Below are 115,343 nucleotides of genomic sequence, written 5' to 3'. Positions count from 1 at the left end.
GTATTGCTAATCCTTGGCAAGAATTTGCTCGTCTTCAAAACAAAGGCGATCAAGTTACTGGTAAGATCAAATCAATCACTGACTTCGGTATCTTTATCGGTCTTGACGGTGGTATTGATGGTCTTGTACACCTTTCAGACATTTCTTGGAACACACCTGGCGAAGACGCTGTACGTGAATTCAAGAAAGGCGACGAAATCACTGCTATCGTATTGCAAGTTGACCCAGAGCGTGAACGTATCTCTCTAGGTGTTAAGCAAATCGAAGCTGACCCATTCAATAACTACCTTGATGCAAACAAAAAAGGTGCTATTGTTAAAGGTAAAGTGACAGAAGTTGATGCGAAAGGCGCAACTGTTGAACTTATCGAAGGCGTTGAAGGTTACATCCGTGTAGCTGATATCGCTCAAGAGCGCGTTGAAGATGCAACTACTGTTGTTTCTGTAGGCGACGAAGTTGAAGTGAAATATGTTGGTGTTGATCGTAAGAACCGCACTTTAAGCCTTTCAGTTAAAGCTCTTTTCGAAGCAGAAGAGAAAGAAGTACTAGAAAAGCTTAAGAAAGAAGAGCCAGTGTTCGAAAACGCAATGGCTGCTGCATTCGCAAATGCACAAAAAGACTAATTAATCAGTCTTAATAATTGGAAGGGCAGTGTTGCCCTTCCTTTATCTCTTTTTAAGGAAACGCTATGACTAAGTCAGAATTGATAGAACAACTTGCCGAGCAACACGCACACGTACCTGTGAAAGATGTTGAAAATGCTGTTAAAGAAATTCTTGAACAAATGGCCGGCTCATTATCTAGCTCAGATCGCATTGAGATCCGTGGCTTTGGTAGTTTCTCATTACACTTTCGTTCGCCGCGTACTGGCCGTAACCCTAAAACAGGTGATACGGTTGAATTAGACGGTAAGCACGTACCTCATTTTAAACCTGGTAAAGAGCTAAGAGATCGCGTTAACGCGAGCATTGCCTAGTTACCAGTAGGAGTAGTTACTTGTTTCGGGTATTAAAAGTAATCTTAGTAGCAATATGCTTAATATTTGCATTTGTACTTGGTTCACAGAATCCGCAGTTGGTGCAAATCAATTATATTATTGCTAGTAATACATTACCCTTAGCAATGATAATAAGTATCTGCTTTGCTTTAGGTGTTGCAATTGGTTGTTTTATTAGCTTTAAATTGTTTTCACAATTGAAGTGGCAAAATTATCGTTTGAAAAAGAAATTAGCGCCTGAAAAAAATAATAATAAGCTTGTTGCTAATAAAGACACCTAACTATGATTGAGCTTTTGTTTTTACTTTTACCCGTTGCGGCTGGTTACGGCTGGATAATGGGTAAAAATAGTGCTAAAAACCAAGCTCATCAATTAAATCGTCAGATCACCTCAGAATACAGTAAAGGCTTAAAATTCTTGCTCGATAGAGAAGAAGATCAAGGTCTTGAACACCTCATTAATTTATTAGAAGTCGCAGCAGACTCTGTAGAACACTACTCAACACTTGCGACTATGTTTCGCCGTCGTGGTGAGTTAGACCGCGCAATAAAAATTCATGAACTGCTGTTAAAGCATCCCAGCCTCAACGAACAACAAGCTGCTACTAGTCGCTTAGAGCTTGCTGAAGACTATATTATGGCTGGACTTTTAGATGGTGCAGAAGAGCATTTAGTGTGGCTGGTTAAAGCGAATCAAGAAGAAGCATTAGAACCTATCCTTACTTTGTATTCACAAACACGTGAATGGGAAAAGGGCATTAATATGTTTGAAGCCCACAGCGATTTATTTTCAAAACCTCAGCATTTTAAAGCCATTGCCAATTTTTACTGTGAAGCTGCATTGCTTGAAAACGATCCGCAGATTATGCGAAAAGCAATTAGCCTTAATCAAAAAGCAATAAGGCCTTTATATGAACTTGGTAAATCAGCGTTTGCTAAAGAAGATTATGTTAAGGCAATTTATTATTGGCGTGAGTTAATTACTAACTTTACATTTTTTGCCCCTTTATTTATTGAAGACTTAGCGCATAGTTACAGCCAGTTAAATTTAACCCACCAATTCCACGAACTGTTAGTTCAATTACTCGATAAAGGTGGCGTTTTAATAAAAATAAAGCATTGCCAAGCATTATTAGAGCAGGGCCATCCAGAGCAAGCGATTAAATTTTTAACAGATAGCCTGAAACGTCAGCCGACAATTCGTGGTTTTAGCTTCTTGCTGCAATTATTAGCAAAACAAAATAATGATATTAAAGAAGTATTAGATCAAATCGATAAATTGGTAACTTCTTATATTGCAACAAAGCCAGATTTTCAGTGCCAACACTGCGGCTTTACTAGCCATACTATTTATTGGGTTTGCCCGTCGTGTAAACACTGGGAAACCATAGTGCCAAGCCGTGGCTTAGACGGTTTTTAATTTTACTTATTTTCAATTCGTTTTAGGAAAGTTATGTCTCTCGAACAATCAAAAAAAGTTCTTATAGCCCTTGATTATGATGATCAGCAAACAGCATTAAATTTTGTTAAACAACTTTCTCCTGACACCTGTCGCTTAAAAGTCGGTAAAGAAATGTTTACTTATTTTGGACCTGCATTTGTTAAAGAGCTTATTGATTTAGGTTTTGATGTTTTCCTTGATTTAAAATTTCATGATATCCCTAACACAGTAGCAAAAGCAGTTACTGCCGCAGCTAAAATGGGCGTATGGATGGTTAATGTTCATGCCAGTGGTGGCGTAGAAATGATGACTAAAGCCAAACAAGAGCTTGAGCAGTTTGGTGATAAAGCCCCTTTATTAATTGCCGTTACCGTTTTAACCAGCATGGATGCTGCAGAGCTTACTCGTTTAGGAATTGATAAAACCCCAGAAGAGCAGGTTATCTATTTAGCAAAACTTGCAAAAGAGTCAGGCCTTGACGGGGTAGTGTGCTCAGCGCAAGAAGCGAAGAAATTAAAAGCAGAGCTAGGTGAAGATTTTAAACTTGTGACTCCAGGTATCCGCCCAGCTGGCAGCGATGCAGGGGATCAAAAGCGCATTATGACGCCAAAACAAGCCATTGATGACGGTAGTGATTATTTAGTTGTTGGCCGCCCGATCACACAAGCCGCCGATCCAGTCGCGGTTCTTAAAGAAATTAATGACTCGTTAAAATAAACAAGCGTTATTTTTAAGAGTACAAAGAGCAAAGTTTTTACTTTGCTCGTTTTGTTTCTGGGTATACAAATTTAGTTACTTGGCGAAGATTAGTCCGCAATGTGCCATGCGCGGACGGTGGTAACGCTTTATTATAACCCGTTTGATGCTTCGGGGTAATATACAGTACCAGTCTCGCCTGATTTAATTCGATTTAACCAGTCATGGTAAACGTGCGGGTATAAATGCTGTCTAGCCACACCTAGCCCTTTAAGGGCGTTCTCTAAATTAACTACCTTTTCAAGCTTATCATTCATATGTGCTTCCATATCATAATCAATACTTTTACTAGGCTCTGCTTTATCACCGTTCGATAAGAAAAAATCTGGAAGTTCAAGAGTGTCTAAATCGTCAAAATACCAGTTTTTATCTTTGAATTGAGCTGCTAGTTTTTTGGCTAAATACGCTCCTTTTTCATTTAGAAGCTCTGACAGCAATTCAAACTCCAGCTTATATTGAAGTAACAACGACGATTTTACATCCTCAATTGACTGATTTTTACTTTGATAAATCTTTAATAAAACTTCTTCCATTTCTTCTAACGTTGTCGACTTAGTGATCCTTTTAGTCGTTTCTGAATGCATTGCCAAACACAAGAGCAAGGCTAGGCATAGTGTACTACGGTGCATCCCTCTCGACATTTCCATTTTCAAAGTGCTAATTAATTCTTGTGGCGCACCAGAGAATATATGACTTAAAATATATTCGGGGAATGAACCAATATAAAAGGTAGGGGCATTTAGAGAAAACCTTGAAATAAGGATCATTATCAATAGCTTTTGACGTAATTTCAACTCAGGAAAAAGCTGATTTATCAACGCAAGAAAGCAAGAGTACTCACTGCCACTAAGCGAATTTATATCTTTATTAACCTGCGCGACTAACAAATTTGAAGATACTAAATCATCTTCATATAAATCACATGATATTAACTGCTCTTTTGAGTATGCATGCCCTTCTATCAGAGAAAGCATTGTGATTGGGGTGGACTGGATTACGCCATCATATTCATTTAAATAATGCATATGAACATACACGCCACACTGTTCATCATGCTCAAGTGAATACTTTAATTTAAGAAAGTTTTGAGCTGTATTTGAGTTTTGTAGCAGTTTCGAATGCATCTGAATCTCTGCATCATTTAAAGAGATTACTTTTAAATACGTTTCAGTTGGGTCATTAAACCAATTATACATTCTACAGGTGTATTCCATCCCCCACAGAGTCGAAGTCCCATCTAATAAATGCGTAGATTCGTGTTTATACGTTTTAAATATCTCAAGTTCAGTATTACTCAGAGTATTGAGGGTCTTTGTGTTGATTATTCTTTCAATATCTTCAACGGACTTACCATTATCATCATTGTTAATTTCGATTTGCTGTAAGCCAAAATCATACTGCCCTAAGGTTTGATCTTTAAAAATACATCTACTCAAAACTGCTCCGACATGACATAGTGTTATAACGAGCCTTTAGAATTACTCGTTTTTAATTTATTTTTATTGATGTATTAACCATAGCCGAGTTCCTATTTTGATTCAATCGGTTACTTCGATTTTACGTAAAGTATAAAAAGAGGATTTGCTGTTGCTTTAATTGGCGTTTTGGAAATTATTTCAAGTATGTGAGTAGTTTATTTTAGGTAATAAGAGCTTAATCTAATTAATGCATCGTGTTTGATACACACTAATATTAGTCTTTAAGATACTCCTCATTTACTTGTCATTTCCTTTGCTTTGTGCAAAAAACTTAGTAAATTATTCACAAATAGGTTAAGAGGCGCTGCGCTTTAGAGTAATACAGGCACTATAAACATTGCACTAGGCAATGACTATTTAGTGTCAAAAGGTTTAGTGTCACTGAGAGATATTTGGATCAATATTCATTACGGGAGGTGAAGCGCCCATTGCACTACCTGCTAATAAAAAGCGCATGATGGGTGGTGTGGGGGCTGGAAGTTAGAGACCTCCGGCTACCCGTTTATGTTTTGGAGCCAAATACATCGTATGCCGTTATTGCCGCTGCCCCAACAGCTACAACTACCGCAAATATTGAAGCTACAAGCGAATGTTTATATCGTTGATGATCAGCTTTTAGATTAGCTACGGCTGATGCCAAAACCGGAAACTGTATACAGTGGCGTTGTTTATCCACTTCAAACTCAAACAATTTAACCTCGACGCCTTTGGATTGCTGATATTTATATACATTAGCCAAATGGTAGTACAATCGACCAAATACCAATTCTGGGTCAGCACGTAACTTTCCTGCAATAAGCTTGCAGTCTATAGGCACATATATTTTTCCATCTCTAATTATTTCATTTGAATCATACAATTCAAACTCCGCTCGGTAGTGGTTATAAATACATTCAAGCAGTTCTAAATCAGTTGGATTTTTATACACTTATAGCTTCCTTCAAAAAAACATAACAGCTTATCGAACACCATAGTGGTGGTTTACAACACACCAAAACGGCGTATATTACATACGCTAATAATTTCACCAAAAATTACCATTGTAAACAAATAATTAAAATAGCTAGGAATTGCTCTTGTTATTTTTCACCAAACTGGCGGTTAATAATGTTATCGGACAAAGTTAGGCTTCAACTCACAAAGCAGAAATAAATTTAACTTTTTCAGTGTCCGGTTCTCGCTCATAGTTGCCATTAAAAGCTTATAAAACAAAAAAGAGCAAAGCTTTCACTTTACTCTTTTCATGATATAACAATATTTTGTTAGCCCGTAGCCCGTAGCCCGTAGCCCGTAGCCCGTAGCCCGTAGCCCGTAGCCCGTAGCCCGTAGCCCGTAGCCCGTAGCTTACTTAAGCCTAATAGACTTAGCTTCAATATCAATTAAACCTTGCTTAAATAAACCACCAATGGCTTTTTTGTAGTTTGCTTTACTGGTAGAGAACACCTTTTTAATAAGCTCAGGGTCTGACTTATCACCAATTGCTAAAACACCGCCTTCGTCTTTTAGCTTTTGCATGATTTTTTCACCCAGCTCACTGACTTTCCCCATACCTGGTTTTTCAAGTATGACGTCTATTTTGCCATCTTCACGGACTTTCTGAATAAACCCTTTGAGCTTTTGACCAACAAACAGGTTTTTAAATACCATATTATAAAAAACCACACCAAAATGTGCTTCTTCAATCAATACTTTGTAGCCGATATCCGTTTTGCCAGCCACAATTAAATTAACTTCCTGAAGGGCTGTGTATTGTGGTTCATCTTTTGATAGAAAACGATTAAAGTTGCTAGAAGCACAAATACGTGAACTGGCGTTATCTAAGTAAAGACGTACTAAGTAGGAATGGCCTTCTTGCATACGAGGCTTTTGTTCATTAAACGGGGCAAGTACATCTTTGTCTAAACCCCAATCTAAGAAAGCGCCGATGCTATTAATTTCTTTAACACGCAGTAGGGCGTATTCACCCACTTGTGCGTGTGGTTTTTTAGTTGTTGCTGTCGGTAAATTAGCATTATCTAAAAAGATAAAAACACTGATGCTATCGCCGGCTTCAAGCTCATGTTTAATTTCATGACTAGGTAAAAAAACTTCGCCTAAATCGTGGCCATCAAGGTAAGCACCTTCATTACTGACTTCGTTAACAAATAAGGTTTGGGTTGTACCAAGGTAACTCATAATTATTCCTGCTCTGGCTTTTTACGACGACGCATAGGTGCATCACCATCAATATTTAATGGTGCTTTTATTGGGGCTTGAGGTTTTTTAGGCTTAGCTTTGCGCTTAGGTGCAGCTTTAGCTTTTGGTTTTACTTTTTCGTTTATTTTATTCTGTACTTGCGGTTTTTTATCCCGCAGGCCTTTAAACTTACCCGTTAGCCCTTCAACAGTGTGAAATTCTAACTCATCATTTAAAAATGACTTAATGGCCTTATAACTAGGCCAGTCTTTAGGACCGACCAATGAGATAGCTGTGCCTTTAAATCCGGCGCGACCTGTACGCCCAATACGATGAACGTATTCTTCAGCATGTTTTGGTAAGTCAAAGTTAATAACATGGGTGACACTTAACAAGTCTAAGCCGCGAGAGGCAACATCGGTGGTAATAAGGACTTTGAAGTTTTCTCGGCTGAAGGCATCCATGATTTCAAGGCGTTTACTTTGTGTTAAATCGCCAGCAAGCGCTTGTGCTTTGAGCCCTTTACTATTTAAAAGCTCACTTAATCTGGCAGTGTCTGCGCGTGTCGCGGTAAAAATAATGCATTGGCCAACGTCTTCTTGTTTAACAAAGTGCTCTAATAGCGCTTCTTTGTGATCTAAGTGATCAGCTAAATATAAGCTCTGTTTGATATCAGAATGCTGCTCATTTGCAGCACTTAGCATTATTTGTTTAGGCTTTTTAAGTAAATTACGCGATAGCGCATCAACTTGGGCGTGATCAAGCGTTGCTGAAAACAATAATGTTTGGCGTAAACGGTGGTCGGCCAAATCATTAATCATTTTTAATTGTTCAGTGAAGCCTAAATCAAGTATCCGATCTGCTTCATCGAAAATTAATAATTCTAAACCACTCAACTGCAATGAACGTTGAGTTAAGTGATCAGCTAAACGACCTGGAGTAGCAATAACAAAATGCGGGTCATTTCTTAGCGCTTTTATTTGGTCATTAAAGTTTTCACCACCGAGTATTTTTACCGCTTTTATGTTGGTACCTGCGATAAGTAACCTAAGTTGAGTAAAAACTTGGGTGGCAAGCTCGCGAGTTGGAGCGACAATTAAAACGCGCGGGTCACGTTTACTGAGCGCTTTTTGCTTCATGACACGTTGAACGGCTGGTAATAAAAACGCTAATGTTTTACCTGAGCCAGTTTTAGATTGAGCAAAAATATCATGGCCAGCCAATGCTGTCGGCACAGCGTGAGCCTGAATATCTGTAGGCTTAGTAATGCCTTGGTGCGCAAGTTGAGTTTCAAGGCGGTTATCGATGCCAAGATCAGTAAAGTGCAAAGTGTCTATCTCCAAATGAGTAATTTAAATCTTCATAAATCTGGCCGCTATTATAGCTCAGTCAAGGTGATTGCTCACAGTAAAAACCCGTTAATCATTAGTTTTTTTGCATTTAATTTGAAAAAGCGTAAAATATGCGCCCCAATGCGCCGGATTTACGATTCGGTTATCAAAAAGCAAAATTAGGAACGCTCATGACTGCCATTCATAAAGATAATGTCACTAGCGCGCACTTTGTTGTGTGTGCACTGTACAAATTTGTTGCCCTACCTGAATATGAAGACCTTCGCCAACCTTTACTCGATGTAATGGAGAAAAACGATGTACGTGGTACGTTGTTAATTGCTGCCGAAGGGATTAATGGTACAGTTGCAGCTAAACGTGAAGGTATTGATAATCTACTTGCTTGGCTTGATAGCCAGCCTCATTTAGACAATATAGTGTCTAAAGAGTCTTATGATGATGAATGCCCGTTTTACCGTACCAAAGTGAAATTAAAAAAAGAAATTGTCACTATGGGTGTTGAAGGGGTAGACCCACTTAAAGTGGTTGGCAGTTACGTTAAACCAAAAGACTGGAATGCGCTAATTTCAGATCCTGAGGTTATCCTTGTTGATACACGTAATGATTATGAAATTGAAATTGGCACGTTTGAAAACGCAGTCGATCCTAATACAAAAACATTCCGTGAATTCCCACAATGGGCAAAAGAAAACCTCGACCCAACAAAACATAAAAAAGTAGCTATGTTTTGTACTGGCGGTATTCGCTGTGAAAAATCAACTGCGTATATGAAAGAGCAAGGGTTTGATGATGTATACCACCTTGAAGGTGGCATCTTGAAGTATCTTGAAGAAGTACCAAAAGAAGAGACCATGTGGCAAGGTGAATGCTTTGTTTTTGATAATCGCGTAGCGGTTGATCATGATTTACAAAAGGGCTCATACGATCAATGCCATGCGTGTCGTATGCCAATCACTGAAGAAGAAAAGCTAAAACTTGAGTACATGGAAGGGGTTTCGTGCCATCATTGTATTGATGATGTGACAGACGAACAACGTGCGCGATTTGCTGAACGTCAAAAGCAAATTGAATTAGCTCAAGCGCGTGGAGAAGGGCATATAGGTAATGAAGCTCAGGCTGTATTACAAAAGCGTAAAGAGGCTAAAAAAGCACAAAAAGACGCGCAACGTAATAATTAAGCCAAATAAGTTTGCAGAAAAACCCCAACTATTTGGGGTTTTTTTATGGGTGCAGCAAAACTGTTTTTATGAATTGTTTACTATTGATAATAGCTGATATGTTGAAAGAAACGCACAGTGATATCTTGACGCTCTTTATTAATCGCAAGAGGCTCAACCATATTACGAATAACACTCTCTACTTTATTCATAAAACGCCCATGGCCAATGCCTTGTTCATCGTTTTCATTGGCCACAATTATAAAATGCATTGTTTCAACAAGCTTGTTATCTAGAAAGTAATGACTGAACTGACAGGTTTGCTCATTGGTCGAGAAGCTTAACTTTTGTAGTTCACAGTTACTGTCATTCTTATCAATCTTACTGTTTCGAATTATGGGCATACAGCCATTAGCCACCATGGCTGCAATATTTAATTGCTTAGCTTCGCACGTGTTTATAAACTCACTGTAGAAATGCTCATAAAACTCGGTGTAGTCTCCCTTGTTCAGTAAATGTTGAAACTGGGTTTTAATGGTACGAGTGACAGGAATTTTAAAGGTCGCGTAGGTCATTTCATTATGATGTTCAGGTAAATTACACTGACGACTTTGGTAGCGTTGATATAAGCCTCGTAGTTTGTAGCCGTAGCTTTCTTTGTGACCTTTCGCTTTAGCAAATAAATCGTAAGTTAAATGCTGATGGTCACGCAGTTTAAATTGCTCCTCGCCATCAAGAATACTTTCTTGCAAAGTGTCTAATACCTTCTTCACGTTATTATGAAAAATAGCACTGTTAGCACGTAAGTCATCACCGGTTGCTAAAAATAGTAGGCGAATTTTTTTACTTGCTTGCTCAGTGTCATAAAAACACTTATGCGCTTCGTGATAACGAGGGTTATAGAAAAACAATATTTGCTTATTTGTTTGTAAACAATAGGATTCTTCGTGAAATCTAACAACAGGTAATTTATCGTTGGCGATTAGATGAACATTGTGCAGTTCATATTCATCACACAGAGCAAATAGCTGCCTTGCGATTCGCTCATAGCATTGCCGCGGCGTTTCAAACTGTGAGTAGAGTTTATTGCTTGGTTTAAATTCAGCAAGTATGTATTGATTTGCTCGTGCACTCGTTGGTATGTACACGCGATGTTGTGATAATGAAGCCATATTTATTCCCTAATATTGTTTCGTTAATGGCGCCACTTTAACTTGTTTGAATGACTTTTTTATTGCGCTAGAACAATTTATAGCCCAATTTTTAAACCCTGTGTCACTTTGTGAGGTTGCTTGGGTATATATGTAATAAACCCACATGTTTTACTGTATGTTAACGGTTGTTTTTGTAATAATGCAGTAGTTTTGTAACCATGCACTTATGTGAGGATTGTACTCCTATGGCGGAAATTGAGAATCGCCCAAGTAATTTTATTAGAACCCGTATTGATGAAGATTTAGCATCAGGAAAGCATGCGACCACGCATACGCGTTTTCCACCAGAGCCTAATGGTTTCTTACATATTGGCCATGCAAAATCGATCTGTTTAAATTTTGGTATCGCACAAGATTATAACGGTCTTTGTAATTTACGTTTTGATGATACTAACCCAGAAAAAGAAGACATCAACTATGTAAATTCTATAAAAGAAGACGTGCAGTGGTTAGGCTTTCAATGGGATGGTGAAATCAATTACTCATCTAACTATTTTGATGCCCTATATGGTTATGCGGTTGAGTTGATTGAAAAAGGCTTGGCTTATGTGTGTTTTTTAACTGCAGATCAAGCTCGTGAATACCGTGGCACATTAAAAGAGCCAGGTAAAAATAGCCCAACTCGCGATACATCACCGCAAGAAAACCTCGCGTTATTTGAAAAAATGCGTAATGGTGAGTTTAAAGAAGGTGAGTGTGTATTACGCGCTAAAATTGATATGGCAAGCTCATTTATGGTGCTTCGCGATCCAATTATTTATCGTGTTCGTTTTGCACATCACCATCAAACTGCTGACAAGTGGTGTATTTACCCTATGTATGATTTCACGCATTGTATTTCAGATGCGCTTGAAGGTATAACTCATTCTTTGTGTACATTAGAGTTCCAAGACAACCGCCGTCTATATGACTGGGTACTGGATAATATCAGCCTCGAATGTCATCCACAGCAAATTGAGTTTTCACGATTAAACCTTGAATACACGATTATGTCTAAGCGAAAGTTAAACGACTTAGTCGTAAATGGGCACGTTGAAGGCTGGGACGATCCACGTATGCCGACAATTGCCGGTCTTCGTCGCCGTGGTTATACACCAGCTTCAATACGTGAGTTTTGTTTACGAATTGGTGTAACTAAACAAGAAAACATGGTTGAAATGGGCATGCTTGAAGCATGTATTCGTGAAGATCTAAATGAAAACGCACCGCGTGCAATGGCTGTACTTGATCCTGTTAAAGTTGTGATCGAGAATTTTGGCGATGACGCTGAAACACTGTCAGTTGCTAATCACCCAAATCAGGAAGAAATGGGTCGTCGCGATGTCCCTTTCACACGTGAGCTTTATATTGAACGCGAAGACTTCCGTGAAGAAGCCAACAATAAATTTAAGCGTTTAGTGCTTGATAAAGAAGTGCGTTTACGCGGTGCTTATGTGATCAAAGCGAACCGCGTTGAAAAAGATGAAAATGGTGAAATCACAGCTATATATTGTAGCTATGACCCTGAAACACTAGGGAAAAATCCAAGTGATGGGCGTAAAGTTAAAGGGGTGATTCACTGGGTCAGCGCAACTGCAGCTGTTACAGCTGAAGTACGTTTATATGATCGCTTATTTAGTGTGCCAAACCCCGCTGCGGCTGAAGATTTTGCAACAACACTAAATCCAGAATCTCTAGTTGTTTTACCTAATGCAAAGCTTGAGCCTTCACTAGCAAAAGCTACCCCAGCGCAAGGTTTTCAGTTTGAGCGAACAGGTTACTTTAGCCGCGATACTAAGTCTGAAACCTTAGTGTTTAATCAAACAGTGGGTCTTCGTGATTCATGGGCTAAAATAGAGCAGAAGTAATTCTGCTCTAAAAGTAATAGATACAAAAAAACCTGCTTAAGCAGGTTTTTTTTATTACTTATAAAGCTAAATTATTGGCTGTCAGCAAAAGCTTTACACGCTTCAGTGTCAGTACACTCGCCGTAAAGGTAAAGAGAATGGTTAGTTAGCTTAATACCATTTGCTTCAGAAATTTCAACCTGTCGACGTTCAATTAAGTCATCTTCAAACTCAACAACTTTGCCACACTTCAAGCAAACAAGGTGGTCGTGGTGAGTGCTGCCAGATAGTTCAAATACTGATTTACCACCTTCAAAGTGGTGACGAGAAACAATACCTGCATCATCAAATTGGTTCAAAACACGGTAAACCGTAGCAAGACCAATTTCTTCGCCTAGATCCAAAAGAATTTTGTAAACATCTTCAGCGCTGATGTGTTGGTTATCTGGAGATTGTAATATCTCTAAAATTTTAATACGCGGTAAAGTTACCTTTAAACCGGCTTTCTTTAATTCCAAGTTGTGATCAGTCATTAAATCTGTCTCAATATTAATTTGGTTATACTAGTACACCTTATAAAAGATGTGCACGACACATTAGCAACGCTTAGAATAACGTGCTAAACGCTTAAGTGCAAAGATCAATTTCAATAAAGTATCTGAAAGCTTAATTGCTAAACAAAAGCATAATTAAAAAGCGCCATTTGACGCTTTTTAAGCTTGTTAGTCAGCAAGTTCGCTTAAGCACATTTCTTCATAAACTTGTGCAGACCATGCTTTTACACGCTGCTCTGTCAGCTCTGGTTGACGGTCTTCGTCAATCCCTAAACCAACAAAGTGGTTATCATCAGCCATGCCTTTAGATGCTTCAAAGTCATAACCTTCAGTTGACCAATGGCCAACAACGATAGCACCACGTTCAGTAACAATATCGTTGATCATGCCCATCGCGTCTAAGAAGTACTCAGCGTAGTCTTCTTGGTCACCACAGCCAAAAATAGCAACAAGTTTGCCATCAAAGTCTATCTCTTCGAGTTCAGGGAAAAAGTCATCCCAGTCACATTGCGCTTCACCATAATACCAGGTAGGGATGCCAAATAAGATTAAATCAAATTCTGCGATCTCTTCTTTTGAGCTTTTCGCAATATCATGAACAGCCACAAGCTTTTTACCCAATTCTTTTTGGATCATTTTAGCTACGTGTTCTGTGTTACCTGTATCACTACCGAAAAAAATACCTACACTTGCCATGAATTTAAAACCTTTTATCTATCAATAGCCAATCTTTCTTGTAAAATCGTTTCAATCAGTGCACTGCGGCTAATATTTTGTGCATCGGCCATATCACTTAACGCCTGATAAAGCTGTGATGAAACTTTAAATTCAACACGTTTTAAACCACGTGCCTTATCTCTTTTTATTTGATTACGTTTATTTACCTTTAACTGAATGTCCCGTGGAAGGGGATTCGTTTTAGGCCTGCCTGGGCGTTTTTCGTATTCAAATAAATCGAGTGTTGTTCTGTCTGTTTCTGATTTAGCCATGGTTAGTTATCCTACACCTGCGCCTTGCCAAAACACTTGAATAAGTCCTTTGGCAATAAAACCAGAACAGCCTAAAAAGAGTACAAGCCATACTATATAACGACCAAATTTAGGCACACTGCCTCGTTTTAGTACATCTTGAATAGCCATACCGATAAAAAAGAACACACCGGCTAAGCCAAAATACAACCCAAGGGTATCAAATTCGTTAATTAACTGACTGACCATCAACGTATAACCTTTAAATTAAACGGCGCGTACTATAGCACACTAAATCGTAATAATTTAGTGTGCTATAGCAAAAACACGTGATTAAATTTGGCCTAGTCGGCAAGTAAGAAATCACTGATTGATTTATTCACAGCTTGCGGTTTTTGCGCATGCAGCCAGTGACCTGCGCCGTGAATAATTTTCGCTTTCGCATTTTTAAAGCGAGCCATAATTGCTTCTTTATATTGAGGCAATATGTAATCAGAGTCATTACCCTTAATAAACAAAGTATCGCATAAACAAGAATCATTTGCTTTAATATCTGATAAAATATTTTCATATTTATTGTTCAAAGCAGCTAAATTGAATCGCCAAGCAAAAGCGCCTTGTTCATTTTTTGCTAAGCTTTTAAGCAAAAACTGGCGTACGCCAAGTTCGCTAATATCTTCTTGCATAATAGAGTCAGCGTGTTTTCTATCATTAATTGCTTGATTAGCTACATTATTAAGGGCTTTAAAAATACTTGTGTGGCGAGCTTGATAAGCAACCGGTGCAATATCGAGAACGACTAAACGACTGACTTTTTCAGGATATAAATGAGCCACTTGCATAGCGACTTTACCACCCATAGAATGGCCAACAAAGTGTGCCTTATCTATATTTAAATGCTGCATAAGCTCTACTATATCTTGACTCATACTCGCATAGTCCATAGTTTCGCTGTGTGGTGAGCGTCCATGGTTACGCAAGTCTACGTTGATAACGAGAAAATTGTCAGCCAATGAATTGGCAATGACGTTGAGGTTCTCAAGTGAGCCGAATAGACCATGTATAAGAATGACAGGCAAACCTTGGCCCGATTGTTTATAATTTAATAGCATTGTGGTCTCCAATAAAAGTGTGCTTAGTTTGCCTAGTGAAATAACAAATTGCAAAACATAGAGAATTAAATCAGCTTTGGGTATAATCAAGCTGAATGAAAAAATATGACCCGTAACGACAGGAATAACATGAAAAAAATTGACATAGACGACGAGTTGTATCAATACATTGCGAGTAATACGCAAAGTATTGGCGAAAGTGCATCAACTATTTTACGTCGTTTATTAAACCTTAACGGCGATATTGAACAAACAACAGACAACGTTGAGCAGAGCCAAGCTGACGCAGATGCTACAGCACAAAGTGAAGTACCTGCTGAACAAGTAATCATTGAAGAAGCACCCGCAAAGCCAGTCACAAAAATGAAGCAAAAAAACGCTAGTGTCTTTAACGTACTTAATAAAGAAGAGCTCGCGATGCAAAAGGGCGTTGTTGGGCGGTTTTTATTTATTTTGTCTGCATTACATCGTACACACAAAGACGATTTTTCAGCTGTCCTTGATGTGCAAGGCCGTGATCGCGTTTATTTTGCTACTAGCAAAGAAGATTTAGTTAATAGTGGAAGCAGCATGAATCCAAAAAATATCACTGACAGTGAATATTGGGTCATGACAAATTCAAATACAACACGAAAGAAAATGATGTTGCACGAAGTGGCGCTTGGCTTGGGTTATAATGCCGAACAAGCAGAACAAATTAGAGATTACTTATAACTAATAAGGAAATGTAATGGCGATTCATCCAGGTGCAGGTAAAGCTGCAACTCAATCTGATTTAGTAAACGTACCAAAATTAGTGTCGGCTTATTATTTAAATGAGCCAGATTTAGAACAAAATCCAGAGCAATGTGTTGCGTTTGGTACATCAGGGCATCGTGGTTGCTCTTACGATGTGAAATTTAATGAATCACATATCCTTGCTGTTACCCAAGCTATTTGCGATTACAGAAAGCAAAATAATATCTTCGGCCCGCTTTTTTTAGGGAAAGATACCCATGCCCTAAGTGAAGCCGCTTATAACTCTGCAATTGAAGTATTAGTCGCTAACGAAGTACAAGTAATTACTCAAGAAAATGATGATTACACCCCAACACCTGTTATCAGTCATGCGGTAGTTTGTCATAATAAAACCCACCCACATGAATTAGCAGATGGCATTGTGGTGACGCCTTCTCACAATCCACCTGAAGATGGCGGATTCAAATATAATCCACCTAATGGTGGTCCGGCAGATACCGATGTAACCAAATGGATTGAAGACAGAGCCAACAAGTTGTTATTAGAAGACTTAGTTGAGGTCGAATTATTCCCGTTTGCTAAAGCATCTCGTTCGGGTTTTATAAAGTACCAAGATTTGATGACACCGTATATTGCCGACTTGGTCAATGTAGTTGATGTTGCTAAAATTGCTCAAGCAAAAGTGAAAGTTGGTATTGATCCACTCGGTGGTTCTGGGATTAACTTTTGGCCTATAATTGCGGAAAAATTTAATTTAGACCTAACAGTCGTAAATGAAAGTGTTGATCCGCGTTTTGCTTTTATGCCGCTCGATAAAGACGGCAAAATTCGCATGGATTGCTCTTCTCCTTATGCAATGACAAATTTAATCGCACTTAAAGATAAATTTGATATTGGCATTGGTAACGATCCTGACTATGACCGCCATGGCATTGTCACTCCAGATGGTTTAATGAATCCAAATCATTTCTTAGCTGTTGCAATAGATTATTTACTTAATCACCGTAATTGGTCTAGTGATGTTCAAATCGGCAAAACGTTAGTGTCAAGTGCGATGATTGATCGCGTAGTTGAACGTAATAATCGTCAAGTTAAAGAAGTGCCTGTTGGCTTCAAATGGTTTGTAGAGGGCCTAAACGAAGGTTCACTCGCATTTGGCGGTGAAGAAAGTGCTGGCGCGTCATTTTTACGTTTTGATGGCTCGGTATGGAATACAGATAAAGACGGCTTTATTATGGGATTACTTGGTGCAGAAATCCTAGCAGTCACAGGTAAAACGCCATCAGCACTTTATAAAGAGCTTGAGCAAGAATTTGGTGCGCCTTTGTATAAGCGTATTGATGCACCAGCAACAGCACAACAAAAGCAGCGTTTAAAAGCTTTAAGTGCGCAAGATGTCACTGCAGACACATTAGCTGGTGAGCCAATTTTACAAAAATTAACGCACGCGCCAGGTAATAATGCTGCTATTGGTGGATTGAAGGTTGTGACTGAGAACGGTTGGTTTGCAGCACGTCCATCGGGTACAGAAGATATCTATAAGATCTATTTAGAATCTTTTAAAGGTGAAGAGCACTTAGCCTTACTAGAAAAAGAAGCTAAAAAGCTAGTTGATTCTGTAATTAGCTAATTATATAAAAAGCATAAATGGCTGATTCTTTCAGCCGTTTTTGTATTTACTCCACACAAAAGGCGATGCACATGTCAGCCACATCAGATTATATTGAACAATTACACATCTCAGGAGATTTCCTCACATTAAGCCGAGAAAATGAATGGCACTTGGACCCAGGTGAATTTACTTTGTCTAACGGTACAAAAGTAAATGTACATGATACAGGGGTCATTGAATTTCAACCTCAGGTGACAACTTCAAAAGACATTGTTCTGTCAAGTGCAATACATGGTAACGAAACTGCACCTATCGAAATATGTGATGAGCTAATTAAAAGTATTATCAAAGGTAAACTTGCACTCGCACAAAGGGTTTTGTTTATTTACGGTAATCCGCAATCAATCAATATTGGCAAGCGATTTGTAGAAGAAAACCTCAATAGGTTATTCAACGGACATCACACGGCGGATGGCGTTACAATGAATAATGAGCGTGTTCGCGCAGCTAAGCTTGAACACTATGTGAGTGATTTTTTTGCACGAGGCGAAGCAAACAGTGCACGATGTCATTATGACTTACATACTGCGATACGAGGGTCTAAAAACGATAAGTTTGCAGTGTATCCTTTTTTGCATGGTAAACCGTGGAAAAAATCTCAGCTGCAGTTTTTACTCAGCTGTGGTGTAAATACTGTTTTGATGATGAAGTCTGCCGCAACCACATTTAGTTATTATTCGTCTTATGTACACGGCGCAGACTCGTTCACCGTAGAACTTGGTCAGGTAAAACCTTTTGGTGAAAATGATATGTCTCGCTTTGCCAAAACTAAAGACACGTTAATTGCATTAATTACTCAAAATGAAGTTAACTACAAGCAATTTAATGCAGATGATTTTGAACTATTCTCTGTCCATCGTTCAATTAATCGCACGGAGCAGGATTTTTCTTTCCCATTTTCTGATGATGCCGTTAATTTTACAGGCTTTGCGAAAGGCGAATTACTCGCCAAAAATGGTCAGACCTGTTATTACGCAGATGTAGATGGGGAAGCCATTATTTTTCCAAATGCAGATGTAGCGCTAGGCCAACGTGCATTATTAACCGTTGTTCCCCTTGAAATTAATGAGAATTTTAAATAATTTCAGTCTAGTATTTTAGTTAACTATATGATTTTAAATATCACTTTATATTGTATAGTTAACTTTCCAGTCCCTCTCTCGTCATTTATCAATCATTCGTCTATGATTAGTTGAATAACATTTTACGTTAACGTAAAGTGTTGGCAGCTTTAATTTAATTACAGTGCAATTTTTGCAAAGATTAACCTAGCAAAAATTACTAATAATAATAATTAACCTGATCTTAGGTTACCTAATTTAGCACTGTATTTCTCGACAACAGAAGAAGGTAGGTTATGAGTAACCCAAATAACGTATCGCAGAATATTAGCCATGAACTTGCATTTATTGATGGTCATGCCTTAAATATTCCAACCTTGAGTATTTTAACCGAGGATGGCGATATCCACAGCGGTGCTTGTGCACCCGATATTGATAAAGACACAGCAATTCACTTATACGAAACAATGCGTTTTATCCGAGCGCTTGACGAACGTATGCAAGCAGCACAACGCCAAGGCCGCGTTAGCTTTTATATGCAATGTTTAGGTGAAGAAGCTGCGGTTACAGCCTCAGCAGCAGCACTGGATCAAGATGATATGATCATGGCGCAATACCGTGAGCAAGCAGCATTGCATTATCGTGGTTTCACCCTTGACCAATTTATGAATCAAATGTTTTCAAATGAACTTGATTTAGGTAAAGGGCGTCAAATGCCGATTCACTATGGCAGTGCAGCATTGAACTACATGACTATTTCGTCGCCATTAGGTACCCAAATACCGCAGGCAACGGGTTACGCTTATGGTCAAAAAATTAAGCACGTTGACGCTAAAACGGGTGAACTAAAAAGTAATATCGACAATGTCACTATATGTTACTTTGGTGAAGGGGCGGCCTCTGAAGGTGATTTTCATGCAGGCTTAAATATGGCTGCAGTGCATAAAGCCCCGGTGATCTTTTTTGCCCGTAATAATGGCTATGCTATCTCGACTCCTGCAGATGAGCAATTCAAAGGCGATGGCATTGCTTCTCGTGGTGTTGGCTATGGTATTAAAACAATTCGTGTTGACGGCGGCGATGCATTAGCGGTATTTGCGGCAACTCAAAAAGCGCGAGAAATAGCAACATCCACGGGTGAGCCGGTATTAATCGAATCAATTGCATATCGTTTAGGCGCTCACTCAACGTCAGATGATCCCAGTGGTTATCGTTCTAAAGCGGAAGAAGCTAACTATCAGGCTTGCCCAATAGAACGTTTTCGTAAGTGGTTAATAAAACAAGAATGGCTCAATGACGAAGACGATGTAAAAGCGAAAGAACAAATTCGTGAAGACATTCTTGCTGCATTAAAACGTGCAGAGGTGATTGAGAAACCAGCATTAGAAGAGTTGATTTCTGATGTATACGACACGCCAATACCATCATTACAACGTCAATATGAGCAATTAAAAACCCATATTAAGCAACATCCTGATGCCTATCCAGTCACTGCAGGGAGAATTAAGTAATGGCTAAAATGAATATGTTACATGCAATTAATTCAGCCCTTGATATTACGATGGCAGAGCATCCGCAAGCCTGTATTTTTGGTGAAGATGTGGGCTACTTTGGTGGCGTGTTTCGTGCCACGTCAGGGTTACAAGAAAAGTATGGTCAGCATCGCGTTTTTAATACTCCATTGACTGAGCAAGGGATCATGGGCTTTGCAAATGGTCTTGCTGCATTTGGCGCGCCAGCGCTGGCAGAAATACAATTTGCCGATTACATTTTTCCTGCATTTGACCAAATCGTCAATGAATCAGCTAAATTCCGTTATCGCAGTGGTAATGAGTTTAATGTGGGTAATTTAACCATACGCACGCCTTACGGCGGTGGTATAGCAGGGGGGTTATATCACTCTCAATCCCCTGAAGCTTATTTTGCTCATACTCCAGGATTAAAAATTGTAGTACCTCGTAACCCATACCAAGCTAAAGGTTTATTACGTGCATCTATTAAAGATGATAACCCGGTTATTTTCTTTGAGCCTAAACGTTTATACCGTGCATCTACAGGTGAAGTACCTGAAGAAGATTACAGCATTGAGCTTGGTAAAGCTGAGGTTGTTGAGCAAGGAAGTGATGTAACATTACTTGCTTGGGGCGCACAAATGGAAATTATCGAAGATGCTGCAAAACAAGCTGCTGAACAAGGCATTAGCTGTGAAGTGATTGATTTACGCAGCATATTACCTTGGGATGTTGAAACAATTGCGCAGTCAGTTACGAAAACAGGGCGCTTAGTAATAAGCCATGAAGCACCAATCACTAACGGTTTTGGTAGCGAGATCGCGGCAACGATTCAGCAAGAATGCTTTTTACATTTAGAGTCTCCAATCCTACGTGTGTGTGGACTTGATACACCTTATCCGTTGGCACTTGAAAAAGAATATGTGCCAGATGCATTAAAAGTACTTGCTGCCATTAAGCAATCGGTCGAATTTTAGGAGTTATCATGGCAAAAGATTTTATTTTACCCGATATTGGCGAAGGCATTGTTGAGTGCGAAGTTGTTGAGTGGCTCGTTAGTGAAGGTGACACAGTCGCTGAAGATCAACCTATCTGTGATGTAATGACAGATAAAGCGTTGGTGCAAATTCCCGCCGTTCACGATGGCGTAATTACCAAGTTGTATTATAAAAAAGGTGATATCGCGGCTGTACATGCCCCTTTATTTGCGATGGATGTTGCAGGAGAAGCGAGCTCGCAACCGGTTGAGCAATCAACAAACCCAGCAAATAATGGCTCTGAACAATTAGAAGATTTTATTTTACCTGATATAGGTGAAGGAATTGTTGAGTGTGAAATTGTTGAATGGTTAGTCGCAGAAGGCGAGCACATTGAAGAAGACCAAGCTGTTTGTGATGTAATGACAGATAAAGCGCTGGTACAAATTCCTGCTAAATATACTGGTACAGTTCACAAGCTCTACTATGCAAAAGGGGATGTTGCACAGGTTCATAGTCCGCTGTTTCAAATGAGCATTGCAGGTACTGGCCAATCCCAGGTTGATGTGAATGACGCTGTTGTTAAAGCGCAGTCCAACGCCAAAGAGCACACATCAGCTGCACCAACGTGTAATGTTAGTACTCAGGTTGTGAATAAAAAGGCTGTTGCTTCGCCTGCAGTACGTCGGAAAGCGCGTGAAATGGATGTTGATTTAACGTGCGTACCAGGAAGCGGAAAAAACGGCCGTATTTATAAAGAAGACATAGAGCAATTTGTAAATTCAGAAGTACCAAATAGTATTGATACGTCTGAGCTTAACGCACCTGTGGTCAATACAGCGGCTGTTAGTAATGAAAGCACACGTGTTGAGCCTATTAAAGGGATTAAAGCTGCCATGGCTAAACAGATGGTTGCATCTGTTAGTAGCATTCCACACTTTACTTTTTGTGATGAAATCGACTTAACTGATTTAATTGCTTTACGTAGCTCGTTGAAAGAACAATACAAGCAGCAGGGCATTAAATTAACGATGATGCCGTTTTTTATTAAGGCGCTATCGTTAGCGATGAAAGAATACCCGGTACTAAACTCTAAAGTAAATGATGAGTGTACTGAATTAACCTATTTTAACGACCATAACATTGGCATGGCCGTTGATTCCAAAATTGGCCTTTTGGTGCCAAATATCAAACAATGCCAAAATAAGAGTATTATTGATGTAGCTAATGCTGTTACTCGCTTAACTGACGCTGCTAGAGACGGTCGTGTTAGCCCTGATGACTTAAAAGGTGGCACAATCAGTATTTCTAATATTGGCGCAATAGGTGGGACTATCGCAACGCCTATTATCAATAAGCCAGAAGTTGCAATTGTTGCATTAGGTAAACTTCAGCATCTCCCGCGCTTTGATGATAAAGGTAACGTGATAAGTAAAGCGATTATGCAGGTAAGTTGGTCTGGCGATCACCGTGTTATTGATGGCGGGACTATTGCTCGTTTTAATAATCTATGGAAATCGTATCTAGAAGATCCAGCCAAAATGATGATGGCAATGAGCTAACGCTTATTGCAGTAAAAAAGCTCAACGTTATTGTTGAGCTTTTTTGTGTCTGTTGGTCTGATTAAACACCATAAAAATACAAGCCGTAGCCAACTAACACCGCAGGAATGGCTGAATAGAAGGTTGCGATAAGTGCGGCTTTTGGTGCCATTGCAATTGCTGGGAAGAGGGCGTCACCATCATTAGAAATAGCATTTGCTGCCAAGGCACTAAATGGAATAATACCCTGAATATATAAAGTTGTAACAATGATTTGTGGACCACAACCAGGCAAAAAGCCTATGAGCACAGCGATCAGTGGTGCCAGGTAGGCATAATGTGAAAACCATGCTTTTAAGTCAACACCAGCAAAGGTAACCAATAATTCAAACAACATAAAAGACGCTACAACCCAGGCGGTCACGAAATGTGTGTCTTGTAACACTTTATATAGCTTAGAGGGCGGTTGGCTTGATTCCTCTTCACAGGTTATGTCTTGATAACTTCTACCTTTAGATGAAAAAGCCCATGTTATTACTGCATATAATGCCATTGCAGCACCAAAAAACATAACCGTATCATTTAATCCCGAGCCAAATTGTGCAAAATCAACATTGAGTGCGATAAGTAAAGCAATGATAAGGCTGGGAATTAATATAACCTTCCAAATTGATTTGCTCAAAATGATGGCTTTACTTGGTTGGGACTCGCATTCTTGTTCTACATTTTGGTGTTCAGGTCTTAAAAAGTCGCTTTTATGAAAGTAATTCACCAAAGTGCCGCTGATCACACCAACGCTTAATCCAATAAGCATTATTAGCCCGCCTTCAGTTGGTTTAGTAGCGAGTAATAAAAAGGCGGCATCACCCATGGTCGCAGTCAATACAGCAACGATAGAGCCAAAGCTAGCTTGCCCTTTTGTAAATTGAGTCACCACGATAATTGCACCACCGCAACCTGGTAAAGCACCTAAAAAAGAGGCGAAGCTCACTTCTAATGTGGGTGATTTAGCATTGAGATAAGCTAACTCTAATTGGGGAACTCTGTCTATTAGGTAGTAATAAATAAAAAGCGTAGCAGCGACAAACACACTAACTTGAAAAAATGCATCACTCATTGCAGCAAGAGTAATGTCGCGAATAGGGGAGTAGGCCAAACAGATAAGCAAAATCAGTGGCAACACCATACGTTTATTTTCAATAAAAGGGCGTGTTGAAATAGATGAGATAAACTTTGGCAATGTGAGAGTAAACATAAGTGCAACCTAAAACGTTATTAAGTTGCACTTTAGAATTAAATTAAATGAAAATCAATATCATTTGCATTATTTTCTTTGGAATTCTGAGTTTTCATTCCATTTTGGCCATTCTACTTGCTCAGAAATATCAAAACCTACTTGATAAAACAACTGTAAGTCTTGTACCGCACCAGATAAATCCCATTCATCACGGTATCTATCACATGGTTGATGATAACAACCACGCAACACTAAGCTCATACGCTTACGGTAACTCGCAGTTTCTTCATCAAGTGCTTCACTGCCGCCGCCAGCATACATGGCTGGTACACCCATATTGGCAAAGGCAAAATGGTCAGAGCGATAGTAACCACCAGACGATGGTTTAGGGTCGCCAGACACTGTTCGGCCTTGTTTTTTGGCTGCTGTGGCTAACAAAGAATCCATTTGTGATTTACCAATGCCGACTACACTAATATCTTTCACTTTACCTAATAGGTTCAGGCTATCCATATTAATGTTTGCAACAGTTTGATTGGCTGGGATCACTGGGTTTGCAGCGTAGTATTTAGAGCCTAGTAAACCTTGCTCTTCTGCTGTCACGGCTAAGAAAGTCATTGAACGGCTAGGGTGCTTAGGCAACTGAGCAAATGCTTCAGCCACTTCAATCATACCCGCTGTACCAGTTGCATTATCGTGAGCACCATTATAAATTTGATCGCCCTTACGATTTTTATCTGTACCTAGGTGATCCCAATGCGCAGAATAAATGATGTGCTCATTTGGTTTTTCGCTACCTGGTAACGTCGCGATGAAGTTATATGAGATAGATTTTTTTATGGTATTTTTAACTGCTACTGAGGCTGTTAAATCGCCCATATCGACATGATAGGCACCTTTTGCTGCATTTTGTTTTGCAGTGTCAAAATCAAGGCCTGCTTTTGTAAAGAGCTCTTTAGCTACATCAGTTGTAACCCAGCCTTCAACAGTGACACGATCCATGTTGTTATTTTCTTTTTGAAAACCAAACTGCTCGCCACTCCATGAGTTCTCAACAACAGACCAAGGGTAAGAAGCAGGGGCTGTTTCATGAATGATGATTGCACCAGCAGCCCCTTGACGACTAGCTTCTTCATATTTGTATGTCCAACGACCATAATAGGTCATTGCATCGCCAGTAAATAGCGCTGGATCTTTGGTGGCAAAACCGGGATCGTTTACTAACATGACCACTGTTTTACCTTTTACATCAAGGCCTTCATAGTCATTCCAGTTATACTCTGGCGCGTTTACACCATAACCAACAAAGACAAGCTCTGAATCTTTAATATTCTCGTTTTCACTAATACGGCTGCTGCCCATGACCATATCTTTTTTATATTGGTAATCTTTGCCACCAATTGATAAAACCATATCAGAATCTGCTTCGAGAGATACAAGCGGTACTTCTTGCAAAAAGCTGTCGCCATTACCTGGTTCAAAACCAATTGCTGTAAATTGTTCAGTTAAATAAGCAAGAGTCAGCTCTTCGCCTTTAGATGATGGTGCACGACCACCAAATTCATCAGATGCTAATACCTTTACATGCTCTGCAAGTTGCTGTGCATTGATAGACTCATAGCCTTGTTCAACATCTTCAGAAGTGAGACTTGTTGCTGCACAACCTGCAAGCACTGCGCTTGCCAGTAGTGTAAGAGAAAAATAACGTTTCATAGTCACTCTTTTTTTGTTTTAAGTGCTAACAGTATAAGAACTTCTATTAAATAGAACCAGTTTTTGCGGTAAACTGAGTTAATACTCTTGTAAAGCAAAAGGTACTCATGAAGCGGTTTACCCCTTATGAGCAATGGCACCCTCAGTTAGTAAGCAGTGGTGCCTTTGAACATTTAAATAGTCTATTTAAGTTAAATCAGCAATTAGATTGGCCCACGTGTGATTGGTTTTCACCGTTTCTAACTGGCGTAAATGAAAATAATAGACCGATCGTATTTAAAGATGACGCTTTATTTAGTGAAGAACAGCGTTATTACGAACAAATTATATTTGATACAGGCTATGTACCGACTCGCCAACAAAACTGGCATGATTTATTTGGTGGCTTTATTTGGTGCCTATTTCCTAAAACCAAAGCTTTATTGAATAAGCGACACGTTGAAGAAATCAGTTTGCATGGCACAAAGCAACGAAGTAAACACCGTAATGCATTAACACTGTTTGATGAATGTGGCGTTATTTTAGCCGTAACAGATTCTCAATGGCCCGAACTATTAAGAGATCATCAATGGCAAACTGCTTTTGTCGATTTACGCCAGCAGTGGGGACAAAGCATTAATGCCTATATGTTCGGTCATGCAAATTATGAAATGTTGACAAAGCCATATATAGGGCTTACCGGAAAAGCTTTTTTTGTAAAAGTACCTGATGACACATTTTGTAAAGATTTAACTGCGCAATATGCGCACCTAGATACAGTGCTTTATGAGATGATTGGGAAAAATAATTGTCTAGCTGATAATAGTCTATTATCTCCTTTGCCATTGTTAGGTGTTCCTGGCTGGCATATTGATAATAATAACAGTGATTTCTACAGTAATACGGATTACTTTAGGCCAAAACGAAGGACACGAAAATGATAGAAGTAGCAGGGCTTAAAAAGAAATTTAAGCTAACGAAAGATCATAAAAAAAACAAGCTTGAAAAAACGGATCCACGAGAGGATAAAGATTACTTTCATTCAGTTAGGGATGTAAGCTTCCATTGTAATGCAGGTGAAGTACTTGGTTTACTTGGGCCAAATGGGGCAGGAAAAACCACCACATTGAGAATGATCTCGACTGCACTTGTGCCAGATGAAGGCAGTATTACCATCGCAGGGCAAGATATCATAAAAAAACCATTATTTGGCCGTAAGTCAATTGGCTTTTTGTCTGGTAGTACGGGGTTGTATGGCCGTTTAACAGTGAAAGAAAATATAGAGTATTTCGCAAAGTTACATGGCATGAAAAAAGCAGCCATTACCTCGCGTTGTGCACAGTTGTTTGATTTACTCGATATGCACAGCTTTATTGATAAACGCGCTGATAATCTATCAACCGGTATGAAACAAAAAGCAAATATTGCACGTGCTGTTGTTCATCAACCCGCAGTAGTAGTTCTTGATGAGCCAACAACGGGGCTTGATATCATGACTACTCAAACTGTGATTAAGTTTATTAAAGGGTTAAAAGAGCAGGGCACACCGGTTATATTTTCAACCCACCACTTGGATGAAGTCGCCCTACTGTGTGATCGTGTTGCGGTTATTAATGAAGGTATTAGTTGTTTTGATGGTACAGTTACAGATTTTAAACACGCTGGTAATAGCGAAGAACTTAACCAAGCATTTATGAATATTTTGACGGAGAAGCGCGATGTTTGAGGTATTTAAAAAGGAATTAAAAGAGCTTCTACGCGATAAAAAAACATTATTGTTTATTGTGGCGTTACCAATAGCCGTATTCCCGTTAATTTTTGCTGTAATGGCGTTTATCACTTCTCAAGCGGCACTTGAGGCCGAACAAGAAGTTCATACGTATGCCATTATTAATGGCGAATACGCTCAAGAATTCACAGACAAAGTGTTTTATCATAAAAGTTTTAAACTTTACCAAGGTGATAAAACGTTTACTACGGCTGAGCAACTTAAAGATGCAGTAAAAGCAGGCCATATTGATATGGGGATCTACCTGCCAAGTAATGCAAGAGCAACACTGGACGGTGAAAAGCAAAGTGAGTGGCAAGTTGTATTCAATGACGCCAAATCAATAAACTTTTTATTCCAGCGCGTAAAAGATTTAGCAACCGAATTTGGCAATTTAATAAGGGCTGATAAATTAACCAGTTATGGTATTAGTGAGGAGCTACAAACGGCCATCATAGACCCGATTAAAGTTGTTAAAGTTGACACTGCCGATAAGCGCGAAAGCTTAGGTGAAAAAATAGGTGGATTTGTACCCTATTTATTAATTCCACTAGTGTTAATGGGAGCAAGCTACCCAGCCATCGATATTGGGGCAGGGGAAAAAGAACGTGGCACACTCGAAACGCTGCTATTAACCCCTATTACACGTACCCAACTGGTACTTGGTAAATTTATCACTTTATTGGTGTCATCAATTGTAACAACCAGTATTACTGTTTTGAGCATGGGCGTGTGGATCACCATTGCCATAAATGTTATGGATTTAGAGATTGCAAAAACGGCCTTTAGTACTTTACATGTAATAGATTTTGCGTTGATATTTATTATTTTACTCCCTCTAGCAGCTATATTTGCATCTCTTGCGTTGGCTATATCTATTTATGCCCGTAGCTTTAAAGAGGCGCAAAATTACATGACTCCACTGAGCATGGGCGTGATTTTTCCAATTATAGTGGCGCTTTTGCCTAATGTAGAGTTGACTGCTAAAACTGCATTTATCCCAGTGACTAATGTTGCTCTTGCTATTAAAGAGATAATCAAAGGAACGGTTGATTACACTTTGGTGGGGTTAATCTTTTTAGCAACGGTTATTGTTGCAGGCGCTTTGATTGCGTTTTGTGTTAAGTGGTTTAATAAAGAAGAAGTTTTATTTAGGTAAGTCATCTAATGGTGGCTGCCCAGCCACCATTTCTATATATTTCAATAAATAAGATAAATAATTCTGAAATATCGATTAATTCAATGTGTAAATGCTCTATACTTGATGATAATAAATTTTATCGATATGGCATTGATTTCATGCAAAGCCCAAGCTCAATTTCGAGTTTGTTTAAAACAAACAAAGTTTTTTTACTCGCTCTACTGTCATCAATAGTGTTAGCGGCTGTCAGTTTATATGTTTTTGAATTGAAAACTCGCAGTGATGTTTATAATAATGCAAAAATAGATCTTAGCTATACACTTGAAACTAAAAAGCAGTATCTTAAATCCCAATTACAAAATAGTGTTTCTTCAATCAATTTTTTAGACTCAACTCCTCCAATATCAGGTATACGTCGCTCCCTTGCAAATAATAATGTAGATCCTGCTTTTAATGTTCAGGTTTCGGTTTGGCAAACCCGCCTAGCTGAAATATTTACTGGGTTTATGCGTACAGATGAAACCTTATCACAAGCTCGCTATATAACTTTAGCGAATCAAGGGCAGGAATTAATCAGAGTCGATCGTATAAATAAAGAAATAATACGTATTGAGGGGGATGCTTTACAAAAAAAAGGTCAGCGTGACTACATGCTTAAAGCCAGTATGCAGAATAAAAATACTGTGTACATTTCACCTATTAATTATAATCGTGAGAATGGAGAGATTCAGCGTCCATACACAAGCACATATAGAGTTGCAAAGCCGGTATTTGATGAGCAGGGCTTCGTTTTTGCAGTACTAGTGACTAATTATTTTGCAGAGCCTTTATTAGCCAATTTACCAAAAAATACCACAGAAGGCGTGAGTGTTTACCTCTTGAATAGTCAAGACCAATTTCTTTACCATCCTGATAGTAATATTCAATTTGGCTTTGAATTTGGTCAAGATGTAAGATGGGCAGATGTATTTAATAGTAATCAAGAAATTAACTCAGATATAACCTTGTCAATGTCACAATTACCAAAACAGTTTTATTTGAAGGAGCGTCTTCACTTTGAAGGTAATATTGCAATGCTACCTTTAGAACTTGCTGTTTCTATCGACAGTGAGGTACTACTGAAAGAAGTGTCTCAACGACGCAACAATTTTATTGTGGTGTTAGTTTCTTTATTTTCGGTTATTTTATTTCTAGTGTGGTTGTATCAACGATATATAAATCGCAAGTTAGAACTTCATTCATTAAAAGAACAAAACAATAAAATAATAGAGAACTCTCTCGACGCTATCCTTACAATTGAAGAAGAAGGAGTGATTTGTCAATCTAACTATACAGCCAGAGCAAATTTTAATTTAACAGATGGTGTTACTAAGTTTACTGATTTATTTACTCTAAAAGAAGAAGATCAACAATGTATTGCCAGTACAATCAATGCCGGAACTAAGCCACCATTTGAAGCCATCTACTCAGATGAAACTCAGCAACAGCAGTACTACTCAATAACTCTTACTTCTGTTTATGATGTGTTTACTCAAAAACATCAGGTTGCTGCTATTTTAAGAGATATCAACTCACTTAAAACGATTCAAAGCGAGTTACAAACATTAAACAACACGCTCGAACAAAAAGTAGCTCAACGTACTGTTGAGCTTGAAACTGCTATTGAAGAAGCATTAGCAGCTAGCAATGCTAAAAGTGATTTTGTTGCTAATATTTCCCACGAAATACGTACACCTATGAACGGAGTATTAGGTATGTTGGGAATGCTTGGTGAAGAGCCTTTAAATGAGCAACAGTCGAATTACCTTAACCTTGCAAATTCAAGTGCGACATCCTTAATGACATTAATAAATGACATTCTTGATTTTTCAAAAATTGAAGCTGGTAAGCTCGACATTGATAACCATAGTTTTGACGTCATTACAGTCTGCAGTGATATGATCACGTCAATGGCACTACAAGGGCAGCGAAAGGGCCTCGAAGTTATTTTAAATACAGACAAGGTACTCGACAGGATGTTGGTCGGTGACAGCCATAGGCTCAAGCAAATCCTTATAAACCTGTTGAATAATGCTTTTAAATTTACTCATCAAGGCGAAGTAAGTTTAAGCCTTGATTGTAAATACCTGACCCAAGATAAACTGATTATGAGTTTTGCAATTCAAGATTCTGGAATAGGGATTGCAGCGCAGAATATAGAAAAACTATTTGAAGTATTCACCCAAGAAGACAATAGCACAACCCGCCATTTTGGCGGCACTGGTTTAGGGCTTTCAATATGCAGAAAGCTCGCCCAATTAATGGGTGGGGATATTACTGTTGAGAGTGAAAAGGGGAAAGGCAGCTGTTTTACAGCTCATATTGAACTACATGTAGCACCAGAAAAAAAATTGAATACCCCAATAGAGCTTGCTAAAGATATAGAAGTCGGCGTATTAATTAAAAAAGACAGTGTTTATAATAATATCAATAACCTACTTGTTAAAAATTGCCAAGTTAATTCAAATAATATTCAGCGGTTTGATTATCAATTCAATTACGATGAAATTAAAGTTGATTTGCTGGTTATTGATAATGAACATCCTGAACTTGAAAAAATAATTGCTTTATGTGAAAAACAGAATAAAAAATACATGCTTATCTTACGTGATTTATTACTAAGCAAAGACATAAAAGCTACTTACCCGCAAAGTTGCCATGTATTGAATAAGCCACTAACACAAGATCAGTTTAGTTATAAATTGGCCAGTATTTTTGGTGCAAATAATCGCTTCTTACTACCGGCAGATAAACCATTTGAAATGGAAGAAGAGTACGACTTATCAGATTATAAAGTTTTATTGGTTGATGACAATATGATCAACTTAGAGGTTGCTAAAGCTATTTTAAGGCGTACGAAAGTTAATGTAACGTGTGCAAACGATGGCATTGAGGCAATTGAGATCTTAAAGCAACATCAAAATACACCATTTAATGTGATATTAATGGATTGCCAGATGCCAAATATGAATGGGTATGAAGCTACTGCTGCGATTCGAAAAGGAACTGCTGGATCAATATTTAATCACGTACCAATTATAGCTATGACAGCGAGTGCTATGGCGGGTGATCGGGATCGTTGCATTGCTGCAGGTATGAATGACTACCTCACAAAGCCGATTAAGCCGAGTAATCTTAAAAATAAACTGGCTATGTGGATCGGGCACAACACATAGCCAATAAGCTTAGGCCGCAGATTTTTCAGGCTTAGTTTGAGGGTTATTAATTACCGTGATATCCGCTGAATTAATAACCCTTTGTGTTTCTGACCAATGTAACAGTTCTATCCGCCCATTTTCCTGCTCAACCAATGCAGTACAATTTTCAATCCAATCACCGTCATTACAATAAACAATACCATCAACGACTTTTAATTGTGGATGGTGGATATGGCCACAAATAATACCGTCAACACCTTGCTTTTTAGCTTCATGAATTGCGGCATTTTCAAATGCCTCAATGGCTTCACGTGCTTTATGTACCCGTGCTTTTAACCATGATGCTAGTGACCAGTAATTACCACCAAACAGCCGTCTAGTTCGGTTGGTCCAACGGTTTAAAAATAACAAGAGATCATAACCTGCATCACCCACAATACTTATAAACTTGTTATAGCGGGTGGCTGAGTCAAAGTCATCGCCATGAACCAGTAAAAAACGTTTATTGGCTTTGGTTGTATGAATATATTGCTGGTGGACTTCAACGCCAAATAATGTGTTATCTACATAATGGCGAAATGTTTCATCATGATTCCCTGGTATATATATAACGCGGGTACCTGATTGCACTTTTTGTTGTATACACGCCAAAACTTGATAGTGACTTGGATGCCAAAAAAATTGTCTTTTCATCGACCATAAATCAACAATATCACCCACTAAAAACAAAGTGTCGCATTCAATACTATTTAAAAAGTCGAGCAGGTAGTCTGCTTGACAATCTTTATAGCCTAAATGTACATCGGAGATCCAAACGGCTGGATAGTGCTTTTTATCGCTTTTTTCTGTATCTTTCATGATGGTTACCCGCGGTGTAATAATAACCAATTTAGGTATCTTTAGTTACGCTTACACGACACTTTTACTAAATCTCTATGACAATTATAAAGATATTCAAATATGATAAGCCTTACCGTATCCTAATGGACTACCAACTAGTTAATGAACATAAGGATACAAATTAACGCTGTAGAATTTAAAAATACAAGCGCTCATGCAATTGAGAATGTAACGTTATCCGTGATCGCAACACATGGTCGTGTTTCTTGTAGCATTGTTGATGCGAAAAACCGCTGTAGCACAGGTTTTCCAACTAAAGGATACAGTGGAGGAATGCTTAGTGTCAGTTGGAACAATCATCAAAATAAAGAGTTCGAACAGCAATTTATTGTGCAACAACCAGTAAACTCTGATAGTGCAACGCACTACAAATTAACGTTATTGCTTAGCGAGTTTGGGCAGTTAGACACTCAACTTGAGCTAATAAATTAGGTAATAAAAAAACCGCACTATGCGGTTTTTTTATTACCATGTCTGTCGCTACTTAGGCGCTTAGTGCTGCTTTAATTGACTCTATAGCAGTATCTAAATCAAGCATTAGTTTTTCGCCTGTATGACGGTTTTTAAGCTCAACTTTATTTTCATCAAGATTACGCTCACCGATAACTAAAGTAAACGGCACCCCAAGTAATTCCATGTCATTGAACATGACACCCGGGCGTTCTTTACGGTCATCAAATAACACATCAAGGCCCGCTGCTTTTAGTCCATCGTAAAGGTTATTTGCAATATCAGGAATACGGTGCGACTTATGCATATTCATAGGTACTATTGCTAAGTCAAACGGAGCAATAGGTTGCGGCCACTTAATACCGTATTGATCGTTATTTTGTTCAATAGCAGCGGCAACAATACGTGAAACACCAATACCATAACAACCCATAGTCATAACTTGGTTTTTACCAGACTCACTTAATACACCTGCTTTCATTGCTTCTGAGTATTTTGTGCCTAACTGGAAAATATGGCCTACTTCAATGCCACGTTTTATTTGTAATGTACCTTGGCCACATGGACTCGGATCGCCTTCAACAATATTTCGAAGATCGGCGACTTCGTAATGTGCTACATCACGATCCCAGTTAATGCCGCTGTAATGTTCATCATCTTTATTAGCACCGGCTACAAAGTCGGCCATTACATTGGCAGTTCGATCAACAATTACTGGTATAGTCAAACCTACAGGGCCAAGTGAACCTGGTTTTGCGCCAATTGCAGCAACAATTTCTGCTTCTGATGCCATTTCAAGTGGCGAATGTACTAGTGGGTGATTTTGAGCCTTTAATTCGTTTAACTCATGATCACCTCGTAGTACTAGGGCAACTAAACCACGTTGACCATTTTCATCAGCGGCGCCATATACAATAAGTGTTTTAACACCGCGATGAGGTTTTACGCCGTAGTGTTTTTTCAGCTCGCTAATGGTTTTAGCTTCAGGTGTTGGAAATGCCTTTAATTCCTTGCCTGGGGCTGGGCGCTCTTCATTGGGTGCAAGGGCTTCTGCTTTTTCGATATTAGCTGCGTAGTCGCTTACATCACTAAAAGCAATCGCATCTTCACCTGACTCAGCAAGAACATGAAATTCATGGGATAAGCTACCACCAATTGAGCCAGTATCGGCTAAAACAGGGCGATAATCTAAATTTAAACGCTCAAAAATATTGCAGTACGCTTTATGCATAACTTGATATGTAGCATCAAGACATTCTTCACTTAAATGAAATGAATACGCATCTTTCATGGTGAATTCGCGAGCTCGCATTACACCAAAGCGAGGGCGGCGTTCATCTCGCACTTTAGTTTGTACTTGATAGAGCGTTATAGGCAGTTGCTTATACGAACTTATCTCTTTACGGACAAAATCCGTTATGACTTCTTCGTGAGTAGGGCCAAGTGCAAAAGGGCGATTATGTCGGTCATTAAATCGAACGAGTTCATCACCAAACTGGTCCCATCGACCAGACTCTTGCCATAAATCAGCTGGCTGGATAACAGGCATTAACATTTCAATAGCGCCGGCTTTGTCCATCTCTTCACGTACGATATTTTCGACTTTACGTAACACGCGTAAACCAGAGGGTAGCCACGTATATAAACCCGACGCAACGCGACGGATCATGCCGGCTCTTAGCATTAATTGATGCGATATTATTTCAGCATCAGACGGCGTTTCTTTAAGTGTAGCGAGTATATATTGACTGGTACGCATGTTTTTTCCGATAGTTATAAAATTATTATTTCAATAAGGGCCTCAGTTTAACAGCGGTTGCTTTTACACTAAAGCGCTAAGTGACATTTTCTAAATTTTTTCTATGTGACTAACATAGTTATGTTCGCCATTGACTTGCCAGCGGATATTAAAATTGTACAAAGTCATACCATAGCTTTGCTCGCCATCTTTTTGCTTTTTATATGCAGGGCGAGGATCTTGTTTAAGTACATTTGCTATAAATTCTTTTAGTTCTGGGTATTGTTTTTGCTGAATTATAAATTCGATAGCAGAGTCACTAAAATCGACACTCATTTGTGTCTCTGGTCTTACATCAGCAAAACCTGCACTTGCATCGGTCATGGCATCTGAGTATGGCAAATAAGGTTTGATATCTAAGATTGGCGTGCCATCGAGCAAATCGATACCAGAGAGTAGTAAGCTGAGCTGACCATTTTCATATTCGATACCTTCAAGCTTAACAGCGCTCATACCGATAGCATTAGGTCGAAATGTTGCACGAGTGGCAAATACGCCTTTGCGGTCATTACCTCCCAAACGTGGCGGCCTTACCATGGCTGAGTAGCCTTTCTCCGCTGTTTCATGAAAACGAAAAAGCAGCCAAATATGCGAGAACTCATCTAAACCTCTGACAAATTCTTCCCGATTAAAATCAGCACAAAATACAAGTTTGGCCTTTGCTTGAGGCACTAATCTAGGTTGACGGGGGATGGCAAACTTTTGCTTATATGGAGAGTGGATATGGCCTACGGCCGTTAACTGATAATCGCTCATAAAACCAATTTTTTGATTATTTTACGTTATTCTAACCGTAAAATAAGCAAAAAGGCAGCGGATGCTGCCTTTTAATATTAAACCATTTGGTCTAATTAAAACATATACTGAACAGAGACAGAAGCTACGTCCATATCTGGGTCAATATCGTCTTCTAATTTATAACGCTCATACTCTAAACGCATTTGTACATTTTGCGTAAACGCATACTCAATACCAGCGCCGTAGAACACATCGCCACCATCTTGATCAACCGACACACTTCCAATTGCAGGTATGTCTTGGGTCACTTCAGCATCCCATTCAAGCCAACCACCTTTTGCATAGATAGAAAAGTTTTCTGTTAACGGAGCTGCCAAACGAGCAGCAAGCGATACACCGTCTACCTCAGCATAGCTATCAATATCACTTACTTCATCAAAATTTTGATAAGCAAGTTCTACACTAACGTATTTATTGAATTGAGCACCCACGTAGCCTTTTAGCATTTGTGAGTCGTCGTCAAAGTCTGTATCGTTTTCTGAGTCTTCAAACTCAAAAGAGTATTGTCCATAGCCGATACCAGTATAAATGCTCGGCATATCCATATCAGTTACTTCTGCGTGAGCCGCATTGTTAAAACCAAATAGTGCAAGTGCAACAGCAGAAATTGAAAGTGATTTAATCATTTAATAGCTCCTTTACAAAATAAAAAATAAATAACTTTTCGTTATTCGTCGTTTAGTCATTTATTTAATAGCATCCATTGTGCCAACAATTAATCGCTCAAAATATGCGTTAATTGTATGTTTTTAAATCATTTAAAGGGTGTTTGCTGTTATTTGAATCACTCATTCAGTTTCATGGGTGCAGCTTTTTCAAGGTGCTTTGTAAGTTTTACTTATGCAGTTTGTACAATGCAAAGGTTATTATGTTTCAGGAGCTGATTTGTGCAGCAAGGTTTCTGTTTCGATAGCAATTTCTTTCATTTTAATGGCGTAATTTTCTAGCTGCTTGTCGTCTTTTGTTACAGCAGTAAAAGGAGGAACTGCGACCGGGTAGCCAGTTTCATCCATTGCAATGAAACTAATAATACAGTGATTTGTTTCAACCAAGTTTTGTGTTTTAGGGTCGCCACATCGCACTTGTATAAAAATTTGCATACTTGTTTTGCCCGTATGCGCTATTTTTGCCTCAACTTCGACAATTTGACCCACAAGGATAGGGCGTCTAAATTTAACACCAGCGACAGATACTGTAACGCAGTAATGGCCGCTCCAACCCGCAGCGCAAGCATAACCTGCTTGGTCAATCCACTTCATGACAACACCGCCATGGACCTTTCCTCCAAAGTTCACATCGGTTGGCTCTGCTAAAAAACGAAATACGACACTTGATGACGGCATACTCTTACTCTCTTATTATTTCTCGACATTATTGAGCATAGCGCAAAAAAGGGGCCGAAGCCCCTGCAATTTAGGATTAGTTTATAAATTAGAGGTGTTTACATATTTGGATAGTTAGGGCCACCAGCACCCTCAGGAGTTATCCAGGTTATGTTTTGGCTAGGATCTTTAATATCGCAGGTCTTACAGTGCACACAGTTTTGAGCATTGATAACAAACTCTTCTTTGCCTTCAATCTCTTGTACTTCATAAACACCTGCTGGGCAGTAGCGCTGTGCCGGTTCATCATATTTATCTAAATTAACATTAATTGGAATCGACGGATTTTTTAATTGTAAATGGCACGGTTGCGATTCTTCATGATTGGTATTTGATAAAAACACCGATGATAGTTTATCAAAGCTAAGCTGACCATCTGGTTTTGGGTAATTAATTTTTGCTGCAAGGTGCTTGTCAACTAATGTTGCATGGTCAGCTTTGTTGTCCTTGAAAGTAAAAGGTAACCCTCCTGCAAAAATATTTTGATCTAGGGTATTGTAAGCCCCGCCAATAAATTTCCCCAATTTATGCATCACTGGGCCAAAGTTTCGTGATTGATGCAACTCTTTATAGGCCCAGCTTTGTTTGAAGGCTTCGCAATACTGTTTTAAGTCAGAGTGTTGCTGGCCGCTTTCGATGGCTGAAAAAATAATCTCTGCTGCAACCATACCTGACTTCATTGCCGTGTGATTGCCTTTAATTTTAGCAAAGTTTAGTGTACCTGCATCACAGCCTACTAATAAACCGCCAGGAAAGTGCATTTTGGGTAATGAGTGTAGTCCACCTTTAGCAATTGCCCGTGCACCATAAGCAATACGTTCACCGCCTTCGAGCACCTGTTTAAAAGTAGGGTGGTGTTTCATCCGTTGAAACTCATCAAATGGGCTTAAATGAGGATTTGAATAGTTTAAGTCTACAATTAAACCTACAACTACTTGGTTATTCTCACTGTGGTACATAAATGCACCGCCATTAGTATCACTTGCTAATGGCCAGCCCGTTCCGTGTACCACTGTCCCTTCTTTATGCTTAGACGGGTCAATTTGCCAAATTTCTTTGAACCCTAACCCATAATGTTGTGGTGAAGCATCATTATCGAGTGCAAAACGGTTAATTAGTTGTTTACCTAAGTGGCCACGGCAGCCTTCTGCAAAGACAGTGTATTTGGCGCGCAGCTCCATACCAGGCATGTAGCCATCTTTTTCGTTGCCATCTTTATCAACACCCATATCGCCGGTAATGATCCCTTTAACGCAGTCATCTTCAATTATTAACGAGTGAGCACTAAAGCCTGGGAAAATTTCGACACCTAAATTTTCAGCTTGCTCAGACAACCAACGGCATACATTGCCCATTGAAACGATATAATTACCTTCATTATGGAATGTTTTAGGTGTGGCAAAATGAGGGATTGACGTAGCTTTATTTTCATCATTAAACCAATAAATCTCATCAGATGTTACTTTTGTACTTACAGGAGCGCCTAATTCCTGCCAATTCGGTAATAACTCATCTAAAGCGGTGGTTTCAAAAATAGCTCCCGAGAGTATATGGGCGCCCACCTCAGAGCCTTTTTCAACAACACAGATCATGCACTCTTGTTCTTTTTGTTGTGCTTGTTGCGCTAATTTAATCGCCGTTGATAGCCCTGCAGGACCTGCTCCCACGATAACTACATCAAATTCCATGGTTTCGCGTTCGACCATAATAACCTCTTGTGTGTGACGGACCTGCACCTTAAAACAAGGGAATTTCATACTTGCAAATGAAACGTTACAGGCTTTGGATAGTTTAAGGTTATTTTAGGTTGACGTTTACGTCAACAGGAAGTAGTCTGAAATTATAAAATAAATAGGTTGACGTACACGTTAGCTTGTAGGTTTAAATAATCAGGGAGTTCCTATGAAAGTTCTCGTTCCAATAAAAAGAGTCATCGACTATAACGTTAAGGCACGCGTTAAATCAGATAACAGCGACGTTGATCTTACTAATGTAAAAATGGCGATGAATCCATTTTGTGAAATCGCCATTGAAGAAGCTATTCGTTTAAAAGAAGCGGGCACTGCAACCGAAGTTGTCGCTGTAACGATTGGCGCAAAGGCTTCACAAGAGCAACTACGTACAGCGCTTGCACTTGGTGCTGATAAAGCGATTCATATTGAAACAGAAGAAAAACTAGAATCACTTCACGTTGCTAAATTACTCGCTAAAATTGTTGAGCAAGAATCACCTGAGTTGGTTATTTTAGGTAAACAGTCAATCGATTCAGATAATAACCAAACAGGTCAAATGCTAGCTGCGCTAACAAACCGTGGGCAAGGCACGTTTGCATCAAAGGTTGATATCGAGAACGGGGCACTCAAAGTGACCCGTGAAGTGGATGGTGGTTTACAAACAGTCGAATTAAAACTTCCCGCAGTAGTCACTACGGATTTACGCTTGAACGAACCTCGTTATGCGTCATTACCAAATATTATGAAAGCCAAACGTAAGCCGCTTGAGGTAATTGCTGCTGATAGCTTAGGTGTTGATTTAGCGCCACGAACGCAATTGGTTTCAGTCTCAGAGCCTGCAAAACGTAGCGGCGGTATTATTGTTGATGATGTTGCCCAATTAGTTGAAAAACTAAAAACAGAAGCGAAGGTGATTTAATATGAAAACATTAGTAATAGCCGATCATGATAATGGTATTTTAAAGCCAGAAACTTCTAAAACGATTAATGCCGCAGTCAAGTTAGGCAATCCAATTGATGTGTTAGTGGTTGGTGAAGACATCAATGAAATGGCAACTCAGATTGCGTCAATCGATGGTGTAAGCAAGGTTTTGGTTGCTGATCATTCAACGTATGCCCATCAATTAGCTGAAAATACAGCCGAGCTTGTTTTATCACTTGCCGACGATTATTCGCACATAGTTGCAAGTGCTACAACCACAGGCAAAAACTTTATGCCACGAGTCGCAGCTTTATTAGATGTTGCGCAGATTTCAGAAATTGTTGATGTTGTTGATGCAGATACGTTTAAGCGTCCAATCTATGCGGGTAACGCAATCGCAACAGTAAAATCACTAGACACTAAAAAAGTGATTACTGTTCGCGCTAGTAGCTTTGATTTACAAACAGAGCAAGCTGCTGCACCTATAACAACTGTTGATGCAAGCTTAGAAAATAAATTAAGTAGCTTTGTAAGTGTTGAACAAACAGAATCTGAACGCCCTGAACTAACTGCGGCTGATGTAGTTATATCAGGTGGTCGTGGCATGCAAAATGGTGAAAATTTTGCGTTACTCAACGGTATTGCTGATAAGCTCGGGGCCGCAATTGGAGCATCACGTGCAGCGGTTGATGCCGGCTTTGTTCCAAACGACATGCAGGTAGGGCAAACGGGTAAAATAGTTGCACCTAATTTGTATATAGCGGTGGGTATTAGCGGTGCTATTCAGCACCTTGCAGGTATGAAGGACTCAAAAGTAATTGTCGCAATTAATAAAGATCCGGACGCGCCAATATTCCAAGTTGCAGATTATGGTTTAGTTGCTGATTTATTCGAGGTATTACCGCAACTCGAAACTGCACTGTAAATTTAAACCTATTCTGGTTGTTAAAAGCTGTTGCACTTTTTAAGTGCACAGCTTTTTTTAAGCTAAATTTTAAATTGACACGCAAAAGCTAATTTATAGACAAAACTTAATATTTACAGTTAGGTAAGTGGCGTGTTTAGACTAGCGCACTTTGTAGTAATTTACTTAACTTTGCTTCTTGATCAGCAACTTGCTCTAATTTTGTTGCTATGTCATTTAGGCTGATGTCGCTGCGTTTTTTACAGTACTTCACTGCTAACATCGCAAACTCACGCCATAAATCACCAACTTGTGTCGTATGTTCAGCACACTCTTTTAATGCCGGGGTATTTATAAGCTCGCTTGCTTGTGCTAAAAAGCTAGCGTACATAAACCTAAAGCCAGCACCACCGGTGCCAATTTCTTCTTGCATTCGTACAATATGGGCTAAGTAAAGCCGTGCATATTTAGTGGGCTTTTTATCAAGCAGACGAATTTGTTTTGCCATGTGACGAATGCCTTTTAAACCAAAGTAGGGCAGCACCAAACCATTCATCATTTTAGCTGTTTTTTTAATTGCAGGTTTAATTACAGGCGCTAAATCAGTTTGCTCAGGCGTTGAGCGAATAACATACATTAGTCCTTTGGCTGCGAGAGCTCCTTTTGCAAAACGAGCATTTTTTAAATCATCAATCGCGCAAGTAACTGGGTGCTCAAATACCGGATCGCTTATTAAATATTCGCCTTGTTCAGTTTTGCCGTACACTACAAGGTTATGCGCATTAAAGTGAAAGCGCATGTCCTCAGGAAAGTAAGGGAGCCAGTACACAGAGCTTTGTAAGCCAACTAAATTGCCTTTTGCCAACTCGTCATCAAGTGCTTTCATACCTGCTTCAGGGTTTGAAAATTTACGGCTTTCTAAAACAATATTTAGCTTTTTACACACCTTTTTAATAATTGTTTTAGGTGGCATACGATAAGCAATTAAAGGCATGCCGCTAATTTTTACGAAAGGCAAATAAGCAAATGTAAGCGCTGAGGCAAGGCCAAAAGCCATTGGCTCATTCATATCAATGCCTTTGCTTTGTAATAGCGTAGCGACAACGCCAGTCTCACAATGTGAAGATTGCTGGTGGTTTATTGGTAAAATAATATCAGGCATGTTGTTTTCGTTATTGTGAGGGCAAAGTAAACAGGGCTTCACGACTAATTTTTAGTGCGTCGCAATAGCGATTAATTTTTTTATCGGAGAGTTTAATAAAAATATCAGGCCGTAAATGGCGTTTTATTTGCCATTGAAAAAAACCACTTGCACCGGCCAGTGTCGGCACATCAAAACGACGTGCATACATATGATAAGCCAATGGCGACACATCACCTCTATGGGCTTGTTTCAGTGCTTCGTTAGTTTGTTCGTTTAAATCATCAACGGCCAGTTGAGTTGCAAAACTTTCCACTTCCCAACCAGATGATTTTACGCCCTCATAATGACCACTATCATCTACGGCATATACGAGTTTGTTTTGGCCTTGATAAGTTTTGCTATTATCTTGGGGCACATCATTTTTTTTCACACATCACCTGCATTATTTATTAACAACGGTTAATTGCATAAATGCACTTGAAAAGCGGCCGCTTTCAGGAACATAACATAACAGCTTTTGGCCGTCAGTTAGCTCACCCGATTTGAATAATTCATCAAGCATAATAAAAATAGAGGCTGAGCCGGTGTTACCTTTTTGGGTTAAATTTGTGAACCATTTTTCATAGGGAATTTGAAAGTCTATATTACTTAGGCCATCAAATAAGCGTTCACGGAAATACCCCGATGAATAATGAGGAAGGAAAAAGTCGTAATCACAGGCTTTAATACCACGTTTTTTTGCAACTTTGCTCAGCGCGTCTTCAACGGTGTATTTCACTATATTTTCGTTGAGAAGTTTTACATCTTGTTTTACTGACAAAATAGACTGTTGCTCGCGTTGTTGTGAGTCGTAACGGGTCCAGCTTTTCAGTTCACCATTAATTTTCTCAGCGCCGGCGTACATACATGCTTCAAGCTGATCTGCATACGAAGTTATTTCTATCCAATCGATACGTAAAGAAAGCCCGTTGTTATTTGCTTTGTTACTTAACAAGGCTGCACCAGCGCCGTCAGATAACATCCACCGAAGGAAGTCTTTTTCAAAAGCGATTTCAGGCTTTTGATTGAGCATTTCAACTTTATGCTCGCTTTCTGCATTAAAGTTACGTGAGTGCATAACATTAGAGGCAAGCTCACTGGCTACCACTGCACTGTGCTCACTTTCACCCGCTTTGACATTCAAATAAGCGTATTTAAGTGCTGTTATACCACACAGGCAAATGCCTGCGGTAGAGACAACCTCAAGACTCGGGTTTTTAAGCTCACCATGAACCATAACGCCGTGATTGGGCATGATTTGGTCAGCCATTGAAGTACTGGCTACTAAGCAATCTAGCTGCTCAAGTTGAGTTCCTTGCGGGTTGAACAAACCACGTACAGCATCAGCTGCTAATGAAGCGTTAGTGTAATTATATTCGCCGGTTTGCGGGTCGATGGCGTAATATCTGGTTTTTATTTGGTTGCTTCGTAATATAACGGGTTTTGCGCGAGATCGTTGTCCGCCAACTTCACCTAATACGACTTCCATTTCTTTATTACTTACAGGGCTATTCGGTAATACAGCATGCAAGTTATTTATATATACAGCATTTTCCATAACGAACGACTACTCTCCAGATGGCTCAGCAAAATAGGCTTTTTGCTTGGCTATTCTTTTTCTAGTTAAGGGGGCAATTAATTTTTTTATTATTGCTGTTATTGGCACAACAGTAATGATTAAGGTCAGCAAAAATAGCACATAGATCAATAGCCCACAACTTCGACGCGTTGAATGCATAGGGCCTAGTGTAGTTAAAATTTTACTCCATATCCTAAAGCTATGTTGGCCTACGCGCTCACTGGCGATAAATTTTTCGTTCACCTTGACTGCGCCAAGCCCTTTAAGTACGGGTTGTTCTAATATCTGCTTAGGCTCTAAGGCTAATAAGGCTTTTCTGATAGCAACACCAAAACGACTTGCTGCGGTTATTTCGTGCTCTGCTACACCCGCCGCTGGCACCCAAGATACTGATTTCTTTTTCCCTGAAAACATCCAAAGAGGGGTTGCTAAAAAGCTAAAACCAGTGCCGCATTCATCGCTAAGTACCACATTATCGATGAGCTTAGCGTTTACATCACTCAGTAGTTGTTTCATTTTTTCTTGTGCACTGAGCCACATTCCTCGACAGCCAATAACCGTAATTACAGGCTTATTATTAAGCAGCTTAACCGCTTGTTCAGACTGCATGAACGAAGATATGGGTAGTGAAGGTGATAAAAACCATACTTGATAGGTTAAAATAATCAAATCATAATCATCGTGTGCAGGCTCTACCAGTTCCATCGGTTGTGGAGTCATTTTTACGCATTCAGGAAATATATGAAAAAAGGTTAAAAACGGCCAAGGGAAAGGATAAGGTTTGCTCGGTTTTAAATTAAGGTAATCAACTTGTATGTCATCATTGGCTCGTAGCGGAGCGACAATAGAGTTTGCAATTTGAGTGAGTTGACCTGTTTGAGAGTAATGAATAACGAGGACTTTACGCATCCTTTAACCTTTCCTAACTTCCTAAAAGTCCGTTATTATACCTAGATATAGGTACTCAAGCCACCTTAAGATGCACAATTGAGTACTTCAATACTGCTTAAAATTAGTATTCCTGAGGAGTACTTATAATTTTTTTTAAATTAGTGTTTTAAACAAGTACAAGGAGGACAACGATTATGAAAAAAATCTTAATGTTAACAGGCGCATTATTTTTGTGTGCTAACACGGCTAGTGCTGAACAGTCTATTTCATTAAATTTGCAATTTATAAAATTTAAACAGCTCGAAGGTGAGATGCATTTTCAATTATTGGATTGCGACAATACAGATATGGAGTGGTCTGAATTACCAGTTCTGATTACTCAGCAAATTCCTGTATCGCAACAACTCATCACTAATTCACTCTCAGGCTTAACGGCTGGTAAATATTGTGTTCGATTTTTTCAGGATTTAAATGCCAATGGTGAGCTTGACTTAGCTGCCAATTCCATTCCAAAAGAGCCGGTTGGGTTTTCTAACAACCCCAATTTAATGTTTGGTCAGCCATCACCTGAAGACAGTATGTTTGAATTGGGTGAAAATAGCGAAATGAAGATAAAAGTGAATAATAAAAAACGCCGCTAAATCGCGACGTTTTATGATTAACTAAATTTTATTGCAGCTGTTTTGCAACTTTTTCAAGGTCCACAGTGCCTGTTTGATAGAACGGGCCTGAGCCTTTTATTTCATCAGGGCAGTGCTTACGTACCGCTCGAATAGGACTATTTTCTTCCGCATCTTCAATCAAAGTTTTATAGCGGCCATTTTCGTCGGTGGCTAAGCCTTTGCACACCCAAGCGAGTGTATCGTATTGTTTTTGATTGCCTGTTTTGTAGTTTTGTGCAAAATATTCAGCCAGAGTATCACCCACTTGCTGTGAAGGAATTCCTGAGGAGGAATATTGCCTAGCAAGTATCATTATTTCATTTAAATTTCCGTTTGCAATGTCTTTGATAGCTAGCTTTTCAATATTATTTTGAGATACTTTAGACTCTGCATCGGCTCTAATTTTTTCAAAATCTATACTACCCGGTTTGAATTGTGGGCTTGGTTTAGACGGGACTCTGTTTAATGCTTTCTTTGCGTATTTGCGCAATTTTTTATTTTGCGAATTATTCATTACTAATGTGAGTAATTCTTTATAGCGACTAGTACCTGTTTCACCTAAAGCACGACAAGCCCAAGCCATTGTATCAATCTCATTATTTGTAGACGCACTTTCATAGTTATCAGAAACGTATTGGGCTAAGATATCTAATAGTTCTGAGTTATTATTGTGATTTGAAACTAAAGATTTCGAAGCGGTTTTAATTTGCCCAAGTTGACCTGATATGATGCGATCATAATCTCGTTGTTCAGTGGTTGAGAGGGCAAATGCTGAACTTGAAAAGGTAACTAAGGTTAAACCAATCAATATAGGCTTGAATGAAAACATAACGAGTCCTTGTAAAGTGAATAATAATTAATAAAAACAGTAGGTACAGTATTTTATTTAGGAATTAAGTGTATCTTAATACTCGTTGCTACATTCAACAAGTGCTTAATAAAAAAATTGAATATAAACTGAACGTTTCTAGTGTCTAAAGTTAAAATTAGCGGGTAATTTTTGCAGTCGTTATTAAAGCTTGCTACTCTAGCGCGGTTTTGTACCACAGTTGTGTTGTTTGTATGTCATTCAGTCGATTATTTACCCCTTATAATTTAGCCTTTACTACGCTGAAAAACCGCGTGGTAATGGGGTCTATGCATACAAATCTAGAAGAGCTTCCTAACGGTTTTACTCGCCTTGCATCCTTTTATGGTGAGCGTGCGCAAGGGGGCGTCGGCCTAATTATCACTGGTGGGATCTCGCCAAATCCTGAGGGAATACTGGCACCAAATAGAAGTGTCCTTAATTGCCAATCAGGTGTATCACAGCATAAACTTATAACCCGTGCTGTAAAACAACATGGCTCTAAAATATGCATGCAAATACTCCATGCAGGTCGTTATGGCTATCAACCACAACAGGTTGCACCTTCGCCAATTCAAGCGCCTATCAGCCCTTACACACCAAAAGAATTAACCGCCACTGAAATTGAAAAGCAAATTACTGATTTTGTTAATTGCGCAAAACTCGCTAAACAAGCTGGGTATGATGGCGTTGAAATCATGGGGTCAGAAGGGTACTTAATTAATCAATTTATTGTTAAAGCAACCAATAAACGCACAGATGAATGGGGCGGCAGTTATCAAAACCGTATCCGTTTTGCTATTGAAATTGTAAAACAAGTACGCGAGGCGTTAGGTGCAGACTTTATTTTAATCTTTAGGTTGTCACTTGTTGATTTAGTCGCAGATGGCAGTACTTTTGATGAAGTGTTAACGCTTGCTCATGCCCTTGAAGATGCAGGTGTTGATATGCTCAATTCAGGAATAGGTTGGCACGAGTCACGTATTCCGACAATTGTCACTAGCGTGCCAAGGGCTTTATTTTCATCACTAAGCCAACGCTTGAAAGCGGCGGTCACGGTACCCGTTATTACGAGTAATCGTATTAACACACCAGAAGTTGCTGAACAGTTACTCGAAGAAGAGCATGCTGATTTTATCTCAATGGCACGGCCATTTTTAGCCGATAGTCATTTTGTGGTAAAAGCAAAAGCAAATAATAGTGAGCAAATAAACACTTGTATTGCTTGTAATCAAGCGTGTTTAGATAATATTTTTGTCAATCTGCCTGCCTCTTGTATTGTAAACCCGAGAGCGTGTAATGAAACGTTAATGCCAATAGTCAAAGCGACTCAAAGCAAGAGAATAGCCATCGTAGGCGGTGGCGCTGCTGGTATGGCGTGTGCTATTTATGCTGCTGAGCGTGGCCATAACGTCACCTTATTTGAATGCAGTGATCAGCTGGGCGGGCAGCTACTACTTGCTGCAAATGTACCAGGTAAAGAAGAATTTAAAGAAACATTACGCTATTTTAAACAACGCTTGTTGAATCTTCAGGTAAAGATTCAACTGAACACACAAACCAATACAGCCACCTTAGCGCAGTTTGACCATTGTGTTATTGCGACAGGTGTAAAGGGGTTTACGCCTGCGATTGATGGAGTAAATAATTCTCGCGTTGTTGGTTACCAAGCTGTATTAAATGGCACCGCAACAATCAGTGGCAGTGTGGCTATTATTGGAGCAGGGGGGATTGGCTTTGATGTAGCAAGTTTTGTAACGAGTGCCAAAATGGCTAAATCATCACAGTCTATTAACCAAGTTTTTTCTAATCAATGGGGCATTGACCTAACTGTCACTTTGCCTGGTGGCGTCACTATTAAAGAAGTGACTAATAATGTTAATGATGAATCCGCTCAAGTGTATTTACTGCAGCGTAAATTACGTAAGCATGGGGCAGATCTTGGTAAAACTACTGGCTGGATCCATCGAGAGCATTTGAAACATCAAGGTGTAAAAATGTTGGCTGCGGTAAGTTATGAAAAAATTGACGAGCAAGGACTCCACATTAGTGTTCGTAAAAGAGAGCGGCTATTAGCGGTTGATCATATTGTAATTTGTAGTGGTCAAGAGTCTGTTTTACCGCCTTTTTATAAACAATTGGATGAATTAACTATACCAGTCAGTTATATTGGTGGCGCATTAAAAGCTGAAAAGTTAGATTTACAACGCGCTATTGGCGAGGCATTCGAACTAGCCCAACGCTTATAATTAAAATAATAAAGACACGGAAAGTATAAAATGGCACGGTTTACTCAATGACAGCACAAACACCTACCATGTTAGAACTACAACAACTGAGTTTTGGCTACAGTGGCTCAACTCGATTAAATGTTGACCAGGTGTCGTTACAGTTAAAACAAGGAACCTGTACTGCCATTTTAGGCCCCAATGGTGCGGGTAAATCAACCTTGATCTCATTAATGACTGGGTTGCTAGAACCTCAGTCAGGGACTATTCAATACCCATATTACAAGCAATTTACCTTCAAACAGGCGATTGCGAATAAAGTGGCGTTGGTGCCACAAGATTTTGCATTTTACGACGAATTGTCTGTGCGTGACAACCTTGCGTTTTTTGTCTCAATGAGTGAAAAAGATCGCCGCCTTCATCGCCAATACATCGACTCTGCAATTGACAAGTGCGGCTTAACCGCAGTTGCAAATAAACGTGCAAGTGCTCTATCTGGGGGCTATAAACGGCGTTTGAATATTGCGATAGCACTGAGTAAGCAACCTGATATTATTTTTTTAGATGAACCAACAGTGGGTATTGACCCGCTATCACGTGATGCCATTATTGCCTTATTACTTGACTTAAAAAACCAAGGTAAAACGCTGGTTTATACTTCACATCTATTATATGAAGTTACCCAGCTGTGTGATGCTGTATTATTTTTGCGTGATGGTAAAATTGCCGCCAGCCAAGAACTTAACGATGCGCCTTTAACGCTTAAGTTTTCTACTTTAAACAACTTGTCTCAGGCACAAGTAGCTTTGTTTGTAAAGCCGTTGACACAACTTGGAAATAATCATTACCAGCTAATCATTATGGACGCTAACGATTTAAGTCGTGTTTTTAGTGCACTGGCTAAAATAAGCCATGAGATAAAATCACTGCAATTTTCTGATAACCAAGTCGAACAGCTTTATCGGGCTTTATTTGCGGAGCCGGTATGTTAATTCACACGCTAAAAAAAGAAGCGCGGTTAATAGTTAATGATTTACATAGCTTAGCGGTATTGTTGCTTATGCCGGTTGTATTCATGGTGATTATGACCATGGCGAGTAGTCAATCACAACAAACCATACAGCAAAACTTATTACTCAGTGTTGAAGGTCATAAAAATAGTCAACATAGCTTGGTGCTTGTTAAATTACTGCAAGCACAAGGCTTTAACACTGAGCCTAATTTACAAACCACGAATAAAGTAAGTCGATTGATTATAGCTCCTCAATTTGATCAGCAAATTTTAATGCGCCAAGGTAACAGCCAGCTACAGTTGATTATTAATGACGACCTTGCTCCGCAAACTCGTTTACTAATGCGCGAAAAAATTAAAGCCAGTTTAGCGCAGCTCAAACTGTATTTATACATGCTAGATACAGGGGATTTGGATGCTGATGAAGCAATTGATGCACAAGTAAATACAGTAATAATGGCATCAGATGTAAACTATTTAATCGCTAACAGTCCTGAAAAAGCACTTCATAATCCAGCGTTAAACAGTATTCCTGCGTGGTGGGTGTTTGGTGTGTATTTTATCGTTTTACCGATTTCACTGACATTTATAAATGAGAGAAATAATGGCACTTTGGTACGTTTAAAAACGTACCCAATCAGCATGGCCCGATACTTTTATAATAAAGCGTGTGCTTATACTTTAGTAAGCTTAATACAAACTGTTTTGTTAGCTTTAATTGGCTGCGTGGTGATCCCGTATTGCTTAGATCTCCCCTTATTATCATTAAGCAACGTTGCGCTTAGCTTATTGGCTGTGGTGACCTTGAGTGTTGCCGCTATTTCATTTGCTTTACTGTTAGCTAGTTTAGTTACCAGTTATGAGCAAGCCATTGTCATCGGGGGAGGGGTTAATATTATTTTGGCAGCGTTGAGTGGTTTTATGGTGCCACTTGAAATTATGCCTGTGAATTTAGCCGCATTGGCAAACGCATCCCCAATGTATTGGTCTGCCCAGCTGTTAAGACAATTAATGGGCGGGGCGTTAGAGCACAGCTTTTGGCAATACAGTATATTGCTATGGAGCTTTTCACTCTTGTGCTTTATGGCCGCACTATGGATATTTAATAAAAAAATGAGGAATTTGACATGGAATTAGCCGAACTAAAATTACAATTAAAGCAGCTGATCATTACTGAGTGTGATAAAGAAGACGATTTTGAACCTGAAGATATTATTGACTCAGAACCGTTATTTGGCAGTAAGTCACGTATAAATTTAGACTCGTTAGATGCCTTACAATTATCGTTAGTCCTTAAGCAACATTTTGGCATTAAGGTTGAAGGTTCAAAAGAAACTCGTAAGCATTTACAGTCAATTGATACCATAGCAGATTTTATCATTAATGAGCGTGAAAAATAATGACTTTACGCAGTGTCTATGTAAATGCCAGTGAAGTGATGTGTGCACCAATAGGCACTGAAACAAGCAATCAAGTAATCACTAATGAAAGTGAAGTCGTGGCGTTTAAATCATTTAGAGATGAGATAGATAGTAGTAAATTTGGCGATATATTAGCTTACTTTGATCAACTATTATTACCTCTGTTTGCAAAACTTTCATTAACTGCTGAAGAGCTTAGAACGACTTCTTTGTTTTTAGGTTCAACATCATTAGATATCAGCGCAGTTGATATTGGCAACAGTGGTGAACTTTGGCTATCTACCACCAATAAAATAAACCGTGCTTTAGTTGAGCGTTATGGCCTCAATGACTTAGAATTTACTTTTAGCACTGCGTGTACTGCCAGCGCAAACGCATGCTTATATGCAACACGTTTGATTGCACAAGGTAAAATTGACAATGCATTAGTTATTGGTTGCGAGTTTTATAATCCGCTGACGGTAGAAGGCTTTAAATCGCTGGATTTAATTAGCCAAACAGGCTTAGCCGCATTTGCAAAAGGGCGCTCTGGTTTGGTGTTAGGGGAGGGGCTTGCTGCACTGTATTTATCTGCAAACGCAAGTGAGCAATGTCAATTTAAGTTATTAGGTGGTGCTTCTGCCTGTGACACCTACAGCTTAACCATGACTCAAGAAGACGGCAGTCATATCGCTCAAGTGATCATCGATGGGCTTAACCATGCAGGTATTAGCCCTTGCGATATTGACGTTGTGAAGGTTCATGGTACAGCAACACTTGGAAACGATGAAGCAGAGTGCAACGCCTTAACAAAGGTATTTAACCAGCATAAACCACCACTAATAGCATTTAAACCCTTTACAGGACATACCTTGGGAGCATGTGGTGTTATTGAAATAGCCCTTTATGTGCAATGTCAGCTACAACAAAATTACGCAGTGGCAAACTATGCGGACAATGGCAAAGATTTAATGTGGCCATTTTATTTGAAACCAGACTTTACACAGTTGAACACTGTTTTACTTAATTATTTTGGATTTGGCGGAAATAACGCAGCACTTGTGATGCAAAGGTATAAGGCGTAGATGATGGACGTACTTTCAACTTCAATCGTCAGTATAGACAAATCAGTAGATATAAAAGCACTGCGTAAGCAAGTTAAACAAGAAACAGACTTAACTGTTCGTAGAATGGATGCATTTACTTTGATTGCCATACTGGCTGTTTATAGGGCAAAAGAGGCAGTAAATTTAACCTCACGTATTGGCTTGTACAGTTGTGCTGATTATTTTTCTAGTGATTTAATGCAATCTATGTTGATTGAGGTTCATAATCGCGAAGCTATTAAGCCGTTGAGCTTTGTTGCAAGTGTTGGTAATGCCGCTAATTATTATCTTGCCAATACCTATTCGATCACTGGACCTAATATATTTATTGGTTCAGATAAGGCTGGGATGAAGAAGAATCAAATGTTAGCTCAAGCTGATATGCAAAGTGACATCATCGATATTGCTATCTTAGTAATGTGGCAAGAAGATGACATAACACGGCAATGTTCAGTTAAAATAGTAAGAAATGCGGGTTTTTCAAGCGAACGTGATAAAGTTTAGTGTGTTTCCCTTGAATCAGAACATGCACAACTGTAGAATCTAGCCTCTTTTTGTCATCACCTTTGTAATAAGGATTGTTACGTTGAAATTTGCTATTCAAAAGTGTGTCGCTTGGGGCGATGGGAAATCCAGCGCAGATGATTGGTCTGCATTTTTTCAAGATGAAAGCATAGACTCTCAAACGTTAACTCTTCCTGAATTAAAACAAATGCCTGCCATGCAACGTAGGCGTCTTAGTCCGTTTGCTAAATTAACGCTTCATTGTGCACTTGCTGCCAGTGAACCATATGAACAAACAGTACCCAGTGTATTCTCATCTCGCCATGGTGATTTACATAAAACAAGCAAATTGATTGCTGATGTAGCCAATAAAGACGTGTTATCACCTACGCATTTTGGTTTATCTGTTCATAACGCCGTAGGGGGACTATTTAGTATCTTTACCGGTAATAAACAGCCTCTATCAGCTGTGTCGGCTGGCGAAGATAGTTTTTTTATGGGCTTAGTTGATGCTGTTTCTAAGTTACATGCTTACAATTATGACCGTATTTTATATGTCTATAGTGACTTAGCAGTACCTGAGCATTATCAAGCCTATGTGCAACAACGAGCTGATAATCTAGCTATTGGTTTGTTAATTGAAAAAAGCACAGCACAAAATGAATTTAACCTTGAATTTGAAGGAAATGAGAAAGCGAAAGCTTCAGAGTTAACACAGCTTCAGGGTTTAGACTTTTTACGTTTTTATTTCTCGACTACGCAGCAAGTGACAGTTGATTCAAAACGCTATCAATGGCAGTTAAGCCGCGCATGAAAGCCATGCTAGTAAAACTATACCGTGTAATTGCTACGGGCAGTGCCTTTGCTTTATTCAGCGGTGGCGGCTTGGTTTTATCTGTGTTGGTATTTTCTATCCAGCGTTTACTTTATGCTGATATCAATGAAAGAAATCAAGCTGCGCGCACCGCTGTACATTATTCATTTAAATTCTTTGTCGGTTATATGCGTCTTGTTGGTATCTTGCGAATAGATCTTGATAAAATAGATGCAATAAAAAATGCGAAAGGGCAGTTAATCATCGCCAATCACCCTTCTTTAATTGATGTGGTGGTATTAATTTCAATTGTCAGAAATGCCGATTGCGTCGTCAAAGCCGACCTTTGGAAAAATCCATTTTTAAAAGGTGTGGTCAAGGCGACAGGGTATATTAACAATGATGCTGATCCCGATTATTTTTTAAGTCAGTGCCAGCAAAGTTTTGCCCGTGGTAATAATCTAATTGTATTCCCAGAAGGCACTCGAAGTGTCCCTGGCCAACCATGGAAATTTAAGCGAGGCGTGGCAAATATCGCGCTTCGTACTGAAGTAGATATGTTGCCGATTTTGATAGATGTATCACCAGTTACACTGACGAAAGGACAAAAGTGGTATCAAGTGACTGATCGTCGCTTTACCTTTAAAATGCGCGTACTACCGGTTTACGAAATCGAACCTTATTTAGAAGGTGACCATATAACGAACACTGTTAGACAACTAACACGCGACTTACAAGCTTATTTTAACGAGGAAAAATTAAAACATGAGTGATTTAAGCACTGAAGTAAAACAACTAATCATTGAAACTCTTGATCTTGAAGATATTGAAGCATCAGATATCAACGACGAAGAAGCGTTATTCGTTGATGGTTTAGGCCTTGATTCTATTGATGCATTAGAATTGGGTGTTGCGATTAAAAAAGCTTATGACGTAAAAATTGATGGTAATACCGATGACAGTAAAAAGCATTTTTACTCGGTTAAAACCTTGTGTGATTTTATTGCCTCAACACGGGCATAATAAACGGCAGTCACTCTGCATTGTTTGGAAGTAACTATGAGTAATGAAAACATGAATAATGGCGATAAAATTTTTGCAATGCTAAGCGAAATCCTAGAGCAGGATTTTGAAATAGATGCAGAAGATATTACCCGCAGCGCGAATTTATATGAAGACCTTGATTTAGACAGCATTGATGCGGTTGATTTAGTTGTTAAATTACGAGAGCAAACGGGTAAAAAAATCGAGCCAAATGACTTTAAACAAGTTCGTACTGTGCAAGATGTTATTGATGCCGTTGAAAAGCTGATGACAGTAGACGCTTAATGAATAAAGCACTGCTAGTTGGTTTACTTTTTTTATATCCACTAGCCGTGTACTTTGGCTTGCAGTTTAGTGAGCCTGCATTAATTGCAGCACTCTTTATTGGAGTACTCATAGCGCGATACTGGTTAACAAAAAGCAGTAAAGTTAATCTCGCACACATGAAAATAGTAACCATCAGTGGGATAACCTTATTGGTGTTTGCGACTTTTGCCAATTCTGAATTGGCATTGAAATTTTACCCGGTGGTAATAAGTAGCTGCTTTTTAGCTGTATTTGCTTATTCACTTTATAACCCACCTAGTTTTGTTGAAGTAATTGCCAGTAAATTCGAAACGCTTGACGAGCACGCTAAGCGTTACACCCGCACAGTAACAAAAGTATGGTGTGTATTTTTTATCATTAATGGATTGATTGCGACAGCAACGATATTTCACCCAGATCCAGTGGTTTGGCTAACCTACAATGGTTTAATTTCCTATTTGTTGATGGGGATATTAATGGCCGTAGAATTTATAATAAGAAAGTTTAAAAAGGCAAAAAATAAATCAAATGAAATGGCCGACTAACAAGACCTACTTTTATTGTCAAAAGCATGATTTTACCACTTGGCAACAGCAAGTACATGCCCATGCAGAGTTGTTTAGAGCGCGTGATGAGCAAACATGGCTATTATTTGATACCGACAGTTACCAGTTTAGCGTTTTATTTTTTGCATTATTAGCCGCAAAAAAGTCCATCGTCTTGCCTCAAAATGGTCAACCAGAGCAACTTGCACAGTGTCTACAGCAAGCTGACGCGTTTACCGGGAATGCCGAAAATACCCACGCAGATGTGGTTTTTGATCAATATATTACTGTTGAGCATGTTCAAAATACTGCCATTAATATTGATGAACACACAGCAATCCGATTTTTTACATCGGGTTCAAGCGGTCTTCCAAAAGCAATAGATAAAACATTTGCCCAGTTATTAATTGAAGTAAAAGAGCTAGAACAGCAATTTGCTAATCAAATGCAACACACTATGATGGTTGCGACGGTATCGCATCAGCATATATATGGTTTATTGTTTAAGGTTTTGTGGCCACTGCATAGTGGGCGAGATATTTGTTTTAATAGCTTTGATTACCCAGAACATTTACTGCACTTTATCAATCAACAAAGTGACGCGCATGACTTTGTTGTGATCAGCAGCCCCGCTTATTACCATCGATTAGTACAAGACAATGTCCTTGTTGCTATCAAGCATAAAATACGTTGCTTATTCTCATCCGGTGGTCCACTAAAGCCAGCCGCTGCGATGCAGTTGGCGAGCCAACTAGGAGATGCGCCAATTGAAGTGTTAGGCAGTACAGAAACCGGTGGTATTGCTTGGCGGAATCAAAATACCCATAGTCACTGGCAGGCTTTTTCAGCAATTAAGCTTAAGCTTGATGAATTACAGAGGCTTATTATTTCATCCCCTTATGTTGATAATGGACAGTGGTATCAAACTGATGATCGGGTACAGTTACTGGCAAACAATGAGTTTAATTTATTAGGACGTGCAGACCGTATTGTCAAAATAGAAGAAAAACGTTGCTCACTTGATGAAATATGCGCCAGAGTAAACCAGTCAGATTGGGTTGTAGATAGTTATGTTTTACTATTGCAGCATCATTTAAGCGCTGGCAAGCGAGATGAAATTGCCGCTGTATTAGTGTTAACAGAGCAAGGTGAACAAGCATTAGCACAGCTTGGGAAATTTAAGTTTTCGCAAGCATTAAAAACGCATTTAAAAGCATTTTTCGAACCCTTAGTGATACCGAGAAAGTATCGTTATTTAACTGAGTTACCTTATAACTCACAGGGTAAACTTAATAAAGCGCAGTTGGAGAAATTGTTTGACTGATTTTGTATATAAACCGGATTGTCAGCTGATTGAGCAAAGTGAAGAACATGTTTTGCTAAAGTTAACAATTCCTGAAAATCTTTATTATTTCCAAGGCCATTTTCCACAAGCGGCTATTTTACCTGGTGTAGCACAGCTTGATTGGGTGATGCACTATTTAAATGAATACTTAGCGGTCGATAATAATAAAGTCGTGTCTATCGATGCGCTTAAATTTCAAATTATTGTTCAGCCAAATTATGAGATTGATTTGCGATTGAAAAAAATCAAAGCAAATAAATTTAGCTTTAGCTACAGCTCCACACATGGTCAGCATGCTTCTGGAAAAGTGGTGCTTGCAGATGAATAAAGTGAGTTAGTAATGAGCAGCCAATACGGGTTTGTGATCCCAAATTATAATCATCATTTAGTTATTCACGATACCATTGCCGCTTTAGTTAGTTTTAATTTACCTATTATTTTGGTCGATGATGGCAGTAATCAACAAACTCAAACAGTGTTAGAGGATGTTGAGCGTGAATTTGCTCTGGTTACGCTTGTTCGCCGAAAGCAAAACGGGGGTAAAGGTGCCGCTGTACAAACAGGTTTAGCACATGCGCACCAAGCAGGGTGGAGCCATGCTATACAAGTTGATGCTGATGGCCAACATGATTTGAATGATGTAGAACAGTTAATCGCCCGCTCAAAGTTTGCTCCATCGGCGCTGGTCAGTGGCCAGCCTGTTTATGATGACTCAATTTCAAAAGGACGTTATTACGGTCGCTTTATTACCCATTTTTGGGTCTACATTGAAACGCTTTCTTTTAAAATTAAAGATACTATGTGTGGCTTTAGAGTCTATCCATTAGACGCTTACGCGCAGTTAATTGATAACACGCGCTTAGGCAATAAAATGGATTTTGATATTGAGGTTATGGTTAAGCTTTATTGGCAAGGTACGCCGGTTGAATTCATCAAAACGAAGGTGTTGTACCCAGAAAATGGTGTGTCCCATTTCAATGTATGGGAAGATAACGTATTAATTTCAAAAATGCATACGCGTTTGTTTTTCGGTATGCTGGTTCGTTTACCTCAGCTCATCGCGAATAAATTTAAATAGGAAGTAAAAAACACAGTGTCGGATAATAAAAAAATACCACAACCGCAAAGCGACAGTACCTTCCATTGGTCACAATTAAAAGAACGTGGCTCGATGTTTGGTATCGAAGTTTTAGTGTTTATTTATAAAGTATTTGGCAAATGGTTATTTAAAGTCGTATTAACCCCAGTGATGTTTTATTTTTATCTTACTGGGCGTTTATCGCGTCATGCTATTTGGCATTACTTAGACAATTTAAATACCAGTATGGGGGAGCAAAAGCGAGTTGGTTTAGCGCGCTTTAAGCAAGGTTTTAAGCTGTACTTCTCTTTTGGTATGGCAATACTCGATAAGTTTGATGCATGGCTTGGTAAAGTTAATATTAAAGATATTGAGATTGCGACTCCTGAAGGTTATCAAGAGTTAGTACAAGCTAAAGGAGCTGTTATTTTCAGTGCACATTTAGGCAATATGGAAATATGCCGTGCTATTTTTAGTATGGGAGATAACAAACGCCCACTGAATGTTATTACTTATAACGAACACACTCCATCATTTAATAACTTTTTAAAAAAAGTAAACCAAGAAGCAGCCATAAATTTCATTCATATCAATAATTTTGGTCCTGATGATACAATTAAATTAAAACAAAAAATTGATGATGGTGAAGCGGTTGTTATCTTCGCAGATAGAACTTCGGTAAATAATCCTACAAGCGTACACCAAGCACCATTTTTAGGTGAAGACGCGCCTTTCGCCGTGGGCCCATTTGCACTTGCGAATATAATGGAATGCCCGGTTTTTTTAATGTTCTGCATTAATGAACAAGGGCGTTATAGAACCTACATTGAAAAGTTTGCTGACCCAATTAAAGTAAAACGCAAAGAGCGCCAGGCGCATTTTCAAGCAATGGCAACAAAGTTTGCACAGCGCCTTGAATTTTATTGCAAAAAAGCGCCTTATCAATGGTACAATTTTTTTAATTTCTGGCAAAAAGCCAGCGACAAAGATTCAAAGCCTAGCTAAATATCTGGAGACAGTAGTAAATGGAAAATAATAAATCAACACACCTTTTATTTGGCGCAGGCCGCTTAACGATTGAAGACATTATTAGTGTTGTAAAAGAAGAACGCTCGGTTGCACTCTCTGGTGATAGCCAGTTTGCTGAAAAAATCGATTCGGCAGTGGCCTTTTTAGATAAGCTTTTAGCTGAAGAAGGTCATATTTATGGTGTAACGACAGGCTACGGTGACTCATGTACTGTAGAAATTCCGCTAGCATTGGTAAATGAACTACCTATGCACCTTACGCGCTTTCACGGGTGTGGCTTGGGTGACTATTTTACCCCTGAGCAAGGTAAATTGATTTTAGCTAGCCGCTTAGCGTCATTATCACAAGGCTATTCAGGTGTTAGCTGGGATTTACTAAAACTACTTGTTGAAATGATCAATCGCGATATTATCCCAGTTATCCCGCAAGAGGGCTCTGTAGGTGCCAGTGGTGACTTAACACCGCTTTCGTACGTTGCGGGTAGCTTAATTGGTGAACGTGATACGTATTATAAAGACCAAGTAATTAACTCGGCAGATGCATTTAAAGCAGAAGGTTTAACGCCTATAACGCTTCGCCCTAAAGAAGGGCTGGCTATAATGAATGGCACAGCGGTGATGACAGCACTTGCCTGTCAAGCATATGACCGCAGCGAATATGCAAGTCGTTTGATGACACGTATTACAGCGCTTGCCAGTATTGCACTCAAAGGTAATAGCAATCACTTTGATGATATTCTATTTAGTGTTAAACCACATCCAGGTCAGCAAAACGTAGCTAAACGAATACAAACAGACTTAAATCATGTTGAGCATCCACGTAATTCACATCGTTTACAAGATAGATACTCAATTCGCTGTGCACCACATGTTATTGGTGTACTTGAAGACAGTCTACCGTGGCTGAGAAACATGATTGAAAACGAGCTTAATAGTGCAAACGATAACCCAATTATCGACGGTGTGGGTGAGCATGTGCTTCATGGTGGTCATTTTTACGGTGGTCATATCGCTATGGCGATGGATTCAATGAAAAACTGTGTGGCTAACTTAGCTGATTTAGCAGATCGTCAAATTGCCACGTTAGTCGATGTAAAAATGAATCATGGTTTACCATCAAATTTAAGTGCTGCATCGAGTGAGCGTCGTTTTATTAATCATGGTTTTAAAGCGATTCAAATTGGCTGTTCTGCATGGACTGCTGAGGCATTAAAACTAACTATGCCTGCCAGTGTTTTCTCGCGCTCAACAGAATGTCACAATCAAGATAAAGTAAGTATGGGCACAATTGCAGCCCGCGATTGTTTACGTATTTTGCAACTGACTGAGCAAGTATTAGCCGCGACATTACTTGCAGCAGTACAAGGTGTGCGTATTCGAATTTTAAATAATGAAATCGATGCTGCAGCACTTAACCCTGAAATTACAGCAATGATTGATGATGTAGCTAGCTTCTTTGATTTACTAGAAGAAGATCGTCCAACTGATAAGTTGTTGCGTCAAACCATTGAGTATATACAAACTCAACGTTGGTCACTTTATCAATAAGCTGAAGGTATAAAATGAAAAAATCCAACGCTATTGTAACCGCACATGTTGACATGGTGGTGCCATTTTATGACTTAGATCCCATGCGTATTGTTTGGCATGGTAACTATGTTAAATATATAGAAGATGCACGATGTGTATTACTAAATAAAATTGGCTATAACTACAATGCGATGGAAGAGTCAGGCTATATGTGGCCGATTGTTGATATGCGCTTAAAGTATGTTGCATCGGCTGTATTTGGTTCCCACATTCGCATTCATGCGAGTCTTGTTGAGTTTGAAACGCGAATAAAGATTGACTATAAAATTGAATGTTTAGACAGCCACAAAGTGTTAACTAAAGCCTATACCATTCAAGTTGCTTTAGATTTGCAAGAGCAAGAACTACAATTTGAGTCTCCCGCTGTATTTACCGAAAAAGTACGTGCTTATGTTGAATAAATTTAGCGCTAAATTCTGCTTTTTAGCCATATTGCTCGTTTTTGGTGCCGCTGAGTGTTTAGCGCAAAGTGATTTTAGTCAGTTTGAAATTAAACAAGGCAAAGGGGAGTTTACTCAAGCAAAGCATTTTACCTTTTTAAAGCGGGCGATAAAATCGAAAGGTGAATTTGTTATTTTTGAGCAACAAGTTTATTGGCATACCCGTTTACCCGTTAAAAGTGAACTACTGGTATTGGCTGATGGCATTTACCGACGTAATGATGCCCAGCAGGATTACCAGGTATTGACGCAAGATAAACAATTAAACCAGTTATTAGCCAAGTTGTTAAGTGGCCAAATTCAGAGTTCTGATTGGCAAATCACGGTTTTAGAACAAAATAGTTGTTATCAATTAGTGCCTACTTTAACGCAAGTTGCACAGATGTTTAAGCAAGTTAAGTTGTGTCGAGATGGCGATAGCCAACGTGAAATTGTGATAACCGATCAGCAAAATAATAATACACATATCGCTATGAAAATAACCAGTAAGGAGCTTAGTCAAGGTGACATGGATGCCGTTAAGCTCACGCACTAAGTTTGTTATTTGGTGCATACAATTTGTCGTATTATTAGCTGGCTTAGCTTATTTATGGCTATTTAAGTCATTCACGATTGTTGCTGATCTCAATCAAATATTTAACGTAGAACAAGACCCCGAAATACAACTCGTTAGTGAAAAATTAGAGCAGCAGCAATTACGTCAACACCTTTTATTAGTTGGCCACCAAGATAAAACTACGGCAATAAAGTATGCGCAAAATGCTGCTGATTCATTAAGTGAAATTGAGGGTATTGCTGTAAAAGTAAAATTTAACGCTTTACCCGAGCTGGATTCAATTGTCCGTGATTACCTTGATTACCCACATGCTTTTATTAGTGAGCAATATCGATACCTGTTGCAAGCCAATGATAGTCAAAGTTTATTTAACTACCAATTTAATCTTCTTAATGAAATGGCTTCGCCTTGGGTTTCCGCTACATTAGAAAAAGATAAAACATTAGCTCTTGCCGACTTTTTTAATCAACAAAACTTACCTTCAGCAAAACTTAAAAACCATGATGGTTTTTTAATCGCGACTAAAAACGAGCCTTTAGGGCATATTCGTTATTATGTGTTAATTAACTTTATGAGTAATGGTACTGGTTTGGACTTAAATGTCGCCCAAAAGATTGCACAAAAAGTAGCTTCACTTAAACAACTGGCGTTAACACATAGTACCGGCGCGGATTACTTGGCAACAGGCGCAGCTTTTTTCACCGCAAGTGCAAGCTCAAGTGCACAAAATGAAATGGCACTATTTGGGGCTATTTCAGTATTAGCGACGTTGTTACTGATCTTGATAATCTACCGCAGTCTATTGAGTGTGTGTTGCACGTTGTTAGTCGTTACGGTCAGTATTATATACGGCTACACAGCACTACGTTTATTGTTTACTGAGGTTAATGTTTTAACACTTGTATTTGCAGTGACGTTAATTGGTATAGCAGCCGATTACAGTTTTCACGCTCTGAGCGAATTGCGTTTTTCTAAAACTGAAACTGCAAACCCCTTACGCAATATTCGTAGCTCATTATTTTTAGGCTTTCTAACAACGACCGCGGGTTATTTAATACTGGTGTTTACACCATTGATATTATTTAAACAAATTGCGGTCTTCACCATGGCTGGGCTACTTGGGGCTTTGTTGTGTGTATTATTACTCTACCCAAGTTTAGTGTTCTTAAAAGCTAAAAACGCCATGCGCGTACCTGATTTTATTAGTAAATTACATAATTTACAGCAAGTTTGGCTTAATAATAAGTTAGCGATGCGTTGGCAAGGGCTTATCATTATTGCGGCATTATTTGGTTTGACGTTCTTAAATAGTGACGATGATCCGCGACATTTCTACAAAACATCCTCTGATTTAATTACTCAGCAACAAACAATCAGCGATTTACTAGCAGCGCAATGGGACAGCTCATATCTGTTGGTTGCAGGTGACACCGAGCAGCAGGTGCTACGTAATATGGAGCAGGTTTTACCACAGCTTGAACATCTACAAGTTAATAAAGAGATTGCAGCGTATGCCAGTATTAGCCAATGGTTGCCTTCAATATCCATGCAAAAGAAAAATCAACAATTGCTCAGTCTTGCAGTGAGTAGAGGGGATTTTACCCAGCTAAACACAGTACTTGGCTTGAATATAGAAAAAATGGCACTAGATGATTACCAACAACTTGATTTTTCAGCATGGCAAAAAACCAAGGTAGCGGCTTTATTTGCTAATCAATGGTTGCAAATTCAGGGTCGTTATTACAGCGTTATTAAGTTAAAGAACTTACAAAATCCAAGCACGGTTAAAACCTTAGCTAACACTTACTCTGATGTTTTTTTTATTGATAAAATTGCTGATATTAGTGAGCAAATAGGGCAATTTAGACAGCAACTTATTTTTATTTATGCCTTTGCCCTCGCTGCTGCCATGGCAATTTTTTGGCTACGCTATGGTTTCTTAAATGCCTTTGTTGCAGTGACTCGACCGCTCATTGCAGTTGTAGTTGCACTAATTGTAAGTACATGGTTTTATGGCAGCTTAACCGTATTTAATTATGTTGCAGGGATACTTATTTTAGCCCTTGGTTTAGATTATTGTGTTTTTTATGCAGAGCATGGTCTGTGTAAAAAAATTACGCTGACAACCTGTGTGTCTGCGCTGAGTTCACTGTTTGTGTTTGCAATATTAATTGTTAGCTCAACACCGGCGGTAAGCCAGTTTGGTTTCACTGTATTTATTGGTGTGGTTGTGGTGTTTTTGCTTGCGCCGCGCCTTGCTTTAGTATCGAAAAGGAACATTTAATGACATCAACTGATTATGATGTAACTATTATAGGTGCTGGCCCATCGGGAGCAGTAGCTGCGTGTTTATTAATGCAACATGGTTTAAGCGTGTGCCTTGTTGAACGGGATCAATTTCCGCGTTTTTCAATTGGTGAAAGTTTATTGCCGCAATCAATGGAATTTTTAAGTAAAGCGAACATGCTTGATGCGTTGCTAGCCAATGCTGAGTCACTTGGGTTTCAATTCAAAAACGGTGCAGCATTTTATCGAAGTGGTCACCATACAAACTTTAATTTCGAAGAAAAATTCAGTGACGGACCTGGTACAACATACCAAGTTAAGCGAGCTGAGTTTGATAACTTATTAGCGCAACAAGCTGTTAAACAAGGAGCTAAAATCCTCTTTGGTCAGCAGGTGACTGGTTTTAAACGAGACGAAGGTGCTACATATTTAAATATTGTTGACTTAAACACGAAACAAGAAAACACCATTTCTGCTAGGTTCACTTTAGATGGCAGTGGTTTTGGCCGCGTGCTCCCACGTTTACTGGATTTAGAAGAGCCAAGTGAGCTCACTCCACGTAAAGCGGTATTTACACATTTTAAAGATAACATTGATAACAGTCTGTTTGACCGTAATAAGATACTGATTACAGTACACCCTACAATCCCAGATGTATGGTACTGGGCTATTCCTTTTAGCGATAGCACAATCAGTGTTGGTGTGGTAGGTGAGACAGCACAAATTGAAAAACCGAATCAAACACTTGAACAAACGCTTCTTGATTTTATTAATGCGGATGAAAACCTGAGTGCTTTACTGGCTGATGCACAAATTATTGCGCCTGTTCGTACGATTGGTGGCTACTCGGCGAATGTAAAAGCATTGCACGGTGACAAGTTCGCATTATTAGGTAATGCAGGGGAGTTTTTAGACCCTGTATTTTCATCTGGCGTCACAATCGCGTTAAAATCAGCTGTTCAAGCCTCTGAGTTAGTAGTTAAACAGCTTCAAGGTGAATCAATTGACTGGCAAATTCAATATGAAGAGCCACTGCGTGAAGGGATAGATGTGTTTAAATATTTTGTCAATTCATGGTATGACACGAGTTTACAGTCGGTGATATTCTTTGCTGATGGTCAACCTGATGTAAAAGCTATGGTATGCTCAATTTTAGCCGGGTATGCATGGGACAAAAGCAACCCGTTTGTGAAAAACACCGAGCGAGGCCTTAAAATTTTAGAGCAAATTTGTGAGCCAGATAATAATGATAGTGTTGCTTAACGGTGTTGTTAATGCGCTTATTTAAACACACGCTGTTGCCATTATGTGTGCTACTTATAGCAGGTTGCCAACAGATGATCGCTCATCATGTACCAACGCCAATGTTTAATTTTATGCCTGTACCTGCGCAATTGAATGAGCAAGGCTGGCTCGAAAGATTTCAATTTTCGGGCATTGTTGAAGAATCAATGCTGGTATCAACTGAGTTTACAACATCGTCAATTAAAGTTGTTGCCCTTACTTTTGAAGGGGTGCCGTTAACTCAGCTGCAATTTGATACTCAAACCCATGAACTAACGAGTTCTAATACGTTAGGAGTGGAGCTCGATGGCAAAAAAATTATTTATGATATGCAAAGTGCATTTTGGCCTTTGGCTATGCTTGAGCAAAATATGCATGTTGATAATCAAGTGATTGAACTTGATAAGCCGACACAGAGAACACGGCAGTTTTATCGCAGCAACACATTAGTGCGAGAAATCACGTATAATGGTGCTTTTACTCTACTGACAGAGTATGAGCAAAATTATCGCTTGAAAATAGAACGACTAGAAGAATATTAATATGCAACAACCGCTATTTATTAGCCACTATGCCATGGTTAACCCATTAGGGTGTGACAACAAAACAATTAAACGTAACTTGTTAGCAGGTAATCAAGACGGCATTGTTGTTAATAATGAATTACTTAATGAAGGACCTATTTATGTTGGCGCTGTGCCAGCTGCCTTGCCCTCATTAGCACACTATCCTCGTGAGTTTCATACTCGCAATAACCAATTGGCAGCTTTAGCCCTTGAGCAGCTTATTGCTCCAGTTAGTGCATTAAAACAACAATACGGCAAAAAACGAATTGCGGTCATAGTAGGCACAAGTACCTCAGGGATAGCACAAGGTGAACAAGCTATGGCGCACTATCTAGCGCAAGGCGAGTTTGCCCCTAATTATCATTACCAGCAGCAAGAAATGGATAATTTATCTCAGTTTGTGAGTTTGTACTTAGACCTGCAAGGCCCTGCTATGACCTTATCAACGGCTTGCTCTTCGAGTGCCAAAGCATTTGCAACAGCGCAAGAGCTGATTGCAGCTGATCTTGCTGATGTTGCAATTGTTGGTGGCGTAGATAGCTTGTGTGGTATGACTGTTAATGGATTTACCGCGTTGGCTTCAACATCAGCAGAAATTAGCAACCCCTCAAGTAAAAACCGTGACGGTATCAATTTAGGTGAAGCTGCGGCATTATGTATAGTTGAAAAACAAGGTACAATTAAACTGCTTGGCGTCGGAGAGTCTAGTGATGCGCATCATATGTCTGCTCCGCACCCACAAGGCGAAGGGGCGGTATCAGCTATGCGAGCTGCGTTATCTCAAGCTGGCTATCAACCAAGTGATGTTGATTATGTTAATTTGCACGGTACTGCCACCCCTAAAAATGATGAAATGGAAGCCATTGCTGTGGCTGAAGTGTTTGGTACAGACACTCCATGTAGCTCTTCTAAAGGCATGATAGGGCATACATTAGGTGCCGCAGGTGCTACTGAAATCGGGTTATGTTGGTTATTACTTGGTGACAGTCAGCTTGCTCCTCATATTTGGGATGGTGAAGCTGACCCTGCATTGCCTTCCATCAATTTTGTGCCAGTAGGGGCGAAGAGCGAAACAAAAATTAAAACATGCTTGTCAAACTCGTTTGCTTTTGGCGGCAATAATGTCAGTGTATTAATCGGATTATAAGAGATGTCTGTGCACCCAATTGAAACTATTTTACCTCATACAGCACCCATGATTTTGATTGATAGCTTAGATAGCTATGATGAAAATACTGGGGTTTGCTCAGTCACTATTACGCCACAGAGTAATTTTTATAATGCTGATAACCAGAGTGTTGCAAGTCATGTAGGCATTGAATATATGGCGCAAGCGATTGCTGCTTATGCCAACGCTAACCAAGTAGATAATGGCGCAAAAGTCGAAATTGGCTTTTTAGTGAGTAGTCGTAAATATAAAATGCATTGCAATCGTTTTGCTTTAAACAGTAAGTTAACAGTCAAAGTTGAAAAGCTTTACAGCGAAGCAAACGGTTTAAGTGCGTTTGAATGCAGCATTAAAGAAGCGGATACCTTGTTAGTAGAAGCGAAAATTAACGTATTTCAACCAGAAAACCCAGAACAATTTTTAGCGGAGCAAATGTAATGTCAAGACGAGTATTAGTAACCGGTTCAAGCAAAGGAATTGGTAAAGCCGTTGCTCTACAATTAGCTAAAGATGGCTTTGATATTAGCCTGCATTGCCGTTCGGGTATCGAAGCTGCCGAACAGGTAAAACTAGAAATATTAGCACTTGGTGTCGATGCCGATATTCTGCAATTTGATGTGGCAGAGCGAGCATCAGCTAAGGCAATTCTAGATGAGTACGTTGAAAAAAATGGCGCTTTTTACGGTGTAGTATGCAATGCGGGTATCACCGCCGACACTGCATTTCCAGCAATGACAGATGAAGAATGGGATAGCGTTGTTCATACGAATTTAGATGGTTTTTACAATGTGCTTCATCCACTTGTGATGCCTATGGTACGCACCCGTAAAGGTGGACGAATTGTGGCTATGTCGTCAGTGTCTGGTGTTGCAGGTAATCGTGGACAGGTAAATTACAGTGCATCAAAAGCGGGCGTGATTGGCGCTTCCAAAGCTCTTGCGGTTGAACTTGCAAAGCGAAAAATTACCGTTAACTGCGTTGCACCGGGCTTAATTGACACCGGAATGACAGACGATCTCCCAATTGCTGAAATGACAAAAATGATCCCTGCTAATCGCATGGGCAACCCAGAAGAAGTGGCTGCTGCTGTGTCGTTTTTAATGTCTGATGGTGCGAGTTACATTACCCGTCAAGTTCTTCAAGTAAATGGCGGTATGGCGTAATGAAGCGGGTAGTAGTAACAGGTATGTCATCAATCACAGCATTGGGTGATAACTGGCTTGATTTTAAAACTGCATTAGTAGCGGGTAAAAATGCAGTAAAGCGAATGCAAGAGTGGGAATATATTGATGGCCTGAACACCAACCTTGGGGCGCCAATCGAAAACTTTACACGACCTGCGCATTACTCACGTAAAAAAGTTCGTTCGATGGGCCGTGTTTCGCTGATGTCGACGTTAGCCACTGAGCGGGCTCTTGAACAGGCTGAGTTATTAGATCATCCAGCACTAACAGATGGTTCTACAGGGGTTTCATATGGGTCGTCAATTGGGTCAACTGCTCCGCTGGTCTCTTTTGGCCGTATGATGGACACGGGGTCAATGAACGGCGTAACTGCCACCAGTTATATTCAAATGATGGCTCACACAGCCCCGGTAAATGTTGGCGTTTTCTTTGGCATTAAAGGCCGAGTAATTACAACAAGTTCGGCGTGTACTTCTGGCTCACAAGGTATTGGTTACGCATTTGAAGCGATAAAGTTTGGTCGACAGAAACTTATGGTTGCAGGTGGTGCAGAAGAGCTGTGCGTCACAGAAGCTGCAGTGTTTGATACTTTATATGCAACAAGTACACAAAACGATAGCCCTGAATTGACACCACGACCATTTGATAAAAATCGTGACGGCCTTGTTATTGGAGAGGGGGCATCCACTTTAATTTTAGAAGAATACGAACATGCTAAAGCGCGAGGGGCAACAATTTTAGCGGAAATTGTTGGTTTCGGCTGTAATTCTGACGGTCAACACGTGACCCAGCCTACATCAGCGACGATGCAAGTTGCGATAGAAATGGCGTTGCAAGATGCTAATTTATCAGCAGATCAAATCGGCTATGTTAATGCACATGGTACGTCGACTGATCGCGGTGACATCGCTGAAACACATGCTACATATAACGCACTAGGCGCTAAACCAATAAGTTCACTAAAAAGCTATTTGGGCCATACCTTAGGCGCATGTGGTGCGATAGAAGCATGGGCGAGTATTAATATGATGGCAGATAACTGGTTTGCCCCGACAATTAATTTAACTGAAGTAGACAGTGAATGTGCGCCTCTAGATTACATTACAGAGCATGGTAGAGAAATTCATACAGATTACGTAATGAGTAATAATTTTGCTTTTGGCGGTATCAATACTTCATTAATATTTAAGCGCTTTGAAAGTGAATAAGATGTCGTGGCTGGTTATTTTGCTGTGCTTATACAGTTCTTCGGGAGTGGCAGCTTCTAAGCTTGAAATTGGTGGTGGTGCCTTTATGGCTGACATACCTCATTACTTAGGCTCTGATCAAAGCGAGCAGTATATAATGCCAGTGCCTTATATCCGCTATCAAAGTGACGAACTGGATGTTGACCGTAACAGTTTTACAGGTTACCTATGGCATTATAATAACGTTCATTTAGATATATCTGCAGGTGTGAGTCTAGCTGTAGACAGTGAAGACAATAAAGCTCGAGAAGGAATGGATGATTTAGACTGGGTTTTTGAGCTGGGACCATCGTTAAATTACTACTTCTTAGGTGATCCACAAGCTTCGCAGCAGTTATACATTGGTTTATTTACCCGTAAAGCCATGGCGACAGACTTTGGCTCTGTTACAAATGTGGGATGGCGATATGGGCCAAGTATTTATTTTGAGAGACCATTACTTATAAAAGCTGGTTATGAGGTAACGACGAGTGTAAGGGCCAATGCCAATTTTGCAGATGATCGCTATTTAGACTACTACTATGGTATTTCTGAGCTTGATAGCCAAGCAGAACGCGCTCAGTTTAACTCTCAATCAGGGTACTCTGGAGCCGATTTATCAATTGGTCTTAATTTTGATAGTAAAAAATACTGGGTTGGTGGTTTTATCAAATATGATCATTTAGCCCAAAGTAAACAGCAACGTAGTCCCTTAGTGAAACAAGATAGTAATATCTCGTTTGGTTTTGGTGTTGCGTGGAAGTTCTATAACAAAGAAGGAATATAAAATGAAATTAATTACTAGCTTATTATTAGCTACATCAATGCTAACAGCCACTGCAGTAGAAGCACGTGATGATATTGGTAAATACCCAATTCAGTCACTGTTAGAAACGAATAAAGCAAAAAGCGCATTACTCGATATTCCGCTATATTTTGCTGATCAAAGTTATGGTAGCGAGAGTAGTAAATACGGCGAAGTGATCACGAATAAAAAAACCAATGCATTTAATAAAAGTGACCAAGAGGCGTGTGAGTGGGTTATGCTCAGTGCTTTAAAAGCGTTGCAAGAGCGCGCAGTTAAAGAGGGTATGAATGCAGTTGTTAATATTCAGTCTTACTATAAAAAACGTGAATTTGTTAGTAGCACTGAATATGAGTGTGGTGCAGGTACATTCATGGCAGGCGTTGCATTAAAAGGCACTTTAGTTAAGTTATAACTAACTGTTGTCACAGAATTGCTGTATAATTTGCGACCCTTGATAATGTGGCCGTAGGTTATACAGCATGAATTTTAAATCTTTTAGTTTTGCCCCTGAGCTTATTCAGGCGTTAGACGAACTTAACTATCACACCCTCACGCCCATTCAACGTGGCGCTATTCCTGCAGTACGTAAAGGTAAAGACGTTTTAGCGAGTGCTCAAACGGGTACCGGTAAAACAGCTGCATTTTCATTGCCTATTATACAAAAACTGTCTGAAGTTGAGCATACAGCGTCAAATGCTCCACGTGCATTAGTACTTGCTCCTACCCGCGAACTTGCTGAACAAATAGCGAACAACATTAAAGATTTTGCTAAATACACATCACTTAAAACTGTGTGCTTATTTGGTGGCGTTAACATTGCGGGCCAAGCCAATGGCTTAAAAGAGGGCGTTGATATCGTTGTTGCAACGCCAGGACGTTTGCTTGATCATATCCGTCTTGGTAATTTAAGCCTTGCGCAGGTCAATCATTTAGTGCTTGATGAAGCCGACCGTATGCTTGATATGGGCTTTATTACTGATATGCAAACAGTGATAAATGCTTGTGCTGAAGAGCGCCAAATTTTACTGTTTTCAGCAACTTTCCCTTCGGCAATTAAACAATTTGCCAGCCAAGTATTAAAGCAAGCTGAAATTATCAGAGTGGACCAAACAAATAGTACTGCTGCTACAGTGCATCACGTGGTTTACCCTGTTGAAGAGCGCCGTAAACAAGAATTACTCTCTGAACTAATAGGCAAGAAAAACTGGCAGCAAGTCTTAGTGTTTGTGAATATGAAAGACACTGCTGATGAACTGGTTAAAGAACTTAATCTTGATGGTATTCCTGCTGCAGTGTGTCACGGTGATAAAACCCAAGGTAATCGCCGTCGCGCATTAAGAGACTTTAAAGAAGGCAAGGTTCGTGTCTTAGTTGCGACTGAAGTTGCTGCTCGCGGCATTGATATTGATGGTTTGCCTCGTGTTATTAACATTGACTTGCCGTGGCTTGCTGAAGATTATGTTCACCGAATTGGTCGAACAGGCCGTGCTGGTAATCAGGGCCAAGCAATTTCATTCGTAAGCCGCGAAGAAGAAAACATGCTTTTTGAAATCGAAACGTTAATCGGCCAAAAAATTAAGCGAGAATATTTAGCGGGTTATGAAGTGAGTAACCGCGAAGTTTTAATTGATAAAATTGGTAAGAAGCCTTCTCATCTTCGTCGTAGTCGTGCAAATAAACCTTCAGGACAAGCAACGGGTGAAGCGCGTGCTAAAAACCGCTCGCGTATTTCGGGTGTACGTAAGTCACTCAAGGGCGAAAAATTAACGCTGAAGAAATAGCAGCTTGTACTTAAAGCATAAAAAAGCCTGATTATTCAGGCTTTTTTTTGTTTAAATTTTGTCTTGCTCTAAAATGCATTTACACAGCTTAGCCATGTTTTTCAAGCATAGATAAAGCAAGTGCTTCAGCCGATTTTATACCATCAATGCCCGCAGATAAAATACCGCCTGCATAGCCTGCACCTTCACCAGCAGGGTATAAACCTTGGGTATTAATACTTTGCATGGTTTTATCACGCTTAATGCAGATTGGTGATGAAGTACGTGTTTCTACGCCTGTTAATAAACCATCATTCGATGAAAAACCACGAATTTGTTTATTAAACGCTGGAATGGCTTCGCGAATAGCATCAATGGCAAAACTTGGCAATACTTTAGCTAAATCAGTGAGTTTTATACCTGGTGTGTATGATGGTTTAACATCACCTAAGTCACTTGAATCTTTACCTTTTAAGAAGTCGCCAATTAATTGTGCTGGCGCATCATAATTACTACCGCCAAGTGCATAAGCTTGTTCTTCTAATTTACGTTGCAAATCGATACCTGCCAGTGGGTGGCCTGGAAAGTCTTTTTCTGGTGAAATACCCACGACTATCGCGCTATTTGCATTTCGTTCACTACGAGAATATTGGCTCATACCATTGGTAACAACACGTCCTTCTTCAGATGTTGCAGCTACAACAGTCCCACCTGGGCACATACAAAAACTATAAACGGTTCGACCATTGTCACAGTGGTGTACCAGTTTATAATCAGCAGATCCAAGAATAGGGTTACCAGCGTTAGGTCCGAAACGACATTCATCAATCATTGATTGCTTGTGCTCGATTCTAAAGCCTACTGAAAATGGTTTTGCTTCAACATAGATACCTTTGTCATGTACCATTTGGAATGTATCACGGGCACTATGACCTACAGCAAGTACCACATGTTGTGTATCGAGTCGCTCACCAGTTGATAACTTCAAACCAGTTACTTGGCCATCTTCGAGTTGGATATCATCAACGCGAGTACTAAAACGGATTTCGCCGCCAAGCTCTTCGATTCGCGTGCGCATTTTTTCAATCATGGTGACCAGTTTAAATGTACCAATGTGTGGTTTACTTACATACAATATTTCTTCTGGTGCGCCGGCTTCAACAAACTCGGTGAGCACTTTGCGGCCATAATGTTTAGGGTCTTTTACTTGACTATAAAGTTTACCGTCAGAAAATGTACCTGCACCGCCTTCACCGAATTGTACGTTTGATTCAGTATTTAGTGTGCGTTTACGCCAAAATCCAAACGTGTCTTTTGTGCGCTCTCTTACTTCTTTACCACGTTCTAAAATAATAGGCTTAAAGCCCATTTGCGCAAGCACAAGACCAGCAAATAGACCACATGGTCCAAAACCAATAACCACTGGGCGCTGTGTTAAATTAGCTGGGGCTTGAGCGACAAATTTGTAAGATGTATCAGGGGCGGGCTTTACATGTTGATCTTTACTGAATTTAGCCAACAGTTCAGCTTCATTTTCGACGTCTATATCAAGTGTGTAAATAAGTAAAATAGCGGTTTTCTTTCGTGCATCGTAGCCACGTTTAAAGACATTAAAGCTATTTAAATGCGCTTTCTCTATATCAAGTTTAGTTAAAATTGCCTGTTGTAGGGCATCTTCGTCATGATCAAGCGGTAGCTTTATCTCTGTTAAACGTATCATATACTTTCTCTGTTAGGTGTCTTAGCAATAACGCATTAGTTATGCTCACAATAGGCATGTATTTTACGTTAATTTAGCTAATGATGGCAGCGATTATTTATTGTATTTTCGCTGTGGTTGGGTATGATCCTGCTCTGACAGTATATAAATCTTAGGTAAACGTAATAATGGCATTTGTAGTTACAGAAAATTGTATCAAGTGTAAATACACTGATTGTGTAGCTGTGTGTCCAGCCGATGCGTTTTATGAAGGTCCTAACTTTTTAGCTATTAGCCCAATTGATTGTATTGACTGTGGTTTATGTGTACCTGAATGTCCCGCTGAGGCAATTTATCAAGAAGAAGAACTTCCTAAAGATCAGCATGAGTTTACCGAATTGAATGCCGAGCTCGCGTTAGTATGGCCGCGAATAACGGAGGTTAAAACAGCCCCTAAAGACGCTGACAGCTGGAATGGTGTGGCGAATAAACTAAAATTAATTGAAACATAATCTAAGCTGCCTCAAATCACTGCGAAATAATTATTATTTTTAACATTTTAGCTATAAAAGTGTTAACAAATGTACCTGACTAAATTACAATCCTTGGGTTAATTTACTCCTGCTGAGTAGTCGAACCTAAATGGATGTTTATGCAGTATCAAAACCAAATAATAAAAACCCTTTTTTATGTTTTTGTGCTTTATTTCAGTACGCATGTTTTTGCGCAAAAACAACACTTTAACTTGGCTCATCTTGAACAATCTATTGACCTTGATGGGCAACTGTTAGAGTCACATTGGCAAGATGCCACATTTATTCCGTTAATTTATCAAAATGAACCGAATGAAAAGGGTGTACCGCCCGTTAAAACAGATGCTTATCTATATGAAGATGGAACATTTTTGTATGTTGCCTTTATAGCTTACGACGACAGCCCTGAAGATATCCGTGCTGCGCTTCGCGATCGTGATACATTGTGGACGGATGACAACGTTGCATTAATGATTGATACTTTTAATGATGAAAGAACAGGTTACGAATTTTACGTAAATCCTCTGGGTGCGCAGGGAGATATGCGCATGACAGATACCGATGGCTGGAGTGAAGACCCTTCGTGGGATGCGATTTGGGATAGTGCAGGGCAAATAACTGACCAAGGTTATGTGGTTGAAATGCGCATTCCTTTCACTGCATTGCGGTTTCCAAAAAATAAGGCCGATATGACGTGGAGTATCGCTTTGTGGCGTAACTTTCCACGTGATGTGATGTATCAGATGTCAAATGTTGGTTTTGATCGTGATGTAAAATGCAGCTTTTGCCAATTTGATAAAATAACGGGCTTTAATGCGATGGAGCCCAGTAAAAATATTCAATTAACACCCACCTTGACTGCACTGAGACATGACATTAAAGAGGTTGTACCCGGAGATTGGCAAAATGGTGATATAGATACCGAAGCAGGGTTAGATATACGCTGGGGTATTAGCCAAGACGCTGTGATAAATGCCACTATCAACCCAGATTTTTCACAAGTTGAAACTGATAGTTTAGAGCTGGATGTAAACACCACTTATTCAATCTATTACGCTGAAAAGCGGCCATTCTTTTTAGATGGCGCGTCTTATTTTAAAAGTAGCTTATTCGAATTACTTTATACCAGAACAATTGCTGAGCCTGATGTCGGGGCCAAAATCACAGGGAAAACAGACGCCCACAGCTATGCTTTTATGTATGCCGATGATGAAAACACCAGCATTTTGCTTCCAACCAATCAAGGCTCAAGATTTGCAAATTTAGCCGAAAAATCCAAGTCGGCAGTAGGGCGTTACCAATATGATATTGGCGAGCAAGGCACTGTAGGTGTAACTACAACACACCGTGAAGCCGATAATTATCATAATACGGTTTTATCGCTTGATGGCAGTTACTGGTTTAATCAAACTGACAGTGTGTTATATCAAATAGCTAATTCAGAGAGTAAAAATTCACAATACTTAGTTGAAAACTATGGCCTTGATAGTCAGCAGTCAGATCACGCTTATGAAATCGAATTTAGCCGTGAAAAACGCGATTATAAACTTTTTGCAAGCTATCAGGATATAGGCGAGGACTATCGTACTGACTTAGGTTACCAAGCTCAGGTTGATTATAAAAAAGTGACACTTGGTGGTGGGCAATCGTGGTACTTAGATGCAAATGAGCTGGTTACTGAATACTCATATAATGTGGATTGGGATAAAACTTGGGCACAAGATGGCAGTTTGCTAGAGGAAGAATACGAAGGGTATGTATTTTTAAAAGGGCAAATGCAATCATTTTTAGAGATTGGCTATGTTCATAGAAATGAAAACTACGATGATAAGTTTTATAACCAAAATATCGGCTATGTTTGGGGCGGCTTTAAACCAAGCAAAGATATCACGTTAAACTTATATACTGAATTTGGCAGTAAAATTGATTACAGCAATGAGCAAATTGGTGACCTATTTACGTTAGAGCCAGAACTTACTTGGGATATAAATGATCACTGGCAAGTTCAACTAGAGCATAGCTTCAGTCGGTTAAACAATCCGCAGGGGGATAATGTATTTACCGCGAACCTGACTGATTTACGAATTTATTATAAATTCAATATGCGTTCCATGGTTAAACTTATTTTGCAATTTGAAGACATCGATCGCAACGAAAACGCCTATTACTATGCAGTAGATAAAATAAACCGTGATTATGGTAGTCAGTTAGTCTACTCATATAAAATTAATGCTCAAACTTTATTTTACCTAGGCTATTCAGATAAAGGTTACCAAGATGATTCACTTAAAGATATAGAGCGTGATCAGCGCACTTTCTTTACAAAACTAAGCTACGCATGGCAACTTTAAATAAGGATATAAAAATGAAAATAACAACAATCTCTACCTCACTACTTTTTACTTTAGTTATTCTGTTATCTGGGTGTGTGAGCCCTAAGTTCACAGGAAGTGCTATACCTGAGAACATCTTAACAGCAAAACCCCAAGTGTTAGTTATTAATGATGCCGAAACCCGTGATGGTTTTCAGCATGCTGTAGAGGGGTGGTTGGATTCTGAAGAAATTCGATATGTCGTAGAACCTGAAGGTGTCGAGCACGATCCACAGCAGCTGACTATTGAATATGTCGGGTATTGGAGCTGGGATCTTGCTTTATTTTTAAGCAGAGCAGAAATAGAAGCATTCTACCAAGGACAAAGGGTATCTAAAATCACTTATAATGCACCGAGCACATTACATACAGCCAAATTTGGTGATGCAGATGAGCGAATTAAATTAATGCTTGATGTTATGTTTGCTAATAAGTCGCTTCAAGAAGCGACAGACAAGTTATAGTTGTAACTGTATGTCTATCAACTCTGTAACTAAACAGATATTTGAAGCCGCTATCTCACAATAGCGGCTTTTTTAAGCATTAATGTATCAATAGACTAATTAGCTTATAACCACTGAGTGAAAAAATCAGTATTAATGCAGGTAACGCCAGCAAATTTACAAATCGTGAGTTAGTGTAATCACCCATCACAGCTTCTTGATTTACCAACCATACAAGGTAGGTGGTAACAATTGGCAATAATAACCCATTGGCAGCTTGTGCAAAAATAATCACCGCGACAGGGTCTAAACCAAGTGATGCGACGGTGGCGCCGAAGACTAAAATGATAACAGCGACCAATTTAAATCGGTTGTTACTCATATTGTTAGACCAACCAAGCATTCCACAAACGGCATAAGCACCTGCTAGAGGTGCGGTAATGGCACTGGTTAAACCTGCGGCAAACAAACCAATAGCAAAAAAGTAATGCGCTGCATTACCTAATAACGGCTCGAGTTGCATAGCCATATTCGCAGCACTTATTTTGCCTGTCTCTGTGCCGTAAAAAGCCACTGAAGCAGTAGATAAAATAGCTAAAGTGATCACACCGCCTAAAGTTATGGATAGCCCCGTATCTAGATTAGTTTGCTTAATAGTCGTAGCTTTATCACTATGTTTATTATGTTGTGCTGCAAGCACGCCAGAATGCAAAAACAGGTTATAAGGCACAATAGTTGTGCCGATTAATGCAAGTACTGTTGTCATAGAGTCTTTTGGAATACTGGGTATAAACCCTTCAAGTACCTTCATAATAGGAGGCGCAGCCATTACTAAAGTGGATATAAATACTAAACTCATTAATATCACTAATAGGATCAGCGCAGACTCCACCACTTTATGTTTGCCACTATAAAGTAAGAAAGCACTAAAAACTGCAATTAAAGGCGTCCATATTTGAGTGTTCACTTGAGGGAATATTTCAATTAACCCCATACTTGCGCCGCTTAAATTACCGGCTTCATAGGCTGCACTACCAACGCCGATCGCACTGATAACTAAAAACGCTGCAATTTTCTTAAACAGTGGGGTTTGAATATGTGTACGAAGAGCTTGAGCGAGATCTAAGCCTGTTGCAACACCTAAGCGAGCAGCCATTGATTGTAATAATATAGTCGCTACGACTGAAAATAATAATGTCCAAATTAGCGTGAAGCCAAAATTTGCACCGGCAATACTAGCACTGGTGATTGTGCCCGGACCGATAAAAGCTGCGGTGACGAGTAAACCTGGTCCTAATCGCATAAGTTACCTTAATTAAATGTTGATATTCATCAGTTGTCTACAGCTTACAAGTAAATCTATATTGTTAAAAGTGCAAGAAAGAAATTTATACACTCACAGGCTAAAATACAAAGTAGCAGGTATTCATCAATTTTATATTTTAAATAACAGCAAATAATGCCTATTTAGACTTGAGTATAATTGCCTTCATGTAAAATTATGGTAACTTACGTCAACTTTTTTATAACATCCCCTCAGCAATAATAATTACAAAAAATAATTAGTTATAAAATCACCGTTTTTGAAATTAAAACAGGACGTACCGTGTGAAAAACTTACTACGAGGCTTAAGTCTATTTAGCTTAGCGTTACTACTATTTTGCTCGCCTGCATGGGCAAGTGAAGGTCAATTAAACCTTACAACATCGAATGTTGGTTTACTCTGTATTGTTATATTTTGCATAGCATATGCAGTAGTTATGCTTGAGGAAAAGCTGCACCTAAGAAAGTCTAAACCTGTACTGGTAGCTGCTGGTCTAATATGGATTTTAATCGGTGCGTATTATGTAAACAACGATATGCCGGGCATCACTGAGTCTGCATTTAGACATAATTTGCTCGAATTTGCTGAACTAATGTTGTTTTTACTCGTTGCAATGACTTACATAAATGCCCTTGAAGAAAGGCGTGTGTTTGATGCGCTACGCTCATGGATGATTCAAAAGGGGTTTAATTATAAAAACCTATTTTGGATCACTGGGTTTTTAGCGTTTTTTATTTCACCGATAGCAGATAATTTAACGACAGCATTGTTAATGTGTGCAGTGGTGATGAAAGTGGCAGAGGGTGATAAGCCTTTTATTAATTTAAGTTGTATCAACATCGTTATTGCGGCCAATGCTGGTGGAGCATTTAGCCCCTTTGGTGATATTACGACTTTAATGGTTTGGCAAGCGGGACTCGTTCATTTTAATGAGTTTTTGGTGTTATTTTTACCGTCATTAGCAAACTATTTAGTACCCGCAGCGATAATGAGCTTTTATGTTGCAGATAAACAGCCTTCAGCGGTGTATGAAGAAATAGAGCTTAAACGCGGTGCGTTGAGAATTTTAACGCTATTTTTATTAACCATAGCAACGGCTGTTGCGTGTCATAGCTTTTTACATTTACCCCCCGTACTTGGCATGATGATGGGATTAGGTTACTTACAGTTTTTTGGTTACTTTTTAAGAATGACATTACCGGGCTCATTAGCGCGCAAAAAAGCCCATGCAGAACAGATTGGGGATAATGACCGCCTAGCCAAACTCGGTAGCGTGGTTCCATTCGATGTGTTTAGCAAAGTATCACGCGCTGAGTGGGACACTTTATTGTTTTTCTATGGCATCGTAATGTGTGTGGGTGGTTTGGGCTTTTTAGGTTATTTAAATTTAATGTCTGAGATGCTCTATGGGAATTGGTCTGCAACGTCGGCAAATATCTTTTTAGGTGTGATTTCTGCTGTGATAGATAATATACCTGTAATGTTTGCTGTACTTTCTATGCAACCGGATATGTCTCATGGGCAGTGGCTACTCATTACGCTCACCGCTGGAGTCGGTGGCAGTTTGTTATCAATAGGATCTGCGGCAGGGGTTGCATTGATGGGACAAGCCAGAGGCTACTACACCTTTTTTGGTCATTTAAAATGGACGCCTGTTATTGCACTTGGTTATGCTGCAAGTATTTTGCTGCACTTGTGGTTAAATGCATCTTTGTTTTAGCAAAACAACTTCTATAAAGCAAAGAAGCTAGGTTTTCTTTGCTTTTTGCAATCAAAATCTATTACATGTTTACTTACACTTTAGCTTGTTAGAACACTTCAATTGATAATACGCTTACATTAGATTACTAATATATCTTCTGTTTCAGGGTATGTTATGTCATCTAAAAAAATATTAGCAGTGAGCTTTATTTTACCCGCAGTCATTTTTGTTATTACATTTTAAACCATCCAATACAACAAACATTACACCTCTCAAAAACATAATGACTCACATTAATGTAGTTTTTATACAAGCAAGACTATTTTTTACATGTTGATTAACAGTTAGATATAAAACTTATTGGTATTCAAATGGTTAGGGTAGGCTTGTTTTTTGCTTCAAGGTAAGTATCTAAACAATAAGAGGGTTAATAATGACTGAACTTGCTTTATCTGCTTATTTTGCACTGTATATTTACTTGATCATGGTATTCATTCAATGGGCTGTTGCTACATTTAGTAAAGCGAGCCAAAAAGATGCAGTACCGGGTAAAATTGATTCTAATTTAAGTCACGGTAGCTTTGTTTTTAGGGCGCATCGCACGTTTCAGAATACCATTGAAAATAGCATACTGTTTTTAGGAACTGTGTTATTTGCATTTATAATTGGTTATCACAGTGCTGTGTTTGCAATTTGTATTTGGGTTTATGTTATTGCTCGCTGCATTCACATGGCACTTTATTATGCTATTGCAACAGAAAAAAATCCAAGCCCTCGAAGCTATTTCTTTTTAGCGGGTGTAGGGGCAAATATGGTGATGCTGGTTCTATTAGGTTTACGTTTAATTGCTTTTTAAAAATCTATTTAGAAAATATGAAAAGCAGCAAACTAACCCTCAGTTTGCTGCTAGTATAAGGAGGTTATTTATAAGTGTCTGAAATCACTTAGCAGAGCAGGTATTCCAGGTAGCATTCCGACCATAGCCATTACACTGGTTAATAGAACAAACATTATTAACGGAATTTTCCAACGACTCATTGGGCTTAGCTCAGCACTTCGCTCTTTACAACCAATTAGACCCAGGTTATCAAGCAACATTGTCAGAGACCAACCAAATGCAGGATTTACCAGCGTTGATGCAAATACAACAATGGCCGCGGACTGAGTGGTTTTGCCTTCGCGGGTCATTTCCATCCCTGCCTCAAGCAGTGGTATAAATACCCCTACAATTAGCGCAACGCAAAGTACTGGCTGCCATATGGCTAAATCCATAGGGTATCCCCAAATACCAGCAATAATACAAAATAGGGCAGTTAACACAGCGCCAGCAGGAATAGGGCGCTTAGCGATAGCTGCTGGCACAATATAAGTACCCCAAGATGAGGTAAAGTTAGAGCCCCCCAGTAACGAACCACAGGTTTGACGAACCGATGCGCTAAACATAGTATCGTCTATATTCATATGGACTTTTTCAGTGCGTTGCGGGTAACTAATTTTTTGAAATACTTGATGACCTAAAAAGTCAGGTGACCACATTGCTACGGCGAGTATGGCAAAAGGTAGCACCACAACAAAGCTTTCAAGTGTCGGTAAGCCAAGCATCCACCCGGTATTTTCACCCCACCAATACATTGGATTCATATTTGGTAGGCCAGGTGCTGTTTTGAATTCAAAAGGTGCACCTAAAGCAAACGCTGTGACACCGCCAATTAAGCAGCTTAACGGCACAGCAAGCCAACGTTTTTTAAAGTGCTCTAAGAGTGCATAAAGTAATATAGTCGCTAAAATTACAATGAAGGCTATGTGGCTCATATTAATGCTTTCAGCCCATGCAAATAATTTTTTTACTTGGGAAATAGTGCCAATAAACCCGAGGTAAAGCAGTAACCCCCCGCATACTCCTTTGCTGGTTAATCGAGCGAGTAAACTACCACCTTTACTTATAGCAAGAATAAAACCAAATGCGCCAATCAATAAACCGAAAGCCATCGGGTGACCACCTGCTGCAACCACAATAGGGATAAGGGGGATCAAAGGGCCATGTGTACCCGCTAAATTAGCGGTAGGTAAAATGAATCCTGAAAACAATATAATGAAAAATGCGACAATTAATAGTTCGTAGCGCACATTCTCTAATATAAAGGCATCACCTAAACCGAGCGGAGCCGCAAAGGTAGCAGCAATTGCCCCAACCATAACAACTTTACCAATAGTTCCTGCCATAGCCGGGATAGTATCTTCAAGTTCGAAACGGTAGTCCCGAAAAGGTAAATTTGCCCGCCAACGTTTTGGTTGCATTATTTGTAGTTCATGTTCGAGATATTCATCTCGGGTATCAAATGATGAGCTCGGCTTATGAAGGCTTTCGTAGCTTGCGTTTACACTATGTTGTTGTGTATCGGCTTCTACATTGTTTGGATTTTTATCCTGTGATGTTGTTGTCATAACTTCTCCGGCAACATATTTGCTGCTCTGTTTCAAACTTAAATACAGCTTTTTCAAGCAATAAATATTGAAAGCCTAGAGTAAAGCAAGTTTGTACAAGTTGGGATTAGTCAAAGGTCTAGGATTGAAGCTTATTAAAGGGGAAGGTTATAAAAATATTAACAGTTACAAGGGGTACTTTAGTCGATATGACTATGCTAGTTGATGTTAGTCTCGATTATTTAGGCTTAATAGCGATGTTAAATATACTTCAGATAGTTAAAACTGAAGTATATTTAACTTTAAATTGACTAGCCTAAAGCACCGACTAAGCTTTGCTAACTTGCTAACTTGCTAACTTGCTAACTTGCTAACTTGCTAACTTGCTAACTTGCTAACTTGCTAACTTGCTAACTTGCTAACTTGCTAACTTGCTAACTTGCTAACTTGCTAACTTGCTAACTTCATTCAACGCCAATGAATCCACCGGTTTGGTGGGCCCATAGACCAGCATAAATACCATTTTGAGATAGTAGCTGCTCATGACTGCCTTGCTCTACGATACCGCCCTCATCAAGCACGATTAGCCTGTCCATTTGGGCAATGGTTGATAGGCGATGTGCAATGGCAATAACCGTCTTGCCAGTCATTAAATCATCAAGGCTTGCTTGAATTGCGGCTTCAACTTCAGAGTCAAGAGCGCTTGTTGCCTCATCTAATATTAAAATAGGGGCGTTTTTAAGTAATACACGGGCAATTGCAATACGTTGACGCTGGCCACCAGAGAGTTTGACGCCGCGCTCACCAACTTGTACGGCAAACCCTTGATTACCCTTGCTGTCTTCTAAGTCTTCGATAAACTCCATGGCTTTAGCTTGTTTTGTCGCTTCTATCATTTGTTCATCGGTTGCATCTGGGCGACCATAAAGAATGTTTTCTTTGACTGAGCGATGCAATAAAGAAGTGTCTTGTGTAACCATTGCAATGTATTTTCTTAAGCTTTGCTGGCTGACTTTTGATATATCTTGACCATCAATTTTTATTGCGCCACTGTCAACATCATAAAAACGCAGTAATAGATTAACAAGCGTTGATTTACCAGCACCCGAGCGACCCACTAAACCAATTTTTTCACCGGGTTTTATGTTTAAATCTAAACCATTGATAACAGGCCCTCGGTTGGTCTCATTAGCTGCTTTACCATAGTTAAAGAAGACATTATCGAATGCAATTTGCCCTTCAGTGACAGCGAGTGATTTAGCATTTGGCATGTCATCAACATCAATCGGTGCCGATAAGGTTTTCATACCATCGCTAACTGTACCAATGTTTTCAAATAGACTGCTAATTTCCCACATAATCCATTGTGCCATGCCATTTAAACGAAGGGATAAACTGACCGCGATAGCAATTGCACCAGCGCTTATTGCACTTAATGACCAAAGGTAAAGAGATAATGCTGATACACTAAAAACCAGTAAATAATTAAGACTATTAATGCAAAAATTTAAACTGGTGACTAAGCGCATTTGTTTATAAACAGGTTGTAAAAATACGTCCATACTGTCTTTAGCGTACTGTTCTTCACGTTGGGTGTACGAGAACAACTTTATTGTTGAAATATTTGTATAACTATCAACAATTCGGCCAGTCATTTCAGAGCGTGCATCTGCTTGTGAGCTTGCGATACGTTTGAGCTTTGGTACAAAATGCATTTGAATTGCAGCATAAAGTGCAAGCCAAACCAGTAGGGGGATCATTAATCGCCAATCAGCTTCGGCAACCAAGAATACCATAGCACCAAAATAGACCACAATGTACATAAGCACGTCGAGTAGCTTCATCACGGTTTCTCGAACAGCTAGCGATGTTTGCATCACTTTTGTTGCGATACGTCCCGCAAATTCATTTTGATAAAAGCTGACGCTTTGGCGTAATAAATAGCGATGCGCTAACCAACGAATCGACATGGGGTAATTACCGAGCAGTGCTTGGTGTAATATAGCCGAGTGAAAAAACACCACCACAGGTAAAATCACCAGCAAGACAATAGCCATCTTAATAAGCTCTGATTCTTGTTCAATAAATAGCGTTTCTGGTGTGTATGTTCCCAACCAATCGACTAATTGTCCCATGTAACTAAAAAGAGAGACTTCTAAAATGGCCAACATTGCAGCACTGAGTGACATAAGTACTAAAGATAGCTCCATACCCTTAGTATAATGCAGGCAGAAGGCAAGAAGAGTTGCAGGTGGTTGGCTTGGCTGTTGTTCAGGGAACGGTTTCGTCATCCGCTCAAATAGTCGATACATTTTAATATCTTAAATAGTAAAAATTAGCGTTACTATAGCATTGGCAGTTAATAAAAGCAGGCTGTTCACCAGGGAATTTTACCCACTAATATATCTTTAAACATTACCCAATCACCCCACAGGCTGTAAAAAGGGTATTTGAATGTAGCAGGGCGGTTCTTCTCAAAGAAAAAATGACCTATCCATGCAAAGCCATAGCCTATAATCGGTAATAACCAAAGTGCGATAAAATTGAGTGTGATTGCGACATATGCAACAACAAGTAGCACTAGGCAACTACCCAAAAAATGTAATCTACGACACGTTTTATTACTATGCTCTGTTAAGTAATACGGGTAAAAATCTTTGAATGTTTGAAAAGGTTCTTGTCTTTTTTTTTGTCCCATTCTATACCCCTTTTTTGTAAAAAAAATCCTTCAACTTCTACGCAGCATGTTTACATACATTCACAGTAGCACAATTTATTAGTCGCATAATACTCGACAATAGTCCCTTAAAAAAATATGTTATAAGATAACTAATTAGCGAGAATGAAAATATAATGTTAAAAAAAGTTTTAGCCTGTGCTGTCATAGCAGCACTAAGTGGTTGTTCAGATATGCCAGTTAATAAAAGTGAAAAAGAAGTAATAACTAAAAACGAGACTAAACAGCAGTTAACCTACCCTGAAACTAAAAAAGGAGCTGTTGTTGATATCTATTTTGATGAAAAAGTTGCAGACCCATATCGTTGGTTAGAAGATGATATGAGCGATGAAACAGCCCACTGGGTTGAGACTCAAAATAATACGACGTTTTCCTACCTAGACAATATTCCTTATCGTGACACATTAAAAGCCAGCCTTGAAAAATTAATGAATTATGAAAAAGTTACAGCTCCTTTTACTGAAGGTAAGTACACTTATTTTTATAAAAATGATGGGCTACAAAATCAATATGTTTTGTTTCGTAAACTCGGTGATGGTGAAGCTGAAGTCTTTTTAGATCCAAATACTTTCAGTGATGACGGCACAACGTCTATGTCTGGTCTTACATTTTCAGAAGATGGTTCATTGGCAGCGTATCAAATTTCAGAAGGTGGCAGTGACTGGCGTAAAATCATTATTATTGACACTGAGACTAAACAACCTATCGAAGAAAATTTAGTTGACGTTAAATTTAGCGGCATTTCTTGGTTAGCCAATGAAGGTTTCTATTATTCAAGCTACGACAAACCTAAGGGTAGCGAATTGTCTGCTAAAACAGATCAACACAAAGTGTATTTTCATAAATTAGGCACAGCGCAAAGCACTGATGAACTGGTTTATGGTGGCACTGATGATGAAAAGCACCGTTATATTGGCGCATCAGTTACCCGTGACAACCGTTATTTACTTATCTCAGCCAGTGTATCAACATCAGGCAACAAGCTATTTATTAAAGATTTATCAAAGCCTGAGAGTAAACTTACGACAATTTTAGAGCATACCGAGTCAGATACTTATTTGCTAGATAATGACGGCAGTAAACTTTTTTTAGTGACTAACCTTAATGCACCTAATAAAAAAGTGGTGACTGTTGATGCAGCAAACCCAACACCTGATCAATGGCAAGACTTAATAGCGCAAACAGATAATGTATTAAGTATGTCTAAAGGTGGTGATTACTTCTTTGCAAAGTATATGGTTGATGCAATTTCAAAAGTTCAGCAATTTGATAAATCAGGTGAGCTAGTTCGTGAAATTAGTCTTCCAGGTGTAGGCACGGCACGTGGTTTTAGCGGTAAAAAAGAAAGTGATACGCTGTACTACTCGTTTGCTAACTACACAACGCCAGGTAGTACCTATTCATTTAATGTTAAAACGGGTAAATCTGAAGTTTATCGTAAATCCGGTGCACAGTTTGATTCAGAGCAATATACCTCTGAACAAGTATTTTATGCATCTAAAGATGGTACTAAGGTACCGATGATTATCTCGTATAAAAAAGACACTAAACTTGATGGTAAAAATCCAACTATTTTATATGGTTATGGTGGCTTCAACGCAAGTATGACACCAGGGTTTAGTCCTGCAATTGCTGCATGGCTTGAGCAAGGAGGTGTCTATGCAGTCGCTAATATTCGTGGTGGTGGTGAGTACGGTAAAGAGTGGCACGATGCGGGTACTCAGTTGAAAAAGCAAAATGTATTTGATGATTTTATCGCTGCAGCCGAATACCTAAATGAGAAAAAATACACATCAAGTGACTACCTAGCAGTACGTGGTGGCTCAAACGGTGGTCTACTGGTTGGCGCTGTAATGACCCAGCGACCAGAGTTATTTAAAGTTGCGCTACCTGCTGTGGGTGTTTTAGATATGCTGCGCTATCATACATTCACCGCTGGAGCTGGTTGGGCGTATGATTACGGAACCAGTGAACAAAGTAAAGAAATGTTCGATTATTTAAAAGCTTACTCACCGGTACACAATGTTAAGCAAGGAGTTGAATATCCAGCAACATTAATTACGACAGGTGATCATGATGACCGTGTTGTTCCTGCCCACTCATATAAATTTGCCGCTGAGCTACAGGCTAAAGGGGCTGGTGCTAACCCTTATTTGATCCGCATTGAGACAAATGCGGGTCATGGTGCAGGTACACCAACAAGTAAAATAATTGACCAGTACGCCGATATTTACGGCTTTACCTTGTTTAACATGGGCATAAAGTCACTGTAAAAACACTTTTATCTTAATACAAAACGCCGAAACTATGGTTTCGGCGTTTAACTATACTTACTACTTACTTTAATCGTTAGTTATTACTTGAAAATAGTCGTTGATGCGTTTTAAACGCGTATTCGTCAGTCATACCACTTAAATAATCACAAATTACACGGTGTGTATTACCACCTTGCTGCTGCACTTGTCGATAGAGCTTTGCCGTTGTCTCAGGTAATAAGCGTAAAGGGTCACAGGCAAATGCTTCGAAAAGTTCGATTATTAATTTTTGACCTTTAAATTCAATCTGCTGCATATGAGATGCTCTAATTAAACGATGATAGATAAATGACTTTAACGCTTCGAGCAAGTGCTGGTAAGGCTCTGGTAAAACGACGGTATAATTCAAAATAGGATTCTCAAATACAATATCGGTGCTTGTTATTGAAGATTGAGTTATAAACAAATTAACTAATTCACCAATTACATCTTTGCGCTGAGCTTCACTACCTAAAAAAAGACGCGCTGTTATATTGCTTGTTTCAAGCCAATCACAGTCAACACTTTGTAATACGGGTATTGCATGGTTCTGCCATTCTTTTAAGGTTATTTGCTCAGTGGCAATTGCGTCTTCTAAATCATGAACGGCGTAAGCAATGTCATCAGCTAGCTCCATAATTGCAGCATCAAGAGACTTAAACAGTGTCTTTGATCTGTATTCGTCAATAGGCTTTGCTTGACTAAAATTGTTTTTATCAGCGTCTGATAAAGGGGCGATGATCCATTCAAAAGTGGTTTTATCATCAGTGTACAAGCCTTTAGCTGGTCGCCAATCGTCTGCTTTTATAAAGGCTCTGCTAGAATCATGTTCAGGAATTGTATGCCATAGGTCTTCAATAAAAGCTGGATATTTTATAAAGCCTAATAATGTCCTGCGAGTCAAGTTCATACCATGGCCATCACTATAGGGCTCTAATCGAGACACTATTCGCAGGGTTTGCGCATTACCTTCAAAGCCACCATGATCTCGCATCATATAATTTAATGCTATTTCTCCACCATGGCCAAATGCTGGGTGGCCTATATCATGGGCTAAGCATAAGGTTTCTAATAAACTTTGATCTGGAAAATGATTAAAATCAGGGTGCTGTTTTTCTAAATGACGTAGTAGCCCACTACCAATTTGCGATACTTCCAGTGAATGGGTTAAACGGGTACGATGAAAGTCATTAAGCCCTATACCCATAATTTGGGTTTTCGCCTGAAGTCGCCTAAACGCAGCTGCGTGTATTATCCGTGAACGGTCTACTTGCCAAGCAGAGCGATTATCATTGGGTCGAGATTTCTGCTGTTCTATGATCCTACTTTGCCAATCTAATTCCATGAATTGGTTCTCCGCTGACTTCTAGCAAGTTGATATAAATATTGTAACGGATTTTAGTAGATTATAAATCATTCAGTTGATGAAAGTTTCTATATTAAGTGGCTGATGTTTCTAAATTAGCTGTTATTAAGTATAATACGTGGCTACATGCATGTGAATATGGCCATGCATCAATATCAGTTTTTTAGAGAGAATACATGCTAAAGTACTTAGTTAAATTACTCGTTAGTCTATTTTTTATTTGGGCGTTAGTTTATCCATTTATTAAAACAACGACTCAGCCCGAAGAGCAAGAAAGCACTGAACAATTAATCGTCAAGGAAAAAGAAAAGCCACTTCACAGTGTAAAGCTACCTGATTTTAATAGCTTTACTGACGTAAAAGAAAAAAAACGCGCGTTTTTTGATTTTATTCGTCCGCACATCGAGGCTGAAAATAAACAAATTCGTCAACAGCGTGCTACGTTAGAAATCGCATTAATGATGCTTCAATATGACGAGCCATTGAATGCGAAACAAACGAAGCAAGTAAAAAATATTCTAAATAGTTATAAGCTACCTAATATAATAAATAATTTATCGCTAAACCAAGCACTACGGCGCGTGGATATTATTCCGAAAGAGCTTGCGTTAATGCAAGCGGCGAACGAGTCGGCTTGGGGGACATCACGTTTTGCCCGTATAGGCTTGAATTTTTTTGGTCAATGGTGTTACAGCCAGGGCTGTGGCATGATCCCGAATCGTCGTAATTCTGGTGCAGCACATGAAGTGGCCGCTTTTAAATCTGTTCGTGACGCAGTTTCATCTTATTTTAAGAATATTAACACCCATGCAGCTTACAAAGAGCTACGTTCAATTCGTGCTGATTTACGCCTTCAACAAAAGCCAGTTACCGCTACTAAACTCAGCTATGGTTTAATGTCGTATTCAGAGCGTGGTGAAGCCTATATTGAAGAGCTAAACCAGATGATTAATCATAATAAGGCCTATTTTGATGAATAAGTGTAACGTTACTTTACTTGTGGGTTTGTTGTGCAGCATTTTTGTTAGTGCAACGCTTCAAGCAAAAGAATTTGTTGTATCGTATGATGGCTTTTATGATCGTTTAAAAGTGGTTAATAAAGGTGATTTTCAGTTTGCTCAAGTAAACTTTTATATTACAGATATCGCTTCAAACGATGAGTGCTTGATTAAAACGGGCCGTATTATAACTGAACGACAAGAATATCCACTTAACTACACTGCGCAAGCGCAGTTGCTTTTGCCTTATGATAAGCAGCTTGATACTGATAAAGCGGTAATCGTTATTGAACCACAAAATGACAACCATGATTGTCAGCTAAAATTACAAATAGAAGCCCGAGAATTTACCAATAGCGATTTAAATAAACAGCAGTTATATAAACTAAACGCAGAGTTTGATGAGCTGCTCTCAGATTTATCAGGTTTTTTTGTCAGTAAACTGATGAGCTTTTTGCTCCCTGAGCAAAAGGGCGTGGTACTCACATTTGCAGAGCCGGTTAGTATTGATGATGCAGCTTTTAATTGTGTACAAAATATTTGCCACGTGAGTGTTACTGATGACTGGCAAGACGATAAAACAACGTTTGATGTTTCAGCTCCCCTTACAAAGGTCACCCCGTGGATTACTAAATAGCTAGCCCGTGACTTAATCGCTAAAGCACAATTATACGTGCTTTTAGCTGCTTTTTTATCTTAAATTGATAAATTTTAACGGCATTTTATACTCTTCATTACTGGTATTTAAAATAACAACCTATGATTAAAGCTCACGTTATTGAACATTTACGATTTGCGCTTGAAGCACAATTAGCGACAGCGCAAGCAGCAGCGAAAACGGCTCATGATGCCGCAACTCATGAAGAAAACATTGCAGAAAATAAATACGATACACTAGGTCTTGAAGCTGCTTATTTAGCACAAGGGCAAGCCGAACGTGTGAATGACTGTCACCTGAGTCTTCTTGAATTTGAAAAAGTATTTAAAGAGCCGTCTGCTAATAAAGTATCAATAGGGTCTTTAGTGTGTGTAAGTGATGAAGCTGAGCGCTTAAAGTGGTATTTTATTGGTCCATTATCAGGTGGTTTGAGCGTGACTATTAAAGATCAATTAATTTACGTTTTAACACCACAATCGCCACTAGGCACTTTGTTAATCAATAAACAAAAAGAGGATGAGTTTAGTTTTACCATGGCTGATAAAACACAACTACTTTTTATTGAACAAATCCTATAGATAAATTTTCCTTATCCTGACGCTAAAAATTATTCGTTAGTCAAATAATCAAAAAGCATTTATAAATCACCTGTAGCTTATGCTAAAGCACCCATCCTGTTAAGTGACCGCGTTTATACCCATCACTTAGCAGTATGGGTGTTTCTATTTATGCATTATTATTTTTGACTTACTTTAGGAAAAGTCGTGTTTAAAACCTTAATTGTGGTTGATAACAATGAGCAATCACTTGCTCAATCATTTGAAAACGTGATTACCTTCAATACTTATTTGCGAGATTATCCAAAACATAACGAAGCAAAAACACGCATTATTAATTTGTGTGATTCAAGCCAATATTTAAGTAAAGGGTATTATTGCTCATTACTGGCAGAGGCGCGTAAACACCAAGTATTACCCAGTGTAAAAACAATTAATGCGTTACGTTCTGGACAAGCTTTACCCAAAGGCCATGCAGGTTTAACAAATGTTGTGTACTTTGGAAAAGTAGCTAGTGCATTACAAGAAAAACCCGCAAAAGAATTATTTAAACAGTATCCAACACCGATTTTATATATTGATGATAGAAGTACTTTACAGCAAGGTTCGTTATCTTCTTTAACACAGCAACAGTATAAAAGGTTCATTGCTGAGCTCACAGAGTTTACACAAACGCAGTGGCGAATTAATGACATGCAGCGACGTTATCGGTGGGATATGGCCATTTTAGTTGATCATAATGAAAAAGTACCACCGAGTGATAAAGAAGCTATATCGCGTTTTATCAAAGCAGCAGCTAAGCAGGGAATTTATGCTCAAGTGCTTAGCGCGGATGAAATTTCAAATATTGCACAGTTTGACGCGTTATTTATTCGTCAAACCACCGCGATTGATCATCCAACGTATCGTCTTGCAATTAAAGCGCAAAACGCAGGGCTCGTGGTGATTGATGATGCAGAGTCCATTTTACGCTGCTGTAACAAGGTGTACTTACATGATGCATTCAATTATCAAAAAGTACCTAGCCTAAAAACGGTTGTTCTGGCAGATCTAACGGCAGAATCAATTGAACATTTAGAGCAGACATTTACTTACCCATTGGTATTAAAGATGCCTGAAGGTTCATTTTCTAAAGGGGTGTTTAAGGTAAGTGATAGGGCAGAACTGTCGTTAAAGTTAGCAGAGTTGTTTGAGTTTAGTGCATTAGTGTTAGCACAAGAATATATGTATACCGATTACGATTGGCGGGTAGGTGTGTTAAATGGTCGTGCTATTTATGCCTGTCGATACCTGATGGCACGTAATCATTGGCAAATATACAACCATGACTCGAAACGGTTTTTCTCTGGTGGCTTTGAAACACTCCCCACGTTTGAATTACCAAAAGCAGTATTAGATGCAGCGTTAAAGGCCTGTAAAACAGTCGGCAAAGGGTTATACGGCGTGGATGTTAAAGAGCATGAAGGCTTAGCGTATGTCCTTGAAGTTAATGATAACCCCAGTATTGACCATAAAGTTGAAGATGCCTATTTGGGTGATGAACTGTATATGATCATTATGGATGAATTTAAACAACGCCTTGAAGCAAGAGGGCGAGGTTAATGGTCACTGTTGATGTGGTACTACGAGTTGCCACTGGGAATGATTTAATTGCATTGCTTGAAATAGAACAACAAAGCTTCAGTCAAGATAGATTAAGTGCGCGCAGCTTAAAACGTTGGATAAGTGCTAAACATGGCATTTTATTGGTTGCACAGCTTCACAACCAGATAATTGGATACGGTTTAGTGTGGTGCCATAAAGGCACGCGTTTAGCACGATTATATTCATTGGCTGTTATGCCACATCTGCAGAGCAAAGGAGTCGCTCAAAAGCTGTTAATTGCACTTGAACGAGTAAGTGCTGAACGTGGTCGTGTGTTTATGCGCTTAGAAGTGGCGGTAAATAACATAGCCGCTATTGGCCTTTATGAAAAGCATGGTTATCGGGTATTTGGTCAGTACAGTGACTATTATCACGATCATAGTGATGCGTTACGAATGCAAAAAAACATTCGCAGCACCCATGAACTCGCATTTACGCGACAAACGCCTTGGTATCAGCAAACAACCGAGTTTACTTGTGGCCCAGCAGCGTTAATGATGGCCATGTCATCACTAAATAAGTCGCAGTTAAGTCAAGTTAACGAGTTGGCTATTTGGCGTGAAGCAACAACTATATTCATGACCTCAGGCCATGGCGGTTGCCACCCATTAGGATTGGCGTTGGCTGCACTAAAACGTGGATTCAATGCTGATGTGTTACTTAATACCCGTGATAGTTTATTTATTGATGGGGTTAGGAGTGAGAATAAAAAAGCTATTTTGCATACAGTCCATAATCAGTTTGTTATAGAGGCAATTAATCAACAACTTAATGTGAAATATCAAGATTTATCATTGGAACATATCGAGTGCTGGTTGGCTGCAAAAATGGCGGTATTATTATTGGTAAGTACTTATCAATTTGATGGTAAAAAATCACCTCATTGGGTGTGTGTAACGCATTTAGATGAACATTGTTTATATGTGCACGATCCATTTTGTGAAATTGACAAACAGTTAGCGATAGATTGCCAACATGTGCCAATTGCCCGGGCTGATTTTTCAAAGATGGCTGCTTTTGGGTCTAACCGGCTGAAAACGGCCATTGCTTTGAGTTTTAAAGGATAATGAAGTGACTTTGTATGAATTGTTAGATGTAAGCCCATATTCGTGGAGTGCAATAGGCACAGCGGCTTTTTGTGGTGCGTTAATTGGTGTCGAGCGGCAGTTAAGAGGCAAACCTGTAGGTATACGTACTTCAGTATTAATAATACTGGGAACTTATCTATTTTTGGCATCAGCATTTATGCTCCATGGTGATGTGATTGATCATTCTCGTGTAGTTGGTCAAATAATCACAGGTATTGGCTTTTTAGGGGCGGGAGTTATGCTCGCTAAGGATGGGGCTGTTGTTGGAGTGACTTCGGCTGCAACCATCTGGGTACTGGCATCAATAGGGGTTATGATCGCGACACAGCATCTCGGTGCTGCTATTAAGTTGTCTGTTTTAGTGGTCGGTATTTTATATGGTGTAGACGTGCTCGAAGCTCAGTTTAAAAGCTTAAGTAAAGGAGTACATCGCCAAGTAAAGATTTATTCAAAACGTTATTATCGTCAGACTAAATCAGCAGAACCAAAAGATTAATTGTGCTTATGTAACTTTGTTTAACCAAATAACTTACGTCTAACAATAGTGCGATAAGCTGTGGGTGTTTGCGATAAATATTTTTTAAATACGCGCGTTAAGTGCCCTTGATCGTTATAGCCAACCTCTAATGCCACTTCTTGGATTGATAAATTAGATGAAGCTAAAAGCTCCTTGGCTGATTGCACCCGAAGTTGTTGCCAATACTCAACAGGGCTTTGATTTGTAGCATGGCGAAATCGACGCGTGAAGGTACGATAACTTAGACCAAATAATTCAGCGACTTCAGTTAAAGTATGTTCCCCACCTAAGTTGTTTTTGAGCCAAAACTGTATTTGCGCAATCAGTTCATCAGGGTGTTTATCAACTGCGCCTTCAAGGTAGCGTTGATCTTCATAAGGCTTCCTAATTTCATGAGAAAAATTACGCTCAACATGTTGCGCAGCTTGTTGCCCATAATATTGACTAATAATGTGCACAATTACATCGGCAAGGGCATTCAAACTTGCAACACTATATAAACGTTCAGACTGAGTAATGAAAAAGTCAGGCTTCAGTAGTACCTTAGGGTAATCACGTTTAAATTGTTCAGCGTAATGCCAGTGAGTTGTCGCGGGGTGGCCATCTAATAGTTTTGCTTGTGCTAATAAACAATTTCCCGTGCCCACGCCGATAATTTGACTGTTACTTTGCCAGCTTTGATTAAGCCAGTTGACCAGTGCATTGTTAGCATGAACTACAGGACGAGGATTTCGCCAAATACCAGGGACGATAATTAAGTCACTTTTCGGTGCATTGCTGGCGGTGCAATCTGGAATGATAGCTAGACCGGTTCTATTTTTTATCGGCTTTTGACTCTCTGCAACGAGATAAATCTCTAATGGTCGAAATAGGTTTTTATCCAAGTGACTTTTAGCGAATGCTTCACCCGCTCTGAGCATTTCAATTGGCAGAGTTAAACTGGTAATTAATAAATGCTGATACACCAATAAACTAATTTTTAATGGTGTGATGGCTTCTTGTTTGTCCACTTAATTGCTCCGACCAGTTAGTTTTGGCATTAAAAGCCTGATATTTGGCTATTAAAGCACAATTGCATTTGTTGAATCCATCTAAACTGCAGTTATATTCATTAACACGTTTTCCCAAGGTAAATTATGACAGCATTACCCGTTATTGTCGGTATGGGCGGAATTAACGCCGCAGGCCGAACCTCATTTCATCAAGGATATCGTCGTATCGTGTTAGACAGTTTAGATGCTAAAGCACGACAAGAAACATTTTTAGGCTTAGCAACACTAATGAACCTTGTTAAATTAGAGCAAGGTCAATTAGTAGATAAAGAAGGTGAGCCAGTAGAAAAATCAGCCATCGAAACACGTTTTGGTGAGCAAATTATTGCTGGCACCTTAATCCGTAAAATTGAAAAAAATCATTTTGATGTTGACGCAACACCCTGGCAGCAAAAAATGACATTGAGCGTTTCAAATGATGAAAAAATTGTCTTTGAAACACGTGCACGTGATTTACCTCAACCTATACCCGCCAACTGGCAAGTAGAGGAACTAGAAGGTAAAAAAGTAAAAGTAACCATTGCGGCTGAGTTGGACATAAAGCATGCCAGTACGCGTGATAACCCAATAAAAGCAGCAGGTCAGTTCCCAACGGGTTTTGATCCATCAATAATGTACAATAGCCGTTATCAACCGCGTGGTTTACAAGCCACTATTTTTGCTGCAACAGATGCGATTCGCTCTACAGGCCTTGATTGGCAATATATCATGAATAGTGTTCAACCAGATCAAATTGGTACCTATTCAGCGTCTGTGGCTGGGCAAGTGAACGATGAAGGCTTTGGTGGTTTAATTCGCTCTCGCCAACAAGGTGAACGTGTTAGTACTAAGCAGTTGGCACTGGGTTTAAATACCATGTCGACTGATTTTATAAATGCGTACGTCACAGGTAATGTGGGAACAACGTTTACTACATCGGGAGCTTGTGCCACATTTTTATATAACTTACGTGCTGCAGTTAATGATATTCAAGCAGGGCGCACACGCGTTGCCGTGGTTGCATCGTCTGAATGTGCAATTACCCCTGAGATCATCGAAGGCTTCGGCAATATGGGCGCATTAGCCAATGAAGAAGGGTTAAAACGATTAGATAACACCGATGTGGTTGATCATCGTCGAACTAGTCGTCCTTTTGGTGAAAACTGTGGTTTTACAATTGGTGAGGGTGCACAAGTCGCGATATTAATGGATGATGCGCTTGCTCTTGAGTTAGGTGCTGACATTATGGGTGCCGTGCCAGATGTTTATGTAAATGCCGATGGTGTTAAAAAGTCAATTACCGCACCAGGCCCTGGTAATTATATTACTATGGCAAAATCAGTTGCTTTAGCATCGAGTATTTTAGGTCAAGAAGCAGTACAAGAACGAAGCTTTATTCTTGCGCATGGTTCAAGTACACCGCAAAATCGCGTAACAGAGTCACTTATATACCACCGTTTAGCACAAACCTTTGCTATTGATAGCTGGAAAGTAGCCGCGCCAAAAGCCTACGTAGGCCATACAATTGCACCCGCGAGTGGCGATCAATTAGCGATGGCACTTGGCGTCTTTACACATCATGTTATGCCAGGCATCACAACCATAGATAAAGTAGCCGATGACGTGCACAGTGAACGTTTAGATATTCGTACAGAACACTATAACTGTGGGGAAATGGATATCGCATTTATCAACTCTAAAGGCTTTGGTGGTAACAATGCGACTGCAACCGTGTTATCTCCATCAGTGACGATGCGTATGTTGCAAAATCGTCATGGTGAGGTAGCGATTAAAAATTATCAGCAATTACATCAAGTTGTTAAAGTTGCTCAGGTTGACTATCAACAACAAGCAGACTTGGGTAATTATGAGCTTATTTACCGTTTTGGTGATGGCATGATTGATGAAAACGACATTGTTATCTCAGAACAAAAGATGCAAATTCCTGGTTTTGAAAAAGCCATTGCTTTGAGTCAAACGAATCCTTATCAAGATATGTTTTAAGCACATTCTTGAGTGGCAAGGCGCTTTTACAGCGCCTTTTTTCATGTCTAAAACTTCCACTATGTCATTGGCTGCATTTTTTTGTTGAATCACCGCAGTTTACGCGACCCTTAATATATCCTTGTTATAATTTCATGTAATTACAAAGGCTAATGTTTGAGAATCCTATGATCGCCAGTTTATTATTGTTAAGTGCCACCGTTACATTAGACAGCCACTTGCCTCCACTTTTGCCATGGCAAGGGCAAAGTTTAGAATTAATGCAAAGCGAAGGCCCGTTAACGACTGATTTTGAACTGAGTGATGGGTTAAACTCGCCAGATTATAAGCAAACTATGGCCTTTGTTGAGCGATTAGTTGCGGCTAATCCAACTCAATTTCAAGTTCAAACTATTGCGACAAGTAATGCAGGGCGTGCAATTAAAATGCTCATTGCTAGCGAAGATGGTGATTTTTCAGCGGCGCAAATTAGTCATAGTGCAAAGCCAACTATTTTTATTCAAGCAGGCATTCATGCCGGGGAAATCGACGGCAAAGATGCAACTTTCATGCTACTTAGAGACATCGCAACGGGAAAACGCCGCGATATTCTAAGTAAAGTTAATATTTTATTTATTCCAATTTTAAATGTTGATGGCCATGAACGACGTAGCCAATATAACCGCATAAACCAACGTGGTCCGGTTGAAATGGGGTTCAGAACAAACGCCAATAACTTAAATTTAAATCGTGATTACACTAAATTAGACACCCCTGGTGTGCGTGGTGTAATGAAGGTAATAAATCAATATGCCCCAGATCTATATGTTGATGTGCATGTGACTGATGGTGCAGATTATCAATATGACGTGACATATGGGTACAACCCTGTTTTTTCCAGTGAATCACCTAGTGTGTCGCATGCGCTTGATCAATACTTTAAACCAGTGATTGATGAAAAGTTAGCACAACAAGGGCATATCCCAGGACCTTTAGTGTTTGTAATGGACAAACGTGAATTCAAAAAAGGCCTTGCTGGCTGGGTTGCAACCCCACGTTATTCAAATGGTTGGGGGGACTTGCGTTCATTACCAAGTATTTTAGTAGAAAATCACTCTCTTAAGCTCTACAAACAGCGGGTTCTTGGTACTTACGTATTTTTAGATGGTGCAATTACAGCTTTATCTGAAAATCACAAACAGCTGACAGAGGCTGTCGCTAAAGAGCAAGCATTTTTACCTAGCCAACTTATTGTAAAGCGAGGTTATGCCAAAGACCCTGACACCCTTGAGTTTAAGGGTATAAAGTATAGCCGCAGTGAAAGTGCTTTAAGTGGTCAGGTGGAAGTTAAGTATTTAGGTGAAAAACAGCACTATTCGGCATTGCCTATCTATTGGCAAAAAGATGTACAGAAAACCGTAACCGTACCCAAAGCTTTTTATATACCACCCGCTTACCCTGAAATAGTTAAAAAACTAAAACTTCATGGTATTAAAGTACAACCGGTTACTGAAACAGCGGCCATAACTAGTTTGAAAGTGGCTGCGGTTACTAAGCATGAATTCGATAAAACCCCATTTGAAGGGCGCTTTAGAGTAACGGCTGAATTTGACTACCAACCACTCAATGAAAAGGTTGTGACTGGTTGGTCTAAAGTAATAACCGCGCAACCACTTGGCGAATTAGCTACCCACTTATTACACCCTGAAGCGCCCGATTCGTTTTTTGCTTGGGGTGAGTTCAATTCTATTTTTCAACGCACTGAATACATGGAAAATTACGCATTAGCACCTTATGCCAGACAGATGCTTAAAGATAAGCCAGCACTTGCATTAGAGTTTGATAAAAAAATTCGTGAAGACGCAAAGTTTGCAAAAGATGCGCAAGCGCGTTTAAATTGGCTTTATCAAAAAACGCCATTCTATGATCAAGCGTATCTAAAATACCCAGTACTTATGGCGTTTAACACTAAATTGAACGATAAGAAATAAATAATGGATATTATAACGCTCCCAGTAACCGCTTTTTCACAAAATTGCCGCATTATTATTTGTAAGCGAACTCGCCAAGCTGTGGTCGTTGACCCCGGTGGTGATGCAGAGGAAATTATCGCTGAGCTTGAAAAACGACCTGTAGAAGTTAAAAGTATTTTATTAACGCATGGGCACCTTGATCATGTTGGTGCAGCAAAACAGTTAGCTGAACACTTTAATATCAAAATAATCGGTCCCCAAAAAGATGAGCTATTCTGGTTTGATGCGCTGCCTATGCAAGCACAAATGTTTGGCTTTAAACCGATAGCGCCGTTTTACCCTGATGCCTGGTTAGAAGCGGGCGATATGTATAAAATTGGTGATTTAAATTTCACAGTGCGCCATTGCCCAGGTCATACACCTGGACACATTATTTTTTACGAAGCTAACCTGAAGTTGTGCTGGTTGGTGATGTAATATTTAAAGGTTCAGTAGGGCGAACAGATTTTCCAAAGGGCGATGCCGCACAATTGTTGAACTCTATCAAAGAACAAGTGTTAACACTTCCTGATGAAACGCGAATTTTATCAGGCCATGGACCCGATACTACAGTTGCAGCAGAACGCATATCGAATCCATTTATAAGTGGTAAGCTTGGTTAGTTACGCATAAAAAATGCATAAAAACACAAGACGCAGCCGATAAAGCGATGTATAATTTAATCAATTTAGTAAAATAATAAAGAAATAAAATGTCTCTAAATCAAGTTGACCGCCAAATATTGGCACTGTTACAGCAAGACGCAAGCCTTTCAACCGCAGACATCGCAGATAAAGTTGGGCTTTCTCAGTCACCATGTTGGCGTCGAATAGCCAAGCTAGAGCAAGATGGTTACATCAAGGGTAAAGTAGCTTTACTCGATGAGAAAAAGCTCGGTTTTGATATGCTAGTTTATGCCCATGTACGTTTATCGAATCATGGTAGAACTAATTTAGCTGAATTCGAGCGCCTTATTTTGAGTTACGATGAAGTCACAGAGTGCTACAGCATGGCTGGTACTATGGACTTTATGTTGCGTATTATCTCAAAGGGTATCGAAGGTTATGAGCAATTTGTTCGTGATAACCTATTAAATCTTGAGTTTGTGCAAGAAGTTCATTCAAACGTTACCATGACGTGTGTAAAGCGCAGTACTTCACTCCCTCTATAAAATTATTGCTTTAATCAAATAGAAAAATCATTCCATTTCAAATGCACTATACTCAATAGTGCATTTACAATAACCAATTGTTAACTTTTGCTTAATTTGATAGAATTCAGCGCTTTTTTTGATCCCTACACCCACGAGGAACTCAATGTTTAACTTACTCAGCAAAGCGCCAAGCTCTGCTAAAAATGATATTTTATCAGGTTTAACGGTGGCGCTTGCCCTGGTACCTGAAGCTGTTGCTTTTGCATTTGTTGCAAACGTAGAACCATTGGTTGGTTTGTATGCTGCATTTATAGTTGGTTTAATTACAGCTATTTTTGGTGGTCGCCCAGGTATGATCTCCGGTGCAACAGGTGCGCTAGCTGTTGTAATGGTAAGTTTAGTATTAGACCACGGGGTTGAATATCTATTTGCTACGGTACTGTTGATGGGGATACTGCAAATACTCGCCGGTATTTTCAAATTAGGTAAATTTATTCGTATGGTACCGCACCCAGTAATGCTGGGGTTTGTAAACGGTCTAGCAATTGTCATATTCTTAGCGCAACTTGGTCAGTTTAAGTCCCCAGGACCTGATGGCACTATGCAATGGATGACTGGTGAGCCGATGATGATCATGCTTGGGCTTGTAGCACTCACCATGGCTATCATTCACTTTTTGCCGAAGTTGACTACAGCGGTACCATCAACCTTGGTAGCGATAGTAACAGTAACCCTTATTGTCATCGGTTTAGACCTTGAAGCACGTACCGTGCTCGACTTCTTAAAAGATATGACAGGTGATAGCGCAGCAACCATTGCTGGTGGCTTACCTGAGTTTCACGTTCCTATGGTGCCTTTTACTTTTGAAACGTTTAAGATTATCTTCCCTTATGCTCTAATCTTAGCGGCAATTGGTTTAATCGAATCACTACTAACACTAAGTTTAATTGATGAAATAACCGAAACTCGTGGTCAAAGTAATAAAGAATGTATCGGTCAAGGCGCAGCTAATGTAACGTGTGGCTTCTTTGGTGCAATGGGGGGTTGTGCGATGATTGGCCAATCTATGATCAATATTAATTCAGGTGGCCGTTCTCGTCTTTCGGGCATCACTGCTGCATTAATGTTATTGGGCTTTATCATTTTCGCCGCAGGCTTAATTGAAATGATCCCACTTGCTGCGCTTGTTGGTGTGATGTTTATGGTAGTACTTGGCACGTTTGAATGGGCAAGCTTTAAAATGATGAAGCGCGTACCAAAATCTGATGCGTTTGTTATTGTATTAGTGTCTGGCGTGACTGTGGTGACAGATTTAGCAATCGCGGTGTGTGTCGGTGTAATCGTATCTGCTTTAGTGTTTGCATGGCAACACGCTAAGCATATCTATACCACTAATTATATAGACCAAGACGGTGCAAAGGTTTACGAATTACATGGTCCATTATTTTTCGGTTCAGTTAAAAGCTTTGCTGAGTTATTTGATGTTAAAAACGACCCTAAAGATGTGATCATCGAATTTAAATACAGTCGTGTTGCCGATCACAGTGCGATTGAAGCAATAGATACCCTTGCTGATAAGTACACAAAAGCAGGTAAACAACTACATTTACGTCATTTAAGCAAAGACTGCACACAGTTATTGCATAAAGCGCGTGACCTGGTAGAAGTGAATGTTATTGAAGATCCTACTTATAAGGTAGCTTCTGATAAACTCGCTTAAATGCTCTGTTTTATAAAAAGCGAAGGCATAGCCTTCGCTTTTTTCGTTTTAGGATGTTATTACTAACAAAAAGCGAGCAGGAGGTTATGATGCAAAATTGGCTTGCATGGGCAAAACAAATTCAGGCTATCAGTCAAACAGGGAAAGCATATACAAAAGATGACTACGACATGGAGCGTTACGAGCAATTACAAGATTTAAGCTATAAAATGATTGCTAGCTTGGCTGAGCAACCAGTCGAAAAAGTAGCTAACTTATTTATTAATGAACACGGTTACCCAACACCAAAAGTCGACTTACGTGCAGGGGTGATCAAAGATAATAAAATTTTACTCGTGCGTGAACGTACAGATAACTGCTGGTCTTTGCCTGGTGGTTGGGCTGATGTGAATGAGGCACCAAGCGCGGGGATTATTCGAGAGGTACTTGAAGAGTCTGGCTATCATGTCAGTAACCCGCGTTTAATTGCATTAAAAGACCGAGCGCTTCATCCTTATCAGCCAGTTTCAATTCAACATATTTATAAGCTATTCTTTTTATGTGACTTTATAGGAGGGGAAGCAAAAATAAATATTGAAGTTTCAGACATCGACTTTTTTCCTTTAGACAATTTACCCGAACTTTCAATAGGGCGAGTCCTTAATGAAGACATCAGGCTGCTGTTTGATTGTCATCAAAATCCAACTAAATCACTGTATATTGATTAGGTCAGCTTACAAAGCTCGACTGTAAGGTGTGTGGGCTGTATAATTCGCGGCCTCTTTATATTGTGTTATTGCCTGTACTAACTCCCCATCAATGGGTGAGTTTACTTGCCCTTATTTGCTTAGGAATTCATCTTGATCTCAACCGCTAATATCACCATGCAGTTTGGTGCCGAACCTTTATTTGAAAACATTTCCGCTAAATTTGGTAACGGGAATCGTTATGGCCTAATAGGGGCAAACGGCTGCGGTAAATCAACGTTTATGAAAATCCTCAGCGGCGCACTTACCCCGACATCGGGTAATGTTTCAATTACCCCAGGGCTAAAAGTGGGTAATTTGAGCCAAGACCAATTCGCTTTTGAGCAATATTCAGTAGTAGACACTGTAATCATGGGTGACGTTGAGCTTTGGAAAGTAAAGCAAGAACGAGATCGTATTTATTCTCTGCCTGAAATGAGTGAAGAAGAGGGCATGAAAGTGGCCGAACTTGAAAGCATTTTTGCTGAAATGGATGGCTACAGTGCAGAAAGCCGCGCAGGTGATATTTTATTAAAAGCAGGTATTGAAGAAGAGTTTCATTTTGGTTTAATGTCACAAGTGGCGCCAGGTTGGAAATTACGTGTGTTACTTGCTCAAGCGTTGTTTGCAAACCCAGACATTCTATTACTTGATGAGCCAACCAATAACTTGGATATACATACCATTAATTGGTTAGAGCATGAGTTAAACCAACGTAAATGCACCATGATTATCATCTCCCATGACCGTTACTTTTTAAATGCAGTATGTACCCATATGGCGGATATAGATTATGGCGAATTACGTATCTATCCGGGTAATTATGAAAAATATATTGAAGCGTCAACACTCATACGAGAGCAACTACTTGCCGGTAACGCCAAGAAACAATCAGAAATCGATGAATTGCAAGATTTCGTAAACCGCTTTGGCGCAAATGCTTCTAAAGCAAAGCAAGCAAGCTCTCGAGCTAAAAAAATGGATAAAATTAGCCTTGATGAAGTTAAATCATCAAGCCGTATGGCACCTTCTTTGTATTTTGATGAAGGCAAGAAAATGCATCGCCAAGCATTGATCCTTGAAGAATTTGGTCATGGTTTTGATGGCGAAGTTTTGTTTGAAGGTGGCGAGCTTATTTTAGAAGCTGGTTCAAAATTAGCCATTATTGGTGAGAATGGTGTGGGTAAGTCGACTTTCATTCGTTGTTTAGTCAATGAATTAGAGCCAAACCATGGTGTTATCAAATGGTCAGAGAATGCATCAATTGGCTATTGCCCACAGGACAGCAGCAAAGACTTTGACAACGATTTAACACTATTTGATTGGATGTCGCAATGGCGTACAGCTAAGCATAACGACCTTATGGTACGTGGTATGTTAGGTCGCTTGTTATTTACAGCGGATGATGCCAATAAGAAAGCTAAAAACTGCTCTGGTGGTGAAAAGAATCGTTTATTGTTTGGTAAGCTGATGATGCAAGATGTAAACGTATTAGTGATGGATGAGCCAACCAACCACATGGATATGGAAGCCATTGAAGCGCTAAATAATGCCTTGAAAGACTTTGAAGGTACGTTGATATTTGTCAGCCATGACCGTGAGTTTGTATCATCACTTGCTACTCGCATTATTGATATACGCGATAAAAAAGTGGTTAATTTCCACGGCACATTTAACGAGTTTATGGCCAGCCAAGCTGAGTCAATGCAATAGTGTTTATGAGTAAGAGCTGATATAGCTCTTACTCTTTTACTGCTGGTTTAAATCGTTTTACATATCTCAATGTTACAAAATTAATTATAGCCATTAATACTGCAATTTCATAACGGCTAAATGCAACAGCAATACCGATTAAGCCCATATTCCAAATACTTGCTGCTGTGGCTGTGCCGTATGTAGAATTTTTATTTTTTAAAATTGCGCCACCACCAATAAAACCTATACCGGTAATTATTCCTTCGAGTACTTTTGATTCAGCTTCGGAATTCGTTAGTACAGACATGCCAACGAGCGCATAACCACAAGATGCAACCGCTACTAAAGGAAATGTCCTTAGTCCAGCACCATGATTTGAGCGTTCTCGATCAAAAGCCATTGGCAATGAAAGCATATATGCAATGCCAAGTTGAATAAGATTTTTAACTATTTCATTCCATTGTAAGTCTAATTCCATTTTTGTACTCCAAAAATTAATAATTAGACATAACAAGCAAATAGCAATCCAATTTTAAAATCAAATAAATCAATAGGTTGTTATTTAAGGGGATAATTAAGAGGAGCGTCAATGGGAAAATATTACATCCAAAGTGTTCCTTTCATACAGTTTATTACAAACTTTGACTAATACCTTTTAAATGAACACGGCTATAATTTACCAACGTTATAGGATCGCTTTATTAATTTTTAATTGGGTGTGGAAGGGAAGAATAAAATGCACAAACTTATTATTTGTAAAATATGTCTGGTTTTCACCTTGAGCGGCTGTACCGTAGCTGGGTTTGTTGTTGACAGTACAATTTATACCAAAGCAGATAAAAGTTATTATGCAGACCTAGCGCTATCACATCCAAGTGAAACACCAAAAATTAAGCAACCAACATCAGGTGTTAATACTTTGTCGTTTACAGATTTAGGTTTAGCTGTTGATAGCTATTTAGTGGGGTTGGTTCAACAAGGTACAAAGCCAGAGGTTGTATGTACGCAGGTATCAAAGTCAGTAAAAATCTGTGAGGAAGTAGATGCATATGCCCCCACAGATACTGAATTAACTAATCAAGCAGATACTGTTGATGAAATAATAGGTGTTCGTCTATAAAGCTACTTATGAAAAAATAGCTATGATCATAACCTGCATGCATATTGATTTCTGCAGGGTAGTCTTTTTCATTCACTTGTTGAAATAAGTTTTCGATTTTTAACTGTTCAAGCAAAAAATTATCTGCTTCACCTTGATCAACGCGCATAGGCACAAAATCATCGGATTTTGCTTGCTGCATTAGCGCACAAGTGTCGTATTGTGCCCAAGTCGATTTATCATTGCCTAAATAATGACTAAACGCTTTTTCACCCCACGGGCATGCCATAGGGTTAGTAATAGGGCTGAACGCCGATGCACTGGTGTAGGTATCTGGGTTGCGCAGTGCAATCATTAATGCGCCATGTCCGCCCATTGAATGCCCGCTAATGGCTTTTTTATCAGATACAGGAAAGTGTTGCTCAATCAGTGCTGGTAGCTCATGTACTACATAGTCATACATATTGTAATGTGTATTGTAAGGGGCTTGGGTTGCATTAACGTAAAAGCCAGCACCTTGGCCGAAGTCGTAGCTGTCTTCGTCAGGCACATTCTCACCACGGGGGCTGGTATCGGGTGCTACTATGGCAATACCAAGCTCAGCAGCTTTTTTAAATGCCCCAGCTTTTTGCATAAAGTTTTCATCGGTGCAAGTTAAGCCAGATAACCAATAAAGTACAGGGACCTTATTTGTTTGGCTTGCACCGGGAGGTAAAAATACCGCAAAGCGCATTTTACAATGGGTACTGGTTGAGGTGTGGCTGTATTGTTTATGCCAACCATCACTTACTTTGACCGTTGTTAAATTATCTAACATAGCGTCCTCGCTAAAAAGCCATGAAATAAGACTCATGGCTTGTATTAATCAGAAATATTAATAATGAATTACTGTACGAATACTTTTGCCTTCGTGCATTAAATCGAATGCTTCATTAATACCTTCAAGCTCCATGGTATGGGTGATAAAGTCATTTAGTGCAAACTCACCAGCCATATATCGCTCTACAATTTCAGGTAATTCTGAACGGCCTTTCACACCACCGAACGCACTACCACGCCAAACACGACCAGTTACTAACTGGAATGGGCGAGTTGAAATTTCTTGGCCGGCACCTGCCACACCGATGATCACAGATTCCCCCCAGCCTTTATGGCAACATTCAAGAGCAGAGCGCATAACATCTACGTTACCTATGCACTCAAAAGAGAAATCAACACCACCGTCAGTCATCTCAACGATCACTTCTTGTATTGGCTTATCGAAGTCTTTTGGATTGATTAAATCTGTCGCGCCCAGTTTTGTCGCTAATTCAAACTTTGAAGTATTAATATCAATACCAATAATACGACCTGCACCAGCCATTTTTGCACCGATAATAGCTGATAGACCAATACCGCCTAAACCAAATATAGCAACAGTATCCCCAGCTTGAACTTTTGCTGTTTTAGTTACAGCGCCCATGCCTGTCGTGACACCACAGCCCAATAAGCATACTTCTTCAAGTGGCGCTTCTTTGTTTACTTTAGCGAGCGAGATTTCAGGTAACACAGTGTATTCAGAGAATGTTGATGTGCCCATGTAATGATAAATTGGCTGGCCATCTTTATAAAAGCGGGTAGTACCATCAGGCATTAAACCTTTGCCTTGTGTTTCGCGCACTGCTGAACATAAGTTAGTTTTACCAGAAGTACACATTTTACACACGCCACATTCAGCAGTGTAAAGTGGAATTACATGATCACCAACCTCAACACTTGTGACGCCTTCACCTACAGCATAAACAACACCGGCGCCTTCATGACCTAAAATTGCAGGGAAAATACCTTCAGGATCTTCACCTGACAGAGTAAAAGCATCGGTATGGCAAACACCGGTTGCAGTAATTTTAACCATAACTTCGCCTTTTTTGGGCATCATTACATCCACTTCTTCAATAGACAGTGGTTGTTTAGGGCCCCAAGCGATGGCGGCTTTTGATTTTATAAATTCTGACATAATGACTCGCTTATTTGTTAGTAACGGTAAAAACAATAACGTTATTTTATTTGTTTCTCAAACAATGTTAATCTCAATTTTACTAAAACACTTTTACAGTATGGTAATAATGAACCGTTGGTTAGGAATTGATGAATTTATTGCAGTGGGCGAAGAGGGCAGCTTTACGCGTGCAGCAGAGACTTTAAATGTGTCTGTTGCTCACATTAGTCGTCAAGTCACGGCTCTTGAGCAACGATTAAACACACAGTTATTAACACGCACTACCCGTAAAGTAGTGTTGACCAAAGAAGGCGAGACTTTTTTACATCAAATAAAGCATTTACAGCATGCAATGGACGATGCAACAGCATTACTTGCACAGCAGCAAAATACTCCAAAAGGAAAAATTAAACTGACTGCTCCTGTAATGTACGGTGAAACATTTGTTATGCCAGCAGTTCATAGTTTTATGCAACAACACCCTGATGTTGAAATTGTAATGGCATTAAGTAACCAACAAGAAAACTTGATAGAAGGAGGCTTTGATTTAGCCATTCGCCTTGGTCACTTAAAAGACTCAAGCCTTAAAGCACGTCGATTAAGTGCACGTCATTTTGTTATTTGTTGTTCACCCGACTATTTAACCCGTTATGGTGAACCGCACACGCTCGCTGAATTACAGCAACATCAATGTTTAATCGGTAACAGTAGCTACTGGCGAGTGTGTGAACAAGCAAAAGATAAACATATTAAAATAGCAGGGCGGTTACAATGCAATAGTGGTTGGGCGTTAGCTGACGCTGCTAAAAAGGGCCTAGGAATAGTGCAACTGCCTAATTACTACATAGAAGATGACTTAGCGAACGGAAATTTAGTACCTATATTAACCAATAATCAATCAAAGCCTGAAGGGGTTTGGGGGGTGTACCCACCTCGGCAATTTGTTGCAACCAATGTAAAAGCCTTATTGGATCATTTAGTTGCGAGCTTAAATTAACCGACTTTTAATAATTTGATTAATGCTATGTTCAAGTATCAGATTTATAATTGTTTTTTACACTTTCCCTAATACCAATTTAAAACAAAAATATGCTAGTATGGCAACTTATTTGGCCTAAGATGTGACCATAATTAATTATGTTTCAACCAGTTAGTCTATTTATTGGACTTAGATATAGCCGCTCCTCGAAAGGGAACGCGTTTATTTCGTTTATTTCGTTTTTCTCCATTGCAGGCATTGCCATTGGTTTGATGGCACTTTATACCGTCAGCTCAGTCATGAATGGCTTTGAGGATAATTTAAAATCGAATATGCTCGGTTTAATTCCTCATGTTGAAGTCTCTGCAAATAATAAAACTCAACAGCAAATGCAGACACTACAAAATAATGTGGTCTCGTCAAATTATGTCAAGCATGCCAGCCTTTATCGTCATGGCGAAGCCATATTGCAAACTAACAAAGATTTACATGGGGTGCTATTACAAGGGCTATATGATGATAATGCCTCGCTTTATAAAATTAGCGATAAAATAGTGCAAGGTGAGTGGGATAAAGTGCTGGCCACGCGCTATAACATTGCTGTTAGCCGCTATTTAACCCGTAAACTCGGAATTGGTTTAGGCGATAAAGTACGAGTGATTATGCCAGGTGCTTCAACTTACACTCCTCTTGGGCGCGTGCCTAGCCAGCGTTTATTTACCGTTGCTGCAATCTACGAAACTGGATCAGAAATTGATATGGGGCTTGCTTTTACCAGTGGTGAGTCACTACAGCGGGTATTAAAGCAATCAAGTAATGTTGCGCCTAATTTAAGTATTTCATTACAAGACCCGTTTTTAGTTGATGACTTTAAGGCCAGTACAAACTTGTTTTCAGATTTTCAATTAACAGACTGGCGACAATCACAAGGGACATTATTTGCAGCGGTTGCTATGGAAAAGCGCATTATGTCTATTTTATTGGCGTTGATCGTTCTGGTTGCCGTATTTAATATAGTGTCAGCATTAACAATGATGGTGAGCGAAAAACAAAGTGAAGTCGCCATTTTACAAACACTCGGGCTTACTCCAAACCAAGTACAACAGGTTTTTATGATTCAAGGTTTGTACAATGGTGTAATTGGCACAAGCATTGGTGCAGCACTTGGTTTATTACTGAGTGCCAATATTAATGAAGTGTTGTCAGCTGTTGGTTTGAATGTGTTGACGGGGATTCGTCTACCGGTCAAATTCGATGTCACAAGTTTAGTTTTAATTGCGCTGGGAAGCATCGCGATGAGTTTTTTAGCTACCTTATATCCGGCAAAAAAAGCCGCTAAAGTAAGCCCCGCAGAGGTATTGCGTTATGAATGATTTAGTTATCCAGTGTGAAAAATTGAGTAAATCCTATCAAGATGGTGAGAACCAAGTTGATGTATTAAAGGGGGTAGACTTAACATTACACCAAGGTGAAATGCTGGCAATAGTGGGTAGCTCAGGCTCTGGTAAAAGCACGCTTTTACATATATTGGGCACTTTGGATAGTCAAAGTGATGGCGTAGCAAAAATCAAAGGGCAACAAGTCGCTGACTTATCGAGAAAAGAGCAAGCCAAATTTAGAAATGAAAACTTAGGCTTTATTTATCAGTTTCATCATTTATTAATGGAATTTAACGCCGTTGAAAATGTAGCAATGCCGCTATTAATTAAAGGATTGAGTGCAAAAGACGCTAACACCCAAGCCTTGGCAATGCTTGATAAAGTAGGGCTCTCTCATCGTAGTTTACATAAGCCGTCTGCATTATCAGGTGGTGAAAGGCAGCGCGTTGCCATTGCGCGTGCGTTGGTTACACAACCTGCCTTAGTACTCGCTGATGAACCTACGGGAAACCTTGATAAACAAAACGCAGTTAAAATTTATGATTTAATTAAAGAGCTTAATGGCAGCCTAAATACCAGTTTTGTTGTTGTAACGCATGATTTAGAGTTAGCTGATAAGCTTGGCAAAATAGCGTATTTAGACGAAGGTAAAATAGCCATCAAAGAGAGCAATCATGTTGCTTAGTGCATTTTTAAGTAAACGTTTTAGAGCGCATTCAGGGTCTAAAGAAGGTCAAAACGGTTTTGTCAGTTTTATTGCTAAAGCCTCTACGATAGGTATTTTACTTGGTGTTGCTGTATTGATTGTTGCTTTATCTGTGATCAATGGATTTGAGCAGCAATTAGTGCACCGTTTGTTAAGTGTGGTGCCTCAAGTTGAATATGTAGCACCTAATAGACCCATAGAACAATGGCCCAGTAAAGTTGCTAACTTGGCTAAGCAACCAGGTGTCACTGGTGCAGCTCCGTTTATTAGTGTAAATGGTATGGCCCAGTATAAAAGTGATTTAAAAGCGGTTGAAGTACGTGGTGTTAGCCCCGAGCTTGAAAAAAACGTTTCTTCAATTAACCAATACACTCAAGGGAAGTTAATCAGCCAATTAAGCTTGGATGAAGTTATATTAGGTGCGCAAGTTGTTAAACAATTACAATTACAGCAAGGTGATTTAGTCACTTTATTAATTCCTCAAGTGAACCAAACTGGCAGTGATATATTAGCGCCAAAGCGCGTTACGTTAACCTTAGCAGGTATTGTAAAAATGGGGGGGCCAATAGATAGCACAGCGGCATTTATTCATTTAGCGAAGGCGCAATCTTTACTCGGCTACAGCCCGCAGCAAGTGACCGGATTACGCTTACAGGTGAATGATGTATTTTATGCTCACCAGATAGCGCTTAGGGTGGGACAAACCATTCCTGATTATGTTTATATCTCCAGTTGGTTTAGAACCCAAGGCAGTTTGTACCAAGACATTCAAATGGTGCGTACCATTGTTTATATTGTGGTGTTTTTAATTATTGCCGTTGCTAGCTTTAATATTGTCTCATCGTTAGTGATGGAAGTTCGTGAAAAGCAGGCCAATATTGCTATTTTAAAAACGATGGGGGCAAAAGATAGCACAATATTAGCAACCTTTGTTATGCAAGGTCTCACCCAGGCATTTGTAGGTGTTGTATTGGGATGTTTTATTGGTGTTTTTTTAGCGCTGAACATTAGTAGCTTATTTACTTGGCTGAGCCAATTATCCGGTGCTAACCCACTCGAAGGCGTTTATTTTATTGAGTTTTTACCAAGTAAATTAGTTTGGCAGGATATCGTTATTACCGTTATCGTGACTTTTATATTAGCAGTGCTCGCAACTATCTACCCAGCATGGCAAGCAACCCGCGTTGATCCAGCAAAAGTACTCGGGAACTAATTTTCTAACATATTAAAAGGATTTAATATGCGCTCTCATTTTACAATAATTATGTTCATAGCTGAGCCTACATCTTAGCTATGAACGTTGACCATGAAGGTCATGACTTCCCATTAAATATGTAAAAATACTAGCTACATATTCACAATGTATAATCTCTGTTTAGCGCGTAAGTTCAAAAAAATTCACGTTGGTAATGATTTGGCTTTTTAAAAATCGTGGTATGGTTATGAAAGAAAACCATTTATAGGGGCAACCTAACCATGAGCTTTAAACTTGACCACGTCTATTTTAATATTTGATAACTTACCACGGAAGAATAAATATGAATTATATCCATAGTACAATTGCACAACTTAAAAACACCAGCCCAGCGCAATGTGAATTTTATCAAGCAGTCGAAGAAGTGCTTGAATCACTTGAGCCAATTTTAGAAAACACACCAGAATATCAAACCAATGCCATTATTGAACGCTTAGTCGAGCCTGAACGACAACTTATGTTTAGGGTTCCTTGGGTGGACGATCAAGGCAAGATACATGTTAATAAGGGCTACCGCATTGAATTTAACTCCTCTCTAGGGCCTTATAAAGGTGGTTTACGTTTTCACCCTAGTGTTAATGCCAGCATTATAAAATTTTTAGGCTTTGAGCAAATTTTTAAAAATGCTTTAACTGGTTTACCAATTGGTGGCGGGAAAGGTGGGGCGAACTTTGATCCTAAAGGTCGTTCTGACGGCGAAATTATGCGTTTCTGTCAATCATTTATAAATGAATTATATCGCCATATAGGCCCAACTACCGATGTGCCCGCAGGGGATATTGGTGTAGGTGCTCGTGAAATTGGCTATATGTTTGGCCAATATAAACGCTTAACTGGTCGCTATGACGGCGCATTTACAGGAAAAAGCTTAGCCTGGGGCGGCTCACTAGTACGTAAAGAAGCAACAGGCTACGGCGCTGTTTATTTTGCTAATTATATGCTGCAAGAGTGTAATGATTCATTACAAGGTAAGCGCTGTTTAGTGTCTGGTGCTGGCAATGTGGCGATTTACGCTATGGAAAAACTTTATCAATTAGGTGCGACACCAATTAGTTGCAGCGACTCAGGTGGTACCCTTTACCATGAAACAGGTATAGATCTAGCACTAATAAAAAATATTAAAGAAGGGAGTAGAGGCAGCTTATCGAGCTACTTAGATACCCACACTGATGCGCGATTTATTCCCAGAAATGAATACCCCGAGGATGGCCATGCGGTTTGGCGCTTTAGTGCTGATGCTGCTTTCCCTTGTGCTACGCAAAATGAGCTAACCCACGCGGATGCTCAAGCACTTGTAACAAATGGCTGTATTTTAGTTAGCGAGGGTGCAAACATGCCATCTACACAAGATGCTATCAATGTATTCTTAGCTGCAAAAATAGCTTATGGCCCTGGAAAAGCAGCTAATGCGGGAGGGGTTGCAACCAGTCAGTTAGAGATGGCCCAAAACGCAAGCATGCAAACGTGGACCTTCGAAGAGGTTGATGCCAAGTTACAGCAAATAATGAAAAACATTTTCGACACAGCAAGTAGCACAGCCAGTGAATTTGGTGAACCGGGTAATTTGGTGCTTGGTGCAAATATAGCCGCATTTAGACGTGTTGCAGATGCCATGATAGAACAAGGTGTTGTGTAATAATCACGATAAAGTGCCCAATATGCAGTTATTGGGCATGTCATGTTTTATTTGTTGCTCTTTAGCGGATAATTAAGGCACTTATCTCAAATCCCTTTGCTACATTTATTTGCTCACGTAATGTGGGTTCATCAACTCATTAAATACATAAAATAATAAAGAGCATCAATTATGGCTAAAAAAATTTATTTAAAAAAAGCGGCATTAAACTCAACACTCCTTGTCAGCAGCTTTTTTTTATCCCACTCAACATTTGCCGCACAGCTTAAATATCAAGATCAAGGTCAACTCCATAAAATTGCAGCAGCCGTATCGCCAAAGCGCCTCGAAAGTGACGTTCAAACGCTGGTGGATTTTGGTACGCGCCATACACTGTCTGAAACCCAATCAAATACTCGTGGCATTGGCGCCGCGAGACGTTGGATAAAAGCCGAGTTCGAGGCAATATCTAAACAATGTGGTGGCTGCCTAGAAGTCATTGAAGTAAAAGATACAATCTCTGGCGAAAAACGCATTCCAGACCCAGTTGAAGTGGTAAATATTATCGCTATTCAGCGTGGTGTAGATGAGCCTAACCGCATGGTAATGATGTCTGGCGATATAGATTCACGTGTGAGTGATGTGATGGATTTTACTAGTGATTCACCAGGGGCGAATGATAATGCAACCGGTGTGGCAGGAGTGATTGAAGTTGCTCGTGTGTTATCAAACTATAAATTTAATGGTTCCATTGTTTATGCTGCGCTTTCAGGTGAAGAGCAGGGTTTGTTTGGGGGAAAAATACTCGCAAACCATGCCCAGCAACAAGGTTGGCAAGTTCATGGCGTATTGAATAACGACATGATTGGCAATATCACGGGTATTAATGGGGTTACAGATAATACAACAGCCCGTATTTTCTCTGAAGGTACACGCGTTATTGAAACCAAAGAGCAAGCCCATAAACGTCGGTTCACTGGGGGTGAAGTTGACTCAGCAAGCCGCAACCTGGCGCGTTATATTGATACCATTGCAGACAGATACATCCCAAATTTAGATACTATGTTGGTTTATAGGCTCGACCGTTTTGCCCGTGGTGGCCACCATAGACCCTTCAATGATATGGGGTATGCTGCCGTCAGGGTAATGGAAACCAACGAAAACTATAATCATCAACACCAAGATTTACGCACTGAAGACGGCATTGTTTATGGCGATACTATCGACGGCGTAGATTTTGACTACACCGCAAAACTCACCTCACTTAATGCAGTGAGTTTAGCCGCAATGGCTTGGGCACCAGCCCCGCCTAATGGAGTGGAAATATCAGGTGCGGTAAAACCAAGTACAACATTAAAGTGGCAAAGAAACACTGATACAACCACCGTTGGCTACAGAATTTACTGGCGTTATACCAGCGAGCCACAATGGCAGTTTAGCCGTTATGTAGGTGATGTAAGCGAAGCAACGCTCAAAAATGTAGTTATCGATAATTATTACTTTGGTGTCGCCGCAGTGAATAAAGACGGTATTGAATCACCCGTGGTATTTCCAGGTGACGTAGGTGCGTTTGAGCATACTATAAAGTAGTAAGTTAACTTTTCTTAGCGCGAGGCTATCTTGCGCTACCGCTTTTTGTTTCAGTCATAATAGTAGTAGGGCAGTGATAACAAATTAACTTATTGACTTTAAACATATTTACTTACCTTGTTCTCGTATAATAAAAATGTTGATTCTCGATTAAGTAAATTCTCGCAATGGGAGTGACTAATTTTTGTTGTCATCCTCATCATAAGTTAGTAGGTTAATAATACTTTTATAAATTTTAATTCGTATTGACATGATTACGTCCACTTTTGTGAAAGTGTTTATCGCTAATCTTGGTAAAACGCTGCTATATGAATTCGAGGTTGTAGTGGTAAATCGAAGGCTTGTTGAATTACGAAAGATAGTTCGAACTAAAAGTAAAACAGTCATTGATACGCTTCTTGAAGATCATAGCGCTTCTATTTGCATTTTATGTGCAACAGGTAAAGACCTGACTAAAGAGCATGTAATTCCCAAATGGACATTTGAGAATAATCAAAACAAGAACTTTGTCACAGGCATAAATGGTTTAAGCCAAAGTTATAGTAAAACTACCTTACCAGCATGCTCTCATTGTAATTCATATCTAATGGGCGCATTGGAGCGTAATTTAGAACTATTATTTCGCCATAAAGATTTATCAGAGCAGCATTTTTCAAATGACGAAAAGTCAAAAATAATTCTATGGCTCGAGTTCATTGATTATAAATTTAACGCTCTTGATTTAAGGCGTAAACTTAAAAAGCCTAAAGGCGGTGCTTATATCCCATATTTGGCTGATTTCCCAGTAAGCATTATGCAAAGAATGGATGATTCACCTAGTAAGATTTTTACATTATTTCGTAACAGTCTTAAGAAGTTAGGTGTTAAAAGTAGAGTAAATCAATTGAACTCACTTGTTACTTTTAAAACTACGAATGAGAGTTTCCATTTCTTTCATCAAACAAGTGAGTATATTTTTATAGAATTACCGCAACATAGTATTGCGTTGTTTTATCACTTTAACCAAGAGTTCGATGTTGAACGTGATGCATATGATTCTGCGATGGAAATAAGGTAGTGTTCAAAAATCTGTGTCATTTCAGTAAACTGATAAAAACAGGAATGACACATGACAAATCAATTCAACTTCGAAGATGCAGTTAAGGCACTTCAATCCGGTAAAAAACTTAATGGT

At 39.4% G+C, this 115,343-nt stretch carries 108 protein-coding genes and 1 pseudogene (1 of these 109 running past the window's edge); 76 read left to right on the top strand and 33 right to left on the bottom strand.

Features of this window, described 5'->3' with window-relative positions; all coding sequences use genetic code 11:
• The 5 genes from rpsA to pyrF all read left to right on the top strand — a co-directional run.
• Positions 1-623 carry the 3' portion of a 30S ribosomal protein S1 gene (gene rpsA, locus AAEU30_RS15825; RefSeq protein WP_087532200.1) on the top strand. Its footprint begins 1,045 nt before the window's first position, so only the last 623 of its 1,668 coding nucleotides appear in the window; its start codon lies off the left edge, out of view; it ends in the stop codon at positions 621-623.
• A gap of 65 nt (positions 624-688) precedes the next feature.
• Positions 689-976, top strand: a complete 288-nt coding sequence (ihfB, locus tag AAEU30_RS15820; protein WP_087532199.1) for an integration host factor subunit beta — start codon at positions 689-691, stop codon at positions 974-976.
• Between the two features lie 20 nt (positions 977-996).
• On the top strand, positions 997-1,278 hold the full coding sequence (locus AAEU30_RS15815; RefSeq protein WP_087532198.1) for a lipopolysaccharide assembly protein LapA domain-containing protein: 282 nt from the start codon (positions 997-999) through the stop codon (positions 1,276-1,278).
• Between the two features lie 2 nt (positions 1,279-1,280).
• Positions 1,281-2,417, top strand: coding sequence for a lipopolysaccharide assembly protein LapB (gene lapB, locus AAEU30_RS15810; RefSeq protein WP_421961320.1), 1,137 nt, complete (start codon positions 1,281-1,283; stop codon positions 2,415-2,417).
• A 33-nt stretch (positions 2,418-2,450) separates the two neighbouring features.
• Entirely contained in the window at positions 2,451-3,155 is a 705-nt protein-coding gene (gene pyrF / locus AAEU30_RS15805) for an orotidine-5'-phosphate decarboxylase (RefSeq protein WP_421961319.1), read from the top strand.
• A 131-nt stretch (positions 3,156-3,286) separates the two neighbouring features.
• On the opposite strand, the gene AAEU30_RS15800 is transcribed toward pyrF, so the two are convergent.
• The 4 genes from AAEU30_RS15800 to AAEU30_RS15785 form a co-directional block, all read right to left on the bottom strand.
• Entirely contained in the window at positions 3,287-4,630 is a 1,344-nt protein-coding gene (locus AAEU30_RS15800; RefSeq protein WP_421961318.1) for a hypothetical protein, read from the bottom strand.
• A gap of 544 nt (positions 4,631-5,174) precedes the next feature.
• Positions 5,175-5,600 carry a hypothetical protein gene (locus AAEU30_RS15795; protein WP_421961317.1) on the bottom strand — a complete coding sequence of 142 codons (426 nt, stop codon included), beginning with the start codon at positions 5,598-5,600 and terminating at the stop codon, positions 5,175-5,177.
• Between the two features lie 416 nt (positions 5,601-6,016).
• A complete protein-coding gene (locus AAEU30_RS15790) occupies positions 6,017-6,847 on the bottom strand; it encodes a CvfB family protein (RefSeq protein WP_087532192.1) in 831 nt (276 codons plus the stop codon).
• A gap of 2 nt (positions 6,848-6,849) precedes the next feature.
• Entirely contained in the window at positions 6,850-8,175 is a 1,326-nt protein-coding gene (locus tag AAEU30_RS15785) for a DEAD/DEAH box helicase (protein ID WP_421961316.1), read from the bottom strand.
• Positions 8,176-8,369: 194 nt separating this feature from the next.
• On the opposite strand from AAEU30_RS15785, the gene trhO reads away from it, so the two are divergent.
• Positions 8,370-9,377 carry an oxygen-dependent tRNA uridine(34) hydroxylase TrhO gene (trhO, locus tag AAEU30_RS15780; protein ID WP_421961315.1) on the top strand — a complete coding sequence of 336 codons (1,008 nt, stop codon included), beginning with the start codon at positions 8,370-8,372 and terminating at the stop codon, positions 9,375-9,377.
• A gap of 80 nt (positions 9,378-9,457) precedes the next feature.
• Here the strand turns inward: trhO and AAEU30_RS15775 are convergent, their stop codons facing one another.
• A complete protein-coding gene (locus tag AAEU30_RS15775; protein WP_421961314.1) occupies positions 9,458-10,528 on the bottom strand; it encodes a DUF3083 family protein in 1,071 nt (356 codons plus the stop codon).
• Between the two features lie 227 nt (positions 10,529-10,755).
• Here AAEU30_RS15775 and glnS point away from each other — a divergent pair, with 227 nt between their 5' ends.
• Positions 10,756-12,417 (top strand): glutamine--tRNA ligase, encoded by a 1,662-nt coding sequence (gene glnS, locus AAEU30_RS15770; protein ID WP_421961313.1) that lies wholly within the window; start codon positions 10,756-10,758, stop codon positions 12,415-12,417.
• 71 nt (positions 12,418-12,488) lie between these two features.
• On the opposite strand, the gene fur is transcribed toward glnS, so the two are convergent.
• The 5 genes from fur to AAEU30_RS15745 form a co-directional block, all read right to left on the bottom strand.
• Positions 12,489-12,929: a ferric iron uptake transcriptional regulator gene (fur, locus tag AAEU30_RS15765; protein ID WP_087532187.1), complete on the bottom strand. Its 441-nt coding sequence runs from the start codon at positions 12,927-12,929 to the stop codon at positions 12,489-12,491.
• A gap of 189 nt (positions 12,930-13,118) precedes the next feature.
• The gene (gene fldA / locus AAEU30_RS15760; protein ID WP_087532186.1) at positions 13,119-13,646 is read right to left on the bottom strand and encodes a flavodoxin FldA; all 528 of its coding nucleotides are present in this window, start codon (positions 13,644-13,646) and stop codon (positions 13,119-13,121) included.
• Positions 13,647-13,660: 14 nt separating this feature from the next.
• A complete protein-coding gene (gene ybfE / locus AAEU30_RS15755) occupies positions 13,661-13,939 on the bottom strand; it encodes a LexA regulated protein (RefSeq protein ID WP_058558703.1) in 279 nt (92 codons plus the stop codon).
• Between the two features lie 6 nt (positions 13,940-13,945).
• The gene (locus AAEU30_RS15750) at positions 13,946-14,167 is read right to left on the bottom strand and encodes a DUF2788 domain-containing protein (RefSeq protein WP_256826032.1); all 222 of its coding nucleotides are present in this window, start codon (positions 14,165-14,167) and stop codon (positions 13,946-13,948) included.
• A 95-nt stretch (positions 14,168-14,262) separates the two neighbouring features.
• The gene (locus AAEU30_RS15745; RefSeq protein WP_421961312.1) at positions 14,263-15,030 is read right to left on the bottom strand and encodes an alpha/beta fold hydrolase; all 768 of its coding nucleotides are present in this window, start codon (positions 15,028-15,030) and stop codon (positions 14,263-14,265) included.
• Positions 15,031-15,159: 129 nt separating this feature from the next.
• Between AAEU30_RS15745 and seqA the strand changes: the two genes are divergently transcribed.
• From seqA to AAEU30_RS15715, 6 genes are all read left to right on the top strand, one after another.
• Complete coding sequence (seqA, locus tag AAEU30_RS15740; protein ID WP_421961311.1) at positions 15,160-15,744, top strand: replication initiation negative regulator SeqA; 585 nt, start codon at positions 15,160-15,162, stop codon at positions 15,742-15,744.
• Positions 15,745-15,760: 16 nt separating this feature from the next.
• Positions 15,761-17,398, top strand: coding sequence for a phosphoglucomutase (alpha-D-glucose-1,6-bisphosphate-dependent) (gene pgm, locus AAEU30_RS15735; RefSeq protein ID WP_421961310.1), 1,638 nt, complete (start codon positions 15,761-15,763; stop codon positions 17,396-17,398).
• 71 nt (positions 17,399-17,469) lie between these two features.
• Positions 17,470-18,522 carry a succinylglutamate desuccinylase gene (gene astE / locus AAEU30_RS15730; RefSeq protein WP_421961309.1) on the top strand — a complete coding sequence of 351 codons (1,053 nt, stop codon included), beginning with the start codon at positions 17,470-17,472 and terminating at the stop codon, positions 18,520-18,522.
• A 275-nt stretch (positions 18,523-18,797) separates the two neighbouring features.
• Entirely contained in the window at positions 18,798-20,012 is a 1,215-nt protein-coding gene (locus AAEU30_RS15725) for a thiamine pyrophosphate-dependent dehydrogenase E1 component subunit alpha (RefSeq protein ID WP_421961308.1), read from the top strand.
• Positions 20,012-20,989, top strand: a complete 978-nt coding sequence (locus tag AAEU30_RS15720; protein ID WP_087532180.1) for an alpha-ketoacid dehydrogenase subunit beta — start codon at positions 20,012-20,014, stop codon at positions 20,987-20,989. Before AAEU30_RS15725 ends, AAEU30_RS15720 begins: the two co-directional genes overlap by 1 nt.
• An 8-nt stretch (positions 20,990-20,997) precedes the next feature.
• On the top strand, positions 20,998-22,551 hold the full coding sequence (locus tag AAEU30_RS15715) for a dihydrolipoyllysine-residue acetyltransferase (protein WP_421961307.1): 1,554 nt from the start codon (positions 20,998-21,000) through the stop codon (positions 22,549-22,551).
• Positions 22,552-22,612: 61 nt separating this feature from the next.
• On the opposite strand, the gene AAEU30_RS15710 is transcribed toward AAEU30_RS15715, so the two are convergent.
• Positions 22,613-23,785 carry a putative manganese transporter gene (locus tag AAEU30_RS15710; RefSeq protein ID WP_421961306.1) on the bottom strand — a complete coding sequence of 391 codons (1,173 nt, stop codon included), beginning with the start codon at positions 23,783-23,785 and terminating at the stop codon, positions 22,613-22,615.
• Between the two features lie 69 nt (positions 23,786-23,854).
• Positions 23,855-25,480, bottom strand: a complete 1,626-nt coding sequence (locus AAEU30_RS15705; RefSeq protein ID WP_421961305.1) for a M28 family metallopeptidase — start codon at positions 25,478-25,480, stop codon at positions 23,855-23,857.
• Positions 25,481-25,587: 107 nt separating this feature from the next.
• Between AAEU30_RS15705 and AAEU30_RS15700 the strand changes: the two genes are divergently transcribed.
• From AAEU30_RS15700 to AAEU30_RS15685, 4 genes are all read left to right on the top strand, one after another.
• Positions 25,588-26,400, top strand: a complete 813-nt coding sequence (locus AAEU30_RS15700) for a DUF3025 domain-containing protein (protein WP_421961304.1) — start codon at positions 25,588-25,590, stop codon at positions 26,398-26,400.
• On the top strand, positions 26,397-27,185 hold the full coding sequence (locus tag AAEU30_RS15695; protein ID WP_421961303.1) for an ABC transporter ATP-binding protein: 789 nt from the start codon (positions 26,397-26,399) through the stop codon (positions 27,183-27,185). The genes AAEU30_RS15700 and AAEU30_RS15695 overlap by 4 nt, the downstream gene beginning before the upstream one ends.
• Entirely contained in the window at positions 27,178-28,386 is a 1,209-nt protein-coding gene (locus AAEU30_RS15690; protein WP_421961302.1) for an ABC transporter permease, read from the top strand. Before AAEU30_RS15695 ends, AAEU30_RS15690 begins: the two co-directional genes overlap by 8 nt.
• A gap of 140 nt (positions 28,387-28,526) precedes the next feature.
• On the top strand, positions 28,527-31,583 hold the full coding sequence (locus AAEU30_RS15685; RefSeq protein WP_421961301.1) for an ATP-binding protein: 3,057 nt from the start codon (positions 28,527-28,529) through the stop codon (positions 31,581-31,583).
• A gap of 9 nt (positions 31,584-31,592) precedes the next feature.
• Here the strand turns inward: AAEU30_RS15685 and AAEU30_RS15680 are convergent, their stop codons facing one another.
• Positions 31,593-32,423, bottom strand: coding sequence for a UDP-2,3-diacylglucosamine diphosphatase (locus AAEU30_RS15680; protein WP_421961300.1), 831 nt, complete (start codon positions 32,421-32,423; stop codon positions 31,593-31,595).
• 144 nt (positions 32,424-32,567) lie between these two features.
• Between AAEU30_RS15680 and AAEU30_RS15675 the strand changes: the two genes are divergently transcribed.
• Positions 32,568-32,897: a hypothetical protein gene (locus tag AAEU30_RS15675; protein WP_421961299.1), complete on the top strand. Its 330-nt coding sequence runs from the start codon at positions 32,568-32,570 to the stop codon at positions 32,895-32,897.
• Positions 32,898-32,949: 52 nt separating this feature from the next.
• Here AAEU30_RS15675 and AAEU30_RS15670 read toward each other — a convergent pair whose 3' ends face one another.
• From AAEU30_RS15670 to AAEU30_RS15650, 5 genes are all read right to left on the bottom strand, one after another.
• Positions 32,950-34,674 carry a proline--tRNA ligase gene (locus tag AAEU30_RS15670; RefSeq protein WP_421961298.1) on the bottom strand — a complete coding sequence of 575 codons (1,725 nt, stop codon included), beginning with the start codon at positions 34,672-34,674 and terminating at the stop codon, positions 32,950-32,952.
• 90 nt (positions 34,675-34,764) lie between these two features.
• Positions 34,765-35,469, bottom strand: a complete 705-nt coding sequence (tsaA, locus tag AAEU30_RS15665) for a tRNA (N6-threonylcarbamoyladenosine(37)-N6)-methyltransferase TrmO (RefSeq protein ID WP_421961297.1) — start codon at positions 35,467-35,469, stop codon at positions 34,765-34,767.
• 95 nt (positions 35,470-35,564) lie between these two features.
• Positions 35,565-36,137 (bottom strand): outer membrane beta-barrel protein, encoded by a 573-nt coding sequence (locus AAEU30_RS15660; protein ID WP_421961296.1) that lies wholly within the window; start codon positions 36,135-36,137, stop codon positions 35,565-35,567.
• A 240-nt stretch (positions 36,138-36,377) separates the two neighbouring features.
• On the bottom strand, positions 36,378-36,854 hold the full coding sequence (locus AAEU30_RS15655; RefSeq protein WP_421961295.1) for an acyl-CoA thioesterase: 477 nt from the start codon (positions 36,852-36,854) through the stop codon (positions 36,378-36,380).
• Positions 36,855-36,952: 98 nt separating this feature from the next.
• Positions 36,953-38,599, bottom strand: a complete 1,647-nt coding sequence (locus AAEU30_RS15650; protein WP_421961294.1) for an electron transfer flavoprotein-ubiquinone oxidoreductase — start codon at positions 38,597-38,599, stop codon at positions 36,953-36,955.
• A gap of 196 nt (positions 38,600-38,795) precedes the next feature.
• Between AAEU30_RS15650 and AAEU30_RS15645 the strand changes: the two genes are divergently transcribed.
• On the top strand, positions 38,796-39,545 hold the full coding sequence (locus AAEU30_RS15645; protein ID WP_421961293.1) for an electron transfer flavoprotein subunit beta/FixA family protein: 750 nt from the start codon (positions 38,796-38,798) through the stop codon (positions 39,543-39,545).
• 1 nt (position 39,546) lies between these two features.
• Complete coding sequence (locus AAEU30_RS15640; protein ID WP_421961292.1) at positions 39,547-40,473, top strand: electron transfer flavoprotein subunit alpha/FixB family protein; 927 nt, start codon at positions 39,547-39,549, stop codon at positions 40,471-40,473.
• Between the two features lie 136 nt (positions 40,474-40,609).
• Here the strand turns inward: AAEU30_RS15640 and darH are convergent, their stop codons facing one another.
• The 4 genes from darH to AAEU30_RS15620 are packed head-to-tail and all read right to left on the bottom strand — an operon-like array spanning position 40,610 to position 44,123.
• Complete coding sequence (darH, locus tag AAEU30_RS15635; RefSeq protein ID WP_421961291.1) at positions 40,610-41,614, bottom strand: BtrH-related acyltransferase DarH; 1,005 nt, start codon at positions 41,612-41,614, stop codon at positions 40,610-40,612.
• Between the two features lie 10 nt (positions 41,615-41,624).
• Complete coding sequence (locus AAEU30_RS15630; RefSeq protein WP_421961290.1) at positions 41,625-42,026, bottom strand: DarG family dialkylresorcinol biosynthesis protein; 402 nt, start codon at positions 42,024-42,026, stop codon at positions 41,625-41,627.
• A 12-nt stretch (positions 42,027-42,038) separates the two neighbouring features.
• Positions 42,039-43,193, bottom strand: a complete 1,155-nt coding sequence (locus AAEU30_RS15625; RefSeq protein ID WP_421961289.1) for a beta-ketoacyl-ACP synthase III — start codon at positions 43,191-43,193, stop codon at positions 42,039-42,041.
• 9 nt (positions 43,194-43,202) lie between these two features.
• A complete protein-coding gene (locus tag AAEU30_RS15620) occupies positions 43,203-44,123 on the bottom strand; it encodes a dialkylrecorsinol condensing enzyme (protein WP_421961288.1) in 921 nt (306 codons plus the stop codon).
• A 176-nt stretch (positions 44,124-44,299) separates the two neighbouring features.
• Between AAEU30_RS15620 and AAEU30_RS15615 the strand changes: the two genes are divergently transcribed.
• A complete protein-coding gene (locus AAEU30_RS15615; RefSeq protein ID WP_421961287.1) occupies positions 44,300-44,746 on the top strand; it encodes a DUF2141 domain-containing protein in 447 nt (148 codons plus the stop codon).
• Positions 44,747-44,774: 28 nt separating this feature from the next.
• Here the strand turns inward: AAEU30_RS15615 and AAEU30_RS15610 are convergent, their stop codons facing one another.
• Entirely contained in the window at positions 44,775-45,596 is an 822-nt protein-coding gene (locus AAEU30_RS15610; RefSeq protein WP_421961286.1) for a hypothetical protein, read from the bottom strand.
• 233 nt (positions 45,597-45,829) lie between these two features.
• Here AAEU30_RS15610 and AAEU30_RS15605 point away from each other — a divergent pair, with 233 nt between their 5' ends.
• The 28 genes from AAEU30_RS15605 (at position 45,830) to AAEU30_RS15470 (ending at position 70,913) form a co-directional block, all read left to right on the top strand.
• Positions 45,830-47,863: an FAD-dependent oxidoreductase gene (locus tag AAEU30_RS15605; RefSeq protein ID WP_421961285.1), complete on the top strand. Its 2,034-nt coding sequence runs from the start codon at positions 45,830-45,832 to the stop codon at positions 47,861-47,863.
• 47 nt (positions 47,864-47,910) lie between these two features.
• Complete coding sequence (locus AAEU30_RS15600; RefSeq protein WP_421961284.1) at positions 47,911-48,834, top strand: ABC transporter ATP-binding protein; 924 nt, start codon at positions 47,911-47,913, stop codon at positions 48,832-48,834.
• A complete protein-coding gene (locus tag AAEU30_RS15595; RefSeq protein WP_421961283.1) occupies positions 48,828-49,991 on the top strand; it encodes an ABC transporter permease in 1,164 nt (387 codons plus the stop codon). The genes AAEU30_RS15600 and AAEU30_RS15595 overlap by 7 nt, the downstream gene beginning before the upstream one ends.
• Positions 49,982-50,254: an acyl carrier protein gene (locus AAEU30_RS15590; protein WP_421961282.1), complete on the top strand. Its 273-nt coding sequence runs from the start codon at positions 49,982-49,984 to the stop codon at positions 50,252-50,254. The genes AAEU30_RS15595 and AAEU30_RS15590 overlap by 10 nt, the downstream gene beginning before the upstream one ends.
• The gene (locus AAEU30_RS15585) at positions 50,254-51,339 is read left to right on the top strand and encodes a beta-ketoacyl synthase N-terminal-like domain-containing protein (protein ID WP_421961281.1); all 1,086 of its coding nucleotides are present in this window, start codon (positions 50,254-50,256) and stop codon (positions 51,337-51,339) included. Before AAEU30_RS15590 ends, AAEU30_RS15585 begins: the two co-directional genes overlap by 1 nt.
• Positions 51,340-51,864: a hypothetical protein gene (locus AAEU30_RS15580; RefSeq protein ID WP_421961280.1), complete on the top strand. Its 525-nt coding sequence runs from the start codon at positions 51,340-51,342 to the stop codon at positions 51,862-51,864.
• Between the two features lie 82 nt (positions 51,865-51,946).
• Positions 51,947-52,678, top strand: a complete 732-nt coding sequence (locus AAEU30_RS15575; RefSeq protein WP_421961279.1) for a beta-ketoacyl synthase chain length factor — start codon at positions 51,947-51,949, stop codon at positions 52,676-52,678.
• Positions 52,657-53,451, top strand: coding sequence for a lysophospholipid acyltransferase family protein (locus AAEU30_RS15570; protein WP_421961278.1), 795 nt, complete (start codon positions 52,657-52,659; stop codon positions 53,449-53,451). Before AAEU30_RS15575 ends, AAEU30_RS15570 begins: the two co-directional genes overlap by 22 nt.
• Entirely contained in the window at positions 53,444-53,701 is a 258-nt protein-coding gene (locus AAEU30_RS15565) for a phosphopantetheine-binding protein (protein ID WP_192541474.1), read from the top strand. The genes AAEU30_RS15570 and AAEU30_RS15565 overlap by 8 nt, the downstream gene beginning before the upstream one ends.
• A gap of 51 nt (positions 53,702-53,752) precedes the next feature.
• Positions 53,753-54,007, top strand: coding sequence for an acyl carrier protein (locus AAEU30_RS15560; RefSeq protein ID WP_421961357.1), 255 nt, complete (start codon positions 53,753-53,755; stop codon positions 54,005-54,007).
• On the top strand, positions 54,007-54,573 hold the full coding sequence (locus AAEU30_RS15555; RefSeq protein ID WP_421961277.1) for a COG4648 family protein: 567 nt from the start codon (positions 54,007-54,009) through the stop codon (positions 54,571-54,573). Before AAEU30_RS15560 ends, AAEU30_RS15555 begins: the two co-directional genes overlap by 1 nt.
• A complete protein-coding gene (locus AAEU30_RS15550) occupies positions 54,557-55,897 on the top strand; it encodes an AMP-binding protein (RefSeq protein ID WP_421961276.1) in 1,341 nt (446 codons plus the stop codon). The genes AAEU30_RS15555 and AAEU30_RS15550 overlap by 17 nt, the downstream gene beginning before the upstream one ends.
• Entirely contained in the window at positions 55,890-56,246 is a 357-nt protein-coding gene (locus AAEU30_RS15545) for an ApeI family dehydratase (protein ID WP_421961275.1), read from the top strand. The genes AAEU30_RS15550 and AAEU30_RS15545 overlap by 8 nt, the downstream gene beginning before the upstream one ends.
• Positions 56,247-56,258: 12 nt before the next feature.
• Positions 56,259-56,996 (top strand): glycosyltransferase family 2 protein, encoded by a 738-nt coding sequence (locus AAEU30_RS15540; protein ID WP_421961274.1) that lies wholly within the window; start codon positions 56,259-56,261, stop codon positions 56,994-56,996.
• Between the two features lie 15 nt (positions 56,997-57,011).
• The gene (locus tag AAEU30_RS15535) at positions 57,012-58,001 is read left to right on the top strand and encodes a lysophospholipid acyltransferase family protein (protein ID WP_421961273.1); all 990 of its coding nucleotides are present in this window, start codon (positions 57,012-57,014) and stop codon (positions 57,999-58,001) included.
• 20 nt (positions 58,002-58,021) lie between these two features.
• Entirely contained in the window at positions 58,022-59,572 is a 1,551-nt protein-coding gene (locus tag AAEU30_RS15530; RefSeq protein ID WP_421961272.1) for an HAL/PAL/TAL family ammonia-lyase, read from the top strand.
• Positions 59,573-59,586: 14 nt separating this feature from the next.
• A complete protein-coding gene (locus AAEU30_RS15525) occupies positions 59,587-60,015 on the top strand; it encodes an acyl-CoA thioesterase (protein ID WP_421961271.1) in 429 nt (142 codons plus the stop codon).
• Positions 60,005-60,589, top strand: coding sequence for an outer membrane lipoprotein carrier protein LolA (locus tag AAEU30_RS15520; RefSeq protein ID WP_421961270.1), 585 nt, complete (start codon positions 60,005-60,007; stop codon positions 60,587-60,589). The genes AAEU30_RS15525 and AAEU30_RS15520 overlap by 11 nt, the downstream gene beginning before the upstream one ends.
• Positions 60,567-62,894, top strand: a complete 2,328-nt coding sequence (locus tag AAEU30_RS15515; protein WP_421961269.1) for an MMPL family transporter — start codon at positions 60,567-60,569, stop codon at positions 62,892-62,894. Before AAEU30_RS15520 ends, AAEU30_RS15515 begins: the two co-directional genes overlap by 23 nt.
• Positions 62,894-64,159: an NAD(P)/FAD-dependent oxidoreductase gene (locus tag AAEU30_RS15510; RefSeq protein ID WP_421961268.1), complete on the top strand. Its 1,266-nt coding sequence runs from the start codon at positions 62,894-62,896 to the stop codon at positions 64,157-64,159. The genes AAEU30_RS15515 and AAEU30_RS15510 overlap by 1 nt, the downstream gene beginning before the upstream one ends.
• An 11-nt stretch (positions 64,160-64,170) precedes the next feature.
• Positions 64,171-64,722, top strand: a complete 552-nt coding sequence (locus tag AAEU30_RS15505) for a DUF3261 domain-containing protein (RefSeq protein WP_421961267.1) — start codon at positions 64,171-64,173, stop codon at positions 64,720-64,722.
• 1 nt (position 64,723) lies between these two features.
• Positions 64,724-65,893: a beta-ketoacyl-[acyl-carrier-protein] synthase family protein gene (locus AAEU30_RS15500; protein ID WP_421961266.1), complete on the top strand. Its 1,170-nt coding sequence runs from the start codon at positions 64,724-64,726 to the stop codon at positions 65,891-65,893.
• A 3-nt stretch (positions 65,894-65,896) separates the two neighbouring features.
• A complete protein-coding gene (locus tag AAEU30_RS15495) occupies positions 65,897-66,352 on the top strand; it encodes an ApeP family dehydratase (protein ID WP_421961265.1) in 456 nt (151 codons plus the stop codon).
• Complete coding sequence (fabG, locus tag AAEU30_RS15490; RefSeq protein WP_421961264.1) at positions 66,352-67,077, top strand: 3-oxoacyl-ACP reductase FabG; 726 nt, start codon at positions 66,352-66,354, stop codon at positions 67,075-67,077. The genes AAEU30_RS15495 and fabG overlap by 1 nt, the downstream gene beginning before the upstream one ends.
• Positions 67,077-68,306, top strand: coding sequence for a beta-ketoacyl-ACP synthase (locus AAEU30_RS15485; RefSeq protein WP_421961263.1), 1,230 nt, complete (start codon positions 67,077-67,079; stop codon positions 68,304-68,306). Before fabG ends, AAEU30_RS15485 begins: the two co-directional genes overlap by 1 nt.
• A 1-nt stretch (position 68,307) precedes the next feature.
• Complete coding sequence (locus AAEU30_RS15480) at positions 68,308-69,111, top strand: MipA/OmpV family protein (protein ID WP_421961262.1); 804 nt, start codon at positions 68,308-68,310, stop codon at positions 69,109-69,111.
• A 1-nt stretch (position 69,112) separates the two neighbouring features.
• Positions 69,113-69,544, top strand: a complete 432-nt coding sequence (locus tag AAEU30_RS15475) for an excinuclease ABC subunit A (protein ID WP_421961261.1) — start codon at positions 69,113-69,115, stop codon at positions 69,542-69,544.
• Between the two features lie 67 nt (positions 69,545-69,611).
• Positions 69,612-70,913, top strand: coding sequence for a DEAD/DEAH box helicase (locus AAEU30_RS15470; RefSeq protein WP_421961260.1), 1,302 nt, complete (start codon positions 69,612-69,614; stop codon positions 70,911-70,913).
• Between the two features lie 88 nt (positions 70,914-71,001).
• Here the strand turns inward: AAEU30_RS15470 and AAEU30_RS15465 are convergent, their stop codons facing one another.
• The gene (locus tag AAEU30_RS15465) at positions 71,002-72,612 is read right to left on the bottom strand and encodes an NAD(P)/FAD-dependent oxidoreductase (RefSeq protein WP_421961259.1); all 1,611 of its coding nucleotides are present in this window, start codon (positions 72,610-72,612) and stop codon (positions 71,002-71,004) included.
• Between the two features lie 167 nt (positions 72,613-72,779).
• Here AAEU30_RS15465 and fdxA point away from each other — a divergent pair, with 167 nt between their 5' ends.
• From fdxA to AAEU30_RS15450, 3 genes are all read left to right on the top strand, one after another.
• Positions 72,780-73,103 carry a ferredoxin FdxA gene (gene fdxA, locus AAEU30_RS15460; RefSeq protein WP_421961258.1) on the top strand — a complete coding sequence of 108 codons (324 nt, stop codon included), beginning with the start codon at positions 72,780-72,782 and terminating at the stop codon, positions 73,101-73,103.
• Positions 73,104-73,243: 140 nt separating this feature from the next.
• On the top strand, positions 73,244-75,475 hold the full coding sequence (locus tag AAEU30_RS15455) for a carbohydrate binding family 9 domain-containing protein (RefSeq protein WP_421961257.1): 2,232 nt from the start codon (positions 73,244-73,246) through the stop codon (positions 75,473-75,475).
• Positions 75,476-75,489: 14 nt separating this feature from the next.
• Positions 75,490-75,960: an Sbal_3080 family lipoprotein gene (locus tag AAEU30_RS15450; RefSeq protein ID WP_421961256.1), complete on the top strand. Its 471-nt coding sequence runs from the start codon at positions 75,490-75,492 to the stop codon at positions 75,958-75,960.
• A gap of 79 nt (positions 75,961-76,039) precedes the next feature.
• Here the strand turns inward: AAEU30_RS15450 and AAEU30_RS15445 are convergent, their stop codons facing one another.
• Positions 76,040-77,242, bottom strand: coding sequence for an Nramp family divalent metal transporter (locus AAEU30_RS15445; protein ID WP_421961255.1), 1,203 nt, complete (start codon positions 77,240-77,242; stop codon positions 76,040-76,042).
• Positions 77,243-77,547: 305 nt separating this feature from the next.
• Between AAEU30_RS15445 and nhaD the strand changes: the two genes are divergently transcribed.
• Positions 77,548-78,984 carry a sodium:proton antiporter NhaD gene (nhaD, locus tag AAEU30_RS15440; protein WP_421961254.1) on the top strand — a complete coding sequence of 479 codons (1,437 nt, stop codon included), beginning with the start codon at positions 77,548-77,550 and terminating at the stop codon, positions 78,982-78,984.
• 415 nt (positions 78,985-79,399) lie between these two features.
• Positions 79,400-79,822: an MAPEG family protein gene (locus tag AAEU30_RS15435; RefSeq protein WP_421961253.1), complete on the top strand. Its 423-nt coding sequence runs from the start codon at positions 79,400-79,402 to the stop codon at positions 79,820-79,822.
• Between the two features lie 68 nt (positions 79,823-79,890).
• Here AAEU30_RS15435 and AAEU30_RS15430 read toward each other — a convergent pair whose 3' ends face one another.
• The 3 genes from AAEU30_RS15430 to AAEU30_RS15420 form a co-directional block, all read right to left on the bottom strand.
• Entirely contained in the window at positions 79,891-81,411 is a 1,521-nt protein-coding gene (locus AAEU30_RS15430; RefSeq protein ID WP_421961252.1) for a DUF3360 family protein, read from the bottom strand.
• Between the two features lie 443 nt (positions 81,412-81,854).
• On the bottom strand, positions 81,855-83,702 hold the full coding sequence (locus AAEU30_RS15425) for an ABC transporter ATP-binding protein (protein WP_421961251.1): 1,848 nt from the start codon (positions 83,700-83,702) through the stop codon (positions 81,855-81,857).
• Between the two features lie 65 nt (positions 83,703-83,767).
• On the bottom strand, positions 83,768-84,088 hold the full coding sequence (locus tag AAEU30_RS15420; RefSeq protein WP_421961250.1) for an Mpo1-like protein: 321 nt from the start codon (positions 84,086-84,088) through the stop codon (positions 83,768-83,770).
• 155 nt (positions 84,089-84,243) lie between these two features.
• On the opposite strand from AAEU30_RS15420, the gene AAEU30_RS15415 reads away from it, so the two are divergent.
• A complete protein-coding gene (locus AAEU30_RS15415) occupies positions 84,244-86,400 on the top strand; it encodes a prolyl oligopeptidase family serine peptidase (RefSeq protein ID WP_421961249.1) in 2,157 nt (718 codons plus the stop codon).
• 76 nt (positions 86,401-86,476) lie between these two features.
• On the opposite strand, the gene AAEU30_RS15410 is transcribed toward AAEU30_RS15415, so the two are convergent.
• Positions 86,477-87,766, bottom strand: a complete 1,290-nt coding sequence (locus AAEU30_RS15410; RefSeq protein WP_421961248.1) for an anti-phage deoxyguanosine triphosphatase — start codon at positions 87,764-87,766, stop codon at positions 86,477-86,479.
• A 197-nt stretch (positions 87,767-87,963) separates the two neighbouring features.
• On the opposite strand from AAEU30_RS15410, the gene AAEU30_RS15405 reads away from it, so the two are divergent.
• From AAEU30_RS15405 to AAEU30_RS15380, 6 genes are all read left to right on the top strand, one after another.
• Complete coding sequence (locus AAEU30_RS15405) at positions 87,964-88,767, top strand: glucosaminidase domain-containing protein (RefSeq protein WP_421961247.1); 804 nt, start codon at positions 87,964-87,966, stop codon at positions 88,765-88,767.
• Positions 88,760-89,422 (top strand): DUF2987 domain-containing protein, encoded by a 663-nt coding sequence (locus tag AAEU30_RS15400; protein ID WP_421961246.1) that lies wholly within the window; start codon positions 88,760-88,762, stop codon positions 89,420-89,422. The genes AAEU30_RS15405 and AAEU30_RS15400 overlap by 8 nt, the downstream gene beginning before the upstream one ends.
• Before the next feature lie 122 nt (positions 89,423-89,544).
• Positions 89,545-90,021: a transcription elongation factor GreAB gene (locus AAEU30_RS15395; RefSeq protein WP_421961245.1), complete on the top strand. Its 477-nt coding sequence runs from the start codon at positions 89,545-89,547 to the stop codon at positions 90,019-90,021.
• 186 nt (positions 90,022-90,207) lie between these two features.
• Positions 90,208-91,602, top strand: coding sequence for a RimK family ATP-grasp domain-containing protein (locus AAEU30_RS15390; protein ID WP_421961244.1), 1,395 nt, complete (start codon positions 90,208-90,210; stop codon positions 91,600-91,602).
• Positions 91,602-92,711, top strand: a complete 1,110-nt coding sequence (locus AAEU30_RS15385; protein ID WP_421961243.1) for a GNAT family N-acetyltransferase/peptidase C39 family protein — start codon at positions 91,602-91,604, stop codon at positions 92,709-92,711. Before AAEU30_RS15390 ends, AAEU30_RS15385 begins: the two co-directional genes overlap by 1 nt.
• A 4-nt stretch (positions 92,712-92,715) precedes the next feature.
• Positions 92,716-93,228 (top strand): MgtC/SapB family protein, encoded by a 513-nt coding sequence (locus tag AAEU30_RS15380; protein ID WP_421961242.1) that lies wholly within the window; start codon positions 92,716-92,718, stop codon positions 93,226-93,228.
• A 20-nt stretch (positions 93,229-93,248) separates the two neighbouring features.
• Here the strand turns inward: AAEU30_RS15380 and AAEU30_RS15375 are convergent, their stop codons facing one another.
• Positions 93,249-94,259 carry a GlxA family transcriptional regulator gene (locus tag AAEU30_RS15375; protein WP_421961241.1) on the bottom strand — a complete coding sequence of 337 codons (1,011 nt, stop codon included), beginning with the start codon at positions 94,257-94,259 and terminating at the stop codon, positions 93,249-93,251.
• A gap of 126 nt (positions 94,260-94,385) precedes the next feature.
• Between AAEU30_RS15375 and AAEU30_RS15370 the strand changes: the two genes are divergently transcribed.
• The 7 genes and pseudogenes from AAEU30_RS15370 to AAEU30_RS15340 all read left to right on the top strand — a co-directional run bounded on the left by AAEU30_RS15370 (position 94,386) and on the right by AAEU30_RS15340 (position 103,586).
• The gene (locus AAEU30_RS15370) at positions 94,386-96,284 is read left to right on the top strand and encodes a beta-ketoacyl synthase (RefSeq protein ID WP_421961240.1); all 1,899 of its coding nucleotides are present in this window, start codon (positions 94,386-94,388) and stop codon (positions 96,282-96,284) included.
• A gap of 167 nt (positions 96,285-96,451) precedes the next feature.
• Positions 96,452-98,254 carry a M14 family metallopeptidase gene (locus AAEU30_RS15365; protein ID WP_421961239.1) on the top strand — a complete coding sequence of 601 codons (1,803 nt, stop codon included), beginning with the start codon at positions 96,452-96,454 and terminating at the stop codon, positions 98,252-98,254.
• Positions 98,255-98,257: 3 nt separating this feature from the next.
• Positions 98,258-98,898: pseudogene (locus AAEU30_RS15360) on the top strand (MBL fold metallo-hydrolase).
• 89 nt (positions 98,899-98,987) lie between these two features.
• Positions 98,988-99,446 carry an Lrp/AsnC family transcriptional regulator gene (locus AAEU30_RS15355; RefSeq protein ID WP_058558840.1) on the top strand — a complete coding sequence of 153 codons (459 nt, stop codon included), beginning with the start codon at positions 98,988-98,990 and terminating at the stop codon, positions 99,444-99,446.
• Between the two features lie 145 nt (positions 99,447-99,591).
• The gene (locus AAEU30_RS15350) at positions 99,592-101,148 is read left to right on the top strand and encodes a SulP family inorganic anion transporter (RefSeq protein ID WP_421961238.1); all 1,557 of its coding nucleotides are present in this window, start codon (positions 99,592-99,594) and stop codon (positions 101,146-101,148) included.
• Positions 101,149-101,234: 86 nt separating this feature from the next.
• The gene (locus AAEU30_RS15345; protein WP_421961237.1) at positions 101,235-101,855 is read left to right on the top strand and encodes an NUDIX hydrolase; all 621 of its coding nucleotides are present in this window, start codon (positions 101,235-101,237) and stop codon (positions 101,853-101,855) included.
• A 132-nt stretch (positions 101,856-101,987) separates the two neighbouring features.
• Complete coding sequence (locus AAEU30_RS15340) at positions 101,988-103,586, top strand: ABC-F family ATPase (protein ID WP_421961236.1); 1,599 nt, start codon at positions 101,988-101,990, stop codon at positions 103,584-103,586.
• Positions 103,587-103,614: 28 nt separating this feature from the next.
• On the opposite strand, the gene AAEU30_RS15335 is transcribed toward AAEU30_RS15340, so the two are convergent.
• Positions 103,615-104,046, bottom strand: a complete 432-nt coding sequence (locus tag AAEU30_RS15335; RefSeq protein WP_421961235.1) for an MgtC/SapB family protein — start codon at positions 104,044-104,046, stop codon at positions 103,615-103,617.
• Positions 104,047-104,304: 258 nt separating this feature from the next.
• Here AAEU30_RS15335 and AAEU30_RS15330 point away from each other — a divergent pair, with 258 nt between their 5' ends.
• On the top strand, positions 104,305-104,688 hold the full coding sequence (locus AAEU30_RS15330) for a hypothetical protein (RefSeq protein WP_421961234.1): 384 nt from the start codon (positions 104,305-104,307) through the stop codon (positions 104,686-104,688).
• On the opposite strand, the gene fghA is transcribed toward AAEU30_RS15330, so the two are convergent.
• Both fghA and AAEU30_RS15320 read right to left on the bottom strand, forming a co-directional pair.
• Positions 104,642-105,484 carry an S-formylglutathione hydrolase gene (gene fghA / locus AAEU30_RS15325; protein WP_421961233.1) on the bottom strand — a complete coding sequence of 281 codons (843 nt, stop codon included), beginning with the start codon at positions 105,482-105,484 and terminating at the stop codon, positions 104,642-104,644. The two genes, AAEU30_RS15330 and fghA, sit on opposite strands and share 47 nt — an antisense overlap.
• Before the next feature lie 57 nt (positions 105,485-105,541).
• Positions 105,542-106,663, bottom strand: a complete 1,122-nt coding sequence (locus tag AAEU30_RS15320; RefSeq protein WP_421961232.1) for an S-(hydroxymethyl)glutathione dehydrogenase/class III alcohol dehydrogenase — start codon at positions 106,661-106,663, stop codon at positions 105,542-105,544.
• Between the two features lie 109 nt (positions 106,664-106,772).
• Between AAEU30_RS15320 and AAEU30_RS15315 the strand changes: the two genes are divergently transcribed.
• From AAEU30_RS15315 to AAEU30_RS15285, 7 genes are all read left to right on the top strand, one after another.
• The gene (locus tag AAEU30_RS15315; RefSeq protein WP_421961231.1) at positions 106,773-107,642 is read left to right on the top strand and encodes a LysR family transcriptional regulator; all 870 of its coding nucleotides are present in this window, start codon (positions 106,773-106,775) and stop codon (positions 107,640-107,642) included.
• Positions 107,643-107,782: 140 nt separating this feature from the next.
• Positions 107,783-108,997: a lipoprotein-releasing ABC transporter permease subunit gene (locus AAEU30_RS15310; RefSeq protein ID WP_421961230.1), complete on the top strand. Its 1,215-nt coding sequence runs from the start codon at positions 107,783-107,785 to the stop codon at positions 108,995-108,997.
• A complete protein-coding gene (gene lolD / locus AAEU30_RS15305) occupies positions 108,990-109,688 on the top strand; it encodes a lipoprotein-releasing ABC transporter ATP-binding protein LolD (RefSeq protein WP_421961229.1) in 699 nt (232 codons plus the stop codon). The genes AAEU30_RS15310 and lolD overlap by 8 nt, the downstream gene beginning before the upstream one ends.
• Positions 109,678-110,922, top strand: coding sequence for a lipoprotein-releasing ABC transporter permease subunit (locus AAEU30_RS15300; protein WP_421961228.1), 1,245 nt, complete (start codon positions 109,678-109,680; stop codon positions 110,920-110,922). Before lolD ends, AAEU30_RS15300 begins: the two co-directional genes overlap by 11 nt.
• Before the next feature lie 325 nt (positions 110,923-111,247).
• Complete coding sequence (gdhA, locus tag AAEU30_RS15295; RefSeq protein ID WP_421961227.1) at positions 111,248-112,600, top strand: NADP-specific glutamate dehydrogenase; 1,353 nt, start codon at positions 111,248-111,250, stop codon at positions 112,598-112,600.
• A 171-nt stretch (positions 112,601-112,771) separates the two neighbouring features.
• Entirely contained in the window at positions 112,772-114,169 is a 1,398-nt protein-coding gene (locus AAEU30_RS15290) for a M28 family peptidase (protein ID WP_421961226.1), read from the top strand.
• A gap of 250 nt (positions 114,170-114,419) precedes the next feature.
• Positions 114,420-115,226 (top strand): hypothetical protein, encoded by an 807-nt coding sequence (locus tag AAEU30_RS15285; protein WP_421961225.1) that lies wholly within the window; start codon positions 114,420-114,422, stop codon positions 115,224-115,226.
• Positions 115,227-115,343 lie beyond the last annotated feature (117 nt).

The sequence above is a fragment of the Pseudoalteromonas mucoides genome, from assembly GCF_049257175.1.
Lineage (GTDB): Bacteria > Pseudomonadota > Gammaproteobacteria > Enterobacterales > Alteromonadaceae > Pseudoalteromonas.
Note: the sequence above shows the minus strand (reverse complement) of the source record. Positions and strands in the feature narration are given on the sequence as shown.

Bases quoted from the DNA above. Each gene is read 5' to 3' on its own strand.
- ihfB (WP_087532199.1), top strand. From the start codon at position 689: ATGACTAAGTCAGAATTGATAGAACAACTTGCCGAGCAACACGCACAC.
- lapB (WP_421961320.1), top strand. From the start codon at position 1,281: ATGATTGAGCTTTTGTTTTTACTTTTACCCGTTGCGGCTGGTTACGGC.
- pyrF (WP_421961319.1), top strand. From the start codon at position 2,451: ATGTCTCTCGAACAATCAAAAAAAGTTCTTATAGCCCTTGATTATGAT.
- AAEU30_RS15790 (WP_087532192.1), bottom strand. From the start codon at position 6,847: ATGAGTTACCTTGGTACAACCCAAACCTTATTTGTTAACGAAGTCAGT.
- trhO (WP_421961315.1), top strand. From the start codon at position 8,370: ATGACTGCCATTCATAAAGATAATGTCACTAGCGCGCACTTTGTTGTG.
- AAEU30_RS15775 (WP_421961314.1), bottom strand. From the start codon at position 10,528: ATGGCTTCATTATCACAACATCGCGTGTACATACCAACGAGTGCACGA.
- glnS (WP_421961313.1), top strand. From the start codon at position 10,756: ATGGCGGAAATTGAGAATCGCCCAAGTAATTTTATTAGAACCCGTATT.
- fur (WP_087532187.1), bottom strand. From the start codon at position 12,929: ATGACTGATCACAACTTGGAATTAAAGAAAGCCGGTTTAAAGGTAACT.
- fldA (WP_087532186.1), bottom strand. From the start codon at position 13,646: ATGGCAAGTGTAGGTATTTTTTTCGGTAGTGATACAGGTAACACAGAA.
- ybfE (WP_058558703.1), bottom strand. From the start codon at position 13,939: ATGGCTAAATCAGAAACAGACAGAACAACACTCGATTTATTTGAATAC.
- AAEU30_RS15750 (WP_256826032.1), bottom strand. From the start codon at position 14,167: ATGGTCAGTCAGTTAATTAACGAATTTGATACCCTTGGGTTGTATTTT.
- AAEU30_RS15745 (WP_421961312.1), bottom strand. From the start codon at position 15,030: ATGCTATTAAATTATAAACAATCGGGCCAAGGTTTGCCTGTCATTCTT.
- seqA (WP_421961311.1), top strand. From the start codon at position 15,160: ATGAAAAAAATTGACATAGACGACGAGTTGTATCAATACATTGCGAGT.
- pgm (WP_421961310.1), top strand. From the start codon at position 15,761: ATGGCGATTCATCCAGGTGCAGGTAAAGCTGCAACTCAATCTGATTTA.
- astE (WP_421961309.1), top strand. From the start codon at position 17,470: ATGTCAGCCACATCAGATTATATTGAACAATTACACATCTCAGGAGAT.
- AAEU30_RS15725 (WP_421961308.1), top strand. From the start codon at position 18,798: ATGAGTAACCCAAATAACGTATCGCAGAATATTAGCCATGAACTTGCA.
- AAEU30_RS15720 (WP_087532180.1), top strand. From the start codon at position 20,012: ATGGCTAAAATGAATATGTTACATGCAATTAATTCAGCCCTTGATATT.
- AAEU30_RS15715 (WP_421961307.1), top strand. From the start codon at position 20,998: ATGGCAAAAGATTTTATTTTACCCGATATTGGCGAAGGCATTGTTGAG.
- AAEU30_RS15710 (WP_421961306.1), bottom strand. From the start codon at position 23,785: ATGTTTACTCTCACATTGCCAAAGTTTATCTCATCTATTTCAACACGC.
- AAEU30_RS15705 (WP_421961305.1), bottom strand. From the start codon at position 25,480: ATGAAACGTTATTTTTCTCTTACACTACTGGCAAGCGCAGTGCTTGCA.
- AAEU30_RS15700 (WP_421961304.1), top strand. From the start codon at position 25,588: ATGAAGCGGTTTACCCCTTATGAGCAATGGCACCCTCAGTTAGTAAGC.
- AAEU30_RS15695 (WP_421961303.1), top strand. From the start codon at position 26,397: ATGATAGAAGTAGCAGGGCTTAAAAAGAAATTTAAGCTAACGAAAGAT.
- AAEU30_RS15690 (WP_421961302.1), top strand. From the start codon at position 27,178: ATGTTTGAGGTATTTAAAAAGGAATTAAAAGAGCTTCTACGCGATAAA.
- AAEU30_RS15685 (WP_421961301.1), top strand. From the start codon at position 28,527: ATGCAAAGCCCAAGCTCAATTTCGAGTTTGTTTAAAACAAACAAAGTT.
- AAEU30_RS15680 (WP_421961300.1), bottom strand. From the start codon at position 32,423: ATGAAAGATACAGAAAAAAGCGATAAAAAGCACTATCCAGCCGTTTGG.
- AAEU30_RS15675 (WP_421961299.1), top strand. From the start codon at position 32,568: ATGAACATAAGGATACAAATTAACGCTGTAGAATTTAAAAATACAAGC.
- AAEU30_RS15670 (WP_421961298.1), bottom strand. From the start codon at position 34,674: ATGCGTACCAGTCAATATATACTCGCTACACTTAAAGAAACGCCGTCT.
- tsaA (WP_421961297.1), bottom strand. From the start codon at position 35,469: ATGAGCGATTATCAGTTAACGGCCGTAGGCCATATCCACTCTCCATAT.
- AAEU30_RS15660 (WP_421961296.1), bottom strand. From the start codon at position 36,137: ATGATTAAATCACTTTCAATTTCTGCTGTTGCACTTGCACTATTTGGT.
- AAEU30_RS15655 (WP_421961295.1), bottom strand. From the start codon at position 36,854: ATGCCGTCATCAAGTGTCGTATTTCGTTTTTTAGCAGAGCCAACCGAT.
- AAEU30_RS15650 (WP_421961294.1), bottom strand. From the start codon at position 38,599: ATGGTCGAACGCGAAACCATGGAATTTGATGTAGTTATCGTGGGAGCA.
- AAEU30_RS15645 (WP_421961293.1), top strand. From the start codon at position 38,796: ATGAAAGTTCTCGTTCCAATAAAAAGAGTCATCGACTATAACGTTAAG.
- AAEU30_RS15640 (WP_421961292.1), top strand. From the start codon at position 39,547: ATGAAAACATTAGTAATAGCCGATCATGATAATGGTATTTTAAAGCCA.
- darH (WP_421961291.1), bottom strand. From the start codon at position 41,614: ATGCCTGATATTATTTTACCAATAAACCACCAGCAATCTTCACATTGT.
- AAEU30_RS15625 (WP_421961289.1), bottom strand. From the start codon at position 43,193: ATGGAAAATGCTGTATATATAAATAACTTGCATGCTGTATTACCGAAT.
- AAEU30_RS15620 (WP_421961288.1), bottom strand. From the start codon at position 44,123: ATGCGTAAAGTCCTCGTTATTCATTACTCTCAAACAGGTCAACTCACT.
- AAEU30_RS15615 (WP_421961287.1), top strand. From the start codon at position 44,300: ATGAAAAAAATCTTAATGTTAACAGGCGCATTATTTTTGTGTGCTAAC.
- AAEU30_RS15610 (WP_421961286.1), bottom strand. From the start codon at position 45,596: ATGTTTTCATTCAAGCCTATATTGATTGGTTTAACCTTAGTTACCTTT.
- AAEU30_RS15605 (WP_421961285.1), top strand. From the start codon at position 45,830: ATGTCATTCAGTCGATTATTTACCCCTTATAATTTAGCCTTTACTACG.
- AAEU30_RS15600 (WP_421961284.1), top strand. From the start codon at position 47,911: ATGACAGCACAAACACCTACCATGTTAGAACTACAACAACTGAGTTTT.
- AAEU30_RS15595 (WP_421961283.1), top strand. From the start codon at position 48,828: ATGTTAATTCACACGCTAAAAAAAGAAGCGCGGTTAATAGTTAATGAT.
- AAEU30_RS15590 (WP_421961282.1), top strand. From the start codon at position 49,982: ATGGAATTAGCCGAACTAAAATTACAATTAAAGCAGCTGATCATTACT.
- AAEU30_RS15585 (WP_421961281.1), top strand. From the start codon at position 50,254: ATGACTTTACGCAGTGTCTATGTAAATGCCAGTGAAGTGATGTGTGCA.
- AAEU30_RS15580 (WP_421961280.1), top strand. From the start codon at position 51,340: ATGATGGACGTACTTTCAACTTCAATCGTCAGTATAGACAAATCAGTA.
- AAEU30_RS15570 (WP_421961278.1), top strand. From the start codon at position 52,657: ATGGCAGTTAAGCCGCGCATGAAAGCCATGCTAGTAAAACTATACCGT.
- AAEU30_RS15565 (WP_192541474.1), top strand. From the start codon at position 53,444: ATGAGTGATTTAAGCACTGAAGTAAAACAACTAATCATTGAAACTCTT.
- AAEU30_RS15560 (WP_421961357.1), top strand. From the start codon at position 53,753: ATGAATAATGGCGATAAAATTTTTGCAATGCTAAGCGAAATCCTAGAG.
- AAEU30_RS15555 (WP_421961277.1), top strand. From the start codon at position 54,007: ATGAATAAAGCACTGCTAGTTGGTTTACTTTTTTTATATCCACTAGCC.
- AAEU30_RS15550 (WP_421961276.1), top strand. From the start codon at position 54,557: ATGAAATGGCCGACTAACAAGACCTACTTTTATTGTCAAAAGCATGAT.
- AAEU30_RS15540 (WP_421961274.1), top strand. From the start codon at position 56,259: ATGAGCAGCCAATACGGGTTTGTGATCCCAAATTATAATCATCATTTA.
- AAEU30_RS15530 (WP_421961272.1), top strand. From the start codon at position 58,022: ATGGAAAATAATAAATCAACACACCTTTTATTTGGCGCAGGCCGCTTA.
- AAEU30_RS15525 (WP_421961271.1), top strand. From the start codon at position 59,587: ATGAAAAAATCCAACGCTATTGTAACCGCACATGTTGACATGGTGGTG.
- AAEU30_RS15520 (WP_421961270.1), top strand. From the start codon at position 60,005: ATGTTGAATAAATTTAGCGCTAAATTCTGCTTTTTAGCCATATTGCTC.
- AAEU30_RS15515 (WP_421961269.1), top strand. From the start codon at position 60,567: ATGCCGTTAAGCTCACGCACTAAGTTTGTTATTTGGTGCATACAATTT.
- AAEU30_RS15510 (WP_421961268.1), top strand. From the start codon at position 62,894: ATGACATCAACTGATTATGATGTAACTATTATAGGTGCTGGCCCATCG.
- AAEU30_RS15505 (WP_421961267.1), top strand. From the start codon at position 64,171: ATGCGCTTATTTAAACACACGCTGTTGCCATTATGTGTGCTACTTATA.
- AAEU30_RS15500 (WP_421961266.1), top strand. From the start codon at position 64,724: ATGCAACAACCGCTATTTATTAGCCACTATGCCATGGTTAACCCATTA.
- AAEU30_RS15495 (WP_421961265.1), top strand. From the start codon at position 65,897: ATGTCTGTGCACCCAATTGAAACTATTTTACCTCATACAGCACCCATG.
- fabG (WP_421961264.1), top strand. From the start codon at position 66,352: ATGTCAAGACGAGTATTAGTAACCGGTTCAAGCAAAGGAATTGGTAAA.
- AAEU30_RS15485 (WP_421961263.1), top strand. From the start codon at position 67,077: ATGAAGCGGGTAGTAGTAACAGGTATGTCATCAATCACAGCATTGGGT.
- AAEU30_RS15480 (WP_421961262.1), top strand. From the start codon at position 68,308: ATGTCGTGGCTGGTTATTTTGCTGTGCTTATACAGTTCTTCGGGAGTG.
- AAEU30_RS15475 (WP_421961261.1), top strand. From the start codon at position 69,113: ATGAAATTAATTACTAGCTTATTATTAGCTACATCAATGCTAACAGCC.
- AAEU30_RS15470 (WP_421961260.1), top strand. From the start codon at position 69,612: ATGAATTTTAAATCTTTTAGTTTTGCCCCTGAGCTTATTCAGGCGTTA.
- AAEU30_RS15465 (WP_421961259.1), bottom strand. From the start codon at position 72,612: ATGATACGTTTAACAGAGATAAAGCTACCGCTTGATCATGACGAAGAT.
- fdxA (WP_421961258.1), top strand. From the start codon at position 72,780: ATGGCATTTGTAGTTACAGAAAATTGTATCAAGTGTAAATACACTGAT.
- AAEU30_RS15455 (WP_421961257.1), top strand. From the start codon at position 73,244: ATGCAGTATCAAAACCAAATAATAAAAACCCTTTTTTATGTTTTTGTG.
- AAEU30_RS15450 (WP_421961256.1), top strand. From the start codon at position 75,490: ATGAAAATAACAACAATCTCTACCTCACTACTTTTTACTTTAGTTATT.
- AAEU30_RS15445 (WP_421961255.1), bottom strand. From the start codon at position 77,242: ATGCGATTAGGACCAGGTTTACTCGTCACCGCAGCTTTTATCGGTCCG.
- AAEU30_RS15435 (WP_421961253.1), top strand. From the start codon at position 79,400: ATGACTGAACTTGCTTTATCTGCTTATTTTGCACTGTATATTTACTTG.
- AAEU30_RS15430 (WP_421961252.1), bottom strand. From the start codon at position 81,411: ATGACAACAACATCACAGGATAAAAATCCAAACAATGTAGAAGCCGAT.
- AAEU30_RS15425 (WP_421961251.1), bottom strand. From the start codon at position 83,702: ATGTATCGACTATTTGAGCGGATGACGAAACCGTTCCCTGAACAACAG.
- AAEU30_RS15420 (WP_421961250.1), bottom strand. From the start codon at position 84,088: ATGGGACAAAAAAAAAGACAAGAACCTTTTCAAACATTCAAAGATTTT.
- AAEU30_RS15415 (WP_421961249.1), top strand. From the start codon at position 84,244: ATGTTAAAAAAAGTTTTAGCCTGTGCTGTCATAGCAGCACTAAGTGGT.
- AAEU30_RS15410 (WP_421961248.1), bottom strand. From the start codon at position 87,766: ATGGAATTAGATTGGCAAAGTAGGATCATAGAACAGCAGAAATCTCGA.
- AAEU30_RS15405 (WP_421961247.1), top strand. From the start codon at position 87,964: ATGCTAAAGTACTTAGTTAAATTACTCGTTAGTCTATTTTTTATTTGG.
- AAEU30_RS15400 (WP_421961246.1), top strand. From the start codon at position 88,760: ATGAATAAGTGTAACGTTACTTTACTTGTGGGTTTGTTGTGCAGCATT.
- AAEU30_RS15395 (WP_421961245.1), top strand. From the start codon at position 89,545: ATGATTAAAGCTCACGTTATTGAACATTTACGATTTGCGCTTGAAGCA.
- AAEU30_RS15385 (WP_421961243.1), top strand. From the start codon at position 91,602: ATGGTCACTGTTGATGTGGTACTACGAGTTGCCACTGGGAATGATTTA.
- AAEU30_RS15370 (WP_421961240.1), top strand. From the start codon at position 94,386: ATGACAGCATTACCCGTTATTGTCGGTATGGGCGGAATTAACGCCGCA.
- AAEU30_RS15365 (WP_421961239.1), top strand. From the start codon at position 96,452: ATGATCGCCAGTTTATTATTGTTAAGTGCCACCGTTACATTAGACAGC.
- AAEU30_RS15355 (WP_058558840.1), top strand. From the start codon at position 98,988: ATGTCTCTAAATCAAGTTGACCGCCAAATATTGGCACTGTTACAGCAA.
- AAEU30_RS15350 (WP_421961238.1), top strand. From the start codon at position 99,592: ATGTTTAACTTACTCAGCAAAGCGCCAAGCTCTGCTAAAAATGATATT.
- AAEU30_RS15345 (WP_421961237.1), top strand. From the start codon at position 101,235: ATGATGCAAAATTGGCTTGCATGGGCAAAACAAATTCAGGCTATCAGT.
- AAEU30_RS15335 (WP_421961235.1), bottom strand. From the start codon at position 104,046: ATGGAATTAGACTTACAATGGAATGAAATAGTTAAAAATCTTATTCAA.
- AAEU30_RS15330 (WP_421961234.1), top strand. From the start codon at position 104,305: ATGCACAAACTTATTATTTGTAAAATATGTCTGGTTTTCACCTTGAGC.
- fghA (WP_421961233.1), bottom strand. From the start codon at position 105,484: ATGTTAGATAATTTAACAACGGTCAAAGTAAGTGATGGTTGGCATAAA.
- AAEU30_RS15320 (WP_421961232.1), bottom strand. From the start codon at position 106,663: ATGTCAGAATTTATAAAATCAAAAGCCGCCATCGCTTGGGGCCCTAAA.
- AAEU30_RS15315 (WP_421961231.1), top strand. From the start codon at position 106,773: ATGAACCGTTGGTTAGGAATTGATGAATTTATTGCAGTGGGCGAAGAG.
- AAEU30_RS15310 (WP_421961230.1), top strand. From the start codon at position 107,783: ATGTTTCAACCAGTTAGTCTATTTATTGGACTTAGATATAGCCGCTCC.
- lolD (WP_421961229.1), top strand. From the start codon at position 108,990: ATGAATGATTTAGTTATCCAGTGTGAAAAATTGAGTAAATCCTATCAA.
- AAEU30_RS15300 (WP_421961228.1), top strand. From the start codon at position 109,678: ATGTTGCTTAGTGCATTTTTAAGTAAACGTTTTAGAGCGCATTCAGGG.
- gdhA (WP_421961227.1), top strand. From the start codon at position 111,248: ATGAATTATATCCATAGTACAATTGCACAACTTAAAAACACCAGCCCA.
- AAEU30_RS15290 (WP_421961226.1), top strand. From the start codon at position 112,772: ATGGCTAAAAAAATTTATTTAAAAAAAGCGGCATTAAACTCAACACTC.
- AAEU30_RS15285 (WP_421961225.1), top strand. From the start codon at position 114,420: ATGATTACGTCCACTTTTGTGAAAGTGTTTATCGCTAATCTTGGTAAA.